Source organism: Pseudomonas sp. E102 (genome assembly GCF_052660185.1).
The window spans coordinates 1,599,658-1,715,000 of sequence record NZ_CP084025.1 but is presented as its reverse complement, the minus strand read 5'-3'; the positions used below and the strand labels follow the sequence as shown (position 1 = coordinate 1,715,000).

Annotated in this window: 102 protein-coding genes and 1 pseudogene (1 of these 103 running past the window's edge); 51 read left to right on the top strand and 52 right to left on the bottom strand. The window is 61.3% G+C overall.

The genetic code is table 11. The features are described from left to right. Nucleotides 1-300 precede the first annotated feature (300 nt). Nucleotides 301-654, top strand: coding sequence for a hypothetical protein (locus DOCECA_RS07935; protein WP_434650873.1), 354 nt, complete (start codon nt 301-303; stop codon nt 652-654). Between the two features lie 171 nt (nt 655-825). On the opposite strand, the gene DOCECA_RS07930 is transcribed toward DOCECA_RS07935, so the two are convergent. Beyond that, a complete protein-coding gene (locus tag DOCECA_RS07930; RefSeq protein ID WP_445571715.1) occupies nt 826-2,976 on the bottom strand; it encodes a WG repeat-containing protein in 2,151 nt (716 codons plus the stop codon). A gap of 243 nt (nt 2,977-3,219) precedes the next feature. Here DOCECA_RS07930 and DOCECA_RS07925 point away from each other — a divergent pair, with 243 nt between their 5' ends. The 6 genes from DOCECA_RS07925 to DOCECA_RS07900 all read left to right on the top strand — a co-directional run bounded on the left by DOCECA_RS07925 (nt 3,220) and on the right by DOCECA_RS07900 (nt 10,928). Further along, complete coding sequence (locus DOCECA_RS07925; protein WP_445571714.1) at nt 3,220-4,245, top strand: LacI family DNA-binding transcriptional regulator; 1,026 nt, start codon at nt 3,220-3,222, stop codon at nt 4,243-4,245. A 157-nt stretch (nt 4,246-4,402) separates the two neighbouring features. Next, nucleotides 4,403-5,185: a sugar phosphate isomerase/epimerase family protein gene (locus DOCECA_RS07920; RefSeq protein ID WP_434674943.1), complete on the top strand. Its 783-nt coding sequence runs from the start codon at nt 4,403-4,405 to the stop codon at nt 5,183-5,185. Next, nucleotides 5,178-6,188 carry a sugar kinase gene (locus DOCECA_RS07915; RefSeq protein ID WP_445571713.1) on the top strand — a complete coding sequence of 337 codons (1,011 nt, stop codon included), beginning with the start codon at nt 5,178-5,180 and terminating at the stop codon, nt 6,186-6,188. The genes DOCECA_RS07920 and DOCECA_RS07915 overlap by 8 nt, the downstream gene beginning before the upstream one ends. A gap of 55 nt (nt 6,189-6,243) precedes the next feature. After that, entirely contained in the window at nt 6,244-7,539 is a 1,296-nt protein-coding gene (locus DOCECA_RS07910) for an MFS transporter (protein WP_445571712.1), read from the top strand. Nucleotides 7,540-7,555: 16 nt separating this feature from the next. Further along, complete coding sequence (locus tag DOCECA_RS07905) at nt 7,556-8,533, top strand: 2-hydroxyacid dehydrogenase (RefSeq protein ID WP_445571711.1); 978 nt, start codon at nt 7,556-7,558, stop codon at nt 8,531-8,533. A gap of 679 nt (nt 8,534-9,212) precedes the next feature. Continuing rightward, complete coding sequence (locus DOCECA_RS07900) at nt 9,213-10,928, top strand: ATP-binding cassette domain-containing protein (protein WP_445571710.1); 1,716 nt, start codon at nt 9,213-9,215, stop codon at nt 10,926-10,928. A gap of 244 nt (nt 10,929-11,172) precedes the next feature. On the opposite strand, the gene DOCECA_RS07895 is transcribed toward DOCECA_RS07900, so the two are convergent. Then, a complete protein-coding gene (locus tag DOCECA_RS07895; RefSeq protein ID WP_420766530.1) occupies nt 11,173-11,541 on the bottom strand; it encodes a DUF6124 family protein in 369 nt (122 codons plus the stop codon). 583 nt (nt 11,542-12,124) lie between these two features. Here DOCECA_RS07895 and DOCECA_RS07890 point away from each other — a divergent pair. The 9 genes from DOCECA_RS07890 to DOCECA_RS07850 all read left to right on the top strand — a co-directional run bounded on the left by DOCECA_RS07890 (nt 12,125) and on the right by DOCECA_RS07850 (nt 24,616). Beyond that, nucleotides 12,125-13,084: an AAA family ATPase gene (locus tag DOCECA_RS07890; protein ID WP_420766531.1), complete on the top strand. Its 960-nt coding sequence runs from the start codon at nt 12,125-12,127 to the stop codon at nt 13,082-13,084. A 9-nt stretch (nt 13,085-13,093) separates the two neighbouring features. Beyond that, the gene (locus DOCECA_RS07885; RefSeq protein WP_420766532.1) at nt 13,094-14,038 is read left to right on the top strand and encodes a DUF58 domain-containing protein; all 945 of its coding nucleotides are present in this window, start codon (nt 13,094-13,096) and stop codon (nt 14,036-14,038) included. Further along, a complete protein-coding gene (locus DOCECA_RS07880) occupies nt 14,035-14,529 on the top strand; it encodes a DUF4381 domain-containing protein (RefSeq protein ID WP_420766533.1) in 495 nt (164 codons plus the stop codon). The genes DOCECA_RS07885 and DOCECA_RS07880 overlap by 4 nt, the downstream gene beginning before the upstream one ends. Then, complete coding sequence (locus tag DOCECA_RS07875) at nt 14,522-15,601, top strand: vWA domain-containing protein (protein ID WP_445571709.1); 1,080 nt, start codon at nt 14,522-14,524, stop codon at nt 15,599-15,601. The genes DOCECA_RS07880 and DOCECA_RS07875 overlap by 8 nt, the downstream gene beginning before the upstream one ends. Beyond that, nucleotides 15,598-17,331: a tetratricopeptide repeat protein gene (locus DOCECA_RS07870; protein WP_445571708.1), complete on the top strand. Its 1,734-nt coding sequence runs from the start codon at nt 15,598-15,600 to the stop codon at nt 17,329-17,331. Before DOCECA_RS07875 ends, DOCECA_RS07870 begins: the two co-directional genes overlap by 4 nt. Then, a complete protein-coding gene (locus DOCECA_RS07865) occupies nt 17,328-18,965 on the top strand; it encodes a BatD family protein (protein ID WP_445571707.1) in 1,638 nt (545 codons plus the stop codon). The genes DOCECA_RS07870 and DOCECA_RS07865 overlap by 4 nt, the downstream gene beginning before the upstream one ends. Before the next feature lie 169 nt (nt 18,966-19,134). Next, nucleotides 19,135-20,379 (top strand): exonuclease SbcCD subunit D C-terminal domain-containing protein, encoded by a 1,245-nt coding sequence (locus DOCECA_RS07860; protein WP_434611130.1) that lies wholly within the window; start codon nt 19,135-19,137, stop codon nt 20,377-20,379. After that, nucleotides 20,376-24,017, top strand: coding sequence for an AAA family ATPase (locus DOCECA_RS07855; RefSeq protein ID WP_445571706.1), 3,642 nt, complete (start codon nt 20,376-20,378; stop codon nt 24,015-24,017). The genes DOCECA_RS07860 and DOCECA_RS07855 overlap by 4 nt, the downstream gene beginning before the upstream one ends. Then, nucleotides 24,014-24,616 carry a glutathione S-transferase gene (locus DOCECA_RS07850; RefSeq protein WP_445571705.1) on the top strand — a complete coding sequence of 201 codons (603 nt, stop codon included), beginning with the start codon at nt 24,014-24,016 and terminating at the stop codon, nt 24,614-24,616. Before DOCECA_RS07855 ends, DOCECA_RS07850 begins: the two co-directional genes overlap by 4 nt. A gap of 4 nt (nt 24,617-24,620) precedes the next feature. Here DOCECA_RS07850 and DOCECA_RS07845 read toward each other — a convergent pair whose 3' ends face one another. From DOCECA_RS07845 to DOCECA_RS07805, 9 genes are all read right to left on the bottom strand, one after another. After that, nucleotides 24,621-24,875, bottom strand: a complete 255-nt coding sequence (locus DOCECA_RS07845; RefSeq protein ID WP_434611122.1) for a hypothetical protein — start codon at nt 24,873-24,875, stop codon at nt 24,621-24,623. Then, complete coding sequence (locus DOCECA_RS07840; RefSeq protein ID WP_434650853.1) at nt 24,872-25,051, bottom strand: hypothetical protein; 180 nt, start codon at nt 25,049-25,051, stop codon at nt 24,872-24,874. The genes DOCECA_RS07845 and DOCECA_RS07840 overlap by 4 nt, the downstream gene beginning before the upstream one ends. A 115-nt stretch (nt 25,052-25,166) precedes the next feature. Further along, on the bottom strand, nt 25,167-25,292 hold the full coding sequence (locus tag DOCECA_RS07835) for a hypothetical protein (protein WP_434563761.1): 126 nt from the start codon (nt 25,290-25,292) through the stop codon (nt 25,167-25,169). A gap of 166 nt (nt 25,293-25,458) precedes the next feature. Beyond that, nucleotides 25,459-25,638 carry a hypothetical protein gene (locus DOCECA_RS07830; RefSeq protein ID WP_420766540.1) on the bottom strand — a complete coding sequence of 60 codons (180 nt, stop codon included), beginning with the start codon at nt 25,636-25,638 and terminating at the stop codon, nt 25,459-25,461. A 155-nt stretch (nt 25,639-25,793) separates the two neighbouring features. Continuing rightward, a complete protein-coding gene (locus tag DOCECA_RS07825) occupies nt 25,794-26,969 on the bottom strand; it encodes a lactonase family protein (protein WP_434563759.1) in 1,176 nt (391 codons plus the stop codon). Then, nucleotides 26,956-27,252 (bottom strand): DUF5629 family protein, encoded by a 297-nt coding sequence (locus tag DOCECA_RS07820; protein ID WP_420766542.1) that lies wholly within the window; start codon nt 27,250-27,252, stop codon nt 26,956-26,958. The genes DOCECA_RS07825 and DOCECA_RS07820 overlap by 14 nt, the downstream gene beginning before the upstream one ends. Before the next feature lie 236 nt (nt 27,253-27,488). Further along, nucleotides 27,489-29,069: an aldehyde dehydrogenase (NADP(+)) gene (locus DOCECA_RS07815; protein WP_434674953.1), complete on the bottom strand. Its 1,581-nt coding sequence runs from the start codon at nt 29,067-29,069 to the stop codon at nt 27,489-27,491. A 13-nt stretch (nt 29,070-29,082) separates the two neighbouring features. After that, on the bottom strand, nt 29,083-30,075 hold the full coding sequence (araD1, locus tag DOCECA_RS07810) for an AraD1 family protein (protein WP_445571704.1): 993 nt from the start codon (nt 30,073-30,075) through the stop codon (nt 29,083-29,085). Between the two features lie 205 nt (nt 30,076-30,280). Beyond that, complete coding sequence (locus DOCECA_RS07805; protein WP_420766545.1) at nt 30,281-31,603, bottom strand: MFS transporter; 1,323 nt, start codon at nt 31,601-31,603, stop codon at nt 30,281-30,283. Nucleotides 31,604-31,796: 193 nt separating this feature from the next. On the opposite strand from DOCECA_RS07805, the gene DOCECA_RS07800 reads away from it, so the two are divergent. The 3 genes from DOCECA_RS07800 (at nt 31,797) to DOCECA_RS07790 (ending at nt 39,261) form a co-directional block, all read left to right on the top strand. Next, a complete protein-coding gene (locus DOCECA_RS07800; protein WP_420766546.1) occupies nt 31,797-33,533 on the top strand; it encodes an IlvD/Edd family dehydratase in 1,737 nt (578 codons plus the stop codon). A 204-nt stretch (nt 33,534-33,737) separates the two neighbouring features. Further along, nucleotides 33,738-34,463: a FadR/GntR family transcriptional regulator gene (locus tag DOCECA_RS07795; RefSeq protein WP_434563751.1), complete on the top strand. Its 726-nt coding sequence runs from the start codon at nt 33,738-33,740 to the stop codon at nt 34,461-34,463. Between the two features lie 112 nt (nt 34,464-34,575). Then, nucleotides 34,576-39,261: a dermonecrotic toxin domain-containing protein gene (locus DOCECA_RS07790; RefSeq protein WP_445571703.1), complete on the top strand. Its 4,686-nt coding sequence runs from the start codon at nt 34,576-34,578 to the stop codon at nt 39,259-39,261. Between the two features lie 147 nt (nt 39,262-39,408). Here DOCECA_RS07790 and DOCECA_RS07785 read toward each other — a convergent pair whose 3' ends face one another. From DOCECA_RS07785 to DOCECA_RS07750, 8 genes are all read right to left on the bottom strand, one after another. Then, nucleotides 39,409-41,784, bottom strand: coding sequence for an efflux RND transporter permease subunit (locus tag DOCECA_RS07785; RefSeq protein WP_434563745.1), 2,376 nt, complete (start codon nt 41,782-41,784; stop codon nt 39,409-39,411). 43 nt (nt 41,785-41,827) lie between these two features. Continuing rightward, a complete protein-coding gene (locus DOCECA_RS07780) occupies nt 41,828-42,880 on the bottom strand; it encodes a WD40/YVTN/BNR-like repeat-containing protein (RefSeq protein ID WP_434563743.1) in 1,053 nt (350 codons plus the stop codon). 357 nt (nt 42,881-43,237) lie between these two features. Then, the gene (gene pepN, locus DOCECA_RS07775; RefSeq protein ID WP_445571702.1) at nt 43,238-45,895 is read right to left on the bottom strand and encodes an aminopeptidase N; all 2,658 of its coding nucleotides are present in this window, start codon (nt 45,893-45,895) and stop codon (nt 43,238-43,240) included. Between the two features lie 13 nt (nt 45,896-45,908). Next, nucleotides 45,909-46,739, bottom strand: coding sequence for a DUF2797 domain-containing protein (locus tag DOCECA_RS07770; RefSeq protein ID WP_434563739.1), 831 nt, complete (start codon nt 46,737-46,739; stop codon nt 45,909-45,911). After that, a complete protein-coding gene (locus DOCECA_RS07765) occupies nt 46,736-46,996 on the bottom strand; it encodes a YeaC family protein (protein ID WP_420766553.1) in 261 nt (86 codons plus the stop codon). The genes DOCECA_RS07770 and DOCECA_RS07765 overlap by 4 nt, the downstream gene beginning before the upstream one ends. A 45-nt stretch (nt 46,997-47,041) precedes the next feature. Beyond that, nucleotides 47,042-47,914: a rhomboid family intramembrane serine protease gene (locus tag DOCECA_RS07760; protein WP_445571701.1), complete on the bottom strand. Its 873-nt coding sequence runs from the start codon at nt 47,912-47,914 to the stop codon at nt 47,042-47,044. Then, nucleotides 47,911-48,885, bottom strand: coding sequence for a metallophosphoesterase (locus DOCECA_RS07755; RefSeq protein WP_420766633.1), 975 nt, complete (start codon nt 48,883-48,885; stop codon nt 47,911-47,913). The genes DOCECA_RS07760 and DOCECA_RS07755 overlap by 4 nt, the downstream gene beginning before the upstream one ends. Next, entirely contained in the window at nt 48,882-49,772 is an 891-nt protein-coding gene (locus tag DOCECA_RS07750) for an NAD(+) kinase (protein ID WP_003180647.1), read from the bottom strand. The genes DOCECA_RS07755 and DOCECA_RS07750 overlap by 4 nt, the downstream gene beginning before the upstream one ends. A gap of 105 nt (nt 49,773-49,877) precedes the next feature. Here DOCECA_RS07750 and DOCECA_RS07745 point away from each other — a divergent pair, with 105 nt between their 5' ends. Further along, the gene (locus DOCECA_RS07745) at nt 49,878-50,828 is read left to right on the top strand and encodes a DUF1853 family protein (RefSeq protein WP_445571700.1); all 951 of its coding nucleotides are present in this window, start codon (nt 49,878-49,880) and stop codon (nt 50,826-50,828) included. Nucleotides 50,829-50,977: 149 nt separating this feature from the next. On the opposite strand, the gene DOCECA_RS07740 is transcribed toward DOCECA_RS07745, so the two are convergent. Next, nucleotides 50,978-51,535: an NADPH-dependent FMN reductase gene (locus DOCECA_RS07740; RefSeq protein ID WP_420766556.1), complete on the bottom strand. Its 558-nt coding sequence runs from the start codon at nt 51,533-51,535 to the stop codon at nt 50,978-50,980. A gap of 185 nt (nt 51,536-51,720) precedes the next feature. Between DOCECA_RS07740 and DOCECA_RS07735 the strand changes: the two genes are divergently transcribed. Further along, nucleotides 51,721-51,951 carry a hypothetical protein gene (locus DOCECA_RS07735; protein WP_420766557.1) on the top strand — a complete coding sequence of 77 codons (231 nt, stop codon included), beginning with the start codon at nt 51,721-51,723 and terminating at the stop codon, nt 51,949-51,951. 86 nt (nt 51,952-52,037) lie between these two features. After that, complete coding sequence (locus DOCECA_RS07730) at nt 52,038-52,931, top strand: LysR substrate-binding domain-containing protein (protein WP_445571699.1); 894 nt, start codon at nt 52,038-52,040, stop codon at nt 52,929-52,931. On the opposite strand, the gene DOCECA_RS07725 is transcribed toward DOCECA_RS07730, so the two are convergent. The 4 genes from DOCECA_RS07725 to DOCECA_RS07710 all read right to left on the bottom strand — a co-directional run bounded on the left by DOCECA_RS07725 (nt 52,897) and on the right by DOCECA_RS07710 (nt 55,965). Further along, a complete protein-coding gene (locus tag DOCECA_RS07725) occupies nt 52,897-53,511 on the bottom strand; it encodes a GNAT family N-acetyltransferase (RefSeq protein WP_420766559.1) in 615 nt (204 codons plus the stop codon). The two genes, DOCECA_RS07730 and DOCECA_RS07725, sit on opposite strands and share 35 nt — an antisense overlap. 169 nt (nt 53,512-53,680) lie before the next feature. Further along, a complete protein-coding gene (gene dnaQ / locus DOCECA_RS07720) occupies nt 53,681-54,442 on the bottom strand; it encodes a DNA polymerase III subunit epsilon (RefSeq protein ID WP_445571698.1) in 762 nt (253 codons plus the stop codon). A gap of 225 nt (nt 54,443-54,667) precedes the next feature. Next, nucleotides 54,668-55,120 (bottom strand): ribonuclease HI, encoded by a 453-nt coding sequence (rnhA, locus tag DOCECA_RS07715; RefSeq protein ID WP_420766561.1) that lies wholly within the window; start codon nt 55,118-55,120, stop codon nt 54,668-54,670. Between the two features lie 86 nt (nt 55,121-55,206). Then, nucleotides 55,207-55,965 (bottom strand): class I SAM-dependent methyltransferase, encoded by a 759-nt coding sequence (locus tag DOCECA_RS07710; protein WP_420766562.1) that lies wholly within the window; start codon nt 55,963-55,965, stop codon nt 55,207-55,209. Between the two features lie 65 nt (nt 55,966-56,030). Between DOCECA_RS07710 and gloB the strand changes: the two genes are divergently transcribed. The 9 genes from gloB to DOCECA_RS07665 all read left to right on the top strand — a co-directional run bounded on the left by gloB (nt 56,031) and on the right by DOCECA_RS07665 (nt 67,754). Continuing rightward, nucleotides 56,031-56,798, top strand: a complete 768-nt coding sequence (gene gloB / locus DOCECA_RS07705; RefSeq protein ID WP_445571697.1) for a hydroxyacylglutathione hydrolase — start codon at nt 56,031-56,033, stop codon at nt 56,796-56,798. Nucleotides 56,799-56,897: 99 nt separating this feature from the next. Next, on the top strand, nt 56,898-58,346 hold the full coding sequence (locus DOCECA_RS07700; protein WP_420766564.1) for a transglycosylase SLT domain-containing protein: 1,449 nt from the start codon (nt 56,898-56,900) through the stop codon (nt 58,344-58,346). Nucleotides 58,347-58,540: 194 nt separating this feature from the next. Next, nucleotides 58,541-60,370 (top strand): extracellular solute-binding protein, encoded by a 1,830-nt coding sequence (locus tag DOCECA_RS07695; protein ID WP_434611562.1) that lies wholly within the window; start codon nt 58,541-58,543, stop codon nt 60,368-60,370. Continuing rightward, on the top strand, nt 60,367-62,220 hold the full coding sequence (locus DOCECA_RS07690) for an extracellular solute-binding protein (protein WP_445571696.1): 1,854 nt from the start codon (nt 60,367-60,369) through the stop codon (nt 62,218-62,220). Before DOCECA_RS07695 ends, DOCECA_RS07690 begins: the two co-directional genes overlap by 4 nt. 4 nt (nt 62,221-62,224) lie before the next feature. Then, nucleotides 62,225-63,301: a microcin C ABC transporter permease YejB gene (locus DOCECA_RS07685; RefSeq protein ID WP_420766566.1), complete on the top strand. Its 1,077-nt coding sequence runs from the start codon at nt 62,225-62,227 to the stop codon at nt 63,299-63,301. 1 nt (nt 63,302) lies between these two features. After that, complete coding sequence (locus tag DOCECA_RS07680; protein WP_434563729.1) at nt 63,303-64,322, top strand: ABC transporter permease; 1,020 nt, start codon at nt 63,303-63,305, stop codon at nt 64,320-64,322. 1 nt (nt 64,323) lies between these two features. Then, nucleotides 64,324-65,934 (top strand): ABC transporter ATP-binding protein, encoded by a 1,611-nt coding sequence (locus tag DOCECA_RS07675; RefSeq protein WP_420766568.1) that lies wholly within the window; start codon nt 64,324-64,326, stop codon nt 65,932-65,934. Between the two features lie 19 nt (nt 65,935-65,953). Beyond that, complete coding sequence (gene fabI, locus DOCECA_RS07670) at nt 65,954-66,748, top strand: enoyl-ACP reductase FabI (protein ID WP_003202751.1); 795 nt, start codon at nt 65,954-65,956, stop codon at nt 66,746-66,748. A 181-nt stretch (nt 66,749-66,929) separates the two neighbouring features. Beyond that, nucleotides 66,930-67,754: an AraC family transcriptional regulator gene (locus DOCECA_RS07665; protein ID WP_434563727.1), complete on the top strand. Its 825-nt coding sequence runs from the start codon at nt 66,930-66,932 to the stop codon at nt 67,752-67,754. 137 nt (nt 67,755-67,891) lie between these two features. On the opposite strand, the gene DOCECA_RS07660 is transcribed toward DOCECA_RS07665, so the two are convergent. After that, a complete protein-coding gene (locus DOCECA_RS07660; RefSeq protein WP_420766570.1) occupies nt 67,892-68,479 on the bottom strand; it encodes a LysE family translocator in 588 nt (195 codons plus the stop codon). Between the two features lie 173 nt (nt 68,480-68,652). Here DOCECA_RS07660 and DOCECA_RS07655 point away from each other — a divergent pair, with 173 nt between their 5' ends. From DOCECA_RS07655 to DOCECA_RS07640, 4 genes are all read left to right on the top strand, one after another. Continuing rightward, the gene (locus DOCECA_RS07655) at nt 68,653-70,107 is read left to right on the top strand and encodes a TrkH family potassium uptake protein (protein ID WP_420766571.1); all 1,455 of its coding nucleotides are present in this window, start codon (nt 68,653-68,655) and stop codon (nt 70,105-70,107) included. Nucleotides 70,108-70,171: 64 nt separating this feature from the next. Beyond that, entirely contained in the window at nt 70,172-71,254 is a 1,083-nt protein-coding gene (locus DOCECA_RS07650; protein WP_434611083.1) for a bifunctional transcriptional activator/DNA repair enzyme AdaA, read from the top strand. A gap of 22 nt (nt 71,255-71,276) precedes the next feature. Further along, nucleotides 71,277-71,903, top strand: a complete 627-nt coding sequence (locus tag DOCECA_RS07645) for a DNA-3-methyladenine glycosylase family protein (protein WP_434563721.1) — start codon at nt 71,277-71,279, stop codon at nt 71,901-71,903. Nucleotides 71,904-72,016: 113 nt separating this feature from the next. Next, on the top strand, nt 72,017-72,505 hold the full coding sequence (locus DOCECA_RS07640; RefSeq protein WP_420766574.1) for a GFA family protein: 489 nt from the start codon (nt 72,017-72,019) through the stop codon (nt 72,503-72,505). Here DOCECA_RS07640 and DOCECA_RS07635 read toward each other — a convergent pair. After that, nucleotides 72,502-73,104, bottom strand: coding sequence for a tRNA-(ms[2]io[6]A)-hydroxylase (locus DOCECA_RS07635; protein ID WP_420766575.1), 603 nt, complete (start codon nt 73,102-73,104; stop codon nt 72,502-72,504). The genes DOCECA_RS07640 and DOCECA_RS07635 overlap by 4 nt on opposite strands. Nucleotides 73,105-73,262: 158 nt before the next feature. On the opposite strand from DOCECA_RS07635, the gene DOCECA_RS07630 reads away from it, so the two are divergent. Continuing rightward, nucleotides 73,263-74,126, top strand: a complete 864-nt coding sequence (locus DOCECA_RS07630) for a universal stress protein (RefSeq protein WP_420766576.1) — start codon at nt 73,263-73,265, stop codon at nt 74,124-74,126. Between the two features lie 83 nt (nt 74,127-74,209). Here the strand turns inward: DOCECA_RS07630 and DOCECA_RS07625 are convergent, their stop codons facing one another. Beyond that, entirely contained in the window at nt 74,210-74,680 is a 471-nt protein-coding gene (locus DOCECA_RS07625; protein ID WP_420766577.1) for a DUF1289 domain-containing protein, read from the bottom strand. Between the two features lie 407 nt (nt 74,681-75,087). On the opposite strand from DOCECA_RS07625, the gene acnB reads away from it, so the two are divergent. Next, nucleotides 75,088-77,697 carry a bifunctional aconitate hydratase 2/2-methylisocitrate dehydratase gene (gene acnB, locus DOCECA_RS07620; protein WP_249877324.1) on the top strand — a complete coding sequence of 870 codons (2,610 nt, stop codon included), beginning with the start codon at nt 75,088-75,090 and terminating at the stop codon, nt 77,695-77,697. Between the two features lie 135 nt (nt 77,698-77,832). Here acnB and DOCECA_RS07615 read toward each other — a convergent pair whose 3' ends face one another. After that, nucleotides 77,833-79,113 (bottom strand): serine/threonine transporter, encoded by a 1,281-nt coding sequence (locus DOCECA_RS07615; protein ID WP_445571695.1) that lies wholly within the window; start codon nt 79,111-79,113, stop codon nt 77,833-77,835. 286 nt (nt 79,114-79,399) lie between these two features. Between DOCECA_RS07615 and DOCECA_RS07610 the strand changes: the two genes are divergently transcribed. From DOCECA_RS07610 to DOCECA_RS07595, 4 genes are all read left to right on the top strand, one after another. Continuing rightward, complete coding sequence (locus tag DOCECA_RS07610; RefSeq protein ID WP_420766579.1) at nt 79,400-80,365, top strand: 2-hydroxyacid dehydrogenase; 966 nt, start codon at nt 79,400-79,402, stop codon at nt 80,363-80,365. A gap of 145 nt (nt 80,366-80,510) precedes the next feature. Further along, nucleotides 80,511-81,578: a phosphotransferase family protein gene (locus DOCECA_RS07605; RefSeq protein WP_434650830.1), complete on the top strand. Its 1,068-nt coding sequence runs from the start codon at nt 80,511-80,513 to the stop codon at nt 81,576-81,578. Nucleotides 81,579-81,602: 24 nt separating this feature from the next. Beyond that, entirely contained in the window at nt 81,603-82,370 is a 768-nt protein-coding gene (locus DOCECA_RS07600; RefSeq protein ID WP_445571694.1) for an SDR family oxidoreductase, read from the top strand. 230 nt (nt 82,371-82,600) lie between these two features. After that, nucleotides 82,601-83,713: a Gfo/Idh/MocA family protein gene (locus tag DOCECA_RS07595; RefSeq protein WP_445571693.1), complete on the top strand. Its 1,113-nt coding sequence runs from the start codon at nt 82,601-82,603 to the stop codon at nt 83,711-83,713. A gap of 165 nt (nt 83,714-83,878) precedes the next feature. On the opposite strand, the gene DOCECA_RS07590 is transcribed toward DOCECA_RS07595, so the two are convergent. After that, nucleotides 83,879-85,315: an FAD/NAD(P)-binding protein gene (locus DOCECA_RS07590; RefSeq protein ID WP_434650826.1), complete on the bottom strand. Its 1,437-nt coding sequence runs from the start codon at nt 85,313-85,315 to the stop codon at nt 83,879-83,881. A 15-nt stretch (nt 85,316-85,330) separates the two neighbouring features. Then, a complete protein-coding gene (locus tag DOCECA_RS07585) occupies nt 85,331-85,894 on the bottom strand; it encodes a helix-turn-helix domain-containing protein (RefSeq protein WP_420766583.1) in 564 nt (187 codons plus the stop codon). Here DOCECA_RS07585 and DOCECA_RS07580 point away from each other — a divergent pair. Then, on the top strand, nt 85,889-86,911 hold the full coding sequence (locus DOCECA_RS07580; protein ID WP_434563707.1) for a DMT family transporter: 1,023 nt from the start codon (nt 85,889-85,891) through the stop codon (nt 86,909-86,911). The genes DOCECA_RS07585 and DOCECA_RS07580 overlap by 6 nt on opposite strands. 24 nt (nt 86,912-86,935) lie before the next feature. Here DOCECA_RS07580 and DOCECA_RS07575 read toward each other — a convergent pair whose 3' ends face one another. The 5 genes and pseudogenes from DOCECA_RS07575 to DOCECA_RS07555 all read right to left on the bottom strand — a co-directional run. Continuing rightward, nucleotides 86,936-87,682, bottom strand: a complete 747-nt coding sequence (locus tag DOCECA_RS07575) for an S-type pyocin domain-containing protein (RefSeq protein ID WP_445571692.1) — start codon at nt 87,680-87,682, stop codon at nt 86,936-86,938. Nucleotides 87,683-87,706: 24 nt separating this feature from the next. Beyond that, on the bottom strand, nt 87,707-88,780 hold the full coding sequence (locus tag DOCECA_RS07570; RefSeq protein ID WP_445571691.1) for a bacteriocin immunity protein: 1,074 nt from the start codon (nt 88,778-88,780) through the stop codon (nt 87,707-87,709). Nucleotides 88,781-88,900: 120 nt separating this feature from the next. Beyond that, entirely contained in the window at nt 88,901-89,143 is a 243-nt protein-coding gene (locus tag DOCECA_RS07565; RefSeq protein ID WP_445571690.1) for a bacteriocin immunity protein, read from the bottom strand. After that, nucleotides 89,140-89,748 carry an HNH endonuclease signature motif containing protein gene (locus DOCECA_RS07560; protein WP_445571689.1) on the bottom strand — a complete coding sequence of 203 codons (609 nt, stop codon included), beginning with the start codon at nt 89,746-89,748 and terminating at the stop codon, nt 89,140-89,142. Before DOCECA_RS07560 ends, DOCECA_RS07565 begins: the two co-directional genes overlap by 4 nt. A gap of 137 nt (nt 89,749-89,885) precedes the next feature. Then, nucleotides 89,886-90,005 (bottom strand): annotated as a pseudogene (locus tag DOCECA_RS07555) (hypothetical protein); the annotation flags it as partial. 308 nt (nt 90,006-90,313) lie between these two features. On the opposite strand from DOCECA_RS07555, the gene DOCECA_RS07550 reads away from it, so the two are divergent. From DOCECA_RS07550 to DOCECA_RS07525, 6 genes are read left to right on the top strand one after another with little or no spacing between them, the layout of a single operon-like run. After that, nucleotides 90,314-93,238: a monovalent cation/H+ antiporter subunit A gene (locus tag DOCECA_RS07550; RefSeq protein WP_445571688.1), complete on the top strand. Its 2,925-nt coding sequence runs from the start codon at nt 90,314-90,316 to the stop codon at nt 93,236-93,238. Continuing rightward, the gene (locus DOCECA_RS07545; protein WP_005789164.1) at nt 93,238-93,582 is read left to right on the top strand and encodes a Na+/H+ antiporter subunit C; all 345 of its coding nucleotides are present in this window, start codon (nt 93,238-93,240) and stop codon (nt 93,580-93,582) included. Before DOCECA_RS07550 ends, DOCECA_RS07545 begins: the two co-directional genes overlap by 1 nt. After that, on the top strand, nt 93,579-95,264 hold the full coding sequence (locus tag DOCECA_RS07540; RefSeq protein WP_445571687.1) for a monovalent cation/H+ antiporter subunit D: 1,686 nt from the start codon (nt 93,579-93,581) through the stop codon (nt 95,262-95,264). The genes DOCECA_RS07545 and DOCECA_RS07540 overlap by 4 nt, the downstream gene beginning before the upstream one ends. Further along, on the top strand, nt 95,264-95,752 hold the full coding sequence (locus DOCECA_RS07535) for a Na+/H+ antiporter subunit E (RefSeq protein ID WP_420766635.1): 489 nt from the start codon (nt 95,264-95,266) through the stop codon (nt 95,750-95,752). Before DOCECA_RS07540 ends, DOCECA_RS07535 begins: the two co-directional genes overlap by 1 nt. Next, nucleotides 95,749-96,027 carry a K+/H+ antiporter subunit F gene (locus DOCECA_RS07530; protein WP_420766590.1) on the top strand — a complete coding sequence of 93 codons (279 nt, stop codon included), beginning with the start codon at nt 95,749-95,751 and terminating at the stop codon, nt 96,025-96,027. The genes DOCECA_RS07535 and DOCECA_RS07530 overlap by 4 nt, the downstream gene beginning before the upstream one ends. Then, on the top strand, nt 96,024-96,386 hold the full coding sequence (locus DOCECA_RS07525) for a Na+/H+ antiporter subunit G (protein WP_420766591.1): 363 nt from the start codon (nt 96,024-96,026) through the stop codon (nt 96,384-96,386). The genes DOCECA_RS07530 and DOCECA_RS07525 overlap by 4 nt, the downstream gene beginning before the upstream one ends. 74 nt (nt 96,387-96,460) lie before the next feature. On the opposite strand, the gene DOCECA_RS07520 is transcribed toward DOCECA_RS07525, so the two are convergent. The 3 genes from DOCECA_RS07520 to DOCECA_RS07510 all read right to left on the bottom strand — a co-directional run bounded on the left by DOCECA_RS07520 (nt 96,461) and on the right by DOCECA_RS07510 (nt 98,678). Further along, nucleotides 96,461-96,898, bottom strand: coding sequence for a DUF3995 domain-containing protein (locus DOCECA_RS07520; RefSeq protein ID WP_420766592.1), 438 nt, complete (start codon nt 96,896-96,898; stop codon nt 96,461-96,463). Between the two features lie 136 nt (nt 96,899-97,034). Further along, a complete protein-coding gene (locus DOCECA_RS07515) occupies nt 97,035-98,045 on the bottom strand; it encodes an ABC transporter substrate-binding protein (protein WP_445571686.1) in 1,011 nt (336 codons plus the stop codon). A gap of 183 nt (nt 98,046-98,228) precedes the next feature. Further along, on the bottom strand, nt 98,229-98,678 hold the full coding sequence (locus tag DOCECA_RS07510) for a hypothetical protein (protein ID WP_420766594.1): 450 nt from the start codon (nt 98,676-98,678) through the stop codon (nt 98,229-98,231). A gap of 411 nt (nt 98,679-99,089) precedes the next feature. On the opposite strand from DOCECA_RS07510, the gene DOCECA_RS07505 reads away from it, so the two are divergent. From DOCECA_RS07505 to DOCECA_RS07495, 3 genes are all read left to right on the top strand, one after another. Then, nucleotides 99,090-99,347, top strand: a complete 258-nt coding sequence (locus tag DOCECA_RS07505; protein ID WP_445571685.1) for a hypothetical protein — start codon at nt 99,090-99,092, stop codon at nt 99,345-99,347. Nucleotides 99,348-99,446: 99 nt separating this feature from the next. Further along, nucleotides 99,447-99,677 carry a hypothetical protein gene (locus tag DOCECA_RS07500; RefSeq protein ID WP_420766596.1) on the top strand — a complete coding sequence of 77 codons (231 nt, stop codon included), beginning with the start codon at nt 99,447-99,449 and terminating at the stop codon, nt 99,675-99,677. A 90-nt stretch (nt 99,678-99,767) separates the two neighbouring features. Continuing rightward, a complete protein-coding gene (locus DOCECA_RS07495; RefSeq protein ID WP_420766597.1) occupies nt 99,768-100,004 on the top strand; it encodes a DUF2789 family protein in 237 nt (78 codons plus the stop codon). 192 nt (nt 100,005-100,196) lie between these two features. Here DOCECA_RS07495 and DOCECA_RS07490 read toward each other — a convergent pair whose 3' ends face one another. The 14 genes from DOCECA_RS07490 to DOCECA_RS07425 all read right to left on the bottom strand — a co-directional run. Beyond that, complete coding sequence (locus tag DOCECA_RS07490) at nt 100,197-101,804, bottom strand: methyl-accepting chemotaxis protein (RefSeq protein WP_445571684.1); 1,608 nt, start codon at nt 101,802-101,804, stop codon at nt 100,197-100,199. Between the two features lie 169 nt (nt 101,805-101,973). Then, the gene (locus tag DOCECA_RS07485; RefSeq protein ID WP_030141286.1) at nt 101,974-102,378 is read right to left on the bottom strand and encodes a TraR/DksA family transcriptional regulator; all 405 of its coding nucleotides are present in this window, start codon (nt 102,376-102,378) and stop codon (nt 101,974-101,976) included. Between the two features lie 326 nt (nt 102,379-102,704). Then, nucleotides 102,705-103,727 carry an ABC transporter permease gene (locus DOCECA_RS07480; RefSeq protein WP_420766599.1) on the bottom strand — a complete coding sequence of 341 codons (1,023 nt, stop codon included), beginning with the start codon at nt 103,725-103,727 and terminating at the stop codon, nt 102,705-102,707. Between the two features lie 88 nt (nt 103,728-103,815). Continuing rightward, nucleotides 103,816-105,369, bottom strand: a complete 1,554-nt coding sequence (locus DOCECA_RS07475; RefSeq protein WP_434563689.1) for a sugar ABC transporter ATP-binding protein — start codon at nt 105,367-105,369, stop codon at nt 103,816-103,818. Nucleotides 105,370-105,441: 72 nt separating this feature from the next. Next, a complete protein-coding gene (locus DOCECA_RS07470; protein WP_420766601.1) occupies nt 105,442-106,368 on the bottom strand; it encodes a sugar ABC transporter substrate-binding protein in 927 nt (308 codons plus the stop codon). A 53-nt stretch (nt 106,369-106,421) separates the two neighbouring features. Further along, complete coding sequence (locus DOCECA_RS07465) at nt 106,422-106,622, bottom strand: hypothetical protein (protein ID WP_420766602.1); 201 nt, start codon at nt 106,620-106,622, stop codon at nt 106,422-106,424. Between the two features lie 94 nt (nt 106,623-106,716). After that, complete coding sequence (locus tag DOCECA_RS07460; protein ID WP_445571683.1) at nt 106,717-107,769, bottom strand: Gfo/Idh/MocA family protein; 1,053 nt, start codon at nt 107,767-107,769, stop codon at nt 106,717-106,719. Nucleotides 107,770-107,922: 153 nt separating this feature from the next. Further along, nucleotides 107,923-108,933 carry a Gfo/Idh/MocA family protein gene (locus tag DOCECA_RS07455; protein WP_445571682.1) on the bottom strand — a complete coding sequence of 337 codons (1,011 nt, stop codon included), beginning with the start codon at nt 108,931-108,933 and terminating at the stop codon, nt 107,923-107,925. 30 nt (nt 108,934-108,963) lie between these two features. Continuing rightward, entirely contained in the window at nt 108,964-110,895 is a 1,932-nt protein-coding gene (iolD, locus tag DOCECA_RS07450) for a 3D-(3,5/4)-trihydroxycyclohexane-1,2-dione acylhydrolase (decyclizing) (protein ID WP_445571681.1), read from the bottom strand. A gap of 97 nt (nt 110,896-110,992) precedes the next feature. Further along, nucleotides 110,993-111,862, bottom strand: coding sequence for a TIM barrel protein (locus DOCECA_RS07445; RefSeq protein ID WP_434650807.1), 870 nt, complete (start codon nt 111,860-111,862; stop codon nt 110,993-110,995). Between the two features lie 32 nt (nt 111,863-111,894). Beyond that, complete coding sequence (locus DOCECA_RS07440) at nt 111,895-113,397, bottom strand: CoA-acylating methylmalonate-semialdehyde dehydrogenase (protein ID WP_445571680.1); 1,503 nt, start codon at nt 113,395-113,397, stop codon at nt 111,895-111,897. A gap of 30 nt (nt 113,398-113,427) precedes the next feature. After that, entirely contained in the window at nt 113,428-114,237 is an 810-nt protein-coding gene (iolB, locus tag DOCECA_RS07435) for a 5-deoxy-glucuronate isomerase (protein ID WP_434563675.1), read from the bottom strand. Next, nucleotides 114,234-115,127 (bottom strand): myo-inosose-2 dehydratase, encoded by an 894-nt coding sequence (iolE, locus tag DOCECA_RS07430; protein WP_434563673.1) that lies wholly within the window; start codon nt 115,125-115,127, stop codon nt 114,234-114,236. The genes iolB and iolE overlap by 4 nt, the downstream gene beginning before the upstream one ends. Nucleotides 115,128-115,335: 208 nt before the next feature. Continuing rightward, nucleotides 115,336-115,343: the end of a bifunctional 5-dehydro-2-deoxygluconokinase/5-dehydro-2-deoxyphosphogluconate aldolase gene (locus DOCECA_RS07425; protein WP_445571679.1), read on the bottom strand. Its footprint extends 1,930 nt past the window's final position; 8 of the gene's 1,938 nt are visible here — the last part of the coding sequence; its start codon lies beyond the right edge, outside the window; the stop codon is at nt 115,336-115,338.

Here is a 115,343-nt window from a genome sequence, read left to right as displayed (position 1 = left end):
ACCTGCAAAAAACACTCCGCGATGCTCTTTGCAGGTACACATCCGTTGCGCAGCTTAACGAGTGCGACAACGTGCCTGCTTGCAGCGCTGCGACATATTCGGTCATCGGCTAGCTCCCCCGCTCGCCAGGTATCGAACAACCCTAGGCTGTGTACGAAATGTGCGCGAGCACATTTCATACAGACCCTAGCAGTCCCAGGGCCAAACGGCACCCTGCGGTGGTAATCCAGCAGAAATTCGCCCGGACTGGCAAAATCCCGTTTTTGCCCCCGCAAGGCTCATCGGAGCCAGGAGCCTTCCATGCAAATGACCACCGCCCTGCTGATCGCCAACCCATGCGATGACGAAGAAGACAACATGGCCATGCTCTGCTGCCACAGCGCCCAGGGCGAAATGTTCCTGATGACGCGCTATCCGGACGAAGACGAACTGGAGATAACCCTGGACGGCGAGCCCTCGACGCTGGACGGCGTCAAGGTCACCCTCAGCTCGACCCTGCTGAAAATCGAAATCGCCGCGACGGACGCCGATGCGCTCAATGGCGATGATGTGCTGGAAATAACCTTCGATCCCAAGGTGACGGACGTGGCGGAAGTGGAGCTGACCTTGCAGAACATCCTCAGGGGCACGGGGACCTATATAAGCCAGCTCTGACGCCCAAGGCGACCGCACCTCTGTGGCGAGGGGATTTATCCCCGCTGGGCTGCGAAGCGGCCCCCAAACCAGGCAACTCGGTGCGCCAGGAGGATTGAGTTCACTGCTTTAGGGCTGCTTCGCAGCCCAACGGGGATAAATCCCCTCGCCACAAGATCAGTGCGTCAGCTGTTATTCGTCGTTCTGCACCAGATTGCCATCGGCGTCATAGACCAGGTACTCGTCACTGTTATTCCGATCCCTCACGTAATAACGGGCCTCGTTGCCGTTCTCCGGCACTTTCATGCTGGTGTACGAACCGAGTTCCTTGAACAGTTTGTTTTCCTGGCTGATCAAGACCAACGAGGTACCCCCACCGGCCCGGATCGCCGCTGCATAACGGGTCTGAAACGCGTTGATCTGGTCGTAATCCAGCGGCACTCTCAACCGCCCCGCCAGGTCGATGGCACCGTAGCTGCCATCACGTCCCACCACCGCCATACCGTTGGAGAACGGCGTCACTTCGTCATAGGGCAACTTGATCGGTAGCCGCGCGCCCTGGCGATCGATAAAAGCGAACTTCCTGCTTTTGGTGTCCTGCACCAGCAGCGGCTGCTGCCCCGCGAACCGACCTATCACGCTGTAGCCCTGAAGGTTGATCCGTCTACCTTCCAGGTCGAAAACATCCTCACGACTCCTATCGGCGGAGCTGGCGTAGAGCAGACCCGCGCTGTGCTCGATGCCCGAGAATTGCGTCGGCAGGATCTCCTTGCCGTCCAGGGTATAAGCGCCGTACAGGCCTTCCATTAGATCAGTTCGCTTGCCAATACGGGCAATGAACAGGCTGTCCGTTACGGTGGGGTTGACGAATTTCATCGGCAACACGAACCGATGATGCCTGGCATCGTAGAGCCCATAACGACCGTTGGTTTCACGCTCCACCAGCAGCAGGCCATCGCTCAGCGCCTCGGTGATGTGTTCGAACGGCAGGTCGACAAGCTTGTTGCTACCGGCGGGGAAATAGGCCAGCTGGCTGCGCAACGCCTGCCACTGCGACTCTGGGTCGCTGGGCTTCTCCGGAAAAAACAACGTGTAGGTATCGGCTACCTGGGTATCTTGTACCTGCACCCAACGGGGCTTGATCAGCCACTGGCCGGTCTGGTCGATGAAGCCATAGCGCTCGGCCTTGCGGTCCAAGGCGATGTACCGCGCCTGAGCTGCCAGGACTTTGTCGACCTGGGTGAACTCAACGGTGTAGTCCTCCATCGGGTCGAGCACATGGATGACGATACGTTGCGGGGTGGCTTCAAATCGATAGTCGACCTCGGTGTTTTTCAATGGCCCCGCCTGAGCGGCCAGCGCCTCGCTCAGGCGTTCCAACTGCTGTTGCACCGCCTGGCCGGTCTTGAGCTGCTTGAAGTCGTCCTTGGTCTGTAGCAGCGCGTTGTAATAGTCGTGCAACGCCGCGATGTCGCCATCGGAGGGGAACGCCCGGGAGCTGTTCCCGTTGCTGTAGAGCGCCCTGCCCTTATCGTCCAGCCCCTGCACCACGAAAGTCGATAGTTTCGGCGTACTCAAGCGCACGGAGGCGCTGCCATCACCCAGGGCCATGAGCTGGAAGGACTGGCCGTCCAGGGTCACTTTCGGCTGATCCTTATCCAGCACCACTTTCCGGAACGCGGGATAACTGCGGTAAGCGACCGTCAGACCCAGACTCGCCAGCGGTTTGTTCACCGCAAGTGCGAAGGCATCATGAGACGCGATCATGTCCTCGGACTCGACCTTGGGCGGCGCCTTGAACTCGGCGAAGGTTTTTTCGCTGCCATCGCGAAAAACCAAGCGCTGCGGCAGATACTGCTCGGCCCTCGGCTCATCCGGCATGGCGGCGCGCTTCCAGAGCGGATCAAGCGTGCTGGTATCGAGCCGCACCTCAGAACCATCGGCAAACAGCCTCTGGGCAAAACGCAGGCCTTGGATCGACGCCAATTCAGCTTTCAACTGCGCGCTGGTGTACGGAACAAACAGCGACTCGTATTGCAACGGCTGCTCGCCGGCAGGCTCGCTCGTCGAGTGGGTCAGGCTCAATTGCACGTCACTGAGCCGCTCCAGGGACCTGAGGGTTTCACCGGTATCCTGGATCAAGTAATTAAGGCGCTTCTGCACCTCGGAAGGCGCCAGCGCGCTGATGTCCTCGATGCCCCCTTCATTCAGTTCTTCGGCGCCAAAACCTTCATCGACCGGCGCACCGCCGTGGCGAAGCCAATAGAAGGACGCACAACCCACCACCAACAGGGCCACACTCAGTATCGACAGCAATCTCAAACGAGGCTGGGTAAAGTTCATAGTGGCTTTGGTAGTCTAAGGGCTGGGAAAGGCAGGCAGCTAACCACACGGCCTGGCGCGCTGCAAATCGCCTGGCTGGCCCGGTTCTGTTGAAGGCCTGCTTGGATCGTCGCGTCTGTCCGAGTGGTGCGAAGCACCGTCGGTCGTACCTGTGACGCGCCGCCCTTGACGACCGAATGAGTTCTGGTGTTTCCTGAAACCGGTTTCAGAACCTCGATAAATCTAAAAAGCAGGTTTCAATCCGTGAATTCTTTCTCCGCCGCCCAGCGCAGCCGCGTGACCATGCTCGACGTCGCCGAACGCGCTGGGGTCTCCAAGGCCAGCGTCTCGCGTTTCATTGGCGAGGACCGCGCCCTGCTCTCGGAAGCCATCGCCCGGCGCATCGAGCAGGCGATCAGCGAGCTGGGCTACCGGCCGAATCAGATGGCCCGCGGCCTCAAGCGCGGGCGCACGCGCCTGATCGGCATGCTCGTGGCCGATATCCGCAACCCCTATTCGATTGCCGTGATGCATGGCGTGGAAACCGCCTGCCGGCGCCACGGCTACAGCCTGGTGGTGTGCAACACCGACCGCGACGATGAGCAGGAGCGCCAACACCTGGCGCTGCTGCGCGCCTATAACGTCGAAGGGCTGATTGTGAACACGCTGGGTCATCACCGCGATGAGCTGGTCGAACTGCGCAGCGAGATGCCCATGGTGCTGGTGGATCGCAAGGTCGATCGACTCGACGCCGACCTCGTCGGGCTGGACAACCCGGCCGCCGTCGAGATGGCCCTCGATCACCTCGAGCAGCGCGGCTACCGCGACCTGCTGTTGGTCACCGAGCCGTACGATGGCACCAGTTCGCGGATCGAGCGGGTCGACAGTTTCAAGGCCAGCATCGAACGACGCCCAGCCCTGGCCGGCACCGTGGTGGAAACCTGCGATCAACTGCTCCCGCGCATCAAGACCTTTCTCGCCCAGCCGGACCGTGGCCCCAAGGCGTTGTTTTGCGCTAACGGTATCGCCGCGCTGGCTGCGACCCAGGCATTACGCGATTTGGGTTGCCACTTGTTCGACGATATCGGTTTGATCGCCCTCGATGACCTGGACTGGTATCCCTTGGTGGGCAGCGGCATTACCGCCCTCGCCCAACCCACCGCTGAAATCGGCGCCCGCGCGTTCGAATGCCTGCTCAAGCGTCTGCGCGGCGATAACGGGCCGGTGCAGACGCTGGATTTCTCGGCGCGGTTGATTGAGCGTGGGTCGACGCTTGGAGTTTTTCGGTGATCGGGCTGGCCCCATCGCGAGCAGGCTCGCTCCCACACTGGACTTGCGTCGCACTGAAGATCCCTTGTGGGAGGGAGCCTGCTCGCGATGAGGCCCTCAAACACATTCCATAATTTTTTTGACCAAAACTGAAACCGGTTTCAGAGGTACAACAACAATGACCAAACCAGCCGTTTCCATCAGCCTCTCCAGTTACGGCGCCGACCTCGTACGCCAGCATGGTCAAGGCAGCTTCATCGCCCTGCTGGCCGCCGCCGGCGCGTCGCGCATCGAATGGCGCGAAGAGCTGCTCACTACCGAACAACCCGCCGAACTGGCCGCTGGGGCGCGGGCCCAGGGGTTGGAAAGTATCTTTTCATCGCCGATCGAACTCTGGCTCCCCGGCCAGCCCAGGCCCAATCCCGCCCTGTCGTCCACCCTGCAACGTTGCGAAGCGTTCGGCTCGGCTTGGCTGAAGGTTTCCCTCGGCCACTTCACTGACTCCCACGATGTATCAGCCCTGGCGGATGCCCTATCGGCAAGCCCGGTGCAACTGCTGGTGGAAAACGACCAGACCTTGCAAGGCGGGCGGATCGAGCCCTTGCAACGCTTCTTCGCGGCGGTGGAAGAACGCGGGGTACCCATCGGCATGACCTTCGACATCGGCAACTGGCAATGGCAGGACCAATCAGCCACCGTGGCCGCCCGGCAACTCGGACGGCACGTGGCATATGTGCATTGCAAGGCCGTGGCCCGACGCGCCGATGGCAAGCTGGTCGCGGTGCCGCCAGCCGCGACCGACCTGCACCTGTGGGAGCAATTGCTCAAGCACATGCCGGTCGGCGTGATGCGCGCCGCCGAGTACCCGCTAGAAGGCGATGACCTGCTGCAACTGACCGCTGAACATGTCGCCACCCTGTCCCGCCTGGGGCAATCGCGCCGGGAGGCCACTCATGTCTGAGATCGATGTGCTGTCGTTCGGTGAAACCATGGCCATGCTGGTGGCCGACGAGACCGGCGACTTGGCGGCCGTCAACCAGTTCCACAAACGCATCGCCGGGGCCGACAGCAATGTGGCCATCGGCTTGGCGCGGCTGGGTTTTCAAGTCGCGTGGCTCAGTCGGGTCGGCGCCGACTCCCTGGGCCGTTTCGTGGTGCAGACGCTGGAAAAGGAAGGCCTGGATTGCCGTCACGTGGCGGTTGATCCGGCGCACCCCACCGGGTTCCAGCTCAAGTCCCGTACCGACGATGGCAGCGACCCGCAAGTCGAATATTTCCGGCGTGGTGCGGCGGCCAGTCACTTGTCCGTGGACTCCATCGCACCGCCATTGCTCGCCGCCCGTCATTTGCATGCCACCGGTATCGTGCCAGCGCTGTCTGTGACTGCACGGGCGATGTCCTTCGAATTGATGACCCGCATGCGCGAGGCCGGCCGCAGCCTGTCGTTCGACCCCAACCTGCGCCCGAGCCTGTGGTCCAGCGAAGCGACGATGATCAGCGAGATCAATCGCCACGCCGCCCTCGCCCACTGGGTCTTGCCCGGCCTCGGTGAAGGTCGGTTGCTGACCGGTTTTGACGACCCGGCCGACATCGCCGCGTTCTACCTGGACCAGGGCGCCGAAGCCGTGGTGATCAAGCTCGGCCCGGACGGCGCTTATTACCGCACCTCGCGTGACCAGGGATTCATCGCCGGCGTGCCGGTGGCCCGGGTGGTGGACACCGTGGGCGCCGGGGATGGCTTCGCCGTCGGCCTGATCAGCGCATTGCTCGAAGGCCGCGACATCACCGAGGCGGTACGGCGGGCGAACTGGATTGGCAGCCGCGCGGTGCAGAACCGTGGAGACATGGAAGGGCTGCCGACGCGCCTGGAATTGTCGGCTGAATTTGAAACCGCCCATCGCGAGCAAGCTCGCTCCCACAAAGATTCGAGTTACCCCTGTGGAAGCGAGCTCGCTCGCGATTGAATCCACCGCTAAACGCACCTGCTGCATAAAAACAACAAGCTCAGGAGTCAACGACATGCAAACGCTCAACCTCGCCACCCGCCGCTGGTGGTACATCATGCCCATCGTCTTCATCACCTACAGTCTGGCCTACCTGGACCGGGCCAACTATGGTTTCGCCGCGGCTTCGGGCATGGCCGAAGACTTGATGATCACGCCAGGGCTGTCCTCGTTGCTCGGCGCGCTGTTTTTCCTCGGCTATTTTTTCTTCCAGGTCCCTGGGGCGATCTACGCGCAGAAGCACAGCGTGAAGAAGTTGATCTTCGTCAGCCTGATCCTCTGGGGCTCGCTGGCGACCCTCACGGGCGTGGTCTCCAATGCGTATTGGCTGATCGTGATCCGCTTCATGCTCGGCGTGGTGGAAGCCGCCGTGATGCCGGCGATGCTGGTCTATCTCTGCCATTGGTTCACCCGGGCCGAACGCTCGCGGGCCAACACCTTCCTGATCCTTGGCAACCCGGTCACCATGCTGTGGATGTCGGTGGTCTCGGGGTACCTCGTCGAGCAATTCGACTGGCGCTGGATGTTCATCATCGAGGGCCTGCCGGCGGTGCTCTGGGCTTTTGTCTGGTGGCGCCTGGCCGATGATCGTCCAGCCCAGGCCAAGTGGCTCAGCGAGCAGGAGAAGAAGGACCTGGAAAGCGTGCTGGCCGCCGAGCAGGTCGGTATCAAGGCCGTGAAGAACTATGCCGAGGCCTTCCGCTCGCCGAAAGTGATCATCCTGGCGTTGCAGTTTTTTTTCTGGAGCATTGGCGTCTACGGGTTCGTGCTGTGGTTGCCGTCGATCCTCAAGGCAGGCCTGAAGATGAACATGGTCGAGGCGGGATGGCTGTCATCGCTGCCTTATCTGGCGGCAGTGATCGCCATGCTGATCGTGTCCTGGGCGTCGGACAAGGTCCAGAAACGCAAGCGTTTCGTCTGGCCGCCGCTGCTGGTCGCCTCCATCGCGTTTTACGCCTCCTATCTGCTCGGAGCTGAACACTTCTGGTGGTCCTATGCCTTGCTGGTGATTGCCGGCGCCTGCATGTACGCGCCCTACGGGCCGTTTTTCGCCATCGTTCCGGAGATTCTCCCGGCCAATGTCGCGGGTGGCGCCATGGCGCTGATTAACAGCATGGGCGCGCTGGGTTCGTTCGGCGGCTCCTATCTGGTGGGCTACCTCAACGGTTCCACCGGCTCCACCGGCATGTCCTTTCTGTTGATGAGCGGCGCGCTGCTGCTGTCGGTGTTGCTGACCCTTGCCCTCAAACCCGGCGCCAGCGACCGGGTCGTGACCAAAACCGCGACGCCCCATCCGGCGCCTGTCCGTTAACGAATCGGGAACCCCCATGAAAAAGCACGTGGTGTTGTACAAGAAACTTTCAGCGCAACTGATGGATCGCTTGCAGGCGCATGCCCAGGTCACCCTCATCGAAAACCTCGATGCCCAGGGCCTGGCGCAACTGCGCACCGCCCTGCCCAGCGCCCATGCCCTGCTGGGCGCAAGCCTGAGGCTCGATCCGTCGCTGCTGGACCTGGCGCCGCATCTCGAGGCGATCGCCAGCGTTTCGGTGGGCGTCGACAATTACGATATCGATTACCTGACCGAACGCCGGATCCTGCTCACCAATACGCCGGACGTGTTGACCGAAACCACCGCCGACACCGGCTTCGCCTTGATTCTGGCAACCGCCCGACGCGTGGTGGAGCTGGCCAACCTCGTCCGCGCAGGCGGTTGGCAACAGAGCATCGGGCCCCGACATTTCGGCAGCGACGTCCACGGCAAGACCCTAGGCATCGTCGGCATGGGCCGCATCGGCGAAGCCCTGGCCCAGCGCGGGCACTTTGGCTTCGGCATGCCGGTGCTCTATCACAGTCACTCGCCCAAGCCTGCGGTGGAGCAGCGTTTCAATGCGCGCTATTGCGATCTGGATACGCTGCTGCAACAGGCCGACTTCATATGCCTGACCTTGCCGTTGACCGCTGAAACCGAAGACCTGATCGATGCACGGGCGTTTGCGCAGATGCGCCCTGACAGCATCTTCATCAACATCTCCCGAGGCAAAGTCGTCGACGAAGCGGCAATGATCGACGCCTTGCGCAACGGGCAGATCCGTGGCGCCGGGCTGGACGTTTTCGAGCGCGAGCCCCTGGGCCCGGAATCGCCGCTGTTGCAGATGGACAACGTAGTGGCGACGCCGCACATGGGCTCCGCCACCCACGAGACCCGGGAAGCGATGGCGCGTTGTGCCGTGGAGAACCTGCTGGCGGCGCTGGCGGGTGAAAGGCCAGCGAACCTGGTCAATCCGGGGGCGTGGAAGCGCTGACATTGCCGCCTTCAAAATGTGCCATCGCAAGCAAGTTCGCGATGGCACCTGTATTCATTTAGATGTGCACGCAACACAACCTTTCCGGGCACACCCGCCTTAGAGCGCCGCTGCCGAATTATCCTTTTTGATCCTTCCTTAAATAATATAAACATACCAAACGGCGAAAACAGTAGAGAGAAACCGCACTTCCAGCAAAGCAGCTACATTCCTACATCTCCCTCCTACTCAACGGCAAGAACAAACCTACGTCAGCCTCCGAAGTCACGCAATAGCCTTCACATCACCCCAATGCTATTAATTAATCACTTGCGAACAAACGCAAGTTGGGCGCTCGCATCGCGACGCCCATTAATTACATTGGAGTAATCGATATGGGCAGGAAACGCTCTGAAATAAATCATACCTTTTTCGGCCTGCCGCAGGCATTAGGCCTTTCTAAAGATCTGCTCGCAACGGAAGCCGATTTTTTCGCGTCACTGACTGCAAAAAAACTATCCATTAAACGAATGAAATACTCGACCGAACGGTAGCCCGCTTCTCAGGCAACAGCATCGTCACCCAGATCTATATCCCAGGACTTGAGCGCTTCAACATCATTAGAAACGGTCGCTTGGTGGTGCCTCAGTACGTGTTACGCGGTTGAATTATCGAACGCAAAGCAACCAGGAGCGAGTACATGCACAGCATCCGAGCAATGATAAAAACCGCCTATAAAAAACACGCCAAGCTTCTAGCAATAACCGTAATCACAATTATCGCACTCAAGCTCATCACACTTGCCCCCCCGCTGTTACTCGGAACCATTATCGATACCCTGCAAGACAATAGCAATCCAGCATCGAGCACTCTACTTGCAATGACGACAGGCTTGATTGTCGCGGGATGTATTCATGCCATCATCACGCCTCTGCAGCTCCATGCGCTGTCCAAGCTGGTACAGGGCATTATCATGAGCGCCTCCATTGAGTGGATCACCGAACTCATAGGTAAAGAATTTTCGTTATTTAACTCTTGGAGAATCGGTCATTTCATCAAATCGGTCGAGCGCGGAATTACTGCCCACGAACAACTACTCACTTTCATTGTAACCATTGCGCTCCCCGTACTCCTGGAGTTTATAGTTGTTGGGGGAGCTTTTGTTTACATAGGGGGTGGTGATATTTTTTTGAGCATGACGGCATCCGGAGTTATCTATCTGGCTACCACCCACCAAATTATCAAATGGCGAAGAAAGCACATCGATGCAGTCAATGAACAGGAAGATGAGTTAAGTGCACACCTCTACAACACCCTCAACGCGGGGAAAAACATAAAGCTGGAAGGTGCCATACCTACTGCCCTGCACCCGTTGAACGCGGCGTTCAGACGTTATGCCAGCGCTGCTGTCACTACCGCATCCTCTGGCGGCCTGCTGAGCACCGCCAAGATATTGTTCGTAAGCCTCTCCACTGGGGGATTGCTCTACTGGGGCGTCTTGGACCAGCTTTCGGGTCAGCCCAGTATCAGTGTCGGGCAGTTGGTTGCCATTTTTTCAATCGCGGGGAGTTATCTGCTCAGTATTTCAACCTTGACTGACGGGTATCGTGTTCTTGATCAGTTCCTTGCAGACCAGGGTCAATTTCAGGGTCTGCTATCACTCCCGGACTTCGATCGCAGCAATCGGCTGGCCTTGGTTGATTCCCAGCGCTCCTCAGTTTTGGAACTCGGCCCCTGCGAAGTGACGGGAACGGGACCGCTTCGCCTGTCGATCAAGCGCTCCCTGGCATTTGCTCAAGGGCAGTCAGTGGCCGTTACGGGCCCTAGCGGCGCAGGCAAAACCACTTTTCTGGAAGTCCTCGCCGGGCTTGATGCATCAAAGCGAGACCTACTGAGCATCGACTTGGTACCGGTCTCACTTTTGACCGGCCAAGCCCACTTGGACGCCTTGAGATACTGCCCCCAACAACCGCGATTTCTGGAGGGTTCTTTTGAACAATCGGTTCTGTTCGGAGGCAGCGCATCGCCGATGTTGTCTAGAGCCATACGGCAATTGGAACTGGATGAGATTGTGACAACACGGCAGGTCAGCGAAAATGCATCGAATATCTCCGGAGGCGAAGCTAAACGCCTATCACTGCTGCGCCTTATCAACAAACCCGGAAAATTCAATATGTTCGACGAGCCAAGCGCATCCATCGAACCCAGGCTGACCACGCCTCTATGGGACCTGTTATTCGACGTTTTTGCCGGGCAAGGGTTGATATGTGTCACCCATGACATTGACCACCTGCATCGATTTGACCGGGTCATTGTGATGCATGACGGGGCAATCGTGGAGGATGGTCGCTGGCTGGATCTTATCGACAGGCCAGCAATCAAGCTGCTGGTGGATGAGATTCGGATGCAGAACTAGCGAAATATGGTGCTGGATCTGCTGCCGTCATCGTCGGATCGCCGCCGGAGCAGGCTCGCTCCCAAGGTTTTGCCGTTTGCCCAAATTTAAGGAATGACACAAGTCCCTTGTGGCGAAGGAGCTTGCTCCCGTTCGGCTGCGCAGCAGTCGCAGGCCCGGCGGGCGCGGTGTGTATGGGGAACCGCGCCGGCTCGGTTTGGGGCTGCTGCGCAGCCCAGCGGGAGCAAGCTCCCTCGCCACGGGGTTATGTCGGCTGACGGGTTTCGATGTTGTCCAGTGCACGGTTCGCCAGCAGGCTGCCCAGTTCGATCAGTTGCTGAATGCCCAGGAGGAAATGCCGGCGTGAACCGTCCAGGTCGAAAGCCAAGTCATTGGCCATGGCATTGGCCGAAGCCAGGGTTTCGCTGAGGTAGGCAAGCAAGCTTTCGGTGTCGATGTCTTTGTTGACGGTAAAGAGTTGGCCGGGGGCAGGTTCTGCTCCGGGTTTGGCCGGTTTGCGTTTTAGGTAATGGTCGAGGACTCGGTCGGTGACTTCGTCGTGTTTTTGGGACTTGGTTTTTGGGCGCGGTGAGGACGAATCGGTGTTCGGTGGGTTGGGCGTTACTTTGAACATAGATGAAACTCCAGATTAGAAAATTGGAGCCATCTCTCTCGCTACCAAACGAAGGGAGGTGACCATACGAAGGTTGGTAGACCGGTTATCTGGCAACCCGGCGCGTCCAAGGACGCCCTGCGCATGACCACCATAAAACAGAGGACGAAAAGCCCCCTATATCAGGCTGCACCTGCGCCAGAAAACCGGGCTACCAAACCCGATCGCTGATTCCTCAACGACCCGGAAACGATAGAACCTGCCTTCCAAGCGCACAAGCCGGCGGATTCTGGCGCAGTCGTAGGCAATGGCGCAAGACAACGTAGCCTGTTCCAGAGCACTCCTTCGTCCGGATAAACACCCCTTCATTTTGAGAGTGCGTTGCACTCAAGCGGGAGCAAGCTTCCTCGCCACGGGGTAAGTGCGCCTGTCCGGGTGGGATTCTTGGCAAGCAAACCCACCCCCCAATGTTTCCAAGCCGATCACAATTCACACGGCCGATCAAAATCCCGTTAGTCGCCACCCCCCGCCATGCATTAAAGTAACGCCCCCAGCCCCGGCGTTATCCGAACGCCTGGGCCACCCTTTCCAGGAACAGTCATCGATGGAACATCGTGAAGCGCTGCTGGCGCTGCGAACCTTTCTTTCTACGCAGATTCTCGGCCAGGAAAAACTCATCGAGCGCCTGCTCATCGCCTTGCTCGCCGATGGGCATATGCTGGTGGAAGGCGCGCCAGGGCTGGCGAAGACCAAGGCGATCAAGGAGCTGGCCGAGGGGATCGAAGCGCAGTTCCATCGCATACAGTTCACCCCCGACCTGTTGCCGGCCGACATCACGGGCACTGAGATCTATCGTCCGGAAACCGGCAGTTTCGTGTTCCAGCAAGGGCCGATCTTTCACAACCTGGTGCTGGCGGATGAAATTAACCGGGCCCCGGCCAAGGTCCAGTCCGCCTTGCTCGAAGCGATGGCCGAGCGGCAAGTCAGCGTCGGGCGCAGCACCTATGAACTATCGCCGCTGTTCCTGGTGATGGCGACACAGAACCCGATCGAGCAGGAAGGCACCTACCCCCTGCCCGAAGCCCAACTCGACCGATTCCTGATGCACGTCAAGATGGGTTTCCCCGACGCTGCGGTGGAACGCCGCATCCTGCAACAGGCCCGAGGCGAGGCACTGAACGGCGAGACCAAGCCGGAGCGGCGCGTCAGCCAGCAGGCGATCTTTTCGGCGCGCAAGGAAATCCTCGGGTTGTACATGGCCGATGCCGTGGAGGAATACCTGGTGCAACTGATCATGGCCACCCGCAACCCGGCCAAGTTCGATCCGGAAATGGCCGAGTGGATCGCCTACGGCGCCAGCCCACGGGGCTCGATTGCCCTGGATCGCTGCGCCCGCGCCCACGCCTGGCTGGCCGGGCGCGACTTCGTCAGCCCGGAGGACATCCAGGCCGTGCTGTTCGACGTGCTGCGCCATCGCATCATCCTGTCGTTCGAGGCCGAAGCCGCCGGCATCGATCAGGACCGGGTCGTGCAGCGGATTCTCGACGTCGTCGCCGTCGCTTGAGTATCGACAATGAATAACCCACTGGCGCCCGTCCCGGGCATCCGCGTCAGCCTTTCGGAGCTGATCGAGATGCGCCATCGCGTGCGCGAAGTGCAGTTGTTCTCCACGCCTGGCCAGCGCAGCCCACTGATCGGCCTGCACCATTCCAAGCTGCGCGGGCGCGGGGTGGATTTCGATCAGGTGCGGGTCTACCAGGCCGGCGATGACGTGCGCACCATCGACTGGCGGGTCACCGCGCGGACCCAGGAACCCCACACCAAACTGTTCCACGAAGAACGCGAGCGGCCGATCTTCATCATGATCGAGCAGAGCCACCGCCTGTTCTTTGGCTCCGGGCTGATTTTCAAGTCGGTGCTGGCCGCTCGGGCCGCAAGCCTGATCGGCTGGGCCGCGCTGGGGCACAACGACCGGGTTGGCGGACTGGTGTTCGGCAACAACGCCCATTACGAAGTCAAACCACGGCGCAGCAAGCAGAGCCTATTGCAATTGCTCAACCGTCTGGTCCGGGTTAATCAGTCCCTCCAGCCCGACGGCGAGTCGGACCGCGACTCTTTCGGCGTTGCCTTGCGCCGGGCCCGGGAGGTGCTGCGCCCCGGCAGCCTGGCGATCATTATTTGCGACGAGCGCGCCTTGTCCGACAGCGCCGAGCAGCAACTGACCCTTCTCTCGCGCCATTGCGACCTGCTGCTGTTGCCATTGTCCGACCCGCTGGATCACGCCCTCCCCGCTGCCGGATTGCTGCGTTTTGCCCAGGGCGGCGAGCAACTGGAACTCGACACGCTGAACCTGGAGTTACGCCAGACCTATCGCGCCAAGGCCGAAGCACGGCTGGAGCGCTGGGAGATGTTGGCCCAGAAGCTGCGGATCCTGATGCTCCCCTTGAGCACTCAAGGCGACATGGTCGAACAACTGCGTGAATACCTGAATCCCAAGCGCCCGGGGAAAGCCCGATGAGCAGCCTGGATCAGTTGCAGCCACTGATGGCCCCGCCTCCCATCGGATTCTGGCCGCCCGCGCCGGGCTGGTGGCTGTTGCTGTTGTTACTGCCGATGCTGGGCTTGGGCTTGTGGCAGTTACGCCGATTCATCCCCATCAAACGCAGCAGCGCCCGGGCCGAACAACCGCTGGACCCGGTGCGTCTGGCCGCACTGGCCGAGCTCGCGCTGCTGCCCAAGCCCTACGACGGCGCACCGGCCGGCGCCTGGTTGCAACAACTCAACGGGCTGCTCAAGCGCTTGTGCCGCAATCACTATCCGTACAGCCAGAGCCACACACTCAATGGGCGCAAATGGCTGGCCTTCCTCGATAACCGCTGCCCGGCCGCCGGCCTGACCCGATGGATGATTCTCGTGGAGGGCGCCTACAAACCCGAATGCAAGCTTGATGACAAAGCCATCGCCGGCCTGACCCAAGCCGTCGAAATCTGGATTCGCAAACATGTTTGAATTCGCCTGGCCGTGGATCTTCGTCCTGTTGCCGCTGCCCTGGCTGATGCGCCTGGTGCTGTCGGCTGCAGACAGTGGCGAGCCGGCGCTCAAGGTCAGCTTCCTCGATGAACTCGAAGGGTTGGTGGGCCGCCGGGCCCGGGCCAATCTACCGACGTGGCGCCAGCAGGCCCCCTTCATCCTGCTTTGGCTCCTGTTGTTGATCGCGGCCGCCCGCCCGCAGTGGCTGGGCGAGCCGTTGCCGATCGCCGCGAGCGGTCGCGACCTGCTGGTGGCGGTGGATGTGTCGGGGTCGATGGACTTTCCCGACATGCAATGGAAGGACGAAGACGTCAGCCGTCTGGCGTTGGTCCAGCGCACGCTCGGCGATTTCCTCGAAAGCCGCGAAGGTGACCGGGTCGGCCTGATTCTGTTTGGCACCCAGGCGTATCTGCAAGCGCCCCTGACGTTCGATCGCCACACCGTGCGGCGCTGGCTCGACGAAGCGCGCGTAGGCATCGCCGGCAAAAACACCGCCATTGGCGACGCCATCGGGCTGGCCCTCAAGCGCCTGCGTCAACGCCCGGCGCAGAGCCGAGTATTGATTCTGGTGACCGATGGCGCCAACAACGGCGGCGAGATCGACCCGCTGACCGCCGCGCGGTTGGCTGCCGATGAAAACGTGAAAATCTATCCGATCGGCGTGGGCGCCGATCCGGAACAAAGTGGCACCGCCGGGTTCCTGGGCGTCAACCCGAGCCTGGACCTCGACGAAGCGACACTCCGAGAAATCGCCCAGGTGACCGGCGGCCAGTATTTCCGGGCCGAAGACGGCGAGCAACTGCAGGCGATCAAGACAACGCTTGACCAGCTCGAACCGGTGTCCCAGCAACCGACCCAGGCCCGCCCGGCCCACGCGCTGTATCAGTGGCCGCTAGCCGTCGCACTGGTGTTGAGTATGTTGCTGGTGGCACGGGAGCGCTGGCCGGACAATCCATTGCAGCGCCTGTTCACCCAGCCGCTGTTTCAACCCGCGCACCCTTCCGAATGGCGCCAGCGGCTCAAGCGCCTGCGACTGCGGAGGCGCCGATGATCGCGCTCTGGCCGCACTGGCTGCGCCCCGGTTTCATCCTGCTGCTGCCCTTGCTGGGCTGGCTGCTCTGGCAACTGTGGCATCGGCAGAAACGGGTGGGCCGTTGGCAGATGATCCTGCCCCCGGCATTCCATGGGGTGCTGCTCAGCGGCGGCAGCGGAAGTGAAAGCAAACTGCCCTGGATTGCCCTGGGCCTGGGCTGGCTGCTGATGGTGCTGGCCTTGCTTGGCCCCAGCTGGACACGGGTCGAACAGACCAGCCAGAAACCCGCCGATCCGCTGGTGGTTATCCTCGAACTGACCCCGGAGATGCTTGCCACTGACGTCCCGCCCACGCGTTTGGAACAAGCCCGTCGCAAAATACTGGACGTGCTGCACAACCGCAGCGACGCCCAGACCGCGATCATCGTCTACGCCGGCAGTGCCCACACCCTGGTGCCGCTGTCCGATGACCTGGCCACCAGCGCCAACCTGCTCGAAGCCCTGGCGCCATCGATCATGCCCCAAGGCGGCCACCGCGCCGACCTTGCCGTCAACAAGGCCATGGCCCTGCTGAACCAGGCCGGGCTCGGCCACGGGCGTATCCTGCTGATCGCTTCGTCGCTGAACGAGCAGGAACGCATGGGCATTCGCCAGGTCCTGGACGGTTCCGCCACCCGCTTGCTGATGCTGGGCATTGGCACCCGCGAAGGCGCGCCGGTGGCCCAGGACGACGGCAGTTACCTCAAGGACGCCCAGGGCGCTATCCTCGTGCCGCGCCTGGACAGTCCGAGCCTCAAGTCGTTCGTCAATGAGCTGGACGGCCGTTACCGCCCCACGCATGTGGACGACAGCGACCTGCGCGGCCTGGGCCTGATGGACGCACCGCGCCAACTGCGCAGCGATGGCCAGACATTGCGCCTGGACACTTGGGCTGACCAGGGTTATTGGCTGCTTCTGCCGCTGTTGCTACTGGCGGCGTGCGCGGGGCGGCGCGGCTGGCTTTTCTGCCTGCCGCTGCTGTTCGTCCTGCCGCAAACGGGCCATGCCTTCGAATTCCAGGATTTGTGGTTGCGTCCCGACCAGCAAGGCCAGCACCTGCTCAAGCAAAAACGCCCGGCCGAGGCCGCCGCCCGTTTCGAGGACAGGCAATGGCAAGGCGTCGCCCTCTACGAAGCCGGCGAGTACAGCGAAGCGGCTCGGCGATTCGCCGAAGGCAACGACGCCCGCTCCCACTACAATCGCGGCAATGCACTGGCCCGCAGCGGTGATCTGGAGGCGGCGATCGATGCCTATGAGCAGGCTTTGGAGTTGCAACCGGACCTGCGTCCGGCGCAGACCAACAAAGCCCTGGTGGAAAGCCTGCTCAAAGAACAGACTGCGCCACCGGACGAGCCCGAACCTGCCGAAAACCAGGAACCGCCTCCCTCGGAGCAACCGCAGGAGACCGACAGGCCCAGCCAGTCGTCCGAGCAGGGCCACCCCTCCTCCGAAGCGACAGCCACGCCGGACGACTCCCAGGCGTCCGAGGCCCCACCGCCCGGCGCCCAGGATGTGCCGGGCAGCGAGTTGCCCGACGAGCAGACCACCACCCCGCCGCTTCGCCCGGCCGCGGGTCAACGCAACGAAGAAGAACAACGCCAGGCGCTGGAACAATGGCTGCGCCAGATCCCGGACAACCCGGGTGAGCTGCTCAGGCGTAAATTCTGGTATGAACAGCAAAGCCACCAGGCCCAGGAAAAAGATCAATGACCCGCTTCACCGTCTACCTCCTCGCCTTGCTGCTCTGGACTGCCGGGATCCAGGCTGCGCAGTTGACTGCCAGCGTGGATCGCAGCCGCCTGAATTCGGGGGAGACCGTGGAACTGACGCTGGAATCCAACGACGCCACGCTGTTCGGCAAACCCGATCTGAGCCCACTCCAGGAATTGTTCGACGTACGAGGCACCCGCCAGGTCAACCAACTGACCACCCTCGACGGCGAGAATCGTGCCACGACCCGTTGGATCGTCACACTGCTTCCCCGCCAGAGCGGCACCGTGGTGATCCCGGCCCTGAAATTGGGGGAAGTGACCAGCCAGCCGATCACGTTGCAGGTGATCGAAAGCGAAACCCGCAACGCTTCCGGCACCCTCGCACCGGTGTTCATCGAAGCCAGCCTCGACCAGGCCGAAGTGTACGTGCAGGCCCAGGCGATCCTGACCTTGCGCATCTACCATTCGGTGTCGCTCTACGATGACAGCAGCCTGACACCCTTGCACATCCCCGATGCGCGCACCGAGCAACTGGGCGAATCGCGCACCTACGAGAAAGTCATCAATGACGTGCGCCACGGCGTTATCGAACTGCGTTATGGCATTTATCCGCAGCGCAGCGGCGAGCTGGCGGTCCCGGCACAGACCTTCAGCGCCACGCTGGTCGAACCCACCGCCCAGGGCGGCGCATCGCCCGTCGCCAAGCCCGGCCGACTGATGCGCGTAAGCTCCACGCAGTTGCTGCTGACCGTCAAGCCAAAACCCGCCAGCTACCCGGCCGACCTTCCCTGGCTGCCGGCCCGCAGTCTGTCCTTGAGCGAAAGCTGGAGCCCGGAACCGACCCACAGCCAGGTCGGCGACTCATTGACCCGCAGCTTGACCCTGGAAGCCGAGGGTCTGACCAGCGCCCAATTGCCGCCACTGCCTGCTACCGAAATCAACGGCCTGCGCCGTTACCCCGACCAGCCGGTGCTGAGCAGCCGCAACAGCGAACGTGGCCTGGTGGGCAGCCGCGAAGACCGCGAGGCACTGGTACCCAACCGCAGCGGCACTATCGAGCTGCCGCCGGTTGAAGTGGTCTGGTGGAACACGCTGGAAGATCACCTGGACCGCACCAGCCTGCCCGCGCGCACGCTGCAAGTGGCGAATAATCCAAGCTTGATGGTCGACACGCCGGCGGGCACTGCGCAGATCGTCACGACCGTCGACAGCGAGACACTTTGGTATTGGCAGTTGAGTACGCTCATTCTTGCGTGTACGACGCTGCTCGGTTTCGGCCTGTGGTGGCGCGCCCGCTGGCAACCCGCCGTCCTGCGCTCGACCCAGGCCGGGCCAAGCCCGCGCACCCTGCTCGATGACCTCAAGCGTGCCTGCCTGGCCAACGACTCGCACGCTACTCGCCAGGCATTGGACGCCTGGGCCCGGCAGCAACCGGAGACCCTGGCCGACATGGCGGCGCGTTTCGTGCCGCTGTCCGATGCCCTCGACGGCTTGAACGGCGCCCTCTACAGCGAAACCGGCCAATATTGGCAAGGCGAAGACCTGTGGCGCGCCATCCGCGCCATTCCGCCGCTCGAGGGAACGCCGGACGCGGCGGGTGACTCCAGCTTGCCACCGCTTTATCCCAAATAGCCGGGATAGCACCGCTTTCTGTGGCGAGGGGATTTATCCCCTCGCCACAATTGGCTCAGCTGTAGTGCTCGCCAAGTTGAGCCGCCCCCTCCCCCGCGTTTACCAGTAAACTCTGCATTTTTGCGCCGCCTCTCTTCCCGCGGCCATCGTCTGTTTTCTGGAGTCTGCCTTGCGTCTGTTTCACACCTCCGACTGGCATCTGGGGCAAAACCTCCACGGCCAGGATCGCGACTTCGAACACGCCTGTTTCCTTGATTGGCTGCTGCGTCAGCTGGCCAGCGAAAAACCCGACGTTCTATTGATCGCCGGCGACATTTTCGACACGGTCAACCCGCCCGTCAAAGCCCAGGAGCGTCTGTACGACTTCATCGTCAGCGCTCATGAACAAAACGCCAACCTGACCATCGTCATGATCGCGGGCAACCACGATTCCGGTTCGCGCATTGAATTGCCGGCGCCGCTGATGCGCCGCCTGCGCACCCATGCCCTGGGCCGCGTCCTGTGGCTGGACGATGGGCAGCTGGACGTCGAGCGCCTGCTGCTGCCGCTGCCCGACGCCAAGGGCAAGGTCCGGGCCTGGTGCCTGGCCCTGCCGTTCCTGCGGCCGGCCGAGGTCACGGGCGCGCAACTGGGGGATGATTATTTGCGCGGCATCGGCCAGGTCCACGAATGGCTGATTGCCGCCGCCAACGCCAAGCGCAAGAAGGGCCAGGCGCTGATTGCCGTCAGCCATGCACACATGGCCGGCGGCTCGGTATCGGAGGATTCCGAGCGCAGCCTGATTATCGGCAACGCCGAAGCCCTGCCAGCCAGCCTGTTCGGCCCAAGCATCACTTATGTCGCCCTCGGCCACTTGCACAAGCCACAAAAGGTCAACGGTGAAGAACGCATCCGCTACAGCGGATCGCCGATTCCGTTGTCGTTTTCCGAAATCGGCTACCGGCACCAGATTCTCGACATCGCCCTGAACGGCGAAACCCTGGTCAGCGTCGAACCACGGCTGATTCCCCGCGCCGTCAACTTGCAACGCCTGGGCCCGGCGCCCCTGGCCGACATCCTGGTGCAACTTAAGGACTTGCCGGACATCGACTTGCTGGCCGACATCCATCGCCAGCCCTGGCTGGAAGTCCGGGTGCGCCTCGATGAACCGCAGCCGGACCTGCGCAATCAGGTCGAAACCGCCCTGCAAGGCAAAGCCGTGCGACTGGTGCGGATCGCAGCCGAGTATGCCGGCAGCGGTGGCTCCGGCGATGCCGATGGAGGCGCGGCGCTGATTGAACTCGACCAGCTCAGCCCACAGGAACTGTTCAGCCGCGCCTGGCAGGACACCTACGGCAACCCAGTCGATGACCAGACCCTCAAGGACTTTGCCGTGCTGCTGCAGGATGTACAGATGGAGAGCGAACAGCCATGAAAATCCTCGCGATCCGTCTCAAGAACCTCGCCTCCCTGGCGGGGCCGTTCGAAATCGATTTCACCGCCGAACCCTTGGCCAGCGCCGGTCTGTTCGCCATCACCGGCCCCACGGGCGCCGGCAAGAGCACCTTGCTCGATGCCTTGTGCCTGGCGCTGTTCGGCGCGGTGCCACGGCTGAACAACACCGGTCGTGACGCCAAGGTGCCCGACGCCGACGGCGAAATCGGCACGGGCGATCCACGCACGCTGCTGCGTCGTGGGACCGGCGAGGGTTATGCAGAAGTGGATTTTCGCGGCATCGATGGTCGCCGCTACCGGGCTCGCTGGGAGGCCAATCGTGCCCGGGAAAAAGCCTCCGGCAAGCTGCAAGCCAGCCGCCAGAGCCTGCGTGACCTGGACAATGACCAACTGCTGGCCAGCCAGAAAGGCGAATACAAAGCGCAACTGGAAGCCGTCCTCGGTTTGAATTTCGAGCAGTTCACCCGTGCCGTGCTACTGGCCCAGAGCGAGTTCAGCGCCTTCCTCAAGGCTGACGACAACGACCGCAGCGAATTGCTGGAAAAGCTTACCGACACCGCGCTGTATACACGCCTCGGTCGTCGTGCCTTCGACAAGGCCAAGCAGGCCAAGGAAACCCACAAGCAATTGCAGGACCAGGCCACGGGCGTCACACCGCTATCGCCCGAAGCCCGCGCCGAGCTGGATCAGCACTTCAACGAAGCCCAGCAGCAACTCAAGACCCAACAGGCGCAGCTCAAGCAACTGGAGCAGCAACAAGCCTGGCTCAAGGACCTGCGCCATCTGCAGGACGAACAGGCCAGCGCCGCCGAGCAATTGCAACGGGCCCAGGCCGATTGGGAGGCGCTGGCAGACGAACGCCTGAAACTGACCCGCCTGGAACAGCTGGCACCCCAGCGGCATCAGTTCATCCGTCAGGCGGAACTGGCCCGGCAGCTGGAGCCGCTGGCGGCCAGGATCCAACAGCTGACGCAGCAACACGTCGAGTTGCATGAACGGCAGGCCGAACTGGAAAAAGGCCTCGGCATCGCGCAGCTGGCGGTGGCCGCCGCCCGCCAGCAGAGCACCGACAGCACGCCACTGCTGCGTCAGGCCTTCGACGAACAAAGCAGCCTCGCCCGCCTGGCCAGGGAGGCCGAGCAAGGCGCCGAGCAGTTACAGCACGCCCAGCAGGCAAGCACCGACGGCCAGCGCACGATCGACACCTTGCTGGAACAACAGCAGCAGGTTGGCGAACGGCTTGAACGGATTGCCGGCGAACTGGAACAAAGCACAGACCTCGCAACACTGAGTGATGCATGGGGCGCCTACCGCGATCGCCTCCAGCAACTGATGCTGATCGGCAATCGACTGAACCAGGGCCAGGAAGAACTTGCGCTGCTGGAACAAACCGCCGCTCGTGCCGCCGAAGACCTCGCAACCCGCCGACAAAGTCTTGAGGTGCTCTACAAGGAGGCCGGTGCCGAACCGCAAGCCGTGGCCGAACAGATCCAACTGCTTGGCAACCTGCTGCAAGACAACCGCAAGCAGTTACGTGCATTCGAAGACCTGGCTCGGTTGTGGGCCAGCCAGCAGGATTTGGACAAGCGTGTCGCCGAACTGGAACAGCGCCAGCAGCAAGCCTTGCAGCAACGCGACCGACTGGTGCGTGAAGGCAGCGAAGCCAAGGCCGAGCTGGCGGTCGCCGAACAGACGCTGACCGTGACCCGCGAGCTGCTGGAACGCCAGCGCCTGGCCCGTAGCGAAAGCGTCGAGCAACTGCGCGAACAATTGCAGGACAACCAGCCCTGCCCGGTGTGTGGCAGTGTCGAACATCCCTACCACCAACCCGAAGCGCTGCTGCAAAGCCTCGGGCGCTTCGATGAAAGCGAACAGGCCAACGCTCGCAAGGCCGTCGACCTGCTCAATGAAAAAGTCATCGAACTGCGGGCCCAGTACAGCGGGGTCATTGCTCAGCTCAAGGAATTCAAGCAGCAGCAAGAACAACTCACCGACCAACACCGGAGCGTGGCGCCAAGCCTTGAAGCTCACCCGCTGTCGGCGCAGCTGCTGGCCCAGGATTCATCCAAGCGCGACAGCTGGCTGGCCCAGCAAACCGCACAGCTGAATCAACTCATCAGCCAGGACGAACATCGCCAGGCCGCCCTGCTTACGCTGCAACAGGACGCCGCCAAGCTGGCGCAGCAACTGCGCGATGCAGAAACAGCCAGCCAACAAGCCTCGCAGCACCTGAACAACCAGCTACAGGCACTGGCCCGGGATCGCCAGCGCCTGGACGAGGAGCTTGAGCACTTCAGCGCACTGTTGCCGGCCGACACGTTGCAGGCCCTGCGCAGCGAACCTGCCGCCACGTTCATGCAACTCGACCAGCGGATCAGCCAGCGCCTCGCGCAACTGGAACAGCAACGCGAAGAGCTCGCCGACCAAGTCCAGCGCCAGCAAGCCCTGGAGAAAGAACAGGATCGCCAGCAGATACGCACACAGCAACGGGAATCGGCGCAGCGCCAGTTCAGCGCGTTGAACGCGCAACGACAGGCGTGCGAGGAAAAGCTTCACCAACTGCTCGGTGAACACGCCAGCGCCGAACAATGGCAGCACCAAATCGACCTGGCCCTGGAACAGGCTCGCCATGCCGAGACGACGGCCAATCAACAATTGCAGGATCTGCGCAACAGCCTCGTGCAACTGGCTGCCGAACTCCAGGCACGCCATGAGCAGGCCCAATCCCTGGAGGCCGAACAGCAGGCGTTGGCCGCGTGTATCGCCCAGTGGCGCGCAGCTCATCCGGAACTGGACGACGCCGCGCTGGGCGGGTTGCTTGGTCTCGACGACCAACAGGTCGCTCACCTGCGGCAACGCTTGCTCAACAGCGAAAAAGCCATCGAGCAGGCCCGCGTATTACTCACCGAACGGGAGCAGCGGCTGCAAAACCACCAGTCGCAACACAACGGCAACCTGCCGGCGGAACAATTGGCCGAAGCCCTCGCCACGCTTCACGAGCAGTTCGCGGCCAGCGAACAACGCTGCGCAGAGCTGCGTGCCGAACAGGCCGAGGACCAGCGCAGGCAGACTGCCAACCAGGCCCTGGCCCAACAAATCGAACGAGCCTACGCCGAGTACCAACGCTGGGCACGCCTGGACGCATTGATCGGGTCGGCCACTGGCGATCGCTTCCGCAAACTGGCCCAGGCGTACAACCTCGACTTGCTGGTCCACCACGCCAACGCCCAGTTGCGACAATTGGTTCGCCGCTACCGCCTCAAGCGCGGCGGCAGCATGCTCGGCCTGCTGGTGATGGATACCGAGATGGGCGATGAATTGCGCTCGGTGCATTCGTTGTCCGGCGGCGAAACCTTCCTTGTTTCCCTTGCCCTGGCACTGGGCCTGGCCTCGATGGCGTCCAACACGCTGAGAATCGAGTCGCTGTTCATCGACGAAGGCTTCGGCAGCCTCGACCCCGAGTCGCTGCAACTGGCGATGGACGCCTTGGATGGGTTGCAGGCCCAGGGGCGCAAGGTCGCGGTCATTTCCCACGTGCAGGAAATGCACGAGCGCATCCCGGTGCAAATCCAGGTCCGGCGCCAAGGCAACGGATTGAGCACGGTGGAGGTGAAATGAGCCGCGCCACGCTGTACTCGTTCCGCCGTTGCCCCTACGCCATGCGCGCCCGCATGGCGTTGCGCTACAGCGGTATCGCGCTGGACATCGTCGAAGTGAGCCTCAAGGCCAAACCACCGGAAATGCTCGCGCTGTCGAGCAAAGGCACGGTGCCGGTCTTGCATGCCGATGGACGGGTCATCGATGAAAGCCTCGAGATCATGCACTGGGCCTTGGGCCTGCATGATCCGCAGGATTGGACATTGCTGAATGATCCCGACGGTTGTGCCCTGACGGCGACCTTGATCGAAGAAAACGACCAGGTTTTCAAGCTTCACCTCAACCGTTACAAATATCCGGAGCGCCATCCGGACCACTCGGCGCTGCATTACCGGAGCGAGGGTGAAGCGTTCCTGCGCAAGCTGGACGGATTGCTTGAAAACCGCCAGTTCCTGGCCGCGGATCACCTGAGCCTGGCGGACGTGGCGCTGATGCCGTTCGTGCGCCAGTTCGCCCATGTAGATCGCGAGTGGTTTGCCCAGTCGCCCTACCCTCGGCTTCGGAAATGGTTGCAGGGTTTACTGGATTCAGAGCTGTTTGTGACGATCATGGCCAAATAGGTATTTATCCAGCGCTGCACATGCGCGCTTGGGCGCAATCAATTTGAAACGGCCCGAACACCGCCGCCCTCGGCTTGACCGGCGGGTTCCCCACCAACACACCCAGCGCCCTGGCGGTGAGGATGTTGTGGGCGATGTTGTGGTTGCATTCGATGGTCCGCGCCAACGACCCCGCCGACGCCTGACCCAATCCCAGCAATGAAAAGCCATTGGTGATGAATGCCAGGAAGGCGATCACCCAGAATTTGCACCTGCTCATGCTCCGGCCGCTCCTTTCGCGACGGCATGCGTGACGCTCACGGCTGAAGCCTGGAGGGAGGGTTCCGCAACGTTTTGGTATTGGGTGCCGAGACTGACTATCAGCACCAGCGTTACGTAGAGGCCGATGGCCAAGTAGGCGCCGCGCTTGGCGCAGATGAGGATTGCACTGGCCATGGGAGGCTCCGTGGGCATGTTTGAATGCCCACAGAATCAATCAAATAAACCGTTATGAGTAGCGACTAATATGCATAGTCACCATCAGTTTAATTGATCGATAAAAGTTATCCGCTCAGTCGCTCAACAAGCTCAACAATCGCTCGCGAGCCACTTCCAATTCACCGGGAATCGGCTGGGCCGCCGAAACAATCGGGGTGGAATAAAGGAACAGCAACATCACTGCCAGACGCATCGCCATGGTGTCGATCCTTATTAGCAAGGAGTCAATTAACTAGCGTCAAATTTAAACACATGGCTATGTGACATCACAACAAACTTTCCTCCTGAACGCACGAAGCCTGCGATCTTGTCTCTCCGTCTTCGACGAGGAGATGAAAAGATCGCAGGCTTCAGTGTGAGCGTGCTCAGTGTTGAGTCTTGTGATCCAGCGCCGCGTAGAAGTTGGCGCTCTGTTGCAGGTATTTCTCGGTGTAGCTCTGGGTGCGGTTTTTCTTGTCGCTGATCTCGATGCTGGCACTGGCGGGCAATGCCACGGTGGCGGAGATGGCGGAAGCGGCGATCACGGAAAAAAGATTCATGTTCATGGCGGTAATCCTCGGATTCGGTTGGCTGACTTGCCCGGTGGGGCCGTGAAGCAAACTTACGCGCCGAGGCGTCTCGTCTTGAAATGCTTTGTAATACTAGCGACTATCAGTCTCGTTGATACAACTCCGAAAGCCCCGAAAATCGGGGCCTCGGGTTATTGACGAACGAGGAATTTCACATCGCTCGGTGCGTCCATGGGCAGCTTCTGGACGGTCTTGCCCAGCAGGCCGGTCTTCGGATCGCGCTCGATGACCACGATCTGATTGCTTTTCTGATTGGCGACCAGAACGAATTTTTCGCTCGGGTCCAGGCTGAACTCTCGAGGATGATCACCCTCGACGGAGCGTCGCTGCAGCTCTTTCAAGGTGCCGGAAGCCGGGTCGACGGCGAACACCAGCATCTCGTTTGTGGTGCCACGATTGCTGACGTACAGGAACTTGCCGTCTTTGGAAGCATGGAGCGCTGCCGCGGCTTTACCTGGCTGCGGCTTTCCATCGGCCAGCGCGACAAGCTGGCGCTGGGTCAGGCGACCGTCCTGGTAATCGAACACGGCCACCTGGGCCGTCATTTCCATCGTCAGCCAGGCGTGCTTGCCATCCCCACTGAACAATAGATGGCGCGGTCCGCTGCCCGGTGGCAACTGCACGAACGGCGGATCGGCAGGCGTCAGCGGCATTTCGGGGTTGGCCTTGGGGTCGTAACGGTAGACAAACACCTTGTCTGCCCCCAGGTCGTTGGCGAACACATATTTGCCATCGGGTGACGACACCGAGGAATGCACATGACCCGACTTCTGCCGCTCGGAATTGACCCGACTCGGCTGATGGCTGCCCATCTGCACCACCGGCGCCAACCTGCCATCCGCGCCCACCGGCAACACCACCAAGGTGCCGCCCGGGTTTTCCAGGACGGAATAATTACTCACCAGCAAATGCTGGCCATCATGGCTCAGGCTGGAGTGGGTCGGCTCGTTGCCCAAAGATTGCACCTGGTTGATCAGGCTCAGTTCAAAGGTCTTCGGGTCGATGGCGTAGCTGCTGACCTTGCCCACCGGGTCTTTCTGGCCAGGCCCGTTTTCGTTGACCACGAACAACCGGGTCATGTCCTTGGAAAGGGTCAGCCAGGAAGGGTTGTGCGTCTTGATCACTTGCAATGGGTTGGCATCGATCTGGCCGGTGCGGCTGTCGAATCGCAGGCGGTAGATGCCCTGGCTCTGGTCCGCCGTGTAGGAACCCACCAATAACTGATGGCGCTCGCCAGTGTCCGCCTGGACGCCCATGGCGCCGACGCTGCCGGCCATCAACAAGGGCCAGAAACTACGCATCTTCATGATCGGAGTCCTCATCGTCGTGGCCGCTGGTCGCTTCCACGCATTCCAAGTGGTGATCGCCTGAATCGCTGGTGATGATCCAATGCTTCAGGGCTTCGTCGAAGGTCGCGGCCTGCATCTGCGCCTCAGTGAAACGCCAATGCTCGCGGGTGCGACCGTTCATGCACTCGACGTGCAATTGGTCTTGCTCGTCGAGGGAGAAATCGAACGCGTGCAGCCCGTCGATGATCAGCATGTCGCAGTGTTCGAGGGCATGCAGCAGGGTGTCGGTCAAGGCAATCATGGCGGTCAACGTTCATTGGGAAAGGCGGCATGATAACCCAATGTAGGAGTGAGCCTTGGGCCATAAGGTTCGAAAGCAGTGTTGCCTGACATATCGCTTTCGCGAGCAGGCTCGCTCCCACAGGGGATCTGCAGTGAATGCAAATTTGTGTTCGCTGAAAATCCAACTGTGGGAGCGAGCCTGCTCGCGAAGAGGCCGGCACATTCAACTCGAATGTAACGACCTCACCGCAACCCTCAGAGCGCCTCGCGCCCCGGCACCCCATCCACCAACCGCAGGATGCCCAGCGGATTGGCGTTTTTCAGCGGTTCCGGCAGCAGGCTGTCCGGGTAGTTCTGGAAGCATACCGGACGCAGGAACCGGTCGATCGCCAGCGTACCCACCGACGTGCCACGGGCATCGGATGTCGCCGGGTAAGGCCCGCCATGGACCATCGAATCACACACCTCCACGCCGGTTGGATAGCCATTGAGCAAGATGCGCCCGACTTTCTGCTCCAGCAACGGCGTCAGCTCGCCAAACTGTTCGAAGTCCTCCGGCTCGCCAATCATCGTGGCGGTGAGCTGGCCATGAAGGCCGTTCAGGGCTGCGGTCAGTTGCGCCTGGTCCGCGACTTCGACGAACACCGTAGTCGGGCCGAAGACTTCTTCCTGCAACGCTTCGTCGCTGTTGATCAGCAGGCTGGCATCGGCCTTGAACAATTGCGGCTGGGCCTGGTTGCCCTGCTGATCGCGACCGGCCAGGTGTTCGATGCCCGGGTGAGCCAGGAGCTTCTGCAAGCCCTTGCCGTAGCTTTGCAGCGTGCCGGCGTTGAGCATGGTCTGCGGTGCCTGGTCGCCGATCAGCGAAGCTACCTGCTGGGTGAACGCGGTGAATTCCGGCGAGCGGATGCCGATCACCAGGCCAGGGTTGGTGCAGAACTGACCGCAGCCCTGCACCACCGAGGCGGTCAAGTCGCGGGCAACGCTGTCGGCGCGGTTTTTCAAGGCCTGCGGCAATACGATTACCGGGTTGATGCTCGACATCTCGGCAAACACCGGAATCGGCTGGGGCCGAGCGGCCGCCATGTCGCACAGGGCGCGCCCGCCCTTGAGGGAGCCGGTGAAACCGACGGCCTGGATCGCCGGATGCTTGACCAGCCATTCGCCAACGCCACCGCCGTAGATCATGTTGAACACGCCGGCCGGCATCGCGGTTTTTTCCGCTGCGCGAATGATCGCATCGGCCACGTGCTCGGCGGTCGCCATGTGGCCGCTGTGGGCCTTGAACACAACCGGGCAACCGGCGGCCAGGGCGGCGGCGGTGTCACCACCGGCGGTGGAAAATGCCAACGGGAAGTTGCTGGCGCCGAACACGGCCACCGGACCCAGGCCGATGCGGTACTGACGCAGGTCCGGACGCGGCAGCGGCGTGCGCTCCGGCAAGGCGCGATCGATACGCGCACCGTAGAAATCGCCACGGCGCAGGACCTTGGCGAACAGGCGCATCTGGCCGCTGGTGCGACCGCGCTCGCCTTGGATGCGGGCCGCTGGCAAGGCAGTTTCGCGGCAGACCACGGCGACGAAATCATCGCCCAGGGCGTCCAGCTCATCGGCGATGGCGTCGAGGAACTCGGCCCGGCGCGCCGCGCTCAAGCTGCGGTAGATCGGATGCGCCGCCGCAGCGGCCTTGGCGGCCGCGTCGACTTCTTGCTCCGTGGCCTGGACGAATTCATGGGGCAAGGCCTCGCCGGTGCTGGCGTCGACGCTCTGCAGGCGAGTCTGGCCGGCCGCGCTGCGCGCACCGCCGATGTAGTTGTGACCAAGGATCTGGTTCATCGCAAGTCTCCTCTTAAAGTGTGCCGATAGTACCCGGATTGAATACCGCGTCTACCGGGGCAATGCCGTTGACCAGCGGCGCGCCGAACTCGGCCTGGCTGATTTCGAACACGTCCCCCGGCTGGGTGCGGATGCCGTCGGCGAACGACAGCGTCGCGGTGCCGAAGAAGTGAACGTGAACGTCCCCCGGGCGCAGGAACTGACTGTACTTGAAGTGGTGGAATTCCAGGTTTTCGAGGCTATGGCACATGTTCGCCTCGCCGCTGAGGAATTCGTTCTGCCACAACACTTCGTCGTTGCGCAGGATACGACTGGTCCCGGACAGATGTTGAGGCAATTCGCCCACGCGAAGTTCCGGGCCAAAGCTGCAACTGCGCAGTTTCGAATGGGCCAGGTAGAGATAATTCTTGCGCTCCATGACGTGATCGGAAAATTCGTTGCCCACCGCGAAGCCCAGTCGATACGGCTTGCCATCGTGTCCAATGACGTACAGGCCGCTGATCTCCGGCTCTTCGCCGGCGTCTTCGGCAAACGGTGGCAACGGGAACGGATGGCCCGGGCGGACCACGATGCTGCCGTCGCCCTTGTAGAACCATTCCGGCTGCACGCCGGCCTGCCCGGCCTGTGGTTTGCCGCCCTCGACGCCCCATTTGAAGATGCGCATGGTGTCGGTCATCGCTGCTTCGTCGCCGGCCTGTTGGTGCATCTTGTCCCGGGCCGAAGCGCTGCCCAGGTGGGTCAGGCCGGTGCCGCTGACCAGCAAGTGCGCCGGGTCCGGGTGGTCCAGCGGCGGCAGGATACGCAGTTCGCCGAGCAGTTGCGCGTAGTCATGGCTCGCCCCCAGGCCCAAGCCGTTGACCTGCTGCTGAAGCTTCACGCCCGCCTCGATCGCGGCCAGCGCCAGCTCCCGCACAGTGGCGGCGCCCTGCACTTCACGTACCTGATCGCCCTCGACCACACCGACGCGGCGCTCGCCGTTACTCAATTCGAACTGAACTAAACGCATGGGTTTTCTCCCTGTAAACAAAACATGAATAGGCGAAGCAGGCTTTGTGGCGAGGGAGCTTGCTCCCGCTGGGGGGCAAAGCACCCCCAACTTCTGGCGCCGAGTTCATTTAGGCAAACACAGCGTATGTTTTTGCGACTGCTGCGCAGTCGAGCGGGAGCAAGCTCCCTCGCCACAAAAGCTCTCGTTCACAATTGCAATAAGTTCAGCTACGCGTCGCCCCCCGGGCGCTCGCCGCGAACTGATCCGCCGGCAGCACATGCTTGCGCTCCAGCAGGCGATAGACCACGCCGGTCAGCACCAGGCCGAACACCATCACGCACGACAGGAAATAAAGCCCCGAAGCCAGGTTGCCGGTGTACTCCTTCAGCGCACCGATCACGAACGGCCCGATGTAGCCACCCAGGTTGCCCACCGAGTTGATCAACGCAATGCCCGCCGCCGCGCTGGCGCCAGCGAAGAAACGTCCTGGCAAGGTCCAGAACACCGCTGTGCAGGAGAACAGCGCGAATGCCACCAGGCACAGCGCGGCCAGTTGCAACACCGGTACCGACAGCCAGGCACTGAGGAACAGGCCGATGGCGCCCAGTACATACAACACGGCGAGGTGACCGTAGCGATCATTCAAGCGATCGGAACTGCGGGGAATGATCAACAGGCCGATGATGCCGAAGATATACGGTACGGAAGACACAAAACCGGTCACCAGGTCACTGCCGCCAAACTGCTTGATCAGTGTCGGCAACCACAAGCCCAGGCCGTAGATGCTCAAGGTCACTGGCAGGTAGAACAGCGCCAGCAGCAAGACTCGCTTGTCTTTCAGCGCATGCAGTGGATTGCCGTGGCGCGTCTGGCCGTATTGCTCGAGGTCTTTTTGCAGCTCGCCGGTCAGCCAGTCCTTCTCGGCCTGGTCCATCCACTTCACTTGTTGCGGGCCATCTGGCAGATAGCGCAGCACGGGCCAGGTCAACAGCACCGCCGGCAGGCCGATGACGATGAACAGCCACTGCCAGCCATGCAGGCCAAGGATGCCATCCATGCCCAGCAAGCCACCGGACACAGGGCCGGTGATCATCATCGCGATGGGTTGGGAAAGAATGAACAGCCCGAGGATCTTGCCACGATGGCGCACCGGGAACCATTGGGTGATGTAGTACAGCACGCCCGGGAAGAACCCGGCTTCGGCCGCACCCAGTAAAAAGCGCATCACGTAGAAACTGTGAGGCCCTTGTACAAACGCCATGCCAATGGTGATGGCGCCCCAGGTGATCATGATCCGGGCGAACCAGCGCCGGGCACCGAAGCGTTCGAGCATCAGGTTGCTGGGGATTTCCAGCAGGAAATAACCAATGAAGAAAAGTCCTGCGCCCAGGCCATAGGCGGCGTCGCCGATGCCGATGTCGGCACCCATGTGCAACTTGGCGAAGCCCACCGCAGAGCGGTCCACGTAGGCGATCAAGTACAGCAGGATCAGGAAGGGAATCAGTTTGAGAGTGATGCGACGAATAAGCCGCAATTCCTGGCTCATGGGGCCGGTCTCCGATTGTTGTTGTTATAGAACCTTGGGGGATTTCTCTCGCGAACGAACGCCAGGACAACCCCTCCGTTGAATCGGACTATATAGTAATACTATTTACTCAACAACACTTCCAAACTGCGCAAATTGCGCTTATGTTACGCTCCAGCTCGAACAATATAGTCATACAATAAGAGAATCGATCATGTCTGATAAGAAACCCTCCCTGCGCTCGGCCCAATGGTTTGGCACTGCCGACAAGAACGGCTTCATGTACCGCAGCTGGATGAAAAATCAGGGCATCGCCGACCATCAGTTCCACGGCAAGCCGATCATCGGCATCTGCAACACCTGGTCGGAGCTGACGCCGTGCAATGCGCACTTCCGCCAGATCGCCGAGCACGTCAAACGCGGCGTGATCGAGGCTGGGGGTTTCCCGGTGGAATTCCCGGTGTTCTCCAACGGCGAATCGAACCTGCGCCCGACCGCCATGCTGACCCGCAACCTGGCGAGCATGGACGTGGAAGAGGCGATTCGCGGCAACCCGATCGATGGCGTGGTACTGCTCACCGGTTGCGACAAGACCACCCCGGCCTTGCTGATGGGCGCCGCCAGTTGCGACGTGCCGGCCATCGTCGTCACCGGTGGCCCGATGCTCAACGGCAAGCACAAGGGCCAGGACATCGGCTCCGGGACCGTGGTCTGGCAGCTCAGCGAACAGGTCAAGGCCGGCACCATCACCATCGACGATTTCCTCGCCGCCGAGGGCGGCATGTCCCGCTCGGCCGGCACCTGCAACACCATGGGCACGGCCTCGACCATGGCGTGCATGGCTGAAGCCCTCGGCACTTCCCTGCCCCACAACGCGGCGATTCCGGCAGTGGACGCCCGTCGTTATGTGCTGGCCCACATGTCCGGCATGCGCGCGGTGGAAATGGTCCGTGAAGACCTGAGATTGTCGAAGATCCTGACCAAGGAAGCCTTCGAAAACGCCATCCGCGTCAACGCCGCCATCGGCGGTTCGACCAACGCGGTCATTCACCTCAAGGCCATCGCCGGACGCATCGGCGTGCAACTGGACCTGGACGACTGGACCCGCATCGGTCGTGGCATGCCGACGATCGTCGACCTGCAGCCATCCGGGCGCTTCCTGATGGAAGAGTTCTACTATGCCGGCGGCCTGCCCGCCGTGCTGCGTCGCCTGGGTGAAGCCAACCTGATCCCTCACCCGAACGCGCTGACAGTCAACGGCAAGAGCCTCGGTGAAAATACCAAGGACGCGCCGATCTACGGCCAGGACGAAGTCATCCGCACCCTCGACAACCCGATCCGCGCCGACGGCGGTATCTGCGTGCTGCGCGGCAATCTGGCGCCATTGGGCGCAGTGCTCAAGCCATCCGCCGCCACGGCGCAACTGATGCAACATCGTGGTCGCGCGGTGGTGTTCGAGAACTTCGACGAGTACAAGGCCAGGATCAACGACCCGGAACTGGACGTCGATGCCGACTCGATCCTGGTCATGAAAAACTGCGGGCCGAAGGGTTATCCAGGCATGGCTGAAGTGGGCAACATGGGCTTGCCGGCAAAGCTGCTGGCCCAGGGCGTGACAGACATGGTGCGCATTTCCGATGCACGCATGAGCGGCACCGCCTACGGCACCGTGGTGCTGCACGTGGCGCCGGAGGCCGCGGCTGGCGGACCTTTGGCCGCCGTGAAAGAAGGCGACTGGATCGAACTCGATTGCGCCAGTGGCCGCTTGCACCTGGACATCCCGGACGCCGAACTCGCCGCGCGCCTGGCCGACCTCGCACCACCGCAACAATTGCTGGTGGGCGGCTATCGCCAGTTGTACATCGACCATGTGCTGCAAGCGGACCAGGGCTGCGACTTCGACTTCCTGGTGGGCTGCCGCGGCGCCGAGGTGCCGCGTCACTCCCACTGACCCCGCCCCTCCCTGTGGAAGCAAGCCTGCTCGCGATAACGGTGGGCCAGTCAGCAATGATCCGGCTGATCCGACGCCATCGCGAGCAAGCTCGCTCCCACAAGGGGCCTGTATCTGCCCCAACGAAATCGCACTAGCGACCCGTCATCGCCGCGCCTGCTATCATGCGCAGCACCCCACGCACACAGGATCGCGCCGCGTCCCATGGATTACCGTAAACCCTCCGACCGCAAAAGCATGCATGCGCGCATCGTCCAGGAACTGGGCAGACAGATCGTTTCCGGCCGCTTCAAGCCCGACGACAAACTGCCCGCCGAAGCGTTGCTGTGCGAAGAGTACGCCGTCAGCCGCCCCGTGCTGCGCGAAGCCACGCGGGTGTTGGTCGCCAAGGGGTTGGTGTATTCACGGCCGCGAGTGGGCACGGTGGTCAAGGCCCGTCGGGAATGGCACATGCTCGACCCGGACGTACTGCACTGGCTGATGCAAAGCAGCCCGCAGAATGAATTCTTCGGCCTGCTTACCAGCGTGCGCAGCATCATCGAACCGGCCGCCGCCGCGCTCGCCGCGCAGTTCGCCACCGACGAAGACATTGCCGCCATCAGCGAAGCCTACCAACGCATGGAAGCGGCACCGACTCCCGAAGCGCTGCTGCAACCGGACCTGGATTTCCACAGCCGCATCGCCGACGCCACCCACAACGACCTGCTCGCCAACCTCTGCAACATGTTGTCCGTGGCCATTGCCGAAGCGCTCAAGCACTCCAACCAGCGGCCCAACCTGCATGAACTGGCGATGCCGCGACACAAGGCGATCCTCACCGCCATCGAGAACCGCGACGCCCTCGGCGCACGCCACGCCACCCTGGTGCAATTGGATGATGCCCGCAGCGCCTTGAACGTGGTGTTGGGCAGCGATCCCGCCCCGGCCTGACACAAGCCATCCCCAGCGGGTGGTACCTATATACCGCACGCAGGGAAAGAGAATCCCGACACTTGACTCTCGCCGTCATCCCGACGGCCATGCGTCCAGAAAAGGAATTCTCATGAACACGCTCTCCTCGGCCGGCAGCCCGCCGGCCGCCGCGCACACCGTCAACCCGATGTCCGCCCGCCCGACCTTCAAGCAGGTTGTCCAGCAGGTGCTCGGGCAAGCCCTCAGGGAAAAATACCCCGCGCTGGCCATCGACCTCGACAAGACCCGACTGGCGACACCGGACGAGGCCGCCCAAGGCTGGAACTACCAACCCTTCATGCCCTTGGTGCTCGATTACCTGGCCCTCGGCACGCCAGTGGATTTCAGTTCACGGGGTAATTTGGACTGTTATCTGTCCGACTCGGTCCCCAGCCGTCTCTGGTCAGGCAACGACAGGCTCGACATAAAGGTTGTCGAGAAACTGCTGCATGAGCTGCCCTGGACCGTGCCGATCGGGCTCGAGGAAGCATTGACCCGCTATTGGAACGGCGATGCCGAAACCATCTCCCATACCCAGGTGGCTGCCCGCACCAGCCGCTGGCATTGGCTGGGCGATACGCTGAGGATCTCGTTGCATATCCGCAGGCTTCAGCAACCGGGCCTGACGGTGCCCGCCTGCGAGGCGCTGGACCAGATCGTCCGGTGGCCGGACCGCGAGCAACGTTTCCAGCGCAATGCCTCCGCGGTATACGTGTATGGCCTGAACAGCGTGCTGACCAAAGGCGCCGTGTCCTCGGTGCTGCCGAGCAGCGATCTTCTGCTCATGCATTACACCGAGTACGGGCTTACGCTCTTGCTATGCAGCCCGGGCGCCGCCATCCGACCTTTCGAATCTCTAGACGCCTTCAATCGCCATTGGCGCGAACAGATCGCCAATCGCTATGTGGTCGACACGATCACTTGCCAACGCTACGAGCTCGACGGCGACGTTTTCGACACCCAGGCCGCGCTGATCCTGGAGCAACAACTCACCGAGCTGAAGGCCGTGCAACTGCCGTCAAAAATCGGCCTGGCGAACCTCAGTGCGCTGTACAGCGACTTGAGCGACCCGACGCGATGCCTGCGCGATGCACCAAGGCTGACGCCTGAGACATCGGCTCGACTCGCGCCGCTACTCCCCGATTGGTTGAAAAATGCATCCCTGGCCGATTGCGGCCGATTCCAGCGGTACAGCCTGGCGCTGGCGAGTATCAGGAGTCGGATTCAAGGCCGAAGCCACCCCAGCGACATCAAGGCCTTTGCCGCCGAGGCGCTGCTCACGCAAATGAACAAAACCAACGACATCAGCCCGGACAAGGCCGACCCCAGCCAGTACCAACCCGATGACATCGAGCTGATCTTCACAGTGTCCGCGGGATATCCCGGAACCGCCGGTATCAGCGAACGCAGGACGATGAGCCTTACCCGCCTGGCCATCGACAATCTTGTCGCCCGTCCCAGCGGCCATTTGCAACTCGCCCACCGGCAGGGCCTGTCATTGCCGGCCTGGCTGACAACAGATTTCCTCACCCGCAAGAACGGGCTGATCGAGCAAGTCGACATCGGCACGACCTATCCTCGCTACCTGCAACAAGAGCTGTTGGGCGACTCGTCCCAAGCCCGTGAGCTGCAAAAGATATTTGCCGAACAGGTCCCGGCGCAGTTACCGCTCGAAGCGCTGCGGCAGGTGCTCACCGAAAAAAACGGCATGACCCGCCACGGGCTGCGCCTCATCGAAGCGGTTTTCCAACCCGACACCGAGGGTCGACAAGTCGACGGGCAGCCCGTTGTCATGCGTCACCTGGCCTTTCTGCGCAAACCCCAGGCCCAGCCCGACATCGCGAGCAACATGTTTATCGTCGAAGCACAGGACGCCAGCACCGGCCCGCATCTGTTGTACCGTCCGCTGTACGTGCCCTCGCTGATGGAGTTTCCCACCCGCCTGGCGCTGCAACAGGCCATCGCCACTACGGGCGACCTGCAAACCAGCGTCCTGACCTGGATGTCCGACGCGGCGCGCTCGGTGTATGCCAACGGTGGCTTTACGGAGCCGCACATCGTGCGTTTTTTCCAGGGCGACGAATTCAGCGCCCCCGAAAAACCCGTCCCGGCCACGCTTGCCACCGATGGCATGAATGACGAGTTGCTGCAGTACCTGCACCGAGGCGAACTGCTCCAGTACCTGTATGGCTGCAACGCCCAGGCCTTGATCACACAGGCCGACCGAAACTCCGTCTCGAACAGCGAAAGCCGCTGGGCGGCATTGCTGGAAGGCGGCAGCCTGTTGTTCAACACGTTGCTGTTCCCGTTGTTGCGCGGCCCGGCCATGTCCGCGGTCTGGTTATGGAGCTTGATGGCCAGCGCCAGTCGCGACATACCCGCCCTGATCAGCGAAGACCCTGTGACACGGGAGCTGGCTGCCGTCGATTTTCTGGTCAACCTCGCCATGCTGACCAGCCAGTTGCACGCCAGCCCGGTGCCACCACGCGTGCCCATCGCCGAAACGGTCAAGGAACAGGCCATGCAGCCCCCTGCTCCACGTGCCATGGCCGAACAATGGCCGGCGCCGCCGGTGCCGGCCATCCTGGAAGGATCCGTTTCCCTGCCCGACGCGCATTCCGGCGCCCTCGACCGCATTCTCGATTTCAGTTTCACCGGCGCCCGTCATCGCCTGACGTCGCAGCAACGCACCCAACTGGCACGCATGCAAGTACCCCGCCCCGAGTCTCTCCCCGAACCGATCCACTACGGTCCCTTCAAAGGTCTCTATGTGATCGGTAACAAATGGCACGCGTTGGTGAACGAAAACTTGTATCGAATCAGCCCGGAAGCGGACGGCAGCACCAGGATCGTCGACCCGCTCGACCGGCTCAGAATGGGCCCGGCGCTGCAAACGGATGACCAAGGCAACTGGTCCATTGACCTGGGCCTGCGCCTCAGGGGGGGCATGCCGCCTAAACGCATTGCCGAGCAACGGCAACTGAACGTTAAAAGAACCATCACCTTGATCGAAGAGACAAATGCGATGATGAAGCGCATTGATAAGTTGCAAACGGAGCTGGACGTCGCTCAACAGATACTCAACAGAGTAGAAAATGACAGCACCAAAACCGAAAACCAGCGGGGCCCCAGGCGCAAAGTGTTCTATGACCTGAACAAAGAACAGGTCGACATTTACCTGACGATGCTCGACAGGGCGCCGGAACATGCCAGGTTGGGTATCGATATTCCCGCCAAGGAAATCCGTGCGCTGATGGAAAATGTGGTCATCAATGCCCGCAGGGCGGTATTGGTCACTGATATGGAGCAACGCGCCCTCAATGCAGCCAACCCGAACTATGGGGAAGAATTGGTGTTTACGGCCGTCACTTCCAACATGAGGGACTATCTGAAATTCCTCGATCAGACCGTCGAGATCAATGAGCGGGCCATCTACTGGCTGGAACTCAAGGATGAGTACCTGGACAGACTGTTGAACCTGGACAGCGCAGGCGCCCAGGTCTACGAGCGTCTGGTCAAAGACCGTCCATTGGACGAGCGAAATGCCTTGGGCTCCAAGGCCCTGCAACTGGCGACATTGCCGTTGCTGTCGATCAAGCACCCGGAGAGCGACCTGCCCGACAGCTTGTTTCGTATCCTCCAGCCTTTGGGAGAACAGGTGCGCTCGCACTCGGAACTGGGCATGTACGACCTGCCTGAGCTTGAGCATCTGGAAGTGTTGGAAAGCCTGACCGAGCGATACGCCAAGACGCTGGATGCCTTGCTCGGCATGAAGACGCTCTATATCGACGACATCAACGAAGCGTCCTTCGACAAGCTGATCTCACTGGTCGACAGCCTGTACCAAGACGCCTCCAGCAAGCTCGCCGCCGAAGTCAAACCCGAGCCAACACCTCGCAAGCGCCCGTCCAAACGGCCTAAGTCGCCCTCCGGCCGTCCTCAGAAGAAGGTGATCAAGACGCGAAAGAACGGCGTGCTGATTGGCGACCTGAAGCCTGCGGGTACCACCTTGCCGATCGAAGTCGTGGAGCTGCGCTCGCAAGCCAATGACGAGGTGCTTTCCATGTATTCGCAACACGACGATGTCTGGGATGTCGTCGAAGTGCGTCGACCACGGCCCGCCCCCCGAACGCGCTCCATCAAAGCAATCAAGGCCGATGCACAGGCCCTGCTGGGACAGTTGGCGGAACGCCTGCGCCGCGCCGATGACTACAAAAAGCGCTGCCGACATCCCCAGGAGATCGAAGAAATCATGAGCAACGAAGCCAGTCGCTTCCGTGTGCTCGCCGATGAACTGGACCGCGCCTTCACAGCCTCGAAAACACCTCGCACAGCGGCGGACCAGGCGCTGGGCAAGCAATTGTCGGATGCGATTTCAAGCCTGGGCAGCAAAGGCAGTGCCTTGCGCACCGAACTGAGCCTGCACCTGCCGCCCACCGACGGCAACCTTCGCTACTTGTTCGATAAAAACCTGATTCAAGTCGCGCTGCTCGGCAAGCGCCAGCCCTTGAAGGGCACCCGCAAGGACTTCCTCCAGGAATACGCGGTCAACGACCGCAAGGGTTTCCCGCTCTGGTATGGGCATTTTCACTATGAAACGGTGGATTCGCCGAAAGCTGACTACACCGTCGCCCACCTCAAGACCAAGGAACAACGCCACGAACACTATCATTCGCTGCTTGCCAAGGCCGATAGCCCTTATGCGGTTGTAAACGTGCATCGTGGCCAGATAGGCCGGTCACTGGCGCAAAGCAGGTTTCTACCGTTGGCGCCGTGATCCAGGTACATGAAAGCCTGGGAGCGGGCTTGCTCGCGCTGGCGGATGGACATTCAATACCTTCATTGAGTGTCACACCGCTATCGCTTGCAAGCTCGCTCCTACATCAGTTCGCCACCTGGGCTGTGCTGAAGGTACTGCCATCGGTCAATGGGCAAACAGCGAATTGCCCTTCTGCCCCGCCAGTTTTTCCGGCTTGATCAGAAAGCGCGCCAAGGCCGGCAGCAGCCACAACGCGCCGAACATGTTCCACAGCAGCATGAACGTCAGCATCAAGCCCATGTCAGCCTGGAACTTGATGGCCGAGAAGATCCACGTGCACACCCCGATCGCCAGGCACAGCCCGGTGAACAGCACCGCTTTGCCGGTGGACTTCAGCGTCTGGTAATACGCTTCCTGCAACGGCAGGCCGGCCCGCAGGAAACTCTCCAGACGACTGTAGATGTAAATGCCGTAGTCCACGCCGATCCCTACACCCAAGGCCACCACCGGCAGGGTCGCGACCTTCACGCCAATCCCCATGAAGGCCATCAACGCGTTGCCCAACACCGACGTCAGCACCAGCGGCAGGACGATGCACAGCGTCGCCGCCCAGGAGCGGAAGGTGATCATGCACATCGTCGCGACGCAGATATAAACCAGGATGAGGATGATCAGTTCCGATTCCTTGATCACTTCGTTGGTGGCGGCCTCGATGCCGGCGTTACCGGCGGCCAGGATGAATTCCAGGCCATCGCGGTTGTTCTCCTTGGCGAAGTCCTGCACCGCCTTCACCGCGCGGTCCAGGGTCTCGGCCTTGTGGTCGTTGAGGAACACCAGCACCGGCGCCAGGGAACAGCTGTTGTTGTACAGGCCATCGGCCCGGGCAATGGAGCTGTTGAGCACATCGGGGTTACGGGACAGGGTTTCCCATTTCAGGTTGCCCTCGTTCATGCCCTTGATCATTTGCTTGGACACGGTCACCAGGGAAATTGCCGATTGCACGCCCTCGGTGTTCTGCATCTTCCACATCAGCTCGTCGATCGGCGCCATGGCTTCATAGCGCGAGCAGCCTTCGGCCTTGGTCTTGACCATCACCACCAGCACATCGGAACTGGTGGAATAGTTACTGATGATGAAATTGTTGTCTTGGTTGTAGCGCGAATCCGGTCGCAGCTCGGGTGCGCCCTGGTCCAGATCGCCGATCTTCAGGTTCTGGCTGTACCAGAGGCCGCCGCCGAAAGCGAGTACCGCCAAGGCAATCGACACCGGCGCGACCTTGGCACTGGCGAACTTCGACAGCAGGCGCCAGAACGGATGCTCGCGGGTCGCGTCTTTCTTGCTGCGCTCGACGGCCCGCTTGCTGATGCCTACATAGGAAATCGCCACCGGTAACAGGATCAGGTTGGTGAACACGATCACCGCCACACCGATGGAGGCGCCGATGGCCAGTTCGCGAATCACGCCGATGTCGATGATCAACAAGGTAATGAAGCCGACGGCATCGGCCAGGATCGCGATCATCCCCGGCAGGAACAACTGGCGGAAGGTACGCCGGGCAGCCGTCAGCGCGTTGTCCGCTTCGCTGGACTGCAAGGCGATGCCGTTGATTTTCTGTACGCCATGGGAAATGCCGATGGCAAAGATCAGGAACGGCACCAGCATCGAATAGGGGTCAAGGCCAAAGCCCGCCGCGTGCATCAGCCCCAACTGCCAGACCACCGCCACCAATGTGGTGCTCAACACCGCCACGGTGCTGCGCATGCAGTTCGTGAACCAGTACAGGAGGATCAACGTAATCACGAAGGCCACGCCAAAGAACATCACCACCATGACCAGGCCGTCGATCAGGTCGCCGACCTTCTTGGCGAAACCGACGATATGGATCTGCACATTGGGGTTCTGGGCTTCGAACTTGTTGCGGATCTTGTCTTCAAGCTCATGGGAAAACTTGCGGTAATCCAGGGCGAGCAACTTGCCTTGGTCTTGCGGGTCCGGGTAGGACTCCAGCAGCGGGATATCGATGATGCTCGATTTGAAGTCGTTCGCCACCAGGCGCCCGACCTGGCCGGACTTGAGCACGTTGTTGCGCAACAAGTCGAGGCTGTCCGCCGAGCCATCGTAGCTCTGGGGAATCACCTCACCGCCGGCGAAGCCCTCCTCCGTCACCTCGGTCCAGCGCACGCTCGGGCTCCACAGCGACTTGAGCCCGGAGCGGTCAACGCCGGAGATATAGAACACTTCATCGTGGATCTGGCGCAGGGTCTCCATGTATTCCTTGGAGAAAATGTCGCCGTCAGTGGCTTCAACGGAGATCCGCACCGTGTTGCCGAGGTTCGCCAGATCGTTGCGGTGTTCGAGCATCTTTTCGATGAAAGGATGCTCGAGGGGGATCATTTTTTCGAAACTGGTGGAGGGCCGGATCAGCGTCGCTTGCCAGAAAAGGAAGATGCTGACCAGCAGGCAAATGACGATCACTGCCGGGCGGTTGTTGAAAATCAGGCGTTCGAGAAACGTCGCCTTGTCTTGGTGATGACTGCTCATGGGGTCCGCCTTGTTGTTATTGTGCCCGTCTGACAGGTCCGGCTCATTTGCTCAATTCGGCGCCAGTGGACGTGGTGGCGCGAACACCGCCCTGTCCCGCCAGGATCAGGTTACCGTTGCCCGCCGACGTGACGGCCGCCACGGAAATTCGATCCGGACGGTTGAACACGCTGAACGTCACGCCATCGTCGGTGCTGCGGATCACGCTGCCACCGTTGCCGACGATGACGATCGAGCCGTCCGGCAACAGCGTTGCGCCCGACAAGCCGAACTCCAGCGCGCCACGGGCGGCCTTGAGCTCGACCTGCTCCCAGGTCGTGCCAAAATCGGTGGAACGATAAAGATTGCCGCGAAGGCCGTAGGCCAACAGGGTCGAAGGCTGGGCTGTGCCAACGACGCCAAACAGCGAGCCTTCATAAGGGCCTTGGATTTTTTCCCAGGTCTGCCCCCAATCGGAGGAACGGAACATGCTGCCGGCCTCGCCGACGATGAACAGCCCTGTATCTTTCACGGCGGTAACAGCATTGAGGTGGTATTGATCTTCATTGTCGAGGCGGTCGCTGGCGTCTTCCCAGTGCTTGCCGCCGTCGTTGGTCTCGTACAGCGCACCGTAGGCACCCACGGCGAACCCATGGCTGGCGTCCTGGAACCAGACGTCCAGCAAGGGCGCCTCGCGAGGCAGGTCTTCGAATTGCTTGGTCCAGGTGGTGCCGCCGTCGACGCTGGCGAGGATCTGCGCGTCGTGTCCTACGGCCCAGCCATGCTTGTCATCCACGAAGAACACCGCAGTGAGCAGCTGGCGGGTCGGAACCTTGGCCTGGGTCCAGGATTTACCCTGGTCATCGGAATAGACGATGTGGCCACGGTCACCGACCGCCACCAGTCGCTGGCCGGCCTGGACCACATCAAGCATCAGGGTCTTGCTGGCCTTGGCCGACTCGACGGAATAGATGACATCGGATGTCGATGCGGCCACCGCCAGCACGGGTGCCGACAAGACGGCGGAGCCCAGCAGTGAGAGCGCCGAGGCCAGCAACGCCACACGGCGCAGCATCGGCGGCCGGCAGCGGCCCACAGCCATGACAGGCTCATTCATAGACCTTTCCCCCATTATTATTGTTATGGCTTGGTACGTTGCCAGGCTTGGAGCATAGCCCTGAAACCTGCAATCTAGAGCCACTCGCAAGCGGAACCTATCCTATCGGGCTTTCGAAAGGTCTGACAATCGACGCCACGTTATCTTTTGTTAACCATGGGGATAACGGGAAGGGGTGAATCAGAAGATATTCGTGAGAATGATGACTGTGGCGAGGGAGCTTGCTCCCGCTGGAGGCCGGAGGACTCCCTTTTCCTGGTTCACGCGCCTTCAGTGGCGAAACGAATCAAGAGCAGGCCTGCTTCGCAGGCCAGCGGGAGCAAGCTCCCTCGCCACAAAAGGCAGCGCGAAGCCTGGTCAAGCCAGGCTCTTGCTCACCACTTCAAACACATCGGCCGACAACCCGCCAGACGCCAGGATGCGCTCCAGCTCGGCCTTCATCAGTGCCTGGCGGGCACTGTCGTATTTGCGCCACCGGGTCAGCGGCGCCAGTTGCCGCGAGGCGATCTGCGGGTTGAAACCGTTGAGCTGGATGACCAGATCCGCCAGGAAGCGGTAGCCCGAACCGTCGGCGGCGTGGAAGTTGATCAGGTTCTGCCCGGCGAACGCGCCGATCAACGCCCGCACCTTGTTCGGATTCTTGATGTTGAACGCAGGGTGCTCCATCAGCGCCTTGACCCGCGCCAGGCCACCCGGCAACGGGCTGCCCGCCTGTACGCTGAACCATTGGTCCATGACCAGTGGGTTGCCCTTGAAGTTTTCCGCGAACACTTCCAGGGCGCGAGTCTTCTCGGTTTCGAACGGAGAGTTGACCAGCACCGCCAGCGCCGTGAGGCGCTCGGTCATGTTGTCGGCAGTGTCGAACTGATCGAGCGTCGCGCTCAACACTTGCGGTTTGTCGGTCAGCATCAGGTACGACAGCGCAATGTTCTGCAACGCGCGACGGGCGAAGTGTTCAGCCTCGGCCACGTAAGGCGTGCGCCGGGACAGGTCGCGATTGGCCTCATAGCGCAGCCATAAGGCTTCGAACAGGTCCTGCGCCAATTGCCGGCGGGCAAACTCGCGGGCGACGTGGATCGCCTCGACGTCGGCGATTTCGCTGATTTCGGTCAGGTAGGCTTCGCTTGGCAGCGAGAGCATTTCCGCGACCATCGCCTGATCCAGCGATTCATCCGACAGCACGGTGCGCAATGCGCTGACCAGCCGTGGATCCAGCACCAGGCTCTCGCCCCGCTGGTGCTGGCCGATCAGTTCCTGCAACACCTGCACCGACAACTGCTGGCCGGCATCCCAGCGGTTGAAGCCATCGCTGTCGTGCTGCATCAGGAACATCAGTTGGTCGCGGTCGTATGGGAAGCTCAGTTTCACCGGTGCGGAGAAACCGCGCAGCAACGAAGGCAGAGGCTTCTCGGCGATATCGACGAAGGTGAAGGTCTGCTCGGCTTCGGTCACCGAGATCACCCGGGTCGTGCCGCTGGCCGCCGCTTCGCCGTTCAGGCGTAGGGGCATTTCACCGCCCTGGCTGTCCAACAGGCCCAACTCGACGGGAATCACGAACGGCAGTTTTTCCGCTTTGTCCGGGGTTGGCGGGCAGCTCTGGCGGAAGGTCAGGCTGTAGGTCTTGGCCGCTGCGTCGTAGGACTCGCTCACCACCAGCCGTGGGGTACCGGCCTGGCTATACCAGCGCTTGAACTGGCTCAGGTCGACACCGTTGGCATCTTCCATGGCCTTGATGAAATCGTCGCAGGTTACGGCCTGGCCGTCGTGACGCTCGAAATACAGGTCGCTGCCCTTGCGGAAGCCTTCGGCCCCCAGCAGGGTGTGGATCATGCCGACCACTTCCGAGCCCTTTTCGTACACGGTCAGGGTATAGAAGTTGGAGATCTCGATGAAGCTGTCCGGGCGCACCGGGTGGGCCATTGGCCCCGCGTCCTCGGCAAACTGGTGGGTACGCAGGTACGCCACGTCCTGGATACGCTTGACGGTGGCCGAGTTCATGTCCGCCGAGAAGCCGGCGTCGCGGAACACCGTGAAGCCTTCCTTGAGCGACAACTGGAACCAGTCGCGGCAGGTCACGCGGTTGCCCGACCAGTTATGGAAATATTCGTGGGCAACGATCGCCTCGACCCGCTGGTGCGCGGCGTCGGTGGCGGTTTCGGCACGGGCCAGCACGGCGCTGGAGTTGAAGATATTGAGGCCCTTGTTTTCCATGGCGCCCATGTTGAAGTCGTTGACCGCGACAATCATGAAAATGTCGAGGTCGTATTCGCGACCGTACACCTCTTCGTCCCAGCGCATCGACTTCTTCAAGCTGGTCATGGCGTGCTGGCATTTGTCGATGTTTTCTGGCTCGACGTAGATGCGCAGCGCCACGGTGCGGTCGGTCATGGTGGTGAACGTGTCTTCGACGCACCACAGGTCACCGGCCACCAGTGCAAACAGGTAGGCGGGTTTTTTGAACGGATCTTCCCAGGTCGCCCAGTGCCGACCGTCTTCGCCGGGGCCGCTGGCAATCGGGTTGCCGTTGGACAGCAGCACCGGATAGCTGTGCTGCTCGGCCACCACCGTGGTGGTGAACTTGCTCATCACATCAGGGCGGTCGAGGTAGTAAGTGATCTTGCGGAACCCCTCGGCCTCGCACTGGGTGCAAAACATACTGCCGGATTTATAGAGGCCTTCCAGCGCTGTATTGGTTTCCGGATGGATCCGCACAGTGGTATCGACCGTGAACGCCTGGGCCTTGGGCTGCAAGGTCAGGTGGCTGTCATCGAGCTGGTAGTCGCCCTGCCCCAGGTCGGCGTCGTCGAGCTTGATCGATAGCAATTCCAACTGCTGGCCATCGAGCACCAGCGGCGGCAGTCCGGCACCGCGCTCGGGGTTGCGGCGCATCACCAGTTGCGCATGGACCAGGCTGTGGTCCTCGAACAACTCGAAGGTCAGGTGTGTTTCGTCGATCAGGTACTCGGGGGCCTGATAGTCCTTGAGGTAGATCATCTTCGGTTGTTCGGTGCGCATGGGTCGAATCCTTCTACTGATGCACGGCGAGCTGGTAAGCCGTGTATTTACGAATATTGATCACGCCGGTGTCGAAAATCAGGTATTGGCCCTTGATTCCCAACAGCGTGCCCTCGGCGATCGGGTCCTTGTCCAGGTTGAAGCTGACGATCTTGGCCGGGTATTGCTCCACCGGGTAACGGATCTCGATGGGTTCGACGTCCGCTATGGTCTGGATCGCCTGCAAGCCGAATCGTTCCTGAAGGCCCTGCAAGCCCGGGGCGCAGCTTTCGAAGAGGGAATCGCGGATGGCGGGCAAGTCCACCGCCGCCGCGTCGCCCTTGAGCAAGGCGCGCCAGTTGGTCTTGTCCGCCACCTGGCTGCGGAACAGGTCCTCGACGAACCCCGACTGCTGGCGGGTGGCGACCCGCAGGATCGGCAGCGCCTGGCTCGCACCCTGGTCGAGCCAGCGGGTCGGCAACTGCGTGGCGCGGGTGATGCCGACTTTCACGCCCGACGAATTGGCGAGGTAGACCACGTGATCGGTCATGCAGAACTGCTCGCCCCACGCTGGGTCGCGGCAGGTGCCCGCGTCGAAATGGCAGCGCTCGGGGCTCATGATGCACAGGTCGCACTGGGCCAGCTTGGTCATGCAAGGGTAGCAATAACCCTGGCTGAAACTGGTCTTGGTCCGGCGTCCGCAATGGGTGCAGTGGATCGCACCAAGGTATTGCAGGCGAATCGTGCTGCCGATCAACGGATTGACCGGCACCTCGACGTCACCCAGGCGAAAGGCATATTGAACAGTCGGCCCGTCAAGGCGCGCCGACATCTTGCTGATTGCACCGCGGCCAATCTCGATCAATGGATGGCATCCGACTTGAACAGGATATTGGGCACTTCGATGGCTTTGGACTGGCATTCCTGCGGGCCCATGTAGCCGGTGCGCTCTTCCTCGGGCAGGTTCTGGATTTCCCAGGCGATCATCGCCTGCAGCGACAGCTCGCGCTGCTCGGCGGTGAGCTTGTTGCCATCGGCCCATTTACCGATCTCCACGGCCAACTTCAGGCTGCGGTAGATGTCGGGGGTTATGTTCTGGATCATTTCGTTGAAGGAAGACATGGATTCTCCGCGCAATCGCGCATTTTCAAAAGACACAGGCGCCTGTCAAAGAGACATTTTACGGCGAGCGAACAGCCCGCCCAACAGCCCGGTGAAGCAGCCGACGAGTAGCCCACCGACATGGGCCGCGTTGGCGATCTCGCCGAAACCGATCAGCGAAACCAGCCCGGACAGGCACAGCAGCAACCACACCAGCATCATCACCAGCACCCCTCGGGGCAAATGATAGGCCGGGTTCGGTGCGAGCAGTTGGTAGATCCAGCAATACCCCAGCAGGCCGTACAACACTCCCGACAACCCGCCGAACAGCGTCGGGCCGCTGAAAAAGTACTGGGCGAAATTGGAGACAAGGCTGAACAGCAGCGTCAGCCCCAACAGGTTGATGCCGCCCTGGCGCGCTTCGATCCGCCGCCCCAGCTCCCAATACCACATGCCATTCATGGCGATGTGCAGGAAGCCGAAGTGAATCAGCATCGGCGTCACCAGGCGCCACCACTGCCCCGCCGCCAGGCTATCGGCCAGCGGTGTGAACTGGATGTACTCGCCGACGATGCGAAACTGGAGGAAGGTCAGCCAGCGCAAGGTTTCAAGATTGTCCCCCAGCAGCGTCACGGCACTGACGATCAGGCTCAGCAGCAATACCAGGGCCGTCACCGGACTGCGGGTCAGCTGTTGCACGAACCCGGTTCGCCGGGAAGTGCTGCCCTTGTCCGGCAGTTCCAGCTGTTGCTCGGGATCGCCAGCAGGGAATCGCGCATACAACGAGCGCACGTCTTCGCTGATCTCGTTCGGCACCCAGAGCACCTGCTCACCCGCCTCTTCACTGACGCGATGGGGGACCTGCATGCGTTGCAGCAGTTTGACGAAACCGCTGAGGTCTACCGCCAGGGGCAGGCGCAGGACCGCGACGACGCTCATTGCACCACCTCCGGTCGCTCGACATCGACCCAGACGAACTTGTGCGGATCCAGGCGGGTTTCCTGGTCGAGGCGATACGCAACGAGCTTGCCATAGAGCACCGCGCTGTAGTCCAGGCACGCCAGGTTCGAGCGGATCGGCGCAGGCTTGCCGCTGCGCCAATAATGGCCGACGAACAACATCGGCTGATCGACGCCATAACGCAGCAGGTTGTTTTTTTCATCCGGGGACAATGGCGTGCGGGCCACAGGTTCTGGCAATGCATCAGGCTGGAACACGATGTCGCCGTAGGTCTGCGGGTTGTCTTCCCAGAACTTGGTGCGGAAGAATGCCCGCGTCAGGCCATCGCCACCCGTCAGGGTCATGCCATGGGGCAGGCGCATGTCGGTGCCCCGCAGCAGGCGGTCGAAGACCGTACAGGCGAAACTGCCGGATTCGGCCGACGCCTGGAGAAAATGCTCGTCGACGCAGCCATTCGGAAACAGACCACGCAAGGGTTCGATGAGGCCGGCATCCCAGCAAGCGTGCACGACCCGGAAACGGCCGGCATCGACAAACAACGGCAGCTCATAGAACCATTTGAGGAAATCGCGCCACTCGCCAGGGTGCTGCTCGAACTGGCTCAGCGTCTCGTTGAGCAGGCGGGCATGGCGCGGCGTGTGCTCACGCACGTAGCGCTGGCCGCTGCCCGGCAGTGCCGGGGTGCTCCAACCCAGCGCATTGAATTCGTGGTTGCCCATGATGCACAGCGCCTGGCCGGCCTGCACCATGTCGTGGACGATGTGCAGCGCCTCGCGAATACGCGGGCCACGGTCGATGATATCTCCGAGGAACACAGCCATGCGCGACGGATGCCGCCAGACCCCGCCCTGCTTGTGGTAACCGAGCCGGTCAAGCAGGTGTTCCAGGGTCAAGGCGCATCCGTGCACGTCGCCGATCAGGTCGTAACTGCGCGCGGGATCGAGCATCAGTCGCCTCCACCCCCCAGACGACTGCCCCAGCCGAGCTTGGTCCGGCAGACTTCGTAGTAGTTGTGATCCAACGGGTGGATCAGGCGCAGCTTCTGGGCCTTTTTGCTGACGGTGATGGTGTCACCTGGCGCGCAGGTGAAATGGTTCTGGCCGTCGCATGATACTTGCGGGTAGATCTGCATATCCTTGGACACGACGATTTTCAGTTCACTGTTGCCATCGACCACGATGGGTCGCCCAGACAAGGTATGGGGGTACATGGGCACAATCACAATAGCGTCGAGCTTGGGATGCATGATCGGCCCGCCCGCCGACAGCGCATAGGCGGTGGAACCGGTGGGCGTCGCGACGATCAGGCCGTCGGCCTTCTGGCTGCAGACGAACTGGCCATCAATGTACAGCTCGAATTCGATCATGCGGGTGGACTTGCCGGGGTGCAGCACCACGTCGTTGAGGGCATCGCCTTGGCCGATGGCCTCGGCGTGACGACGGACCTCGGCTTGCAGCAGGAAGCGGTTCTCCACCAGATAATGGCCGTCCAGTACCTCGGCAACCTTGATTTCCAGCTCGTCCGGGCGGATATCGGTGAGGAAGCCAAGGCTGCCACGGTTGATGCCCAGTACCGGAATGTTGTGCCGCGCCAAGGCCCGGGCGGCGCCCAGCAGGCTGCCGTCGCCGCCGACGACGATGACCATGTCGCAGACTTCGCCGAGCATCTTGCGCGACGATGTCTGCAGACCGTGGCCCGGCAGCACTTCGGCGATGGTGTCTTCGAGGATCACATGCAGGTGCCGCTCCAGGAGGAAGCGTTTGAGACGGCGAACGGTGTCCAGCACCTGTGAACTGCCCAGGCGACCGATGATGCCGATATTGCGAAATTGCTCCATGAGGCTCCTGCGAGGGTCTGCGACGGGCGAAAAATACGATTATGGGCGAAAGCGCTCCGTAGACAAAATTCTTTAAGCCTCCAGCGCAACGGCTATGCTCGCAAGATGATCCTGTTCCCTGAGTTGCTGGACCTGCCCCGCCGCCTGCGCCATCCCGAAGTGCGGGATCTGGCGTGGGTGATCGTCGCCCCACCGATGCTCATCGACACCCCTTGGCCCCAGCGTCACCCGCTGGCGGGCAGCGACTGGGTGCAGCAACCCCATCGATTGGAGCATTGGCTTCGCCAACTGGACCGCGACAGCTACCCGCTGCTGCAATGCCTGTCCCAAGGTCGGACGCGGCGCCTGGGCCTGTATTACGAAAGGTTGTGGCAGTTTGCCGTGCAACACGCGCCGGGCATCGAACTGATCGCGGCGAACCTGCCGATCCGTCGCGAAGGCCATACGCTGGGGGAACTGGACCTGCTGCTGCGCGATGGCGAAGGTGTGCACCACCTGGAACTGGCGATCAAGCTGTACCTAGGCCCGCAACAGGGCAACGGCTACGACACTGCGCAATGGCTCGGCCCCGGCTGCCATGACCGTCTCGACCGCAAGCTGGCGCACCTGCGCGAGCACCAACTGCCGATTTCAGCCCGCCCGGAAAGTCGTCAAGCCCTAGCTGCGCTGGGCATCGAATCGTTTCGTCCACACCTATGGCTCGGCGGTTATCTGCTCTACCCCTGGCCCGGCGAGGCCGAACCACCGAGCGGCGCGCACCCCAGGCATTTGCGCGGCCGTTGGCTGCATCAACGTGATTGGCCCGAGTTCATCGGCCAACGGCCTCCGGGCCGCTGGCAGCCCCTGCCCCGCGCCGCCTGGCTGGCCCCGGCCCATTATCCGCCGGACCAGGTCTGGACTGTCGCGCAACTGGACGCCTGGCGAACCGCACTCGACCCCATGGCGCCGGCACAACTGATGGTGCGCCTGACGGAAAATGCCGAGGGCGAATGGGAAGAAGCCGAGCGGGCGTTCCTTGTGGCGAATCTTTGGCCGGATGTGCCGGGCAACGGCTAAGCTTTGAAATGCCCTTCGGGGCACCATCGCGAGCAGGCTCGCTCCCACATTTGGAATGCAGTTTCCTGTGGGAGCGAGCTTGCTCGCGATTGAGGCCGACGCCATCTAAGGGACAACCGCACAACCAACGCCGGCACCGTCAACACAGATCAAAGCTTCTTGTGCTGCTCGACCCACTTGCTATAGCTATCGATGAACTTCTGCAAAAACGGCCTGACCGAATCCGAGAGGTTGCCCGCTTCGTCGAACGCGGTCCCCGCGCCACTCAGGTAGGCTTCCGGTTGTTGCATGCAGGGCACATCGAGAAACACCAGGGATTGGCGCAGATGATGGTTGGCGCCGAAACCACCCATCGCACCGGGTGAAGCGCTGATCACCGCGCCTGGCTTGCCACTCAGGCAACTCTGGCCGTAAGGGCGCGAGCCAACGTCGATGGCGTTTTTCAGAGGGGCCGGCACCGAGCGGTTGTATTCCGGGGTTACGAACAGCAGCGCGTCGGCGGCGCCTACTTGCTCGCGAAACCTGGCGTAGGCTTGGGGCGGTGTCACGTCAATGTCTTCGTTGTACAGCGGCAGTTCGCCTATCTCGACGATATTCAGCTTGAGGTTGGTTGGCGCCAGCTCCGCCAACGCCAGCGCAATCTTGCGGTTGATCGACGCCTTGCGCAGGCTGCCCACCAAAACGGCAACGTTGTAGACATTACTCATCAGAGGTTCTCGATTGTCGGCTCATAGGAAGCCTGTAGTTATAGATGATCGGCACGACAATTGGACCAATGGAGCGTCGAAAACCTGCCGCACGGACTATTTTTTTCTTGTAGGAAAACTTACCGCGCTCGGCAAAGGTCTACAGAACCGCAAATCGAGTGATCTATTTCCAGAGGTTCTAAGCAATGGCAACAGTACTTGTCGGACAGTTTCATGCGCGGGACGCTGAAGGACGCGTCTATTCTGTGCATGAATTCCAAGAATCAGACCCGTCCCAGGACGGCATTGGCAAGGATGTCATCACCTATAAGCTGGCCATTGGCGATCGAGTCAGCAAGTTGGATGAGGAGAAATTTCTCCTGGTGCAGTCCGGCATCGAACTGATCCGCGAACCCGAACCGCAAATAGCGCTGTAACCCGGTTTCTTGAGCAGAAGTCGCACCCGTAATTGGGTTAGGATTCAGCCTCCCAATGGCTTACCTGCCTAAAACGGACTTCTTGCATGCGTTTACGCCACATCGAAGTGATCCAGGCGCTGCTGCAGACCGGCCACCTCGCAACCGCGGCCGAATGGCTGCAATTGCCGGTGGCCGAAGTCGAGTCGATCCTGCGCAATGCAGAAGCCCAGCTCGGTTTCATGCTGTTTGCCAGCGTTCGCGGACGATTGCAGGCCACCCGCGAAACCCTGGAGTTGCGCGAAGGCATTACGCAGCTTTACGACACCCTCGAGCCAATACAGCGGCTGGCCAGCAGCTTGAAACATCATCAGGCGCCGCCCCTGCGCATCATCTGCACCCCGCCGCTGGCGCAACAGTTGCTGCCCCTGGGCATCGCCGCCCTGCGTCGGCGCCATCCGGATGCGCCTTGCACCCTGCTCAGCGAACCAACCCGCGAAATCGTCAAGAGCCTGTTGCTGCGTGAAAGCGACTTGGGCCTGAGCCTGCACGATCCGGAACACCCGGACATCCACTGCCAAACAATCGCCCAAGGCAAATTGCAATTGCTGGCGCCCCACGGCTGGCTGCAACCTCGGCAGAAATACATTTCAATACAGGACTTGGCGGGCCAGTCGCTGGTGGGGCTTGATGGTCATGACCCGCTGAGCCTGGCATTCGACCACAAGCTCGCGGCGCTGCGCCCCGCACCGGTGATCCAGATTCGTGTGCAGACGCACCAGATGATGCGCGCGATGGTCGAAGCCGGCGAAGGCCTCGCCATCGTCGATCCATTCACCGCCTCGGGCGCCAAGGGCAGCGGGCTGGATATCTGCCCGGTGTCACCAGCCGTTCCGATCTGCCTTTACGCACTGAGCCTGAACGGTGTGCAGCCCTCGCCGACGGTCCAAGCGCTGCTGGAACGAATTACGGAACAAGCCGAGGCGTTGCTGAACCACTGATCGTCATGCCCAGCGGATCGTCGAACAACCGGTACCAGAACAGCGCCACCTCGGCGGTATGCCGATCGATGCCGCGATAGCGCAAATGATCGATCCCGCCGAGCACGTAGCCGCAACGTTCGTAGAGACGGCAGGCACCCAGGTTATTGTTCTGGGTTTCCAACATGATGCCCGGCAGTTTTTTCTTGCGGCTCCAGAACTGGGCCACGTCCAACAGTGCCTTGGCCACCCCATGCCGGCGAGCCGGGGCATGCACCGCCAACTCATCGATATGGGCATAGCCATTCCAGTTGGTGCTGATCACCAGGTGACCCACTGGCTGGTCGTCCAGGTAGGCCATGAAGATTTCGCTGTCGGGGGCATCCCGGAAACTGGCGAATTCTTCAGGATCGATACCGTAGCACTTGCGGTAGGGAACGATCGGCGTCACCGGCCATTGGCTCACCGGCCGGCCGATCTGCGGCGTACCGTAGGCGCTGACGTCAAAACTGAAATCACTCCCCCAGACATACACGGCAAAGCCGTCGTCGACGACGCGTACCGAGAGGCCGGGATGCTTGGGATTCTTGACCGGTTGCATACAGGGAAAGGTCCTCATTCCTTGAGGCAATCAACGGCACAGTGCCATCCATTGCCCTTGCCTCTCGAATCTTTACACATCAAGCGGGTATCCATGGCCTGCCTTGCTTCAGGTTAGAAGGTACTGGCGATTGTCGCGGGAAATGATCGGTATGAACCGTGGATCCGGATCAATTCGCGGCGGCCTGCGCCTCAGCCAGTTGCGTCCACAATGCCGGGGCGCCCGCGGACTTGGCGATCGCTTCCAGACGCGCGGCATGTTCGGCCAGGTCGCTTTCGCTGGCGCGGATGATCAGGGCCGGCTTGCGGTCCGCGGGCAAGCGACGGATTTCGGTCGCCTGGTTGCCCGAACCTTCGCCGGTACCGTTGCCGTCCGAGGCGTTACCGGCCAGGGACAGGCTGGTCTGCCCGCCGGTCATGGTCAGGTAGACGTCGGCAAGGATTTCGGAGTCGAGCAAGGCGCCGTGCAGCTCACGGCCGGAGTTGTCGACGCCGTAGCGCTTGCACAAGGCGTCAAGACTGTTGCGCTGCCCCGGATGCCGTTCCCGGGCCATCATCAACGTGTCGAGAATGGTGCAGTGCTGGGTGATATCGGCGCGGTCGTGCTGGCCCAACAGGGCGAATTCATTGTTGATGAACCCGACGTCGAACGCCGCGTTATGAATGATCAGCTGGGCGCCCTGGATAAACTCGAAGAATTCATCGGCCACCTCGGCGAAACGCGGCTTGCCCACCAAAAATTCATTGGTGATGCCGTGCACGCCAATGGCACCCTCGTCACTTTCGCGGTCCGGTTGCAGGTAAACGTGGAAATGACGGCCGGTCAGGCGCCGACCCATCAGCTCGACACAGCCGATTTCAATAATCCGGTGACCGTCGGTCACCGGCATGCCGGTGGTTTCGGTATCCAGTACTACAGATCTGTTGGCCATCAGTGTTCAATTCTCAACGGGCAGTCTTGCAAAAGCGCGGATCTTACCATGCTATGAGGTGGGATTAGCCTGGGACCGCTTTTGTGGCGAGGGAGCTTGCTCCCACTAGGTTGCGCAGCGACCGCCGAAAGGGGCCTGCTTCGCCCGAGGCGCCGGACCGGTCCAGCGGGAGCAAGCTCCCTCGCCACGATTATTTCCATTTGCCAAAAATCAGATCCGGCCGGATCAGGACTGCTTGTAGCCGCGCACCTCATCCACTCCTCGATTGGCCAACTGGTCGGCCCGTTCGTTTCCGTGGTGACCAATGTGGCCACGTACCCATTTCCAGGTGACGTTGTGGCGGTTGACCTGCTCGTCCAGCAATTTCCAGAGGTCGGCGTTCTTGACCGGTTCTTTCGCCGCCGTCTTCCAGCCGCGCTTCTTCCAGTTCGCCATCCACTCGTTGATGCCTTTCATTACATACTGCGAGTCGGTCACCAGCAGCACGTCGCAAGGACGCTTGAGCTCTTCCAACCCCCGAATGGCGCCCATCAGCTCCATGCGGTTGTTGGTGGTATTGGCTTCGCCGCCCCAGAGCTCCTTTTCCACGCCCTTGCACACCAGCAATGCACCCCAGCCACCCGGGCCAGGGTTGCCCTTGCAGGCGCCATCAGTGAAGAGTTCCACGCTATCGCTCATGCCAATCAATCCAAAAAACAAAAGGCCGCCGCCCAGGGCCGATCAGCGCCCGGAGCCGGATACGGCCAGAACCATCGATAAAGGGATTACGGCTCGATGTGGCGACGGTTGACCTTGGCCATCGGCAAGGGAATCAGCTTGCCCATCGGCTCGCGTCGCGCCTGACGCACCGGGCGCAGCCCGACCGCGATCTTGCGCGCCACCAATAAATAGAAGCCGCCACCGGACAATTGCCAGTCACCCGCCTTGCGCTCCCAGCCAGCCAATCGGGCCTGCCACTTGGGCGACGCAAGCGGCGGACGATAGCACCCGAAGCGGCGTTTCTCCAGCGCGAAACCCAGCAGGTTGAGCCAGTCGCCGACCCGCGAGGCCGAAATGCAACGGGCCTGGCGCAGCGCATCGCTGGCAAATACGTGGCGCAATCCCCAACTGCTCCAGGGGTTGATGCCGATGATCAACAGATGCCCACCGGGCCGCACGCTGCTGGCGGCTTCGCGCAACAGCCCATGGGGCGACAGGCAGAAATCCAGGCCGTGCTGCATCACCACCACATCGGCGGCATGCTCGCTCAAGGGCCAGGCCTGCTCCTCGCAAACGATCTCGACGCCCGGCAACGGCGCCCCCAAGCGCACGTTGCGCTGGACCTGAGGCGCCGACGGTGGCGTTTGCGCCGAAGGACCGTAATGCACCAGATAGCCGCCAAAGAACCGGCCCAACTCGTCTTCGAGCATGCGGCGTTCTTCTTCCAGCAGAAATTGCCCGACAGGGCCGGACAGCCACTCACGGGCAGAGCTGATCAATGCCAGCCAGTCAGGATCGGCCTGAGCGAACGCTTCATCGGTCATTGCATTCTCCAACGCGTCAGGAAGTTCTAAGATGCGCCTTTGTTTTGAGCTTGGCGAATTCGACGATGATACAGATCACTGCCCTGCCCGCGTTTAACGATAACTACATTTGGTTGTTACAAGACCACTCGACGCAGACTTGCGCCGTGGTCGATCCAGGCGACGCCGCGCCAGTGCAGGGGTGGCTCGAGGCTCATCCCGACTGGGTCTTGAGCGACATCCTGGTCACCCACCATCACCACGATCATGTCGGCGGTGTCGCCGCGCTGAAAAGCGCGACCGGCGCCACCGTCTACGGCCCGGCCAGCGAAAACATCCCGGCGCGAGACATCGCCCTTCACGACCACGCGAAAGTCAATGTGCTGGGCCTGGACTTCGATGTTTATGCGGTTCCCGGGCACACATTGGGGCATATCGCCTACTACCACCGTGGCCTGCTGTTCTGTGGCGACACGCTGTTCGCCGCCGGTTGCGGACGGCTTTTCGAGGGCACGCCCGAACAGATGCACCACTCCCTGGGCCGCCTCGCCGCGCTCCCTGAAGATACGCTTGTCTACTGCACCCATGAATACACCTTGAGCAATCTGAAATTCGCCGCCGCGGTCGAGCCGTCCAACCCAGACGTTGCCGCCCGCCTGGAGAAAGTCACCCAGCAGCGCAACCAGGGCATCATCACCCTGCCCTCGACCCTGGCTCTGGAAAAACTCACCAATCCGTTTTTGCGCACCGCTGAAACATCCGTTAAACAAAAAGCAGACGAACGGAACGGTCAACCCAACCAGACGGCGAGTGAGGTTTTTGCGGCCTTGAGGGCCTGGAAAGATAAGTTCTAAGGCAGCTACCGATTGATACAAAAATTCTGAATGGTTGACCTGCTGGGGTGCGCTTCCTAGAATCGGCCGACATTTTTGCCCGGAACTTACTTCCAGCCAATGTCGTCATCTATTCGCAGGTCCGTCCAGTCAGACACACTGACCCGCTTGGCCCAGGCCATCGCGGTGGCAGTGTCCGCCACGCTGGCGGGCTGTCAGAGCACCGGCCAGGTGCCACAGAGCGATGCTGCGCATAAGCCGAATGTCGCCGCGCGGGCCAAGCAAAAACCTGTGTGGCTCACGGAAAAGCCTACCCCCCAGGTGCCCCAGGATGTGTGGGAACGCATGCGCCAGGGCTTCCAGCTCCAGGAAACCGCCGGCGTCAACCCGCGCATCGAGCAGCAGCGTTTGTGGTTCGCCAGCAACCCTTCATTCCTGGAAAATGCCGGCGAGCGCGGCAGCTTATATATCCACTACATCGTCGAGCGTCTTGAAGAACGCAACATGCCGCTGGAGCTGGCGCTGTTGCCGGTGATCGAAAGCGCTTACAACCCCATGGCCTATTCCCGGGCCAATGCAGTGGGACTGTGGCAATTCATCCCTTCCACCGGGCGTTATTTCAACCTGCGCCAGACCCGCTTCTACGACGGCCGTCGTGACATTACCGCGTCCACCACCGCCGCGATGGACTACCTGACGCGCCTGCACGACATGTTCAACGGTGACTGGTTGCTGGCACTGGCGGCCTATAACGCTGGTGAAGGCACGGTCAGCCGCGCCATCGAGCGCAACGAGAAGCTTGGCCTGCCCACCGACTACTGGAACCTGCCGCTGCCCAGCGAAACACAGGCCTACGTGCCCAAGCTGCTCGCGCTGTCCCAGGTCGTGTTGGCTCCGGACGCCTATGGCGTGAACCTCAACCCGATCGCCAACGAGCCGTACTTCCAGGTCGTCGAGATCAACCAGCGCATGGACCTGTCGAAGGTCGCGGCGGTGGCGAACATCGACGAGGACGAGCTGTTCCAGCTCAACCCGGCCTTCAAGCAGCGCACCACCATCGACGGCCCGCAGCACCTGCTGGTGCCGACCTCCAAGGCGCAACTGCTGACCGCCAGCCTGTCGACCATGCGCCCGGAAGAACTGATCAGCCCTCGCTCGCTCAAGCCAGTCTTCGAGACCGCCGATGACAGCGAAGTGGAAGGCGCAAGGCGCACCTACCGCGTCAAGCGCGGCGACAACCTGGCCCAGATCGCCAAGGCCAACAAGGTCCAGACCAAGGACTTGCAGCGCTGGAACAAGCTCAGCGGCAACAAGCTCAAGGTCGGTCAAACGTTGGTGATGCAGGACGTCAAGGCCACCAAGGCCCGCGGCAAGCGCATCAACACCGTCGTGGCCGCCAAGGGCAAGGAACAAAAGAAGCAGACCCAATACAAGGTCAAGCAGGGTGACTCGCTGTACGTCGTCGCCAAGCGCTTCAATGTCGAAATGCAGCACCTCAAGCGCTGGAACCCGCGCATGGGCAAGGCGCTCAAGCCTGGGCAGATGTTGACGGTCTATTCCCCGCACTAAGCTTATCGATGGCTGAAGGGCTGTGCCCGAGCAGCATTCGTGGCGAGGAAGCTTGCTCCCTCGCCACGAATGCATGCTCGCCCCGGCTTCGCCTAATCTGAGAGGCTTTGGCCCACCGCCTTTTTCCCGCCCATACAAGCTGTTACTGTACAGGCCATAAATGCCCAAGCCGCCTGGATCGGATCCCAGACTTGATACGCCCCCTCCTCCTGCTCCTGATCAGCCTGGCATCGAGCCCTGCCGCCGACGCTACCATCAGCGAAAGCCATGGCTATGCGCAGTTCGGCACGCTGAAATACCCGGCCCGGTTCACCCACTTCGACTGGGTCAACCCGCAAGCGCCCAAGGGCGGCACCTTGCGGATCATGGCGTTTGGCACCTTCGATACCCTCAATCCCTATACATTCAAGGGCAGCAGCCCGGTTTCCACGCCGAACTTCCTGCAATACGGCATCAATGAGCTGAACGAACCGCTCATGGTAGGCACTGGCCAATATGCGCCCTCAGGGGATGAGCCAACGTCGAGTTACGGCTTGATCGCCCAGTCGGTGGAGTACAGCGAGGACCGCAGCTGGGTGGTGTTCAACCTGCGGCCCGAAGCGCGCTTTCATGATGGCGTGCCGATCACTGCCTATGACGTAGCGTTTTCCTACCGAACGCTGCTCAAAGATGGCCATCCGCAATACCGGACCAATTTGCAGGAAGTGCTGCGGGTGGATGTCCTCAACCCGCTGAGAATCCGCTTCGTGTTCAAGCGCTCGGGCAATCCGCTGCTGATCCTGCGCCTGGGTGAGCTGCCGGTGTTGCCGCAGCATTATTGGAAAGACCGCGATTTCAAGGCGACCACCTTCGAGCCGCCGTTGGGCAGCGGGCCTTATCGCATCACCAAAGTGCAGCCAGGTCGCCAATTGGTGTTCGAGCGAGTCAAGGACTACTGGGGCAAGGATCTGCCGGTCAATCGTGGCAAGTACAACGTCGATCGAATGGAAGTGGATTTCTACCGAGACAGCGGCGTCGCCTTCGAAGCCTTCAAGGCCGGTGAGTTTGACATCTACATCGAGCACCAGGCCAAGAACTGGGCCAACGGGTACAACTTTCCGGCGGTGAACCGTGGCGATGTGATCAAGGCGCAGATTCCCCACCAGATTCCGACCCAGACCCAGGGCCTGTTCATGAACACCCGGCGCGCCACCTTCGGCGAGGTCAAGGTCCGAGAAGCCCTGGGGTTGATGTTCGATTTCGAATGGACCAACCGCACCCTGTTCAGCGGCGCGTACAAACGAACCCTCAGCTATTACCCCAACAGCGAATTCTCCGCCACTGGCCTGCCCGTCGGCCACGAGTGGCTGTTGCTCAAACCTTACCGTGAACAACTGCCCCCTCGATTACTGACCGAGCCCTTCAGCCTGCCCCAAACCGACGGGCGCGGCATTCCCCGGGAAACCCTGCGCAGGGCCCTTGGCCTGCTGAAGGAAGCCGGCTGGACCCTCAACGGCCAGCACCTGCTCAACGCCGCCGGCCAACCCCTGCGCTTCGAGATCCTGCTGGTCAACCCGAACCTGGAGCGCATCCTGCAGCCCTACGTCGAAAACCTGGCCAGCATTGGCATCCAGGCCCGAGTGCGCACAGTGGATCGTGCCCAGTACAAGCAGCGATTGGACCAGTTCGACTTCGACATGATTTTGCTGACCCTGGGCCAGACCCTCAGCCCGGGCCTTGAACAATGGCAGTATTTCCACTCCAGCCAGGTCGGGATCAAGGGCAGCAAGAACTACGCAGGGATCGCCAATCCGGTGGTTGACCATCTGCTGGAAAAACTGCTCTCCGCCCAGACCCGCGACGAACAAGTCGCCGCCGGCAAGGCCCTGGACCGGGTCCTGCTGTGGCAGCATTACTGCATTCCCAACTGGTATATCAATTACCATCGCCTGGCGTATCGCAACCGGTTCGCCTTTGTCACCACGCCGCCCTACACCCTGGGCCTGAGCGCGTGGTGGCTGAAATCTTCGGAGAAAGATCAATGAAGCCTCTACGCGCCCTGCTTCTGCAGGCCGGCAGTTTGTTATTCGCCGGGCTGGCCTGCGCCGCGCCGCAGCACGCCGTGACCTTGTACAACGAGCCACCAAAGTACCCGGCCAATTTCAAGCATTTCGACTACGTGAACCCCGATGCCCCCAAGGGCGGAATATTCCGTCAGGGTGGCTTTGGCAGCTTCGACAGCCTCAACCCATTCATCAGCAAAGGCGTACCTGCCGATGACATCGGCCTGATCTACGACACCTTGGCCAAGCAAGGCCTGGATGAGCCCTTCACCGAATACGGCCTGGTCGCGGAAAAAATCGAGAAAGCGCCGGACAACGGCTGGGTGCGCTTTTACCTGCGCCCCGAAGCGCGCTTCAACGACGGCCACCCCATGCGCGCCGAAGATGTCGTGTTCAGCTTCGAGACCCTGACCAAGGATGGCGCGCCGATGTTCCGCGGCTATTACAACGATGTGGCCGAGGTCATCGCCGAAGACCCACTCAAGGTTCTGTTCAAGTTCAAGCACACCCATAACCGTGAACTGCCGCTGATCCTCGGCCAACTGCCGGTATTGCCCAAGCATTGGTGGGCCAGCCGCGATTTCAGCAAGGGCAACCTGGAAATTCCCCTGGGCAGCGGGCCCTACAAGGTCACCGAAGTAAAGGCCGGACGTTCGATCCGCTATGAGCGGGTGAAGGATTATTGGGGCAAGGACCTGCCGGTGAACCGCGGTTTCTATAACTTCGACGTATTGACCACCGACTATTACCGCGACAACACCGTGGCGGTGGAAGCCCTCAAGGCCGGACAGTTCGATTACTGGCTGGAAATGACCGCGAAGAACTGGGCCAACGCCTACAACATCCCCGCCGTGACCGAAGGCCGCCTGATCAAGGAACAGATTCCCAACGGCAACCCTACGGGCATGCAAGGCTTCATCTTCAACCTGCGCCGCCCGGTGTTCCAGGATGTACGGGTGCGCCAGGCCCTGAGCCTGCTGTTGGACTTCGAATGGACCAACAAGCAGTTGTTCAACGGTGCCTACGCCCGCACCCGCAGCTATTTCGAGAATTCGGAAATGGCCGCCACCGGGTTGCCCGGCGAAGACGAGCTGAAGATTCTCGAACCCTTGCGCGGCAAGATTCCCGAGCAAGTCTTCACCGAAGCCTTCCAACCTTCGGTCTGCGACGGCAGCGGCATGATCCGCGACCAGCAACGCAAGGCCTATCAGCTGTTGCAGGAAGCCGGCTGGCGCATCGTCGATGACAAGATGGTCGATGCCCAAGGTAAGCCGGTGGTGCTGGAGTTCCTGCTGGCCCAGACCGAATTCGAACGGATCCTGCTGCCGTTCAAACGCAACCTGAGTGACCTGGGCATTGAACTTGTGATCCGCCGCGTCGACGTGTCGCAATACATCACCCGCGTGCGTTCGCGGGACTTCGATATGGTGGTGGGCAGCTTTCCGCAATCCAGCTCGCCAGGAAACGAGCAGCGCGAATTCTGGATGTCGGCCGCTGCGGACAAACCCGGCAGCCGCAACACCATGGGCCTCAAGGACCCTGCCGTGGACCAACTGGTGGAACAGTTGATCAACGCTGACTCGCGCAAGAGCCTGGTGGCCCATGCCCGGGCGTTGGACCGGGTCCTGCAATGGGGCTATTACGTAATTCCCAACTGGCACATCAAGACCTGGCGCGTGGCCTACTGGAACCACATCGGCCACCCGAAAGCCACGCCGACCTATGACATCGGCACCACTACATGGTGGGTCAAGCCGGAGGTCAAGCCAGCCGATGAGGTAGAAAAGCAGGTCATTGAGCAGCAAATCGCCGCTCCCGAGAGTGTGGAGTAACCCGATGCTGGCTTATATTTTTCGGCGGCTGTTGCTCATCATCCCGACGCTGTTCGGCATCCTGCTGATCAACTTCGTCATCATCCAGGCCGCGCCCGGCGGCCCGGTGGAGCAGATGATCGCCAAGCTCGAAGGGTTCGAAGGCGCCACCAGCCGCATCGCTGGCGGCGGTGCCGAGGTATCGGTGGCAGGTTCGTCCTCCTACCGCGGCGCTCAGGGCCTGGACCCGGCGTTGGTCAAGGAAATCGAGCGTATGTACGGCTTCGACAAGTCCGCTCCGGAGCGCCTGTGGATCATGATCAAGAACTACGCCCGCCTGGACTTCGGTGACAGTTTCTTCCGCGACGCCAAGGTCATTGACCTGATCAAGGAAAAGATGCCCGTGTCCATCTCCCTCGGGCTATGGAGCACACTGATCATGTACCTGGTGTCCATCCCCTTGGGGATCGCCAAGGCGACGCGGCACGGCAGTCATTTCGATGTGTGGACCAGTTCGGCGATCATCGTCGGCTATGCGATCCCGTCGTTCCTATTTGCCATCTTGTTGATCGTGGTGTTTGCCGGCGGCAGCTATTTCGACTGGTTCCCGCTGCGTGGGCTGACATCCAACAACTTTGATGAACTGACCCTGGGCGGCAAGATCCTCGACTATTTCTGGCACCTGGCCTTGCCAGTGACCGCGCTGGTGATCGGCAACTTCGCCACCATGACGCTGCTGACGAAGAACAGCTTCCTCGATGAAATCAACAAGCAGTATGTGGTCACCGCCAAGGCCAAGGGCCTGACCCGCAACCGCGTGCTGTATGGCCATGTGTTTCGCAACGCAATGTTGTTGGTGATCGCCGGCTTTCCTTCGGCCTTCATTGGCATTTTCTTCACCGGCTCGCTGCTGGTGGAAGTGATCTTCTCCCTCGACGGCCTGGGCCTGATGAGTTTCGAAGCCGCGATCAACCGCGACTACCCCGTGGTATTCGGCACACTGTTCATCTTCACCTTGCTGGGGCTGGTGGTGAAATTGATTGGCGACCTGACCTACACCTTCGTCGATCCGCGCATCGATTTCGAAAGCCGGGAGCATTGAGATGAACCTGTCCCCTCTCAATCGCCGCCGTTTCGAACTGTTCAAGGCCAACAAGCGCGGCTGGTGGTCGCTGTGGCTGTTCCTGGTGCTGTTCGTGCTGAGCCTGGGCGCCGAGCTGATCGCCAACGATAAACCGCTGGTGGTGCATTACGACGGCGGCTGGTATTTCCCGGCCCTAAAGCGCTACCCCGAGACCACCTTTGGCGGCGAATTCCCGCTGGAGGCCAACTACAAGAGCCCGTACATCCGTGAGTTGCTGGCCGCCAAGGACGCCTGGGTGGTGTGGGCACCGATTCCGTTCAGCTACCAGAGCATCAACTACGACCTGAAAGTCCCGGCACCGGCGCCGCCCTCCTCGGTGAACTGGCTCGGTACCGATGACCAGGGGCGCGATGTGCTGGCGCGGGTGATCTACGGTTTTCGTATCTCGGTGCTGTTTGCCCTGACGCTGACGGTGCTCAGCTCGATCATCGGGGTAATCGCCGGTGCCCTGCAGGGTTTCTACGGGGGCTGGGTGGACCTGGCCGGCCAGCGCTTCCTGGAGATCTGGTCCGGGTTGCCGGTGCTGTACCTGCTGATCATCCTCGCCAGTTTCGTCCAGCCCAACTTCTGGTGGCTACTGGGCATCATGCTGCTGTTTTCCTGGATGAGCCTGGTGGACGTCGTGCGCGCCGAGTTCCTGCGCGGCCGCAATCTGGAATACGTGCGCGCCGCTCGCGCATTGGGCATGCAGAACGGCGCGATCATGTTCCGCCACATCCTGCCCAACGCCATGGTCTCGACCATGACGTTCATGCCGTTCATCCTCACCGGCGCCATCGGCACCCTCACCGCCCTGGATTTCCTCGGCTTCGGCCTGCCGGCGGGCGCGCCTTCCCTGGGCGAGCTGGTAGCCCAGGGCAAGTCCAACCTCCAGGCGCCGTGGCTGGGCATCAGCGCGTTCGCCGTACTGGCGATCATGCTGAGCCTGCTGGTGTTCATCGGCGAGTCCGCTCGCGATGCCTTCGATCCGAGGAAGTGAAATGAACCAGGACAATCTGATCGAAGTACGCGACCTGGCGGTGGAGTTCGTCGTCGGCGAACGCCGCCAGCGGGTGGTCGAAGGCGTCAGCTTCGACATCAAGCGAGGCGAAACCCTGGCCCTGGTGGGCGAAAGCGGTTCGGGCAAGTCCGTGACGGCCCACTCCATCCTGCGCTTGCTGCCCTATCCGCTGGCCCATCATCCCACCGGAACCATCCAGTACGCGGGCCAGGACCTGCTGGGCCTGAAGGAAAAAACCATCCGCCATATTCGCGGCAACCGGATCGCGATGATTTTCCAAGAGCCGATGACGTCGCTGAATCCCTTGCACTGCATCGAAAAACAGCTCAACGAAGTGCTCGGCATCCACAAGGGCCTGACTGGCAAGGTCGCTACCCGCCGCTCCCTTGAACTGTTGGAGCTGGTCGGCATTCCTGATCCGCACAAGCGCCTCAAGGCCCTGCCCCATGAACTGTCCGGTGGCCAGCGGCAACGGGTGATGATCGCCATGGCCTTGGCCAATGAGCCGGAACTGCTGATCGCCGACGAACCGACCACCGCACTGGACGTCACCGTGCAGCTGAAAATCCTCGAACTGCTCAAGGATTTGCAGGCACGCCTGGGCATGTCGCTGCTGCTTATCAGCCACGATTTGAACCTGGTGCGAAGAATTGCGCACCGCGTATGTGTCATGCAGCGCGGTTGCATCGTCGAACAGGCATCGTGCGCAGAGTTGTTCCGCGCGCCGCAACATCCGTACACTCGGGAATTACTGGCCGCCGAGCCCAGCGGCAACCCGGCAAACAACGTCGTCGGCCCGCCGCTGTTGCAGGTCGAGGACCTGAAAGTCTGGTTCCCGATAAAGAAAGGCGTGTTCAAGCGTACGGTGGATTACATCAAGGCGGTGGACGGAATCCGCTTCAGCCTGCCCCAGGGCCAGACCCTGGGCATCGTCGGCGAAAGTGGTTCCGGAAAGTCGACCCTGGGGCTGGCGATCTTGCGGTTGATCGGCAGCCAGGGCGCGATCCGCTTCGAGGGCCAGCAGCTCGACTGCCTGTCACAGCAGCAGGTCCGGCCGCTGCGCCGGGAGATGCAAGTGGTGTTTCAGGACCCGTTCGGCAGCCTGAGCCCACGGATGTGTGTGAGCCAGATCGTCGGCGAAGGGTTGCGGATCCACAAGATCGGCACCCCGGCAGAACAGGAACAAGCGATAATCGCGGCATTGAAGGAGGTAGGCCTGGACCCGGAAACCCGGAACCGCTACCCCCATGAATTTTCCGGAGGGCAACGGCAGCGCATCGCCATTGCCCGGGCCCTGGTGCTCAAGCCGGCGTTGATTCTGCTGGATGAGCCGACGTCGGCCCTGGACCGTACCGTGCAACGCCAGGTGGTGGAGCTGTTGCGGTCGCTGCAAACCAAGTACAACCTGACGTACCTGTTTATCAGCCATGACCTGGCTGTCGTCAAAGCGCTGAGCCACCAGCTGATGGTGGTCAAGCATGGCCAAGTGGTCGAACAAGGTGATGCCCGCAGCATATTCGCCGCGCCGCAACACCCCTATACACAGCAGTTGCTGGAGGCCGCCTTCCTGGCCCCAACAACTGCCGAATAACCTGAAAGAGGAGCAACACATGGGTTTTCTCGCCGGTAAGCGCGTACTGATCGTCGGTGTCGCCAGCAAGCTGTCCATCGCATCCGGCATTGCTGCCGCCATGCATCGCGAGGGCGCTGAGCTTGCCTTCACTTATCAGAACGACAAACTCAAGGGTCGTGTCGAAGAGTTCGCGCAAGGCTGGGGTTCGAGCCCGGAGCTGTGCTTCCCATGCGACGTGGCCAGCGATGAAGAAATCGCCAAGGTCTTCGAAGAATTGAGCAAGAAGTGGGATGGCCTGGACTGCATCGTGCACTCCGTGGGCTTCGCCCCGGGCGACCAGTTGGACGGCGACTTCACCGAAGCCACCACCCGCGAAGGCTTCCGCATCGCCCACGACATCAGCGCCTACAGCTTCGTGGCCCTGGCCAAAGCCGGCCGTGAAATGATGAAAGGCCGCAACGGCAGCCTGCTGACCCTGTCGTACCTGGGCGCCGAGCGCACCATGCCGAACTACAACGTCATGGGGATGGCCAAGGCCTCCCTGGAAGCGGGCGTTCGCTACCTGGCCGGCTCCCTGGGCCCGGACGGCACCCGCGTGAACTGCGTATCGGCCGGCCCGATCCGCACCCTCGCCGCTTCCGGCATCAAGAATTTCCGCAAGATGCTGGCCGCCAACGAAGCGCAAACCCCGCTGCGTCGCAACGTCACCATCGAAGAAGTCGGCAACGCCGGCGCCTTCCTGTGCTCTGACCTGGCGTCGGGCATCAGCGGTGAAATCATGTACGTGGACGGCGGCTTCAACACCACCGCCATGGGCAACATCGAAGAATAATCTTCGCGTTGCAACAAAAACGCCGCTTGGCCTGGAAAGGTCAAGCGGCGTTTTTTTGCTCTGCACGTTATCTGTGGAAGCGAACTTGCAACCCCGTCCAGACCCGCACCGATCTCGAACGGGCATTTTTGGGCGCAGGCGAATACACTCAGGCACAGCCAACAAAACAGGACATCGACCGATGAAGCCCGCCAACCATGACGCTGCCCCACGTTTCTGGCACGACGCGGCGCTGCCTTTCATCGAAGCCCGGGCCATCGCCGATGGGCGCAAGGTCTGTTATTCGCGTCACTCCCACGACCATTTCTCGATCGGTGCGATCACTGCCGGGCGCAGCACGTATCTGCATGAGCAGTCGAGCTTCCAGGTCGAGGGCGGCACGGTGGTGCTGATGAATCCTGGCGACGTCCACGCCTGCAATCCCATCGACAATCAACCCTGGTCCTACGTGATGCTGTATGTCGATACCCAATGGCTAAGGGACCTGCAACGGCGGATCGGCTTTGATCCGTCCATGGAGTTCCAGGCGTTCGACACCACCCACAGCCGCGATGCCGCGCTTTTCTCCGGCCTGTGTGCGCTCTACGAAATACTGGTGGATGAACAGGTCGATACCCGCGCCAAAAAAGATGCCGTCGAGGCGTTTTTCACCGACCTCCAGCATCGGCTCAATCCGGCCGGGCGCCCGGACCGGGGCAGTCACCCTGCTTTGATGCGGGCCGCGCAGTTCATCCATGACCATTGCACCGAAGCCCTCAAGCTCGAGGATATCTGCGCGTTTGCACAGCTCTCGCCGTCCTACTTGAGCCGGGCCTTCAAGCGTCACTACGGTATGACGCCCCACGCTTTCCTGATCAATCGCCGGATCCAATTCGCCCGTCGCCAATTGCGCGAGGGCAAGTTGATTGCCGATGTCGCGCTGCAAAGCGGTTTTGCCGACCAGGCGCATTTCCAACGGGCATTCAAGCAACACCTGGCCGCCACGCCCGGGCAATACCGAGGCTGACACTGCCCCGTCCCGTGGCGAGGGAGCTTGCTCCCGCTGGGCTACGGAGTAGCCCTCGATTCCAGGCGACCGCTGCGCAGTCGAGCGGGAGCGAGCTCCCTCGCCCCGACAGCGTTCCAACCCCAAGGACGGGTTGCTCACGGCAACAACAGATACACCGCGCTCGCCACCAGCAACGCCGCCATGGCCCGATTGAACAGGCGCATGGTCACCGGATTCCCCAGCCAGGTACGCAGGAAGCTGCCGGCGTATGCCCAGCAGCCCACGGACAGGTAGCAGATCACCAAATAGATCGCCGCGAACTGCCACACCAGCGATGCCTCGCCATCGGCGACGAAAGCGCCCATCCCCGCCACGCAGGCCAGCCAGGCCTTGGGGTTGAGCCACTGCATCAGTGCGCCGTAGATCATCGACGGCGCGCGCCCTTCGTCCCGCTCACCCAGCTCGCCGTTGTCCATCGCCAGCTTCCAGGCCATGAACAACAGGAACGCCACCCCCGCCAGTTGCACCACGCGGGTGAGCCCCGGCCAGCGCTGCAAGACTTCGTGCAACCCCAACCCCATCAAGACCAGCAGCAGGACAAACCCCAGGGTGGCGCCGGCGACGTGGCGCAAGGTGGCGCGCAAACCGTACCGAGCGCCGGAACTGAGGGCCACGATATTGACCGGGCCCGGCGTAATGGACGCGACCAGCGCAAAGGTCGCCATGGATAATATCAAGCTCATCACATATCTTCTTCGTTTGAGGAAAGAGGCCCCAAGTTAAACGGGTTGCCCGCACGGGTATTGAAGAAAACTGCCTTCGTCATCAAGCACGCCCGCTTCTTTTTTACGCAAACTTTACGCGCTGACCGACTCGCCAAATCGATACTGTGCAGCTTTTGAATCAGGCGTTATCCATGTCCATAGCGGTTCTGCGTCTCATCGGTTTCATCCTTGGGATTTTCCTGATCACCCTCGCGGTCAGCATGGCGATTCCGCTGTTCACGCTGATGTTCTACGAGCGCAACGATGACTTGTCGGCGTTTCTCTGGTCGAGCCTGATCACTTTTGTCTGCGGTGTGGCACTGGTCGCCCGTGGAAGACCGGAACAGGCCCAGATGCGGCCCCGGGAAATGTACCTGCTGACCACCGCCAGTTGGGTATTCGTCTGTGCGTTCGCCGCCCTGCCAATGGTGCTCATTCAGCACATCAGCTACACCGATGCGTTTTTCGAGACCATGTCCGGCATCACTACCACCGGCTCGACCATCCTGACCGGTTTGGACACGGCATCGCCCGGCCTGTTGATATGGCGCTCGATGCTGCACTGGCTCGGTGGAATCGGCTTTATCGGCATGGCCGTGGCGGTCCTGCCGTTATTGCGGGTCGGTGGCATGCGGCTGTTCCAGACCGAATCTTCGGATTGGTCGGAGAAAGTCACGCCGCGCTCGCATGTCGCGGCCAACTACATCCTGTGGATCTACGTAGGCTTGACCGCGCTCTCGACGTTGGCGCTGTGGCTTGCCGGCATGACGCCTTTCGAGGCGATCAACCATGCGATGTCGCTGATTTCCACCGGAGGATTCTCCACCTCCGATGCGTCCCTCGCCCATTGGCCGCAACCGGCGGTCCATTGGGTGTCGGTGGTGGTCATGATGGCGGGGGCGCTGCCCTTCACGCTGTATGTGGCGACATTGCGAGGCCACCGGCGCGCCTTGCTCAAGGACCAGCAAGTCAGGGGATTCATAGGCTTTCTGGTGGTCACCTGGCTCGCGGTCGGCACCTGGCTGAGCCTGAACAGCGACCATGCATGGTGGGACGCGGTCCGTATCGTCGCGGTCAACGTCACCTCCGTGGTCACAACCACTGGCGTGGCCCTGGGGGACTACACGTTGTGGGGCAGCTTCGCCCTGCTGCTGTTCTTTTACCTGACGTTCGTCGGCGGCTGTTCGGGGTCCACGGCCGGGGGCCTGAAGATCTTTCGGTTTCAGGTCGCCAAGGTCCTGTTGATGGGCAGCTTGAAGCAATTGATCCACCCCCGGGCGGTGATCCAGAAGAAGTACAACAATCACCCCATCGACGAGGAAATCGTTCGCTCGCTGCTGACGTTTTCGTTCTTCTTCGCGATCACCATCGGCGCCATCGCCCTGGGCCTCGCGCTGATCGGCCTGGATTGGACGACCGCCTTGACCGGCGCCGCCACCGCCGTGTGCAACGTCGGCCCGGGCCTGGGCAATATCATTGGCCCGGCCGGCAACTTCTCGACCCTGCCGGACGCGGCGAAATGGCTGCTGACCCTCGGCATGCTGCTGGGACGTCTGGAGATCCTGACGGTGCTGGTGTTGTTCACGCCAGTGTTCTGGAAATATTGATATCGGCAAATTCACTGTCGATTTTTCGGTGGAGGGCTTTGGGCCACGGTTCTATGCTCCTCCCATGAACCTACAAGACTCGCTGCTCCCGCCCCACGCCGAAATGGTCCGCGCCATGCTCGAACGAGACACCGCCTACGAGGGGGTGTTTTTCACCGCGGTCAAGACCACCGGCATTTTCTGTCGTCCCAGCTGCACGGCACGCAAGCCGAAGCCGGAGAACGTGGAGTTCTTCGCCCACGCCGACGAGGCCATGTCGGCCGGCTATCGAGCCTGCCTGCGCTGCAAGCCATTGGATGCCGCGGCCATCGCACCGGCCTGGATCCAGGCGCTGCTCAAAGCCGTGGATGCCGGGCCCGACGTGCGCTGGACCGATGCGCTGCTGCACGAACAGGGCATCGAACCGCTGAAGCTGCGCCGCTGGTTCAAACAGCATTTCGGCATGACTTTTCACGCCTACCTGCGCACCCGGCGCCTGGGCATCGCCTTGGGCGGAATCAAGGAAGGCGCCTCGATCGACAACGCCGCGTTCGATTCCGGCTATGAATCCCTGAGCGGTTTTCGTGATGCGTTCGTGAAGTCTTTTCATATCACCCCCGGCCGCGCCGGCCTCAGCGAACCGTTGCTGTTCACCCGACTGACAACCCCTCTGGGGCCGATGCTGGCCATGGCCGAACGTCGCGGACTGGTGCTGCTGGAATTTCTCGACCGCCCGGCCTTGACCAAAGAATTGGAAGAACTGCAGCAACGCTACGGCTACACGGTCGCCCCGGGGCATAACGCTCATTTGCAACAGATCGAAACCGAACTGGCGGATTATTTCGCCGGCAAACAAACGACTTTCCACGTGCCGCTGCACATGCCTGGCAGCGCCTTTGCAGTCCGGGTCTGGGCCGAACTGCAAAAGATCCCCTATGGCGAAACCCGCAGCTACGGCGCCGTCGCTTGCGCCCTGGGCAGCCCTGGCGCCAGCCGCGCCGTGGGCTTGGCCAACGGGCAGAATCGCCTGGCGATCGTCATTCCCTGCCATCGGGTGATCGGCGCGGACGGCGCGCTGACCGGTTACGGTGGCGGCCAGCCGCGCAAGGCGTTTCTGTTGCGGCTGGAAAAAGCCGCGGTGCAGGTTTCGTTGCCCTTGGCGTTTTGATCAGCCCCGAACAGAGATCCGGATGAGCACGCCTTACGACGAAGCGAGTACTTTCCTGGCCAATCTTGACGAAGACTGGCGGCGTCACATCGCGTCCGTCGGCCCGTGCCTGCTGCAACCCAAGCCGGCCCGCGATCCCTATGAGGCACTGGTGCGGGCGATTGCCTACCAACAACTGCACGCCAAGGCCGGGGACGCCATTCTCGGGCGGCTTGTCGCGCTGTTTGCCCCCGCCGCGTTTCCCGCCCCCGAACAACTGTTGGCAACAGACAGCACGCTACTGCGCAGTTGCGGATTCTCCGCGAGCAAGCTCGCGACCCTCCAGGGCATCGCCCAGGCGACACTGGATGGGATCGTGCCGGATTACGCCACGGCCCGGGCCATGGACGATGAAGCACTGATCGAGCGCCTGGTCAGCCTGCGCGGCGTCGGGCGCTGGACCGTGGAGATGCTGTTGATCTACAGCCTGGAACGAGTGGATGTCTTGCCGGCGGATGACTTTGGGGTTCGCGAAGGATATCGACGGCTAAAAGGTCTGGAGACTCAGCCGAATCGCCGGCAGATCATCGCTATCGGCCAGGCTTGGAGTCCTTATCGGACGGTGGCGGCTTGGTATTTGTGGCGGGTGCCCAAAATCAAGTCCGCATGACCATTCATCACGGGCAAGCTCTTCCACTGGCGTCGGCGCATCAACTCAAAAGTTGAGAACATCACCCCATCGAGGTTGTCCAGATTATTCAGTCCCTAACCGGAGGTCCCCCCATGCACCTCGAAGGATCCTGCCACTGCGGCGCCGTTTCGTTCAGCCTGGACAGCACCCATCCCTACCCTTACCAGCGCTGCTATTGTTCGATCTGTCGCAAGACCCAGGGCGGCGGCGGTTTTGCGGTCAACCTGGGGGGCGATGCGAAGAGTCTCAAGGTGCAAGGCCGCAAGCACATCACGGTCTACCATGCGCGACTCAAGGATGAAGGCGATAAACGCGCCCATCGCAGCAGCGCCGAACGGCATTTCTGTTCGCTTTGCGGTTCGGGGTTGTGGTTGTTCAGCCCCGAGTGGCCGGAGCTGATCCATCCGTTTGCCTCAGCCATCGACACGCCGTTGCCGGTACCGCCGGAGCACACCCACCTGATGCTGGGTTCCAAGGCGCCGTGGGTGGAAGTCGAGGCGCATCCGGGCGACCAGCAGTTCGAGGTATATCCCGAGGAATCGATTGCCCAGTGGCATGAACGGTTGGGTTTGACCCGTTAGGCCGGCACGCCGCTGTGAAACCGGAACTCCCCATCCGGCGACTCGATCAGTTCGCGCTCGGCCTCGCGAACCTTGTCGATCACCTGGGCGATGTCCTTGGCGTCTCCATACTGGTAAGCCAGCTTCAGATAACCCTGGAAGTGCCGGGCCTCACTTTTCAGCAAGCCGAAATAGAATTTGCCGAGTTCCTCGTCCAGATGCGGCACCAGCGCCTCGAATCGCTCGCAGCTGCGGGCTTCGATGAAGGCGCCGACCACCAGGGTGTCCACCAGTTTCACCGGCTCGTGGCTGCGCACCACTTTGCGCAAGCCCGAGGCGTAGCGCCCGGCGGAAAGCTGGCGCAGGCCGACCTTGCGCTTTTTCATCAGGCGCATGACCTGCTCATGATGCACCAGCTCTTCCCGGGCCAGGCGCGACATCATGTTGATCAAATCTACATGGGAATGGTACTTGGCGATCAGGCTCAGGGCGGTGCTGGCGGCCTTGAACTCGCAGTTCTTGTGGTCGATCAGCAGCGTTTCCTGATCGGCCAGCGCAGCCTGGACCCAGGCATCGGGGGTGCGGCAGCCGAGGAACTCGTGAATTTCGGGAAGGATCATGGGGCTCACGGAAAAGGTAGTCGAGCAAAGGGCGCCGATTATACCGGCCTGCCTCCAGACCACCAGTCACACCGATTGATATGCATCAAGTCGACGCGCCATCCATAGCAACTATAGTTGAGCAACGCCATGCCTCTTTATTGCTGGAGACGCCGATCATGCAAGCCATTCGCAGCATCCTGGTGGTCATCGAACCCGAACATTCGGAAAGCCTTGCGCTCAAGCGCGCCAAATTGATCGCCGGAGTAACCCAGGCTCATCTGCATCTGCTGGCATGCGACAAACACCACGATCATGCCGGCCTGCTCAGCGTGCTGAAAAGCGCATTGCTGGCCGACGGCTATAGCGTCACCACCGAACAGGCCTGGAACGAAAGCCTTTACGAAACCATCATCGACGTGCAGCAGGCCGAAGGCTGTGGCCTGGTCATCAAGCAACACTTCCCGGACAGCCCATTGAAAAAAGCCCTGCTGACCCCGGCGGACTGGAAGTTGCTGCGCCATTGCCCGACCCCGGTGCTGCTGGTCAAGACGTGCGGTTCCTGGAAAGACCGGGTCATCCTGGCGGCAGTCGATGTCGGCAATGCCGATGGCGAGCATCGTCACCTGCACTCGACCATCATCGATCACGGCTATGACATTGCCCTCCTGGCCAAGGCGCACCTGCATGTAATCAGCGCCCACCCGTCACCGATGCTCTCGTCGGCCGACCCGACCTTCCAGCTCAAGGAAACCATCGAAGCGCGTTATCGCGAACAATGCCGGGCGTTCCAGGCCGAGTTCGACATCGATGACCAGCATCTGCACATCCAGGAAGGCCCGGCGGACGTATTGATTCCCTACATGGCCCACAAGCTTCAGGCCGCGGTCACCGTGATTGGCACCGTGGCGCGCTCCGGCTTGTCAGGCGTGTTGATCGGCAATACCGCCGAAGCCGTGCTCGATGCGCTGGAAAGCGATGTGCTGGTGCTCAAGCCACAGGAAGTCGAAGACCACCTGGTGGAGTTGGCGTACAAGGGTTGAGGCTTTGTGGATTCAGCCGAGTTTCCGTGGCGAGGGAGCTTGCTCCCTCGCCACAAAAGCTATCTGGTCCGAATGACAGGCTGTCAGCCGTCCATCGCATCCTTGAGGAACCCCGGCGCGATATAACGTTGGTAATGCGCTTCGGACAGGAGGAAGAATTCCCGATCAATGGCATCTCGCAGGTCCGGCAGGTCCCAATCGCGAAACTCCGGCAACAGGACCATGCCGTACGCTTCCAGGTTATTGATCACCCGCGCGCCCCGGGCGATCAGTTGATAGGCCCAGCAATATTCCGATTGGTGCGGCACGAAGCGGATCTTGCGCGCCTCCAGTTGCTGACGCAGCAACGCCGGGTCGAAAACCTCCAGCTTCGCCACCATTACCTGCACCAGCAGTTGCTCGAGCCGCATCCACACCGCGCGTTTTTCTTCCTCGTTGTAGCCGTTCCAGTGGATCACTTCATGGTGGAACCGCTTGCAGCCACGGCAGACCAGGTCACCGTAGACAGTGGAACAGAGGCCGACGCAGGGGGTCTTGATGAGCTGGTTGGGCATAAGGCAACGCACACGCAAAAACAGGACAGACGGGCATGTTAGCCCTTTGTCTAAGATTGATCACCCCTCAAACCTGGAAGCCCAACTTACCTTTAATTTTTTTTTCCCGTAGAATCAGCCAGCCTTTTAAGGCGCCAATGTCCGTTAGAAGCTGTTTTCAAAGCGTCACGAGCACAGTCGTTCCTTCAGAGCGGTGTTGGCGAAGGGTCTTTCCAGCGGGGAAAGCCCAACGCCAACCCTCATCAGCTCCCCGTTCTGCAGGCGTAAAACTTTGAAAGCAGCTTCTGTGAGGAACTCCGTCAACTCTGGCGTGGAGGCCCAAAAAGCCCCTGTCGCGCATGAGTGCCGTGAGTTTCTGGATGAGCGTCCCGGACACCCATTTGGGACCACTGATGAGGGTAATAACTGTGCTTGAAGCCTACCGCAAACATATCGAAGAGCGTGCAGCCCTGGGTATCGTTCCCCAGCCGCTTAACGCCGAACAAACCGCAGGCCTGATCGAGCTGCTGAAGAATCCTCCGGCTGGCGAAGAAGCCTTCCTCGTTGACCTGATCACCAATCGTGTTCCGCCAGGCGTCGACGAAGCCGCCTACGTCAAGGCCGGCTTCCTGTCCGCCCTGGCCAAGGGCCAGGCCCAATCCCCTCTGTTGGACAAGAAGCGCGCTGTAGAACTGCTCGGCACCATGCAGGGTGGCTATAACATCGTGACCCTGGTCGAGCTGCTGGACGACGCCGAGCTGGCGCCAGTCGCCGCCGAAGAACTCAAGCACACCCTGCTGATGTTCGACGCCTTCCACGACGTGGCTGAAAAAGCCAAGAACGGCAACGTTCACGCCAAGGCCGTGCTGCAATCCTGGGCTGACGGCGAGTGGTTCAAGAAGCGCCCGGTGCTGGCCGACAAGATCAGCCTGCGCGTGTTCAAGGTCACCGGCGAAACCAACACCGACGACCTGTCCCCTGCCCCGGACGCCTGGTCGCGTCCTGACATCCCGCTGCACGCCCTCGCCATGCTGAAAATGGCCCGTGACGGCATCGTTCCGGACGAGCAAGGCAAGACCGGCCCGATGAAGCAGATCGAAGAAATGCGCGGCCAGGGCTTCCCGATCGCCTACGTCGGCGACGTGGTGGGTACCGGCTCCTCGCGTAAATCGGCCACCAACTCGGTGCTGTGGTTCTTCGGCGACGACATTCCCTACGTGCCGAACAAGCGCGCAGGCGGTTTCTGCTTCGGCAGCAAGATCGCACCGATCTTCTACAATACCATGGAAGATGCCGGCGCACTGCCGATCGAGTTCGACGTGTCGAACATGAACATGGGCGACGTGATCGACCTGTACCCGCACGCCGGCAAAGTCTGCAAGCACGGCACCGACGAAGTCATCACCACCTTCGAAATGAAGACCCCGGTGCTGTTGGACGAAGTCCGCGCTGGTGGCCGCATTCCGCTGATCATCGGCCGTGGCCTGACCGAGAAGGCTCGCGCCGAACTGGGCCTGCCACCGTTCGACCTGTTCAAGAAGCCTGAAGCGCCTGCTGAAAGCACCAAGGGTTTCACCCTGGCGCAGAAGATGGTCGGCAAGGCTTGCGGCCTGGCAGAAGGCCAAGGCGTTCGTCCTGGCACCTACTGCGAACCGAAAATGACCACCGTGGGTTCCCAGGACACCACAGGTCCCATGACCCGTGACGAACTGAAAGACCTGGCGTGCCTGGGCTTCTCGGCTGACCTGGTGATGCAGTCCTTCTGCCACACCGCGGCCTATCCAAAGCCGATCGACGTCACCACCCACCACACCCTGCCTGACTTCATCATGACCCGCGGCGGCGTTTCCCTGCGTCCGGGCGACGGCATCATCCACTCGTGGCTCAACCGCATGCTGCTGCCAGACACCGTGGGCACCGGTGGCGACTCGCACACCCGTTTCCCGATGGGCATCTCGTTCCCGGCCGGTTCCGGCCTGGTCGCGTTCGCCGCTGCCACCGGCGTCATGCCGCTGGACATGCCGGAATCGATCCTGGTGCGCTTCAAAGGCAAGATGAAACCTGGCATCACCCTGCGTGACCTGGTTCATGCCATTCCTTACTTCGCTATCCAGAACGGTCTGCTGACCGTCGAGAAGAAAGGCAAGAAAAACGCCTTCTCCGGCCGCATCCTGGAAATCGAAGGCCTGGAAGGCTTGACCCTGGAGCAGGCGTTCGAGTTGTCCGACGCCTCGGCCGAACGTTCGGCTGCCGGTTGCACCATCAAGCTGTCGAAAGAGTCGATCACCGAGTACCTGCAGTCCAACATCACCCTGCTGCGCTGGATGATCGGCGAAGGCTACGGTGATGCGCGTACCCTGGAACGTCGCGCCCAAGCGATGGAAGCCTGGATCGCCAACCCGCAACTGATGGAAGCCGATGCCGACGCCGAATACGCCGAAGTCATCGAAATCGATCTGGCCGACATCAGCGAGCCTGTGCTCTGCGCGCCGAACGACCCGGACGACGCCCGTCTGCTGTCCAGCGTTGCTGGCGAGAAGATCGACGAAGTGTTCATCGGTTCGTGCATGACCAACATCGGTCACTTCCGCGCTGCCGGTAAATTGCTGGATCAGGTCAAGGGTCAGCTGCCAACCCGTCTGTGGCTGTCGCCACCGACCAAGATGGACGCTCACCAACTGACCGAAGAAGGCTACTACGGCATCTACGGCAAGGCCGGTGCTCGGATGGAAATGCCAGGCTGCTCGCTGTGCATGGGTAACCAGGCACGCGTCGAGCCGAACTCCACCGTGGTGTCGACTTCGACCCGTAACTTTCCGAACCGTCTGGGTGACGGCGCGAATGTCTATCTGGCCTCGGCCGAACTGGCATCCGTGGCGTCCATCCTGGGTCGCCTGCCGACCGTCGAGGAGTACATGGAATACGCCGGCAAGATCGACAGCATGGCAGCGGACGTGTACCGCTACCTGAGCTTCGACCAGATCGCCGAGTTCCGTGAAGCAGCTGCAAACGCCAACATCCCGGTCGTCCAAGCGTAACGCTTAAGACGCCCGCCTAAAAACGCCGCCCCTCTCACGAGGGGCGGCGTTTTTTTATGCCTGGGATTTGATGAAAGCTGACTCGCCGCTTTCGCCGGAACGCCGCCCGGAGCAAGCTTGCTCCCACAAAAAAGGTCAGGCCAAGAGGGAATAGACCAACGCAGTAATCGCCACCAAACCCACCGCCACCACAAAGGCATTCGACGCTTGTTCGCGATAGCGAGCCATGGCCGGGACCTTGCGGATGGCGTACATCGGCATCAGGAACAGAATCGCCGCGATCACCGGGCCGCCCAGGGTTTCGATCATGCCCAGGATGCTTGGGTTGAGAGTGGCGACAACCCAACACACCACCAGCATGAACGCTGCCGTGAGGCGGTCCAGGGTCTTGGGGGCTGGGCGGCGGCCGCTCTTGACGATCAAGCCCTTGAGGCCTTCGCTGGCGCCGATGTAATGCCCGAGGAAGGATTTGGCGATCGCCACGAAAGCAATCAACGGCGCCGCGAAGGCGATGGTCGGGTTGCTGAAGTGGTTGGCCAGGTACGACAGGATCGACAGGTTCTGCGCCTTGGCCTCGGCCAGTTGTGCCGGGGACAGGGTCAGCACGCAGCTGAACACGAAGAACAGCACCATTACGACCATCAGCACATGGGCGCGCGACAGGATCTGCGCACTGCGCTTTTCAGCCTCATTGCCGTAGCGGCGTTTCTGGTCCACTGCGAATGCCGAGATGATCGGCGAATGGTTGAATGAGAACACCATCACCGGAATCGCCAGCCACAAGGTATGCAGCAACGCCGAAGGCTGCGGCACCGTCGACGCCGTGCTCAGGATCCCGCCGTTCCAATGGGGCACCAGGAACACCGCCAGAAACAACAGCGCCACGATAAAGGGATAGACCATCAGGCTCATGGCCTTGACGATGACCTGCTCGCCGCAGCGGACCACGGCCAGCAGGCCGAGGATGAGCATCAGCGACAACAAGGCCCGGGGCGGCGGCTGCACGTGCAGCTGGTGTTCCAGGAAACTGCCGACCGTGTTGGTCAGCGCCACGCTGTAGATCAGCAAGATCGGGAAGATGGCGAAGAAGTACAACAGCGTGATCAGCGCACCGGCCTTGATACCGAAATGCTCCTCCACCACCTCGGTGATGTCCGCGCCGTCGCGGCCGGACAATACAAAACGGGTCAAGCCCCGATGCGCATAGAACGTCATGGGGAACGCCAGCACCGCCAGCACCAGCAGCGGCCAGAAACCGCCAAGGCCGGCATTGATCGGTAAGAACAGCGTGCCGGCACCAATGGCGGTGCCAAACAGGCCCAGCATCCAGGTCGTGTCTTGGCGACTCCATTGGCTGAGGGTGGCTGGGGCTGTCGTTTCAAAGCGCTCTTCGACGCTGTTGGCCTGATCATTCATCCGGTCGGATCTCCGCTTTCCGGTCACATGCACCCGGCCGGGACGAGTCGGAAAAACCCGACAGGCAGCGCCCCTGGCCGAAACAGGGGCGCGATTGTCCGGGATTAACGAGCAGAAGCAAAGACTTAGCTGAGGAGCGGTTCTGCGGAGCAGCGTTTTCCAGCTCGCCCCCACAAGAACAGCGCAGCAGGACAAATGATCATAAAAAAGCCCAGGCCATCCCTCCCGCCGGCTCCTACAATCAGGTTGAATATCGATGATCGAAAAGCGCCTACAGGAGCCCAGCATGACCGCAACCGTTCTGGTACTGGTTGAAACCGTCAACGAATACCTGCCAATCCTGGAGCGCCAGGGTTATCACTTGGAATTGGCGCCCACGCCCGCCGAACGCAAGACAGCGATTTTCGAACACGGCGACCGGTTCAGCGCGGTGTTGACCCGTGGCCCCCTCGGTTTGACGGCTGAAGAAATGACGGCTTTGCCCAACCTCAGGATCATCTGTGTAATCGGCGCCGGTTATGAGCAAGTGGACCTGCAAGCCGCCAGCGAGCGAGGCATCGTCGTCACCAACGGTGCCGGGGTCAATGCCTCCTCGGTGGCCGACCATGCCATGGCGTTGTTGCTGGCGTTGGTGCGCGATGTGCCTCGATCCGACGCGGCCCTGCGCCGTGGCGAGTGGCCGCGAACCATGCGCCCTTCCCTCGCGGGCAAGCACCTGGGCATCCTGGGGCTCGGCGCCGTGGGCATGGCCATTGCCAAGCGGGCCGCCCTCGGTTTCGACATGAAGGTCAGCTACCACAACCGTCGCGTGCGCAGCGATGTGCCCTACGCCTTCTGCGCCACCCCCACCGAGCTCGCCAGGGTGTCGGATTTCCTGATTGTCGCCACGCCCGGAGGCCTGGACACCCGCCAATTGATCAACAAGCAAGCCCTCGATGCCCTCGGGCCCCACGGCTTCTTGGTGAATATCGCCCGGGCCAGCGTGGTCGCCACGACCGAACTCATCAGCGCCCTTGAACACCGGCGAATTGCCGGGGCTGCGCTGGATGTGTTCGATCACGAGCCCGAAGTGCCTGACGCCCTGAAACACTTGCCCAATGTCGTGCTCACGCCCCACGTGGCCGGCCTGTCGCCGGAAGCGACACGCGCCACGGTGGAGTTGGTGGGTGAGAACCTGAACGCGTTCTTTTCCGGCAAGCCGGTGCTGACGCCAGTGCAGCTACCCGATGCGCAGGCTTGCGTTGACCGGTAGGCCAGACGCAACCACGGCTCATCAAATCCGCTGATCACCCAGCAACACGCTAACCTATAAGACCCCGGCGTGCTTGTGACGGCTGCCGCACGCCATTAGATTAGCCAATGATCGATGGCCTCCAAAATAAGCAGAAGGGATAAGCATGGCAGTTACTGATCAGTCCACCCGCGTGCGCGACGGTGAAGAACTCGATGCCAACCTGATCGACCCGTACCTCAAGGCCCACATTCCTGGCTTGACCGGCACGCCGGTGATCAGCCAGTTTCCCGGTGGCGCGTCAAACCTGACGTACCTGCTCGAATACCCCGAACAGGAGTTCGTCCTGCGCCGGCCCCCGTTCGGTCACAAGGCCAAATCGGCCCACGACATGGGCCGTGAGTTCCGCATCCTCAATCAATTGCGTGAAGGTTTTCCGTACTGCCCGAAAGCCTACGTCCATTGCACCGACGAGTCGGTGATGGGCGCCGAGTTTTACGTGATGGAGCGGGTCAAGGGCATCATTTTGCGCTCCGAGCTGCCACCGGAACTGGGCTTCGACGCCGCCCGCACCGAAGCATTGTGCAAGAGCTTCATCGACCGGCTTGTCGAGCTGCACCGCGTCGACTACACCGCTTGCGGCCTGGCCGACCTGGGCAAGCCCGAGGGCTACGTGGCCCGGCAGATCCGTGGTTGGAGCGACCGCTACGACAAGGCCTTGACGCCCGATGCGCCTAAATGGGAGACGGTCAAGGCCTGGCTCAACGACAAGATGCCCGCCGACCATCCAACATCGAGCATCGTCCACAACGACTACCGCTTCGACAATGTCATCCTGGACCCGGACAACCCGATGCAGATCATCGGCGTGCTGGATTGGGAACTGACCACCCTCGGCGATCCGTTGATGGACCTGGGCAACAGCCTCGCCTACTGGATCGAAGCCGGTGATCCGGCGCCCGTGCAACTGATGCGGCGCCAGCCAAGCCACGCGCCGGGCATGCTGACCCGCCGTGAGTTCGTCGATTACTACGCCGAACGCGCCGGGATTCGCATCGACAACTTCGACTTCTACTACACCTATGGACTGTTCCGCCTGGCCGGTATCGTCCAGCAGATCTACTACCGCTTTTTCCATGGCCAGACCCAGGACAAACGCTTCGCGCAGTTCGTTCAGATGAACAAGCTGCTGGAGCAGATGAGCCTGCAAGTCATCAGCAAATCCACGCTCTGAGCGCACCTATAACAAGGAAACAGCATGTCCAAGACCCAGTTGTTCGACCTCGACGGTAAGATCGCTTTCGTTTCCGGCGCCAGCCGCGGCATCGGCGAAGCCATCGCCAAACTGCTGGCCCAGCAAGGCGCCCACGTGATCGTCTCCAGCCGCAAGCTCGATGGTTGCCAGCATGTCGCTGACGCCATCATCGCCGCCGGCGGCAAGGCCACCGCCATTGCCTGTCACATTGGTGAAATGGAGCAGATCAGCCAGGTGTTCGCCGGCATCCACGAACAGTTCGGGCGTCTGGATATCCTGGTGAATAACGCCGCCACCAACCCGCAATTCTGCAACGTGCTGGACACCGACCTGGGCGCGTTCCAGAAAACCGTGGACGTGAACATTCGCGGCTATTTCTTCATGTCGGTGGAGGCCGGCAAGCTGATGCGCGAAAACGGTGGCGGCAGCATCATCAACGTGGCGTCGATCAACGGCATTTCCCCGGGAATCTTTCAGGGCATCTACTCGGTCACCAAGGCCGCGGTGATCAACATGACCAAGGTCTTCGCCAAGGAATGCGCGCAGTTCGGCATCCGCTGCAACGCCCTCCTGCCGGGCCTGACCGATACCAAGTTTGCCTCAGCGCTGGTCAAGAACGACGCCATCCTCAAAACCGCCCTGGCGCAGATTCCCCTCAAGCGCGTGGCCGACCCGAGCGAAATGGCCGGCGCGGTGTTGTACCTGGCGAGCGATGCGTCGAGCTATACCACGGGCGTGGCGTTGAATGTGGATGGCGGGTTCCTTTCCTGACAACGAGCCGCGAGGCAGACCTTTGGAATTCCTGTGGGAGCGAGCTTGCTCGCGATAGCGTTGCATCAGGCACAACAGTACCGGCTGATCCACTGCAATCGCGAGCAAGCTCGCTCCCACAAGGGACGCTGAGCGGCAACAGAATGAATATTTATTCCAGTATTTGCAATTAGCGAATATTTATTCCATAAAGAGCTCTCCTGAAAATAAAAATTCAAAGGGCTCTTCTCATGCGTGAACTCGGCATCGGTCTGATTGGCACTGGTTTCATGGGCCGTGCCCATGCCTTGGCGTTCCACAATGCCAAGGCGGTGTTCGACCTCCCCTTGAACCTGAAACTGGCGGCCCTGGCCGACGCCGATCCGCAGCGTGCCCGGCAATGCGCCCAGAGCTGGGGGTTCGAGACGGCTCACAGTGACTGGCAACGGCTGATCGACGACCCGAAGGTTCATTTGGTCGCCATCACCACGCCCAATCATTTGCACTTTCCGATGGCCATGGCCGCGTTGGCGGCGGGCAAGCCGGTCTATTGTGAAAAGCCGTTGGCGGTATCCCTGGAACAGGCCGAGCAGATGCGCCGGGCAGCCAAGGCGGCTGGCGTGGTGACGCGGGTCGGCTACAACTACCAGCACAACCCGATCATCCAACTGGCGCGGGGGATGATCCAGCGCGGAGAGCTTGGACAGATCATCAGTTTCCAGGGCGAATTCAGCGAAGATTTCATGGCCGACCCGGCCTCACCCTGGTCGTGGCGCTGCGAGGCCGCGCACGCCGGTGGCGCGCTGGCGGACCTGGGCAGCCATCTCCTGGCGATGGCGCGGCATTTGTTGGGCGAGGTAGAGGCTGTGTGTGCCGACAGCCAAACCGTGCACAAACAGCGTCCTGCCAACGTTGGCAGCACCGAACAACGCGCGATCGCGGTGGATGATCAGGTCAATGCACTGCTGCGCTTTGCCAGCGGCGCCCGGGGCACGGTGAGCAGCAGTTGGCTCAAGCACGGCTGCAAGAATCACCTGAGCTTCGAAATCAGCGGCACACTCGGCACGCTGGCGTTCGACCAGGAAAGGCTGAACGAGCTGCGGGTGTGCCGCGCCGGCCAGGCGGGTTTCCAGCGACTGCTGGCCGGCCCGGATCTACCCGGCTATGCCGCGTTCAGCCCTGCCGCCGGGCACCAGTTGGGCTACAACGAACTGAAGACGTTGGAGGTGCATGAGTTGATCATGGCGCTGGCAGGTGAAGGTGGCAGCGGGACGGATTTCGAAGAGGCCTGGGAAGTGGAGCGGCTGGCGGCGGCGATTCGCGTGGCGGCACTGGAACAGCGTTGGGTTAAGGTTAGCGAATAGTCACGGCCCGCCGCTGACCTGCTTTTGTGGCGAGGGGATTTATCCCCGCTGGGCCGCGAAGCGGCCCTGAGATATACCTGACACACCGAGGCGTCAGGTCTTGGGGGCGCTTCGCACCCCAACGGGGATAAATCCCCTCGCCACAGAATGTGTCCAGCTTCAATTTTAGGCGTGCAGTTCAGCCAACCGCCTCGCCAACGCCTTCGCCTGGCTCGCCACATCAGTCACCGCCGTGCTTTCCCACCACATCCCGCGTAACGGCGGACCCATGGCGAACAGGCGGCTGGCCGGCTCGCCTTGGGCGTCCAGCACTGCGCCGTCGGCACGCGCTGCAATACCCAGCGCCAACGGACCGGGCTGGACCAACTCTCGGGCCAACAACTGCTGCGGCAACGGCCGGGCAACACGGCGCCAGTCATATTCAATGCCGCTGGAGTTGATCAACGCGGCGCCCTCCACCACTTCCAGTCCAGCCTCGCCCCTTCGGCGAATATTGATCGCCACCGATCCTTCGCCAGACGACACAAGCCCCTTGTACGACGCCGCCTGGATCCGCAACCGTCCCTCCCCGTGCAGACGCGCCACCAGTTCCGCGCTCAACGGAGGCGAGCGATGGTGATGGCTTTCCCACCAAGGTCGCACATGCCGCACGAACTGTCGGCGCTGCACATCGCTGGCCTGACTCCACAAACGCCCGATATGGGCACGCACCGTGTCCAGCGGGGCCTGCCAATCGATGCCCTGGGCTTGGGCCAAGCGGCATTGCCCACGCAGCGCGCGCATCAACTGGCGTGGCGAACGCAGGCTGTGATCATCGGCGAGAAAGTCCACCCAGGCCGGTGGCTGCCGACGTACATGGGGCAACAAACCGTGACGGGAAAATACTTCGATAGGCCCGCGATGCCCGGCCTGTTCCAGCGATACCACGGCATCGACCATGGTCAGCCCCGAACCGATGATCATGACCGTCGCTAGCGGATCAAGCTGGCGCATCGCAGCCACGTCCCACGGATCAAGCGCCGCGGCGTTCAAGCCGCTCGACTCGGTCTGCGGGGTTCGTGCCGCGGGGAACATGCCGGTGGCGAGCACGGCAAAGCGTCCTTGCAATACTTGGCCATCGCCGAGCGTCACTTGCACGGCATCATCGATGACCCGCAAATCGACGGCCTCCCCGCGCACATGCTCCGCCACCGATCCATGGCGCGCGCCCAACGCACGAGCCTCGGCCAGACGCTGTTGCACATACAGGCCGAACATCCCCCGCGGAGGAAACAACTCGCTGACCGGCACATGTTGCTGATCGGACTCAGGCCAACCACCGGCCACGATGAACGCAGCGAGCCATTGCGTGAGATCATCGGCATTGTCCGGGTCGACGCTCATGCGTGCCGCATTGCCATTGAGGGTGTGGCCCAGCTCCACGGCGCTGTAGGCCTCGCCCCGGCCCAACTCGCTGCGCGGCTCGACAATCAATACCTCGCGCCGGCCCGGCAGCCGCAGCAGTTGCGCCGCCAACAGGGTTCCGCTCAGGCCGCCGCCGATAATCAGGATATCGGCCTGGCGGGCGGTGCCGATCACAGATTGCTCCAGCGCTGTGTCCATACCGCTCTCCAGGAGTCAAATCACCACGTTGCGGACGAATCTCACCGCCACCGGACCATCGTTGCGATAAGCATGGGGCTGGTTGCTGGCAAACATGAAAAACTCGCCGGCCCCGACTCGACGTTCTTCGCTGCCCAACAACAATGTCAGGCAGCCCTCGAATACGTAGAGCTGTTCGCTCCAACCGTCCGCGTCGGGTTCTGAATGGTAATGCTCGCCGGGTTCCAGGCGCCATTCCCAAAGCTCCACCTCTCGGTTGGCGGTGGCCTTGGCCAATAAGATGGCTTTGCTGCCGGGAATCACACCGGCCCAGGCCAGCTCATTGATCCGGCTCGGATCGCGGGCGTCAGGCGCCTGGATGAGGTCGCTGAAAGCCACGTCCAAGGCTTCGGCAACGCGGTCCAGGGTGGTCAGGCTGACATTCTTTTCGCCCGCTTCGATGGCAACCAGCATCCGCCGGCTAACACCGGACAATTCGGCCAGCGCCGTCTGGCTGAGCTGCGCGGCATGCCGCAGGCGGCGGACGTTCTGGCTGACGTGTTGCAGGACGGACGCCCGCTGGCCATTTTCTTTGTGCACTATATTGCTCATCTGCCGGGGTTGCGCATTATACTGCCCAACTTCGGGCGCATTGTGCGTCCGCCTCAAGTAGTGCGCAAGGTCATGGCATCGGTGAACTCCCCGCAAACTTCCTCCCATCTGCCCAGGTTCAGCAAGGCCGAATGCGTGCTCGTACTGATCACCATGATCTGGGGCGGCACGTTCCTGCTGGTGCAACACGCCATGACGGTCAGCGGACCGATGTTCTTCGTGGGCCTGCGCTTTGCCGCCGCGGCGGCTTTTGTCGCGCTGTTCTCGTGGCGCCACTTGCGTGACCTGACCCTGTTCGAGCTCAAGGCCGGGGCCTTCATCGGCGTGGCGATCATGCTCGGCTACGGCCTGCAAACCGTAGGCCTGCAAACCATTCCCAGCAGCCAATCGGCCTTTATCACCGCCCTGTATGTGCCTTTCGTGCCGCTGTTGCAATGGCTCGTGCTGGGCCGGCGGCCGGGGTTGATGCCAAGCATAGGCATCATGTTGGCGTTCACTGGGCTCATGCTGGTGTCCGGGCCGGCTGGGGCCTCGCTGAACTTCAGCCCCGGTGAAATCGCCACGCTGATCAGCGCCATCGCGATTGCGGCGGAGATCATTCTGATCAGTGCCTATGCGGGCCAGGTCGATGTACGGCGGGTAACCGTGGTGCAACTGGCAAGCACGGCGGTGCTGGCATTCCTCATGGTGGTGCCGACGCAAGAGGTCATCCCAGGCTTTTCCTGGCTGTTGCTGATCAGCGCGGTGGGCCTGGGCGCCGCCAGCGCAGCGATCCAGGTGGCGATGAACTGGGCCCAGAAAAGCGTCTCGCCGACCCGCGCCACGCTTATCTATGCCGGCGAACCGGTATGGGCCGGCATCGCCGGGCGCCTGGCGGGTGAGCGGTTGCCGGCGATTGCGTTGCTCGGGGCGGGCTTGATCGTGGCGGCGGTGATCGTCAGCGAGTTGAAAACGCGGAACAAAGGTGTCGTAGAGGCGGATGAAGCGCTTGAGCGCGAGGGCTGACCATCATGCGTCAGCCCTCGGGTTTCAGTAGCGAATAATCAGATTATCGAGATCGTAGACCCCACCGCCCTGCGTGATGTCGACGCGGTGCAGAATGCGCAGCGAACGATGATCGTCGGGCTGCTCGCTGCGGGGCGCTGAACCGTTGAGCAGTAACACCCTATTTTCGATATTGAATTGTGCATTCAAGGTCGGTACGGCCGCAACGGCCCTCCAGAATGCACGTTTGAACAGATCGAAACGCTCGAAAACTTGCCCGCGCAATGAATCGGCAACTGACGCAGGGACCGACGCGCCCTGGCTGGTCAAGGCTTGCGTTCGCCAATCGTCAGCCTCCGCGTGCCCTTCTCCACTGACGACACCTGGACAATCCCGACGGTCATTGAATAGCACATAGACCGGCTCAAGCCCTGACTCCCGCGGAAACACCACCACATAATCATCGAATCGCACCTCTTCGATAGATTCGAACGTGGCCAATTCGGGCACTGGCGATGACCGGACGAAACCAACGGAATCGAGCCGATCCGGTTTTGGCGCCACCGGCGCTTCCAGGCCATGGGGTACTGCCCACTCCATAACGTAGGGCTGCGGGCCATCGCTCGTGAACCGATAGGCCCTCTCGCCTTCCTGCCAGACGGCGAGCCTGACACGAACCTTCGCAGGCAAAACCCCGGCGCAGGGAGTGATAAAGACTTCGAAGAGTTCGCGTATTTCTTTTAATCCATACGACAGGCTGCCGGCCTTCACGGGGACCGTCGAGGTGCTCATTCGCAGCGGCAGTTCTACTTCGCCTTACTGGGCGGCCAATAGTTGCCAATCAGGATCGATCAGAGAAAGCTCATTCAGCGTAACGCAGAGGCCAAAACGCACGGCCTTGGCCCGGCTGGCGAACCTGAAGTGCAGCACGCCGGCGTACTGTCCAAGATGCTCCTGCGCACCGTCGGTCAATGACCAATTGAATTCGGCGACTGCGGAACGCAGGGTCTTATGCAAGTCCACTCGTTGTACCGACATCAACGGCTGTACGTCGCTGATCAAAAGTTCCGGTCGTTCCAGGTTAGCGACGACAGACAGGCGAAACTCGCTTGGGTATCGGTCGGGAGTCCGTAGGCGCACCAGTTGCTGCCAGGCATGATCAACCAAGGCTTCGGCGTTGGTGTGGAGTTCGGCATGGCGCTGGGTATTGGAGGGCAGACGCGCCAGATAACCAGCCTGATTGGCAGTGGCCTGCTGCAAAACGGCTTGCCAGAGAGGCCTCTCCGCCTGGCTGTAGGTAAGATTTCGCTGTGCCGCGGCTTTGTCGAACTCGACACGCATTTTTTTACCTTCGAATGCACGAACCGCCATCAGCACCTCGTGCTGTGCATGTTCAACCCGACGGATACCTTTTTCCAGTGCCTCCAGCGTCGCGTTCGAATGCTGTTGGATTGGCAGATGCTGGATAGCGCTTTCAAGAAGAGAGAATGCTGAATCGACCGTTTGCTCCGCAGAGGCGATGTCCCCAGCCATTCGCTGAGCGTTCGCAAGTTCGTGCCTGGCTCTCGCCGTGGTGTGTCCAATAAGGCTCGACCCGTCGACCGGCGTGAACGGTGCTGGAAGCACACCGTCCCTGAAAGGAATGAGTCTCCTCTGGTGATACCAATGCTTGAGCTGGAAGGTGACTGCGCCTGGGGAATGAAAGTTGGAGGTATCCTCCGGGTAAAACAACAGATCCGCACCAGCAGGATGACCAACTATCAGATCGAAGTGTTTGATCAGTCCGTCATGCTCTTTCTTGTCCCTGCAGGCCTCCACATTCCAGATCTTGTCGACAAGAGTTTGAAACTCGGACTCGGTGTAATCCTGGAGTTTGGGTTTAAGTTCCATCTTTGGTTTTTCCTTGCTCAAGCGTGCGACGTGGATGACGCACCTGCTCGCGACGGGTCGAGCTGATGCGTACGAAACGATGATTTATTCGGGTTTGAAACCTGGTCTGTTATTGCGGGCTCACCATTCCTTGACTTCTTTCAGGATTCCAGCGGGGCTGTCTTCTTGGCCTTCCTTTGGGTAGAAGAGAACATCTGAGCCATCAGGGTGCTCAGTAATCAGTTCAAAATGGTCCACCAACCTATCGGTATATTGGCTCAACGCATCCCCCTCCAAAGCAACGGAGTAATCAAAAAATTTTCGAAGAAATGTCAGAAATTCAGCCTCCGTATAATCTTCCAGCCGTTCTTTGAGCACGCTCATGGCTTCTCTCCTTTGTGAAAATCAATATGCCGCCTTGCAGTCATAACTAGCAGATTTTCCAAGTCATAAACTGCGCCGCCTTTCGCAACTTCGTGCTTATGATGGATTTCAAACTTCCTTCTCCCGCCAACCTGATCCAATCGACTAGCGAACGGCGGCGCTCCCTTGGTCATCTCTCGCAGATTTGAGCCATTAAACTGCTTACTTAAATCACGATCCGCCGCCACCGCCCTCCAAAACGCCTCCCTGAACCGATGAAAGTTCGCAAACTCTCTGCCCCTCAACTGATCCGCAATCCGATCAGGAATCGCCGCCCCAGTCGTTCTCGCCGCCTCCCCCAACCAAATGCCTGAAACTGACTGCCCAAAGCCGAGGGCCATCCCGGGATCATCTCGCCGGTCATAAAACAGCGCATCCGGCGAGGGCAACTCCATATCACCCGGGTACCCGGCAATACTCGCACCGGCCAGCACCGGATCAACAGCCGGAAGCGTCTCGTTTTCCGGTAGGACGGGGATGACAGGCTTGCCCGGATAAATCTGCGAAAACGGTGGCGTGACGGGCAGCGTGGTCGGGCCAAGTTGTTCGATGCCCGGCGGAACCAAAGGCGTTCGGGTACCGTGGCCGATGGGAGGCGCCGGCCAGGGATGACCGCCGGGACGATGCCCGGCCTGCCTTGCAGGCTGTTTGGTGTGGTGATGCTGATCCGGTCGAGGTTGAATGGATTCTCACCCAGCTCCGCACGCTCCCGATAACGCAGCTCGAATTCTCGACGCTCTCCCACCCATATGCTTTTTGGCGCATAGGGCGCAAAGCCGCGTTCGATGCGTTTGCGGTTGAGTTCGTCTGTGTTTGCCCACAGAGCCGGATGTTCAGAGAGGGTCCGCCATAGCGCCTGGTCGAAGGCGCCGAACGATATCTCCTTTTCTGTATGGCGCAGGATGGCGATGAAGCCCTGCTCGGGTGCAGTACATACTTACCGCACCCGAGCAAGGTTCGTGTGGTACGAGTGCCTTGATACCCATGGTCGATCCCGACGACCCGGCGCTCGCAAAACGACTCCAAACAGGAAAACTTCCCCCTCCTTGTAGGATTCTGCGACACCCTTGCGGTTGGTGATCGGGAATACGCCACGTATGATCCCGAACAACCTTTGCCGAATAGAAGCCTATGTCGCTGATAGTTCTATTGCTTTTGCCCTTCGTCGGCAGCTGTGTCGCGGCGTTGCTGCCGCATAACGCGCGCAATGCCGAATCATTGCTGGCAGGTCTTGTGGCCTTGGTGGGCACCGTTCAGGTGGCTTTGTGGTACCCGCAGATCGCCGACGGCGGGGTTATCCAAGAGCAATATGCCTGGCTGCCCAGCCTGGGCCTGAATTTCGTCCTGCGCCTGGACGGCTTCGCCTGGCTGTTTTCGTTGCTGGTGCTGGGCATCGGCACGCTGGTGTCGTTGTATGCCCGCTACTACATGTCGCCGGACGATCCGGTGCCGCGGTTCTTTGCGTTTTTCCTGGCTTTCATGGGCGCGATGCTCGGGCTGGTGATTTCCGGCAACCTGATCCAGATGGTGTTCTTCTGGGAATTGACCAGCCTGTTCTCATTCCTGCTGATCGGTTACTGGCATCACCGCGCCGACGCGCGGCGCGGCGCCTATATGGCGTTGATGGTGACCGGCGCCGGCGGGCTGTGCCTGTTGGCCGGGGTCATGCTGCTTGGCCATGTGGTGGGCAGTTATGATTTGGACAAGGTCCTGGCCGCCGGCGACATGATTCGCCAGCACGCCCTCTATCCAGTCCTGTTGCCGCTTATCCTGATCGGCGCCTTGAGCAAAAGCGCCCAGTTTCCTTTCCATTTCTGGCTGCCCCACGCCATGGCCGCGCCCACGCCGGTGTCGGCGTACCTGCACTCGGCGACCATGGTCAAAGCCGGTGTTTTCCTGCTGGCACGGTTGTGGCCCTCGCTGTCGGGCAGTGAACAGTGGTTCTATATCGTCGGCGGCGCCGGGGCGTTCACATTGATGCTGGGCGCTTATTGCGCGATGTTCCAGAACGACCTCAAGGGTCTCCTTGCCTATTCGACCATCAGCCATCTGGGGCTGATTACGCTTCTGCTTGGCCTCAACAGCCCGCTGGCGGCGGTCGCGGCCGTGTTTCATATCCTCAACCACGCCACGTTCAAGGCCTCGCTGTTCATGGCCGCCGGCATCATCGACCACGAAAGTGGCACCCGGGACATCCGCAAGCTCAGCGGCCTGGTGCGGCTGATTCCGTACACCGCCACCCTGGCGATGGTTGCCAGCGCGGCGATGGCCGGGGTGCCGTTGCTCAACGGCTTCCTGTCCAAGGAAATGTTCTTCGCCGAGACCGTGTTCATTTCCGCCACGGCCTGGGTCGAGCTGGCGCTGCCGATCGTCGCCACCATCGCCGGCACCTTCAGCGTCGCCTATTCCCTGCGTTTTACCGTCGACGTGTTCTTCGGCCCCACTGCCACCGACCTGCCCCACACGCCCCATGAACCGCCGCGCTGGATGCGCGCGCCGGTTGAGCTTCTGGTGTTTACCTGCCTGTTGGTGGGCATCTTTCCGGCACAGGTGGTTGGTTCGTTGCTGGCGGCGGCGGCGCTGCCGGTGGTGGGCGGTCCGCTGCCCCAGTACAGCCTGGCGATCTGGCATGGCCTGAACGCGCCCATGATCATGAGCCTGGTGGCGATGTCGGGTGGGATCGTCCTGTACCTGCTGCTGCGCAAGCAATTCAAGCAAGGCCATATCAAACAGCCACCGCTGATAGGGCGTCTCAGCGGCAAGCGTTTGTTCGAGCGCAGCCTGGTGCTGATGATGCGCCAGGGCCGACGGTTGGAGCGCAAGATCAGTACCCGGCGCTTGCAGGCTCAGTTGTTCCTGCTGGTGCTGGCGGCCGTATTGGCCGGGCTGATTCCGATGCTCAGCAGCACGCTGGCCTGGGGCGACCGCCCCAGGATTCCCGGCTCCGTGGTATTCGTCACGCTGTGGGTGCTGGCCATCGCTTGCGCGTTGGGCGCTGCCTGGCAGGCCAAATATCACCGCCTCGCGGCGCTGACGATGGTCAGTGTCTGCGGCCTGATGACGTGCGTGACTTTTGTCTGGTTCTCGGCCCCGGACCTGGCCTTGACTCAACTGGTCGTGGAGGTGGTCACCACGGTGCTGATCCTGCTGGGCCTGCGCTGGTTGCCACGGCGGATCGAAGATGTGTCGCCGCTGCCCAACAGCGAACGCCGCGCGCGCATCCGTCGTCTGCGGGACTTGCTGCTGTCCATCGCAGTGGGCGGCGGCATGGCGTTGCTGTCCTATGCGATGCTCACGCGCCAGACACCCAACGACATTTCGTCGTTTTACCTGAGCCGGGCCTTGCCCGAAGGTGGCGGCAGCAATGTGGTAAACGTGATGCTGGTGGACTTCCGCGGCTTCGACACCCTGGGCGAAATCACCGTGCTGGTGGCGGTTGCGCTGGCGGTATTCGCCCTGCTGCGGCGCTTCCGGCCACCCAAGGAAAGCATGCAGCTCCCGGCGCAACAGCGCCTGCTGGCGCCAGACGTGGTGACCGACCTGGTCAACCCGCGTCACGCCAGCGACACCGCGCTGGGCTTCATGATGGTGCCGTCGGTGCTGGTGCGCCTGCTGTTGCCGATTGCCCTGGTGGTGTCGTTCTACCTGTTCATGCGCGGCCACAACCAACCGGGTGGCGGTTTCGTCGCCGGCCTGGTGATGTCGGTGGCGTTCATCCTCCAGTACATGGTCGCCGGCACCCAGTGGGTCGAAGCACAAATGAGCCTGCGACCGCTGCGCTGGATGGGCACGGGGCTGTTGTTCGCCACCGCGACGGGGTTGGGGGCGATGGCGGTGGGTTATCCGTTCCTGACCACTCACACCTGGCATTTCGAGTTGCCGCTGCTGGGTGACCTCCATCTGGCGAGTGCGCTGTTCTTCGACATCGGCGTCTACGCCGTGGTGGTCGGCTCCACGCTATTGATCCTTACCGCCCTGGCTCACCAGTCGGTGCGGGCCCATAAACCGGGGCTGCACGCCAAACCCGTCGCCCCCCTCAAAGGAGCCAACGCCTGATGGAAGAAGTCATCGCAATCGCAATCGGCGTATTGGCCGCCTCCGGCGTCTGGCTGGTGCTGCGGCCCCGGACCTTTCAGGTGGTCATGGGGCTTTGCCTGCTGTCCTATGGCGTCAACCTGTTCATCTTCAGCATGGGCAGCCTGTTCATCGGCAAGGAACCGATCATCAAGGACGGCGTGCCCCAGGACCTGCTGAACTACACCGATCCGCTGCCCCAGGCCCTGGTGTTGACCGCCATTGTGATCAGCTTCGCCATGACCGCGCTGTTTCTCGTCGTCTTGCTCGCGTCCCGCGGGCTGACCGGCACCGACCATGTGGACGGCCGGGAGCCCAAGGAATGATGCTGACGCCTCACTTGATCGCCGCGCCCATCCTGCTACCGCTGCTGACCGCCGCGTTGATGCTGATGCTGGGCGAGAAACATCGCCCGCTCAAAGCGCGGATCAATCTGTTTTCCAGCCTGCTGGGCCTGGGCATCGCCGTGCTGCTGTTGGACTGGACCCAGGACCAGGCATTGCCCGCGTCCTTTGGCGTGTACCTGCCGGGCAACTGGCAGGCGCCGTTCGGCATCGTGTTGGTGGTCGATCGCCTGTCGGCGCTGATGCTCGTGCTGACGGGCATCATCGGCGTCTGCGCCCTGCTGTTCGCGATGGCGCGGTGGGATCGGGCCGGCGCCAGTTTCCATGCGCTGTTCCAGATTCAGCTGATGGGCCTTTACGGCGCTTTCCTGACGGCGGACCTGTTCAATCTGTTTGTGTTTTTCGAAGTATTGCTGGCCGCGTCCTACGGCTTGATGCTCCACGGATCGGGGCGGGCCCGCGTCTCGTCGGGGCTGCATTACATCGCCATCAACTTGCTGGCGTCGTCGTTGTTCCTGATTGGCGCGGCGTTGATCTATGGCGTCACCGGCACCTTGAACATGGCCGACCTGGCCTTGAAAGTGCCCTTGGTGCCAGAAGCGGACCGCGGCCTGCTGCACGCCGGTGCCGCGATCCTGGCAGTGGCGTTCCTGGCGAAGGCTGGCATGTGGCCGCTGAATTTCTGGCTGGTGCCGGCCTACAGCGCGGCCAGCGCCCCGGTGGCGGCCTTGTTCGCGATCATGACCAAGGTGGGCGTCTACACCGTGTTGCGGTTGTGGACTCTGCTGTTCTCGGGGCAAGCCGGCGCGTCGGCGTATTTTGGCGGCGACTGGCTGGTCTACGGCGGCATGGCGACCATCGCCTGCGCGGCCATCGCCATCCTCGCGGCCCAGCGCCTGGAACGCATGGCCAGCCTGAGTATCCTGGTCTCGGCCGGCATCCTGTTGTCAGCCATCGGCTTCGCACAGCCCAACCTGATAGGCGCCGCGTTGTTTTACCTGGTGAGCTCGACCCTGGCGCTGTGCGCGCTGTTCTTGCTGGCCGAACTGATCGAGCGCTCACGCTCCGCCAATGACCTGCCGCTGGAAGATGACCTCGACACCCTGCCGCGCCCCCTGGAATCGCTGCAGCCGCCCAAGGGCATCAACCTCGATGACGAACAGAAAGCCGTGGTCGGGCAAGTGATCCCCTGGACCATGGCCTTTCTCGGTCTGAGTTTCATCGCCTGTGCACTGTTGATTGTCGGCATGCCTCCCTTGTCGGGGTTTATCGGCAAGCTGGGGCTGCTCAGCGCGCTGCTCAACCCCGAGGGCCTGGGGGTGAGTGCCGACGTGCCCGTATCGGCCGCCGCCTGGGGCCTGCTGGCGCTGTTGATCCTGTCCGGGCTCGCCTCGTTGATCGCCTTTTCGCGCTTGGGCATCCAGCGCTTCTGGACACCGCAGGAACGGCCCTCCCCGCTGTTGCGGCCGTTCGAATGCCTGCCGATCCTCGCGTTACTGGGGCTGGGGATCGTCTTGACGTTCAAGGCCGAGCCATTGCTGCGCTACACCCAATCCGCCGCCGATGGGTTGAATACGCCTGAACATTATGTGATGGCGGTTTTTTCCACCCGCGCCGTCCCCAACCCTGAAGGCAACACTCGATTGCAGGCGGTGCAGCCATGATCAAGCATTTGTTTCCCGCACCGTGGCTGTCCCTGGCATTGGGGTTGCTCTGGCTGTTGTTGAACCTGTCCCTGAGTGCCGGCCACCTGCTGCTGGGCGCCGCGCTGGGTTTCCTCGCGCCACTGATGATGCGTCCGCTGCGGCCACGACCCATCCGCATCCGGCGTCCCGGGGTCATGCTGCGACTGCTCTTGCTGGTGGGATGGGACGTGCTGGTGTCCAACCTGGCCGTCGCCTGGCGCGTACTCAACGCCGGGCGCCGCCCGCCTCGCTCGCGGTTTATCAAGGTGCCGCTGGACCTGCACGACGCCAATGGGCTGGCGGTGCTTTCGATGATCACCACGGTGATTCCAGGGACGGTCTGGTCGGAGTTGGCGCTGGATCGCAGCATCCTGTTGATACACATTTTCGATCTGGAGGACGAAGGGGCGTTTATCGACCATTTCAAGGCCACCTACGAGCGTCCGCTGATGGAGATTTTCGAATGAGCGCGCTGCTGTCCAATGCGATCCTGCTGAGTCTGTTCCTGTTCTCGCTGACCATGGTGCTGACCCTGGTGCGCCTGTTCAAGGGCCCCTCGGCACAGGACCGGGTCCTGGCCCTCGATTACTTGTACATCGTCGCGATGCTGATGATGCTGGTGCTGGGCATTCGGTATGCCAGCGACACGTATTTCGAGGCGGCGCTGTTGATCGCCCTGTTCGGCTTTGTCGGCTCGTTTGCCCTGGCCAAGTTCCTGTTGCGTGGCGAGGTGATCGAATGACGGGAGAACTGTCGATGTGGGTCGAGATCCCAGTGGCGATCCTGCTGGTGCTCGGCAGTCTTTTCGCCCTGACCGGGGCGATCGGCCTGGTGCGGCTCAAGGATTATTTTCAGCGCATGCACCCGCCTGCCCTGGCTTCGACGCTGGGGGCCTGGTGCGTTGCGCTGGCCTCGATCATTTATTTCTCGGCGCTCAAGTCGGGCCCGGTGCTGCATGCCTGGCTGATACCGATCCTGCTGTCCATCACGGTGCCGGTAACGACCCTGCTGCTGGCCCGGGCGGCTTTGTTCCGCAAGCGCATGGCGGGGGACGATGTACCGGCGGAAATAAGCAGCCCCAGGACCGGGAGCGATGGCTAAGGAAGCTTGAGCCAGGCATTGTTGTGGCGAGGGGATCTATCCCCTCGCCACAACGGCGTTCGCCTCTGGATTGCTCAAGCCCACGCCACCGTCAGCAACCCTGCCCCCAGCACGACACACAACGGCGAGTAGACCCAGGTATCGAGCCGGGCGAACGTCGACCCCTTGACCTCCTTGAAGAAGCCCACCAGGTTCGACTCGCCAATGGCCCGGGCAAACATCAACAGGGCAATCGCACTGATCAGCCATTGCAAGGCACGATGGGTCACGGGAGGCGCGATCAGGCCGACCCGCAGACACACCAGCACCGCAATCATCAGCAGCGCCAGCGCCACCAACAGCGTCAGCCATCCCGACGGGTTGAACGCCGGTTGCAGTGTGCCGCCCTGCTTCACCGGCACCTGCGGCACCACCGCCAGCGCCGCCCACTGCCCGCCCAGGGCCCAATACAAATGAATCAAGCTGATGGTCGCAAACACCGCGACCAGCGACCGAGCCAATACAAGCGTCATTCGCCAGCCTCCTGAAAAAGGTTGAACAATCATCCTAGCTGGAATCTGGCATTTCGCTGGACGGGCGCAGGTTGCCGGATTCCAGTGAATGACGACTTGCCCAGGATCAACTGTTCAATTGACTGGCCTTAACGCGCTACAGCCCCGCGGTCACCTTGTCGGCAACCTCCTTGGGTAACCAGGCCTGCCAAACCTCGGGGTGAGCCTTGAGGAAGGCTTCGGCGGCCTCGCGGGAGGGCGTGCGTTTCTCACTCATATTGGCCAGGGCCTTGTTCAGCGGGTCGATCGGCAGGTCGACCTTGCTGAAGAACTCGGCAATGTCCGGGTGTTGTTTCTGGAACGGTACGGACACGCCAATGGACAACTTCGAAGCCAGGGACCGCGTCGGCCTGGGGTTGGGGTTGTCGGCATCGGTCAGGGTTTTCCAGGCCTCGGCATCGAATGGCGGCTCTTGCAACTGCACCAGTTTGAAACGCCCGAGCAGCGGCGTGGGCGACCAGTAGTAGAACAGGATCGGCTTGCCACGGCGAATCGACGAAGTGATCTCGGCATCGAGCGCGGCCCCTGAGCCGCTGCGAAAGTTCACATAGCTGTCGGAAAGACCGTAGGCCTTGAGCTTTTGCTTGTTGACCACCTCGGAAGTCCAACCGATGGGACTGTTGAGGAAGCGTCCCTTGCTGGGGCTTTCCGGGTCCTTGAACACGTGCTTGTAGCGCGCAAGGTCCTCGACGCTGCGCAAGTCCGGCGCCAGGGGCTTGATGCCCTTGGCAGGGTCGCCCTTGATGACGTATTCCGGCACCCACCAGCCTTCGGTCGCGCCCTTGACCGTATCGCCCAGGGCAACCACCTTGCCTTCGGCCTCGGCCTTGACCCACACCGGACTGCGACCTGCCCACTCCTCGCCGATCACTTGGATATCGTTATTGGCCAGGGCGGTTTCCAGGGTAATGGTGGTGCCCGGCAACGTGTCCGTCGGCAACCCGTAGCCCTTTTCGACAATGACCCTCAGGATGTCGGTGATCAGGCTGCCGCTTTCCCAGTTCAGGTCGGCAAAGTGGATCGGCGTCGATGCAGCGGATGCCGGAAGGGGTGAAACCAACACAGCGAGGGTGGCCCAGGCAGCCAGCCACTGTCGAACTCGTTTCATGTTTGATACCTCATGCCGGATGCAGCAATAGCCGAACGGCGTGCGAAGCGAACGCAAGCCTGTGACTAGTTCAGTCAATTGACTGTAGCCAAGGTTCCAGCAGGAGCGTTTTAAAACTGTTACGAGTATAAAAAGAACAAAGGACATCAACCCGATTCGTCATCCAAGGATGAAAGCCGCTTCCTACTCGCTGGCCTTGAATGTCACAAGTTCACCCTTGCGCCATTTGGCAGCCTTGGCGGTGACTGCTTTCAACGTCTTGGTCAAACCTTCCTGCAACTGTTCGTTGGCGGCCAATACGGTCACTACGCTGTGCCCTTCCTTGAACAGGATGGCGTGGCCCTCGGCGGTCGTGACGAACGCGTAGTCACCCAGGCCATAGACCGTCAACTTGATTTCACGAAACCGGATTTCAAACTTGCCTCCCTCGCGACTGGGAAGTACCGCCGCGCGAAAATGGTCGCCAACCTTGAGTTCCAGCCGGGGTTTGTCATCGACGACCAATGCCGACTCGGTGTCGATTTCGGCAATATAGATACCTTCGGCGGTCTGCTCGGTGATATAGACAAACCGTGACTGGAATTGCTTGACCAGTTTTGCCCGCAGGTCGCCCAGTACAAATAACGCATGCATGTCGAGATTACTTACTGCCAAGGAAACATCCCCATCTTTAAACGGCCCACTCTTTGAGAATGGACCACGAGAACCCGCACGGCCCCATGGGCCTGTCATTGAATTCGAAAGTGAACGGTGCGCCCTGACCCAGGGCGGGAGAAGACTAAAGGATCGCTACTCTCGCCGTCTTTCCCGGCGGTCGTCAGAGGCTGAAGGAAAACACCACTCTGAGCATCGGAAAAGGTGGGACTACTAACTTTAGGGAAATTTCTCACTTAGAAAAGCATTTTTCTGACATCGAGGCCAAAAAAAATTGCTTTAGATAGGCGCAACCGTACACACGGTGCTGCCGATTCTAGAGCAGCCGCTGACGCGCAGACTACTTAAAACAGCCGGCAATCCGTCGGTAACCATAGAAAAGGAATTCACATGGCTACGTTTCCAACCCTGATCCGCCCCGCCATCTCATGTGTCGCCCTGGCGCAAGAAGCCACTCATGACGACGGTTACGCACCGATTGCGTTGATCCAGCCCAGATACCGGGTCGTTCTTGCCGGCAAGTGTTTTTTTCATATCGAAGAAACCTCTACCGGGCGCGTAAGAGGTTTCCGCGCCGACCATAACGAAGCCTGCTATCTCGCCCGCACCCTCGAACAGAACCCTTCAACGGCAGGCGCCATGACTTAACTCAGCCGCCGACCGGCAACTGCTGCCATACTGCCTGCCCAGCGAGCGTCTCCATCGGCGACGCTCGTACAACAATATGACTTGAAGGGAAGGCGCGACGTGACGGAACTAGACATCGGCGATTTTTTCATCCGCGGCGAAGCCAGAGAGGTAGAAGGCGAATTCCAAGCGGTCATCGTCATGCGCGCCAAAACCGCCGCCACTGCGGTCACCTATCACCAGGTAGAAAGGGATCGCTGGTTCAAGACGCCGGAACTTGCGGCCGAGGCCGCCAAGGAGTCAGCCCGGGCCCTGAAGCTCGCGGTGGACGAAGGTGCGCTGAAAGCCTGAAGCCAATCGAACTCCTGACGACTGCTCGCCTCAGATAGAGGGAAGCAACCGAGGCGCCATGACGGCGGTAGTCCAGAGGAGTCCTACAAAATGGAACAACCATCCCACGAACTCAGCACCCTGTTTGACCAACTTGGCCTGCCTTCGGACGGCAACGCCATCGATGATTTCATCATGGCGCACCCGCTGGATCCGAACACCAAGTTGGTCGATGCGCCTTTCTGGTCGAATCAGCAACAAGATCTGCTTCGCGAATGGCTGCTTGCCGACGGCGAAGAGGCGGTATTGGTGGATCAACTGAACGTACGCCTGCACGACGGTAAATAACCCCTACATGAGCCAATGACAGTTGAGTTTTTGTGGCGAGGGGATTTATCCCCGCTGGGCTGCAGAGCAGCCCCTCGAAAGACTGGAATGCAGCCCCCTGACGTACCGCAGCGATAGCTATTAGGGGCGCTGCGCACCCCAGCGGGGATAAATCCCCTCGCCACAGGTTAGTCATATCGCCGGTGATCAGACTCAGCGCGGCTTCTCGGGCTTATAGCCCAGCCGCAACCCACCCCAATGACGTCCCTTGAGCATGATTGGCACCGACAGGTCATGCATCAGCTCGCCCGTGTCCCGCGTATAGGTTTGCAGCAACACCGGCTGTTGATGACTGCCGCAGCGGATCCCGGTGCGATCGGAGAACTTGCGCTTGGTGCGATTGTTCAGCGTGTCCACTTGCGGATCGCCAGTCAACGGCTGGCAGAACGTATTGTTGTGAGTCGGCACGTAGCCCTGCTGAGTGCAGGCAATCGCGAAGACCAGCCCCTCATGCCGCGCCAGCAACGGTTCCTGGATCGCTGGCAGCACCTGATCGGTGTAGCGGTCGAAACGGGTCTGGAACTTCGCCGGATGGGTATTGGGGATCGGTTGGTAGCTGCGATCGAACAGATCCTCCAGGCTGACGCGCCCCTGGTCGATATCCGCCTCGAACTGTGCGGCAATCCGGCTTGCCCCTTCCCGCGCCAAGTCATAGACCCGCTGGTGATAATCGTCCAGGCCCACCTCGGCCAGGCGCTCGCTGATGGTCTCGGCCTGGCCTTCCATCTGCACAGCGGCCTCGGCCAGGCGCTGGGTCTGCTGGTCGCTGATCGCCAGGTCACCGCGCATTTGCTCGATCGCATGAAACAGGCTATCGAGTTGTCCACGGTTAGTGTCGGTACCCTGGGCGATAGCGCTGACCTGGGTTTCGACACCGGCTGCAAGCCGCGCGATGTTTTCCAGGTGCTGGCCGGTGTGCTCGACTTGCTGCACACCGCTGTCCAGGTCACCGGCCAATTGGCGGATCTGCTCGACGACTTGCGCGGTGCGCTGCTGGATATCCGCGACCATCACGCCGACCTCGCCGGTCGCCGCGGCAGTGCGCCCGGCCAGCCCACGCACCTCGTCGGCCACCACCGCAAACCCGCGACCATGTTCCCCGGCACGGGCCGCCTCGATCGCAGCGTTAAGGGCCAACAGGTTGGTCTGGCTGGCAATCGATTGAATCACCAGGGTCACCCGCTGGATTTCGTCGCTGCGCACGCTCAGCGCCTCGATGAGTTCGCGGCTTTCATTGGCGCGCTGACTGAGCTGATGCATGCGGCTGATGGATTCGACCAACTCGCTGCGCCCGGCGACACTGCTGCGATGGGCCTCGCTGGCCGCGCCCAGGGCCTGTTGACTGAGCTGCGAGGTGGCCTGCTCGGTCGCGATCATCGCTTCGGCGTTGCCAACGATCTGCGCCGCGGCCCCGAGCTGTGACTGGACCTTGCCCGCCAGCTGCTTGACCGAATAGGCAACGCCAGCGGCGGACAGTGCATTATGGCTGGTGGTGTAGGAAAGATCGCGGGTGAGCTCGGCCAGGCTGTCGCTTGCCGTCGGCACCGGTGTGCTGTTCAGCCGCGAGCGCAGGCGTGGCAACCAGACGATGAGCAGCGCCAGCGGCAACGCCAGGTACAACGACCAACCGCCCAAGGTCATGCCACACAGCAGCGAAACCAGCGCCAGGCTTTGCAGAGTCGGCGCAAGCCAGCGCGCTGTAACGCGCGCTACTGGCACCGAGGCCGACGCTGTCGCCGCCAGAGATCCTTCTGTCGCCATTTTCGTCACCCACTTTTCTCATTGTTATGGCCGCATTAAACGCCACTATCGAGCCATTATCCATGGTCCATTAGTCGTGTTTTCGGCAAAAAAACGAGAAGCGTGATGACCAAAAAGCAAAAAGACCGCAGCTTCGGATGAAGGGCTGCGATCTTTTTCGAAAACGGTATCAGGCCTGGCGCTGGTGCTTGTCGATCTGCTCGTGACGTTCCTGGGCTTCGATGCAGTATTTGGTGGTCGGACTGATCAACAGGCGCTTGAGGCCGATCGGCTCGCCGCTGTCGTCGCACCAGCCGAAGCTTTCGTCGTTGATACGGTCCAGGGCCTGCTCCAGTTGCGGCAGCATGCGCTGGTCGCGATCGATGGCGTTGACCAGCCAGGTGCGCTCTTCTTCTACGGAAGCTGCGTCCGCCGGGTCGGCCGGGCTGTCCAGGCTCTCAATGGCGATTCGGTTCTGTTCGATGCGCTCGTGGGTTTCGACTTTCATGTTCTGCAACAGCTTGGTGAAGTAAGCCAGTTGCTCGGCATTCATGTAGTCATCCGCCGGCATGGCCAGCAACTTTTCCTTTGTCATTGATTTCTCTATAAAAAAACGTGCATTAAGGCGAATTATGGAGCGTCCCGCATCAAGCAGCCACGCTCATCGGGAAGGCGCCGTTTATTCCAAGCGCCACCCGGCACTCAATTTACGAGGGGCGGCAGTCTAAGGCCGAGTCGGGGCGTCAGCAACCGAAAACATGGGGAAAATGTCCGACAACCGCTTCAAATGCTGTCTGACAGGCTTCTGCCGGCCGTCGGAGTGCGTTTATAACAAGAAATTCGCTGCGATGGCTGTATCAAGAAGACAAATGGCAACGCCACGCGGGTCAGGCGTGGCGCTTTGTCGCAACCTCAGGCATGTCAGCGTTTGAGTTTGCGCTTGTTGCGGTACTGATCGATCACCACCGCGACGACAATGATCAGACCCTTGATGATGTCCTGGATATAGGCATCGACACCGACAAAGGTAAAACCACTGGCCATTACCCCGAGGATCAGCGCACCGATCACCGTCCCGGTGATGCGCCCCACTCCACCGGCCAGGCTGGTGCCGCCAATGACCGCCGCGGCGATCGCGTCGAGCTCGTAAGACATGCCCATGCCGGCCTGCCCGGTCGCCGCCCGCGCCGAGGCCACGACGCCGGCCAAGCCCGCCAGCAGCCCGGCGATGCTGTAGACGATCACCAGGTGGCGCTTGACGTTGATGCCCGAGGTCCGCGCCGCCTGCATGTTGCCGCCGATGGCGTAGGTGTATTTACCGTACTTGGTGTAGCGCAAGGCGACGTGGAAGATCACCGCCACCACCAGGAAGATGATCACCGGCATAGCGCCATGACCGATGGCGGTGTACGAATCGGACAACATGCTCACCGGCTGGCCTTCGGTGTAATAACGCGCCAAGCCGCGGGCCGAGACCATCATGCCGAGGGTGGCGATAAAAGGCGGGATGCCGGTAACGGCGATGATGCTGCCGTTGATCGCCCCCGCCAGCAGCCCCACGCCGAGGCCCGCCACCACCGGTATCCACACGGGCAGGTCCGTCAGGGAAGGAAATACCGCCCGGGAAAAATCCGAAGTCTGGGCCAGGCTCGCGGCAATCATCGCCGACAACGCCAGCACCGAACCTGACGACAAGTCGATGCCGGTGGTGATGATCACCTGGGTCACGCCGATGGCCAGCAGGCCGATGATCGACACTTGCAGGATCATCAGCACCAGGCGCTGGGAGTTCATCAGGAAACTCTGGTCGCGCATGATCCAGCCGAACAGCTCGAACACCAGGCCGATGCCGATCAGCACCAGGAAAATGCTCAGTTCCGTGGGCAGCCGCCGACGCGTCCTGGCCGGTGCGGCGGCGGGTTTGTTTTCCAATATCGCGTTCATAGCCAATCACCTTTTTTATCTGTGGCGAGGAAGCTTGCTCCCTCGCCACGGGATTATTGCTCGACGTTATTGATTCGCCCGGCAGGCATCAGGACAGGCCCGACGCCAGTTGCATGACTCGTTCCTGGGTGGCTTCGCTGCGGTCGAGGGTGCCCATCAGGTCGCCTTCGTGCATCACCATGACGCGGTCGCTCATGCCCAGCACCTCAGGCAGCTCCGAAGAAATCATGATGACCGCCATGCCTTCGCTGGCGAGGTAGGCAATGAGTCGGTAGATCTCGGCCTTGGCGCCGACATCGATGCCGCGGGTCGGTTCGTCGAGGATCAGGATGCGCGGGTTGGTCATCAGCCAGCGGGCCAGCAAGGCCTTCTGCTGGTTACCGCCGGATAGAGTGTCGATGCACTGCTCCAGGGACGGTGTCTTGACCCGCAGCTTCTTGCACATGTCCTCGCACAAGGCGCGCAGGGCTTTTTGCTGGATGAAACCGTTGCCGACGTAATGGGGCAGCACGGCCATTTCCATGTTTTCCAGCACCGACAGGCAGGGGAACAAGCCGCTGAGCTTGCGATCCTCGGTCAACAGCGCGAAGCCCTTCTCGATCGCCATGTGCGGATCGCTGATGTGGACCGGCTGGCCGTCCAGCAGGATTTCGCCGCCAGTGGCAGGGGTGACGCCGAAAATCGCCTCGGCGACGTTGGTCCGGCCCGAGCCCATCAACCCGGCAATACCGAGGATTTCCCCGGCGTGCAGGTCGAACGACACCCCTTTGAAAATACCCGCCAGGCTCAAGTCCCGTACCGACAGGACCCGATCGCCGATAGGTTTGTCCCGCTCGGGGAACAATTGGCTCAACTCACGCCCGACCATCATCGAAATCAGGCTGTCGCCATCCATGCTGTCGGCCCGTTGCAGGCCGATGTAGGCGCCGTCGCGAAACACCGCCACTTCATCGGCGATGGCGAAGACTTCGTTCATTTTATGGGTGATGTAGATGATGCCCTTACCCTGGGCCTTGAGGTCGGCGATGATCGAGAACAAATGGGCGACTTCGGTCTCGGTGATGGCCGAAGTCGGTTCGTCCATGATCAGGATGTCGGAGTCATACGAGACGGCCTTGGCGATCTCCACCATCTGCCGTTCGGCAATGCTCAGGTTGCCCACCTGCTCCTCCGGGTCAAGCTTGATGCGCAAGCGCTCCAGCAACCGGGCGGTGCAGCGGTGCATTTCACCATGATCGATCATGTGCAGGCCGTTGAGCTGTTCGCGGCCGATCCAGATGTTTTCGGCGATGCTCATGTGGGGCATCAGGTTCAGTTCCTGGTGGATCATGGCGATCCCGGCCTGCAAGGCCGCCAGGGGGGTGTCGAAGGTCACCGGCTTGCCCCGCAGGCGCAGCTCGCCGGCGTCGGGCTGGTAGATGCCGGCGATGATCTTCATCAGCGTGGATTTGCCCGCACCGTTTTCCCCCATCAAGGCCAGCACCGAGCCGGGGCGTACCCGCAATTGCACGTCTGACAGGGCCACGACGCCAGGGAAGCCTTTGCTGACGTTGACGACCTCCAACAGGTACGGTTCGTCAGGTAATGCGTCCGGCCGGAACGTTGCCGCCGGGGCGCTCGAAGCAGTCGCTGATGCGAACATGGTGGGTACTCCCTGGGCAAGGTCGGCGCGGCGACCTTGCCTGTTTATTGTTGTGATGAAACAGGTGAAGCGTTACTTGAACTGATCGACGTTCTCCGGCGTGATCAAGCGATATGGCACCCAGACGGATTGCTCGACCGGCTGCTTCTTGACCATTTTCACCGCGGTATCGATCGAGCCGTCGGCTTGACCCTTGGCGTCCTGGAACACCGAGACCGCCATGTCGCCTTTCTTGATGGCGTTCAAGCCGTCCGGCGTGCCGTCGACCCCTGCGATCAACACGCTGCCCTTCTTGGCGCCCGTTTGCCTGAGGGCCATGGCGGCGCCAATGGCCATTTCATCGTTGTTGGACACCACGGCGTTGAACTCGCGGCCTTGGGTCAGCCAGTCATTGACCAGGGTCATGCCCTTGTCCCGGGACCACGTGCCCGTCTGCTCCTGCTCGATCTTGATGTCCGGGTACTTGGCGAGGACTTCCTTGACGCCCTTGGTGCGGTTGGTGGTGGAGTTGTTCGCCAAATCGCCCAGCAGGATCACGATCTCACCCTTGCCGCCCATCTTGTCGGCCAGGTACTGCATCTGCATGCGCCCGGCCTCAAGGTCATCCGAGGCCACGGTGACCACGCCTTCCGGCAGTTTCGGGTCGTCCGGACGGCGGTTGACGTACACCAGCGGAATGCCGGCGGCCACGGCGGCCTTGGTGATGCGTTGGGTCGCGGCGGTGTCCACCGGGTTGACGATGAGCGCGTCGACCTTCTGGCTGATGAAGCTTTCTACCTGACTCAATTGCTTGACCACGTCGCTGCGCGCATCTTCGAACTGCAACGTGACGCCGTCCGGCAGGGCCTTGGCTTTCTTGTCCATGGACTCGCGCAGGTAGGTCAACCAGGTGTCATCGAACTGGGACATGCTGACGCCGATCTTCAGGTCCGCCAGGGCAGCGCCGCTGGCAAACATCAATGACAGGGCCAGCGAGGCAATACGGGTCTTGGTGTTCATGAACGTTCTTTCTCCACTTTTTTGTTGGTCTTATGGATAAGGCGTAACGGACTTCAGGAACGTGGTAAACGCACGATCGGTGCGCCGGGCATGCAGCACACCACGGCGCCCCTGCGCTGGATGCACAGGGCTTCGAACAAGGGAAGGATTGCGGACAGGCGCAAGGACAATGGCAGGTGAAACGCAGAGCGGTTGAAGGTTTTCATCGACGGTACCTGGCTGTGTTTCTTGTTTTTGTTTCGTCCTTCGTCCATTCAGGGCGAGCCTGGATAAACGCGGACAGGGTTGTCGGTAACCTGGAATCGACTTTATTGGAAAATATTTTCCATATCAACTCATTTTAGAATTTTATTCGTTTTTTATTCCATGTCCTACCGGCTCAGATAAACACACCACCTGTCCCTGCTCCGCGCTCTGTCTTGCCGCGTCCAGGAGGCGTGTGGTGGCCAGGGCATCGCGGGCCGCAACGGGCAGCGGGCCGTCGCCCTGCAACGCTGTCTGTAGACGCTGATAGAACGCGAGCCAGCAGCCCCGTTCCGAGGCTACCCGCTCGCGCTCGGCACCGTGTTCGAACCAGCCCCAGCGCCGATGTTCTTCCGTGCCCCAACGTTCGCCCTCGGTGGCGGGGCTCAGTCCCGCCAACGCCAGGGCCTCCTGACCATCGAGGCCTTCGACGGTATAGCAGCCTTCGCTGCCACTGACCCGAAACCTTGGGCGCGGAGCGCTTTGCAGGCAATTGCCGCTCAAGTGCGAGACCACACCGCTTGCGTGGACCAACGACATGAAAAAACCGTTGTCGTAGGCCTGGCCTGGCTGTCGATAATCCAGCTCGGCATACACCCGGGTCACCGGCCCGAACAATTGCAGCGCCTGGTCCACCAGATGGCTGCCCAAATCCCGCAGGAAGCCCCCGCCACTGGCTTTGCCCACCGAGGTCGGCGAGTAACGTTCGACGCTGGACTCAAAACGAATGACCTGCCCCAGGGCACCGGATGAAAGCAATTTGCGCACCGTCAGGAAATCCGAATCCCAGCGGCGGTTCTGGTACACGCTCAACGGTACGTTGCGTCGTTCGGCAGCCAACACCATCGCTTCGGCCTGCCCGGCATCAAGGGCGAATGGCTTGTCGCTGACCACCGCCACGCCGTGCTCGATGGCCTCCATCACAATGGCAGGGCGCGCTTGCAGCGGCGTGGACACCACCACCGCATCAACGCCGGCCGCCACCAGTTGCTCAAGACTATCGAAGGCCTGGACCCGCGGATGCTCGGTTGCCAATTGCTGGCGTCGCTCGGCGGAACGGGTCACCACCCCGACAAACGTAGCGCCCGGCAGGCTGCTGATGAGCGCCGCATGAAAAAACCGCCCGCCCTTGCCATAGCCCACTAGTCCGATTCGCATGAAAGCTCCTTATCTGGAAATAACGCCGGGCCCCTGTGGGAGCGAGCCTGCTCGCGAAAGCGGTGTGTCAACCAACATGAATATTGACTGGCCTGACGCCTTCGCGAGCAGGCTCGCTCCCACAATTGACTGCATTCCACAGAGGGAATGTGGTCAGCCGTAAAAGCGTGGCCGCTCCGGCAGCTCGACCTTGATGATCTGCCCACTCTGCTGCGCTTGGACACAGGCATCCGCCGCCACCGCCGCGGCGAAACCATCCCAGGCCGACGGCCCGCCTACTTGCCCGGCACGCACGCCGTCGATGAACGCCTGCAATTCGACGTCATAAGCGGCGATGAAGCGATCCTTCCAATCCATCAGGATGGCATTGGACAGCTTGGCGCCGCTGCGCAGTTGCACCTGGGACGGTTCCGGCAGCTTGGCGATGCCGGTCTCCCCCACCACTTCGCATTGGATGTCGTAACCGTACTGGCAGTTGACGAACACCTCGACGTCGACCCGCGTGCCCTTGGCGGTTTCCAGCAGAACGATCTGCGGGTCCCGCAGGTGGGCCAAAGCCTTGCTGCTCTTGCGCGGGAACACCACCTGTACCGACACATAGTCGTCGGCCAGCAGCCAACGCAGCACGTCCAGCTCATGGATCAGGGTATCGGTGATCGCCATGTCGGTCTTGTAGTTCTCCCCCACGCTCGGGTTGCGGTGGGCGCAATGCAGCATCAACGGCTCGCCAATCTGGCCGCTGTCGATCACCGATTTGAGCGCGCGGTAACCTTCATCGTAAGGGCGCATGAAGCCCACCTGCACCAGGCGCTTGCCGTGGGCCACTTCGGCGTCGACGATTTTGCGGCAGCCTTCGGCCGTGACCGCCAGGGGCTTTTCGCAGAACACCGGTTTGCCTGCCGCGATGGCCGCCAGCACGAACTCTTCATGGCTCGGCCCCCAGGAGGTGACGAGGATCGCCTCGACGTCCGGCGCCGCGATCAACGCGTGGCCGTCCGGATAGACCTCGGCGGTCAGTTTGAGGTCGGCCACCACTTTCGCCGCCTGGGCAAGGTTGATGTCAGTCACTGCCACCACCTGGCTGTTGAGCAAGGTCTGGCTGCAACGACGGATGTGGTCCTGGCCGATGGCCCCGGTGCCGATGACGCCCAGCTTCAAAGACATGTTGAACTCCTTATGTAGGTGTTGGCGCAATCAGTATTGACGGGCCTTGGCCAGTCGTTCGTTGAGGGTCTTGGCGACGGCATCGGTGCGGGCGCTGGTGGAGACCTGCGCCACGCCGACTCGCCACCAGGACAGGTATTTGTGGATCATGGTCTTGGGCAGGACCTTGATGTCGATCAGGGTCGAGACCGTCTGGCGCCGGGCGTCGGCCAATGCCGCATACAACTCGTCCAACGTCTTGACCGTGTAGGTCTTGCAGCCATAGGCCGCCGCGCTCATGGCGAAATCCACCGGCACAAAGCCGCCATCGAGCTTGCCCGTCTCGGGGTTGCGGAAGCGGAACTCGGTGCCGAAGCTGTCCATGCCGTGTTCCATTTGCAGGTTGTTGATGCAACCGAAGGTCATGTTGTCCAGCAGCACGATGTTGATCTTGCGCCGCTCCTGGATGGAGGTTGCGAGTTCCGAGTGCAGCATCATGTAGGAGCCGTCGCCCACCAGCGCGTAGACCTCTTTATCGGGCTCGGCGAGTTTCACCCCCAGGGCGGCATTCACCTCATAGCCCATGCATGAATAAGCGTATTCGACGTGGTAAGTATTCACGCCCTTGCTGCGCCAACTGCGCTGCAGGTCGCCGGGCAGGCTGCCGGCGGCGGCGACGATGATGGCGTCGTCCGCCAGGGTTTCGTTGAGGGTGCCAAGCACGCGACTTTGGGTCAGGCAGGACCCCGTGAGCTCGATGAATTCACGAAACACTGCGGGGTCCATGTGATCGTTGATTTCCGGGACGAAGTCCTGGGTCTGGAAATCTGCCTGGTAGATCCGGTCCACTTCGGCGTCGAGCTGGGCCTTGGCGTCGGCGATCTGCGCGCCCCATTCGGCACGGTAGTCCCCCAGCTTGTCGGCCAGCGCCTCCAGGCCCGAACGGGCGTCGGCCAGCAGTTGCACGCCATCGAGTTTCAGCGCATCGCACGGGCTGATGTTGAGGTTGAGAAATTGCACGTCGCAATGCTGAAACAGCCATTTCGACGCTGTGGTGAAATCGCTGTAGCGGGTGCCGATGCCGATGATCAGGTCCGCTTCCTTGGCCAGCAGGTTCGCCGCCAGGCAGCCGGTCTCGCCAACGCCACCGACATTCAGCGGGTGGCTGGAGACGATGGCGCTTTTTCCCGCCTGAGTCTCGGCAAAGGGAATCTCGAAGCGCTCGGCAAAGGCTTGCAATGCAGCATTGGCCCCGGAGTACTTCACCCCGCCACCGCAGATGATCAATGGCTTGCGCTTGCCCTTGAACAACGCCAGGGCATCGCCGAGCATCGCTTCGGTGGCTGGCCGGCGGTCGATGCGGTGCACGCGTTTCTGCAAAAAATAATCCGGGTAATCGTAGGCTTCGGCCTGGACGTCCTGGGGCAGCGCTAGGGTCACCGCGCCGGTCTCGGCCGGGTCGGTGAGCACGCGCATGGCCTGGATCGCGGCAGTCATCAATTGCTCGGGGCGGTTGATGCGATCCCAGTATTTGCTCACGGCCTTGAAGGCATCGTTGGTGCTGATGCTCAGGTCATGGAATTGCTCGATCTGTTGCAGCACCGGGTCCGGCTGACGACTGGCATAGACATCGCCAGGTAACAGCAGCAGCGGGATGCGATTGGCCGTCGCGGTGGCGGCGGCGGTCAGCATGTTCGCCGCGCCGGGACCAACCGACGAGGTACAGGCGTAGATTCTGCGCCGCAGATGCTGCTTGGCAAACCCGATGGCGGCATGAGCCATGCCTTGTTCGTTGCGGCCCTGATGAACCACTAGGTCGCCGCTGTCCTGCTCCAGCGCCTGGCCCAGGCCCAGCACGTTGCCATGGCCGAAAATGGTAAACACCCCGGCGACGAACTTGCTCTGGACGCCATCGACCTCGACGTACTGGTTATCGAGAAATTTCACCAGGGCCTGGGCCATGGTCAGTCTTGTTGTGGTCATGCTTGCACCTTTTTCAAACGCAACTCGGTCAACTGTGGGAGCGAGCTTGCTCGCGATAGCGGTGTGTCAGGCAACTCATGCATTGATTGGAGCGCCGTCATCGCGAGCAAGCTCGCTCCCACAGGGGTCCTCCATTGTTCGGGGAGCCGGCCCAGGAGCTTTGCAAGTGATTCATGCTCGCCCCCAATGCCTGGCGAATATCGGCCAACTCATGAACACTTTCGGCAAACGGCTCGAAGGACAGGTAACCGTCATAGCCGCCGCGGAGCAGCGCCTCGATCTGCCCGGCATTGCCGAGAATATCCCCCTCGCCCACCAGCACTCGGTGGCCGTCGCGAATGGTCGCCAGTGGCGCTTGGGCATCCTCGACCCCTGAGATGTGAACCAGCCCGGTCAATTCAGGGAAGAACTCCTGCTCGCCGGCCAGATGGTGATGGAAGGTGTCATGCACCAGGCGAAACACATCCAGCCCGTCGGTGGCCTTGATCGCTTCCACCGCCGTGCGCTTGCGGCGTAGCGAGCATTCTGCAAAACCCAAGGGTTCGATGAAACCGTAGATGCCGAAGGCGCGCAGGATCGGCGCAAGTTCACTTAAGGCAGTACGCAAACCCGCCGCTCGCTCGACCTCGCTGCGCGGATCGGCGCGATCGTTGAGCGGGCACATCACCAATCCCTCGGCGCCACACTCGCGGGCGTAATCGGCCAGGCGCACGGCCTGGGCACGGCGCTCTTCGTTCCACACATCGAACGGGTACAGGGCGTTGATGGACAGCACTTTGATGCCGCGCGCCTCGCACAACTCGCGGACATGGGCCGGCGGCATGCCGTCTTCGATCTCGACACCTTTGAGGTCATTGCGAATCTCGATGGCATCGGTCTTCAACGCCAGCGCCAGGTCGATGAAAGCAGGCAGCGACAGGCGCGGGGCAACCATTCGATTCAAGGCAAAACGCAGGGGCTTGTTCATTGTTGTTCTCCCTCCGGCATTCATGAAATGAGTTATTGGGCAGTGGGCATGCTGAACTCGGGGCCCTTGGCGATGCTGTCGGGCCAGCGCTGCATCACGCTCTTGTAGCGGCTGTAGAAACGCAGGCCTTCCTCGCCATAGGCATGGTGATCCCCGAACAGCGAACGCTTCCAGCCGCCAAAGGAGTGCCAGGCCATGGGCACCGGGATCGGCACATTGATGCCCACCATGCCGACCTTGATGCTGCGGGCGAACGCCCGGGCGATGCCGCCATCACGGGTGAAGCACGACACGCCGTTGCCAAACTCATGGGCATTGATCAGCGCCACCGCCGTGGCGAAATCCGGCACACGAACGATGCCCAGCACCGGGCCGAAAATCTCCTGTTGGTAGATGCTCATCTCGGCGGTGACCTGGTCGAACAGCGTCGCGCCGACAAAAAATCCCTGCTCGGCCCCCGGCACCTTGAAGCCCCGGCCGTCGACGATCAGTCGCGCACCCTCGGCCACGCCAGCATCGATGAAGCCTTCTACCTTGGCCTTGTGTTCGGCGGTGACCAACGGCCCCATGTCGGAGCCGGGTTGCTGGCCATTGCCGACTTTCAGTTGGTCGATACGTGGCAACAATCGGGCGATCAGCTCATCGCCCACGTCGCCCACCGCCACCGCGATGGAAATCGCCATGCAGCGCTCGCCGGCAGAACCGTAGGCCGCGCCGATCAGCGCGTCCGCCGCCTGGTCGAGGTCGGCATCGGGCATGACGATCATGTGGTTCTTCGCCCCACCCAGGGCCTGCACGCGCTTACCGTGCGCCGTACCCTGCTGGTGGATGTATTCGGCGATGGGCGTGGAGCCGACAAAGGAGATCGCCTCGATGTCCGGGTGCTGCAATAGCGCATCCACGGCCGCCTTGTCGCCCTGGACGACATTGAATACGCCGTCCGGCAGGCCGGCTTCGGTCAGCAAGCGGGCCATCAGCAGGCTGGCGGACGGGTCGCGTTCCGAAGGCTTGAGGATGAAGCAGTTGCCGGCAACCAGCGCCAGGGGAATCATCCACAACGGCACCATGACCGGGAAATTGAACGGCGTGACGCCAGCGCAAACGCCCAGCGGTTGGCGCAAATTCCAGTTATCGATACCGCCGCCAATGTTGTCGCTGAAATCGGTCTTGAGCAGGCTCGGCGCACCGCAGGCGTACTCGACGATTTCGATACCGCGGGTGACTTCGCCGTGGGCGTCGGACAGCACCTTGCCGTGTTCACGGCTGATGATCTGCGCCAACTCATCATGGTGGCGGTCGAGCAATTCCTTGAACTTGAACATCACCCGCGACCGTCGCAACGACGATTGCTCGGACCAGGCCGGGAACGCCGCCAGCGCCGAGGCCACCGCTGCCTCGACGGTACTCGGCTCGGCCAGGGCCACCCGGGCCTGCACCGCGCCGGTGGCCGGGTTGAAGACATTGCTGGAGCGAGCGGTGTCGCCATCCTGCACTTGGCCGTTGATGTAATGGCCTATTACCGGGGTGTCGCTCATTGTCCTGGTTCTCCGTTGGAATGTTCGAATTCAGAGGTCGAGCAGCCAGCTGTGCTGCGGGTCGTTATGGAACTGCCAGACCCGCTTCGGACCGGCCATGACATTCAGGTAATACGACTCGTACCCGTAGGGCACGCTGACCGGGTGGTAACCCTTGGGCACCACCACCAGGTCACTGTTTTCCACGGCCATGGCCTGGTCGATGCTGCGGTCGTCGGTGTAGACCCGCTGGAACACGAAGCCCTGGGACGGGTTGACCTGGTGGTAGTAGGTCTCTTCGAGAAAGCTCTGGTGCGGCAGGTCGTCGGTGTCGTGCTTGTGGGGCGGATAGCTGGACGAATGACCGGACGGCGTGCGCACTTCCACTACCAGCAGCGAGTGGGCCGGTTCGCTGTCGGGCAGGATGTCGCAGACATAACGAGTATTGGCGCCCTTGCCGCGAACGCTGCGTTTCATGCTTTGCGGGCGGATCAGCCGTGGTCCGTATTCATTGCTGGCCGCGCCCGGCGCGGCGCACACCGCTACTTGCACGTCGCTCAAGGCCGTCACCTGGGCCTGGCTGCCGGGTGGCAGGTATGCGGCGTAGGGGGATTTATCCTCGAACACCGAGTGGCGGTCACCGAGGTTGTCCCAGCTGAACGTTCCCTGCCCCGGCGCTTCGCCCTTGAGGTCGATACGCCCGCTGAGCAAGACCACACACAACTCCTTGTCACCGGCCATCACCGGAAGGGTTTCTCCGAGGCTCAGGCGGTAGGCCGCGAAGCCCACGTAATCCAACGCACCATGGGGCAGTTCGACCAGTTTCTGGCCGCCGGGATTGCTCTTGATCAACAGGCTCATGCCGGCATCCTCTCTTGCAGCAGGGCACGCAAGGTGTCGTAGCCCTTCTTGGCGTAGACATAACTCGGCGCCACGGCGGGGTCCTGCTCGGCTTCCACCACCAGCCACCCTTGGTAGTCGGCAGCCAGTAGGACGTCGAGCAACGCAGCGAAATCGATGTCGCCATCCCCCGGCACGGTGAAGGTGCCATTGATGATGCAGTCGGGGAAACTCCAGAGGTTGTTGCGCGCCAGCTGCACCACGGGTTTGCGCACGTCCTTGAAATGCACGTGACAGATGCGCTCGATGTGCTTGCGCAAGACTTGCAGCGGTTCGCCACCGCCCATGTAGCAATGCCCAGAGTCGAACAGCAGGCCCACTTCGCTGCCGGTCAGGGCCATCAGCTTGTCGATGTCCGAAGGCGATTCTACGTAGGCGCCCATGTGGTGGTGATAGGCCAGTCGCACGCCCTGGGACAGGGTGAAGCGCGCCAGTTCGGTGAGCTTGTCGGCGTAGGCTTGCCAGGCTTCGTCGGTGTGAAAGCGCGGGCGTTCGATCAAGGGGATGCGCTGGCCCTGGATGGAGTCAGCCACTTCGCCATAGACCAATACCGTCGCGCCGTTCTGCGCCAGCAGTTCGACATGGCTGGCGATGGCGTCGATTTCCTCGGCCGCCGAACGCCGCGCCAATCGACTGGAATACCAGCCGGAAACCAGCGCCAGGTCGTACGGGCGCAACACGTCGCCGACGCCCTTGGCGTCCTTGGGGAACTTGCCGTTGAGCTCAAACCCTTCGTAGCCGATTTCCTTGCCTTCGCTCAGCGCCGTGCTCAAGGGCGTCTCGCCGCCAAGGGACGGCAGGTCGTCGTTGCTCCAGGAAATCGGGTTGATGCCAATTCGAATAGCGGGCATGGCTGCACCTTTTATTGTTTTTCAAACTGAATAACGAAAACCGTTTGGAATACTTATCGTGGCGAGGGGATTTATCCCCGCTGGGCTGCGAAGCGGCCCCTTAAAGACTTAATGCAAGTTGCCTGACACACCGAGTTGCCGGGTTTGGGGCCGCTTCGCGACCCAGCGGGGATAAATCCCCTCGCCACAAAAGCCGCCACAACACCCATCAAGCCC

Bases quoted from the DNA above. Each gene is read 5' to 3' on its own strand.
- DOCECA_RS07935 (WP_434650873.1), top strand. From the start codon at position 301: ATGCAAATGACCACCGCCCTGCTGATCGCCAACCCATGCGATGACGAA.
- DOCECA_RS07930 (WP_445571715.1), bottom strand. From the start codon at position 2,976: ATGAACTTTACCCAGCCTCGTTTGAGATTGCTGTCGATACTGAGTGTG.
- DOCECA_RS07920 (WP_434674943.1), top strand. From the start codon at position 4,403: ATGACCAAACCAGCCGTTTCCATCAGCCTCTCCAGTTACGGCGCCGAC.
- DOCECA_RS07915 (WP_445571713.1), top strand. From the start codon at position 5,178: ATGTCTGAGATCGATGTGCTGTCGTTCGGTGAAACCATGGCCATGCTG.
- DOCECA_RS07910 (WP_445571712.1), top strand. From the start codon at position 6,244: ATGCAAACGCTCAACCTCGCCACCCGCCGCTGGTGGTACATCATGCCC.
- DOCECA_RS07905 (WP_445571711.1), top strand. From the start codon at position 7,556: ATGAAAAAGCACGTGGTGTTGTACAAGAAACTTTCAGCGCAACTGATG.
- DOCECA_RS07900 (WP_445571710.1), top strand. From the start codon at position 9,213: ATGCACAGCATCCGAGCAATGATAAAAACCGCCTATAAAAAACACGCC.
- DOCECA_RS07895 (WP_420766530.1), bottom strand. From the start codon at position 11,541: ATGTTCAAAGTAACGCCCAACCCACCGAACACCGATTCGTCCTCACCG.
- DOCECA_RS07890 (WP_420766531.1), top strand. From the start codon at position 12,125: ATGGAACATCGTGAAGCGCTGCTGGCGCTGCGAACCTTTCTTTCTACG.
- DOCECA_RS07885 (WP_420766532.1), top strand. From the start codon at position 13,094: ATGAATAACCCACTGGCGCCCGTCCCGGGCATCCGCGTCAGCCTTTCG.
- DOCECA_RS07880 (WP_420766533.1), top strand. From the start codon at position 14,035: ATGAGCAGCCTGGATCAGTTGCAGCCACTGATGGCCCCGCCTCCCATC.
- DOCECA_RS07875 (WP_445571709.1), top strand. From the start codon at position 14,522: ATGTTTGAATTCGCCTGGCCGTGGATCTTCGTCCTGTTGCCGCTGCCC.
- DOCECA_RS07870 (WP_445571708.1), top strand. From the start codon at position 15,598: ATGATCGCGCTCTGGCCGCACTGGCTGCGCCCCGGTTTCATCCTGCTG.
- DOCECA_RS07865 (WP_445571707.1), top strand. From the start codon at position 17,328: ATGACCCGCTTCACCGTCTACCTCCTCGCCTTGCTGCTCTGGACTGCC.
- DOCECA_RS07855 (WP_445571706.1), top strand. From the start codon at position 20,376: ATGAAAATCCTCGCGATCCGTCTCAAGAACCTCGCCTCCCTGGCGGGG.
- DOCECA_RS07850 (WP_445571705.1), top strand. From the start codon at position 24,014: ATGAGCCGCGCCACGCTGTACTCGTTCCGCCGTTGCCCCTACGCCATG.
- DOCECA_RS07845 (WP_434611122.1), bottom strand. From the start codon at position 24,875: ATGAGCAGGTGCAAATTCTGGGTGATCGCCTTCCTGGCATTCATCACC.
- DOCECA_RS07840 (WP_434650853.1), bottom strand. From the start codon at position 25,051: ATGGCCAGTGCAATCCTCATCTGCGCCAAGCGCGGCGCCTACTTGGCC.
- DOCECA_RS07835 (WP_434563761.1), bottom strand. From the start codon at position 25,292: ATGGCGATGCGTCTGGCAGTGATGTTGCTGTTCCTTTATTCCACCCCG.
- DOCECA_RS07830 (WP_420766540.1), bottom strand. From the start codon at position 25,638: ATGAACATGAATCTTTTTTCCGTGATCGCCGCTTCCGCCATCTCCGCC.
- DOCECA_RS07825 (WP_434563759.1), bottom strand. From the start codon at position 26,969: ATGAAGATGCGTAGTTTCTGGCCCTTGTTGATGGCCGGCAGCGTCGGC.
- DOCECA_RS07820 (WP_420766542.1), bottom strand. From the start codon at position 27,252: ATGATTGCCTTGACCGACACCCTGCTGCATGCCCTCGAACACTGCGAC.
- DOCECA_RS07815 (WP_434674953.1), bottom strand. From the start codon at position 29,069: ATGAACCAGATCCTTGGTCACAACTACATCGGCGGTGCGCGCAGCGCG.
- araD1 (WP_445571704.1), bottom strand. From the start codon at position 30,075: ATGCGTTTAGTTCAGTTCGAATTGAGTAACGGCGAGCGCCGCGTCGGT.
- DOCECA_RS07805 (WP_420766545.1), bottom strand. From the start codon at position 31,603: ATGAGCCAGGAATTGCGGCTTATTCGTCGCATCACTCTCAAACTGATT.
- DOCECA_RS07800 (WP_420766546.1), top strand. From the start codon at position 31,797: ATGTCTGATAAGAAACCCTCCCTGCGCTCGGCCCAATGGTTTGGCACT.
- DOCECA_RS07795 (WP_434563751.1), top strand. From the start codon at position 33,738: ATGGATTACCGTAAACCCTCCGACCGCAAAAGCATGCATGCGCGCATC.
- DOCECA_RS07790 (WP_445571703.1), top strand. From the start codon at position 34,576: ATGAACACGCTCTCCTCGGCCGGCAGCCCGCCGGCCGCCGCGCACACC.
- DOCECA_RS07785 (WP_434563745.1), bottom strand. From the start codon at position 41,784: ATGAGCAGTCATCACCAAGACAAGGCGACGTTTCTCGAACGCCTGATT.
- DOCECA_RS07780 (WP_434563743.1), bottom strand. From the start codon at position 42,880: ATGAATGAGCCTGTCATGGCTGTGGGCCGCTGCCGGCCGCCGATGCTG.
- pepN (WP_445571702.1), bottom strand. From the start codon at position 45,895: ATGCGCACCGAACAACCGAAGATGATCTACCTCAAGGACTATCAGGCC.
- DOCECA_RS07765 (WP_420766553.1), bottom strand. From the start codon at position 46,996: ATGTCTTCCTTCAACGAAATGATCCAGAACATAACCCCCGACATCTAC.
- DOCECA_RS07760 (WP_445571701.1), bottom strand. From the start codon at position 47,914: ATGAGCGTCGTCGCGGTCCTGCGCCTGCCCCTGGCGGTAGACCTCAGC.
- DOCECA_RS07750 (WP_003180647.1), bottom strand. From the start codon at position 49,772: ATGGAGCAATTTCGCAATATCGGCATCATCGGTCGCCTGGGCAGTTCA.
- DOCECA_RS07745 (WP_445571700.1), top strand. From the start codon at position 49,878: ATGATCCTGTTCCCTGAGTTGCTGGACCTGCCCCGCCGCCTGCGCCAT.
- DOCECA_RS07740 (WP_420766556.1), bottom strand. From the start codon at position 51,535: ATGAGTAATGTCTACAACGTTGCCGTTTTGGTGGGCAGCCTGCGCAAG.
- DOCECA_RS07735 (WP_420766557.1), top strand. From the start codon at position 51,721: ATGGCAACAGTACTTGTCGGACAGTTTCATGCGCGGGACGCTGAAGGA.
- DOCECA_RS07730 (WP_445571699.1), top strand. From the start codon at position 52,038: ATGCGTTTACGCCACATCGAAGTGATCCAGGCGCTGCTGCAGACCGGC.
- DOCECA_RS07725 (WP_420766559.1), bottom strand. From the start codon at position 53,511: ATGCAACCGGTCAAGAATCCCAAGCATCCCGGCCTCTCGGTACGCGTC.
- dnaQ (WP_445571698.1), bottom strand. From the start codon at position 54,442: ATGGCCAACAGATCTGTAGTACTGGATACCGAAACCACCGGCATGCCG.
- rnhA (WP_420766561.1), bottom strand. From the start codon at position 55,120: ATGAGCGATAGCGTGGAACTCTTCACTGATGGCGCCTGCAAGGGCAAC.
- DOCECA_RS07710 (WP_420766562.1), bottom strand. From the start codon at position 55,965: ATGACCGATGAAGCGTTCGCTCAGGCCGATCCTGACTGGCTGGCATTG.
- gloB (WP_445571697.1), top strand. From the start codon at position 56,031: ATGATACAGATCACTGCCCTGCCCGCGTTTAACGATAACTACATTTGG.
- DOCECA_RS07700 (WP_420766564.1), top strand. From the start codon at position 56,898: ATGTCGTCATCTATTCGCAGGTCCGTCCAGTCAGACACACTGACCCGC.
- DOCECA_RS07690 (WP_445571696.1), top strand. From the start codon at position 60,367: ATGAAGCCTCTACGCGCCCTGCTTCTGCAGGCCGGCAGTTTGTTATTC.
- DOCECA_RS07685 (WP_420766566.1), top strand. From the start codon at position 62,225: ATGCTGGCTTATATTTTTCGGCGGCTGTTGCTCATCATCCCGACGCTG.
- DOCECA_RS07680 (WP_434563729.1), top strand. From the start codon at position 63,303: ATGAACCTGTCCCCTCTCAATCGCCGCCGTTTCGAACTGTTCAAGGCC.
- DOCECA_RS07675 (WP_420766568.1), top strand. From the start codon at position 64,324: ATGAACCAGGACAATCTGATCGAAGTACGCGACCTGGCGGTGGAGTTC.
- fabI (WP_003202751.1), top strand. From the start codon at position 65,954: ATGGGTTTTCTCGCCGGTAAGCGCGTACTGATCGTCGGTGTCGCCAGC.
- DOCECA_RS07665 (WP_434563727.1), top strand. From the start codon at position 66,930: ATGAAGCCCGCCAACCATGACGCTGCCCCACGTTTCTGGCACGACGCG.
- DOCECA_RS07660 (WP_420766570.1), bottom strand. From the start codon at position 68,479: ATGAGCTTGATATTATCCATGGCGACCTTTGCGCTGGTCGCGTCCATT.
- DOCECA_RS07655 (WP_420766571.1), top strand. From the start codon at position 68,653: ATGTCCATAGCGGTTCTGCGTCTCATCGGTTTCATCCTTGGGATTTTC.
- DOCECA_RS07650 (WP_434611083.1), top strand. From the start codon at position 70,172: ATGAACCTACAAGACTCGCTGCTCCCGCCCCACGCCGAAATGGTCCGC.
- DOCECA_RS07645 (WP_434563721.1), top strand. From the start codon at position 71,277: ATGAGCACGCCTTACGACGAAGCGAGTACTTTCCTGGCCAATCTTGAC.
- DOCECA_RS07640 (WP_420766574.1), top strand. From the start codon at position 72,017: ATGCACCTCGAAGGATCCTGCCACTGCGGCGCCGTTTCGTTCAGCCTG.
- DOCECA_RS07635 (WP_420766575.1), bottom strand. From the start codon at position 73,104: ATGATCCTTCCCGAAATTCACGAGTTCCTCGGCTGCCGCACCCCCGAT.
- DOCECA_RS07630 (WP_420766576.1), top strand. From the start codon at position 73,263: ATGCAAGCCATTCGCAGCATCCTGGTGGTCATCGAACCCGAACATTCG.
- DOCECA_RS07625 (WP_420766577.1), bottom strand. From the start codon at position 74,680: ATGCCCAACCAGCTCATCAAGACCCCCTGCGTCGGCCTCTGTTCCACT.
- DOCECA_RS07615 (WP_445571695.1), bottom strand. From the start codon at position 79,113: ATGAATGATCAGGCCAACAGCGTCGAAGAGCGCTTTGAAACGACAGCC.
- DOCECA_RS07610 (WP_420766579.1), top strand. From the start codon at position 79,400: ATGACCGCAACCGTTCTGGTACTGGTTGAAACCGTCAACGAATACCTG.
- DOCECA_RS07605 (WP_434650830.1), top strand. From the start codon at position 80,511: ATGGCAGTTACTGATCAGTCCACCCGCGTGCGCGACGGTGAAGAACTC.
- DOCECA_RS07600 (WP_445571694.1), top strand. From the start codon at position 81,603: ATGTCCAAGACCCAGTTGTTCGACCTCGACGGTAAGATCGCTTTCGTT.
- DOCECA_RS07595 (WP_445571693.1), top strand. From the start codon at position 82,601: ATGCGTGAACTCGGCATCGGTCTGATTGGCACTGGTTTCATGGGCCGT.
- DOCECA_RS07590 (WP_434650826.1), bottom strand. From the start codon at position 85,315: ATGGACACAGCGCTGGAGCAATCTGTGATCGGCACCGCCCGCCAGGCC.
- DOCECA_RS07575 (WP_445571692.1), bottom strand. From the start codon at position 87,682: ATGAGCACCTCGACGGTCCCCGTGAAGGCCGGCAGCCTGTCGTATGGA.
- DOCECA_RS07570 (WP_445571691.1), bottom strand. From the start codon at position 88,780: ATGGAACTTAAACCCAAACTCCAGGATTACACCGAGTCCGAGTTTCAA.
- DOCECA_RS07565 (WP_445571690.1), bottom strand. From the start codon at position 89,143: ATGAGCGTGCTCAAAGAACGGCTGGAAGATTATACGGAGGCTGAATTT.
- DOCECA_RS07550 (WP_445571688.1), top strand. From the start codon at position 90,314: ATGTCGCTGATAGTTCTATTGCTTTTGCCCTTCGTCGGCAGCTGTGTC.
- DOCECA_RS07545 (WP_005789164.1), top strand. From the start codon at position 93,238: ATGGAAGAAGTCATCGCAATCGCAATCGGCGTATTGGCCGCCTCCGGC.
- DOCECA_RS07540 (WP_445571687.1), top strand. From the start codon at position 93,579: ATGATGCTGACGCCTCACTTGATCGCCGCGCCCATCCTGCTACCGCTG.
- DOCECA_RS07530 (WP_420766590.1), top strand. From the start codon at position 95,749: ATGAGCGCGCTGCTGTCCAATGCGATCCTGCTGAGTCTGTTCCTGTTC.
- DOCECA_RS07525 (WP_420766591.1), top strand. From the start codon at position 96,024: ATGACGGGAGAACTGTCGATGTGGGTCGAGATCCCAGTGGCGATCCTG.
- DOCECA_RS07520 (WP_420766592.1), bottom strand. From the start codon at position 96,898: ATGACGCTTGTATTGGCTCGGTCGCTGGTCGCGGTGTTTGCGACCATC.
- DOCECA_RS07515 (WP_445571686.1), bottom strand. From the start codon at position 98,045: ATGAAACGAGTTCGACAGTGGCTGGCTGCCTGGGCCACCCTCGCTGTG.
- DOCECA_RS07510 (WP_420766594.1), bottom strand. From the start codon at position 98,678: ATGCATGCGTTATTTGTACTGGGCGACCTGCGGGCAAAACTGGTCAAG.
- DOCECA_RS07505 (WP_445571685.1), top strand. From the start codon at position 99,090: ATGGCTACGTTTCCAACCCTGATCCGCCCCGCCATCTCATGTGTCGCC.
- DOCECA_RS07495 (WP_420766597.1), top strand. From the start codon at position 99,768: ATGGAACAACCATCCCACGAACTCAGCACCCTGTTTGACCAACTTGGC.
- DOCECA_RS07490 (WP_445571684.1), bottom strand. From the start codon at position 101,804: ATGGCGACAGAAGGATCTCTGGCGGCGACAGCGTCGGCCTCGGTGCCA.
- DOCECA_RS07485 (WP_030141286.1), bottom strand. From the start codon at position 102,378: ATGACAAAGGAAAAGTTGCTGGCCATGCCGGCGGATGACTACATGAAT.
- DOCECA_RS07480 (WP_420766599.1), bottom strand. From the start codon at position 103,727: ATGAACGCGATATTGGAAAACAAACCCGCCGCCGCACCGGCCAGGACG.
- DOCECA_RS07475 (WP_434563689.1), bottom strand. From the start codon at position 105,369: ATGTTCGCATCAGCGACTGCTTCGAGCGCCCCGGCGGCAACGTTCCGG.
- DOCECA_RS07470 (WP_420766601.1), bottom strand. From the start codon at position 106,368: ATGAACACCAAGACCCGTATTGCCTCGCTGGCCCTGTCATTGATGTTT.
- DOCECA_RS07465 (WP_420766602.1), bottom strand. From the start codon at position 106,622: ATGGACGAAGGACGAAACAAAAACAAGAAACACAGCCAGGTACCGTCG.
- DOCECA_RS07460 (WP_445571683.1), bottom strand. From the start codon at position 107,769: ATGCGAATCGGACTAGTGGGCTATGGCAAGGGCGGGCGGTTTTTTCAT.
- DOCECA_RS07455 (WP_445571682.1), bottom strand. From the start codon at position 108,933: ATGTCTTTGAAGCTGGGCGTCATCGGCACCGGGGCCATCGGCCAGGAC.
- iolD (WP_445571681.1), bottom strand. From the start codon at position 110,895: ATGACCACAACAAGACTGACCATGGCCCAGGCCCTGGTGAAATTTCTC.
- DOCECA_RS07445 (WP_434650807.1), bottom strand. From the start codon at position 111,862: ATGAACAAGCCCCTGCGTTTTGCCTTGAATCGAATGGTTGCCCCGCGC.
- DOCECA_RS07440 (WP_445571680.1), bottom strand. From the start codon at position 113,397: ATGAGCGACACCCCGGTAATAGGCCATTACATCAACGGCCAAGTGCAG.
- iolB (WP_434563675.1), bottom strand. From the start codon at position 114,237: ATGAGCCTGTTGATCAAGAGCAATCCCGGCGGCCAGAAACTGGTCGAA.
- iolE (WP_434563673.1), bottom strand. From the start codon at position 115,127: ATGCCCGCTATTCGAATTGGCATCAACCCGATTTCCTGGAGCAACGAC.